General features: G+C 64.8%; 105 protein-coding genes, 5 tRNA genes and 1 pseudogene (2 of these 111 cut by a window edge). 52 read left to right on the forward strand and 59 right to left on the reverse strand.

The window, feature by feature from the left end; all coding sequences use genetic code 11:
• Both F3I16_RS21075 and F3I16_RS08350 read left to right on the forward strand, forming a co-directional pair.
• Window positions 1-53 (forward strand) — tRNA-Arg (locus F3I16_RS21075) (it extends 124 nt beyond the left edge of the window).
• A 72-nt stretch (window positions 54-125) separates the two neighbouring features.
• Window positions 126-202, forward strand: a tRNA-Arg gene (locus F3I16_RS08350).
• A gap of 40 nt (window positions 203-242) precedes the next feature.
• Here the strand turns inward: F3I16_RS08350 and F3I16_RS08355 are convergent.
• On the reverse strand, window positions 243-743 hold the full coding sequence (locus F3I16_RS08355) for a DUF4124 domain-containing protein (RefSeq protein WP_160493248.1): 501 nt from the start codon (window positions 741-743) through the stop codon (window positions 243-245).
• Between the two features lie 318 nt (window positions 744-1,061).
• On the opposite strand from F3I16_RS08355, the gene mgtE reads away from it, so the two are divergent.
• Window positions 1,062-2,504: a magnesium transporter gene (mgtE, locus tag F3I16_RS08360; RefSeq protein WP_160493249.1), complete on the forward strand. Its 1,443-nt coding sequence runs from the start codon at window positions 1,062-1,064 to the stop codon at window positions 2,502-2,504.
• A 91-nt stretch (window positions 2,505-2,595) separates the two neighbouring features.
• On the opposite strand, the gene F3I16_RS08365 is transcribed toward mgtE, so the two are convergent.
• Complete coding sequence (locus F3I16_RS08365) at window positions 2,596-2,922, reverse strand: Arc family DNA-binding protein (RefSeq protein ID WP_160493250.1); 327 nt, start codon at window positions 2,920-2,922, stop codon at window positions 2,596-2,598.
• 362 nt (window positions 2,923-3,284) lie between these two features.
• Here F3I16_RS08365 and F3I16_RS08370 point away from each other — a divergent pair.
• Window positions 3,285-3,361 (forward strand) — tRNA-Arg (locus F3I16_RS08370).
• A gap of 196 nt (window positions 3,362-3,557) precedes the next feature.
• Here F3I16_RS08370 and F3I16_RS08375 read toward each other — a convergent pair.
• Entirely contained in the window at window positions 3,558-3,959 is a 402-nt protein-coding gene (locus F3I16_RS08375; RefSeq protein ID WP_160493251.1) for a hypothetical protein, read from the reverse strand.
• Between the two features lie 101 nt (window positions 3,960-4,060).
• On the opposite strand from F3I16_RS08375, the gene F3I16_RS08380 reads away from it, so the two are divergent.
• Window positions 4,061-4,600, forward strand: coding sequence for a methylated-DNA--[protein]-cysteine S-methyltransferase (locus F3I16_RS08380; RefSeq protein WP_160493252.1), 540 nt, complete (start codon window positions 4,061-4,063; stop codon window positions 4,598-4,600).
• Window positions 4,601-4,704: 104 nt separating this feature from the next.
• On the opposite strand, the gene F3I16_RS08385 is transcribed toward F3I16_RS08380, so the two are convergent.
• Window positions 4,705-4,781 (reverse strand) — tRNA-Pro (locus tag F3I16_RS08385).
• Window positions 4,782-4,893: 112 nt separating this feature from the next.
• Window positions 4,894-5,526, reverse strand: coding sequence for a molybdenum cofactor guanylyltransferase MobA (gene mobA / locus F3I16_RS08390; RefSeq protein WP_160493253.1), 633 nt, complete (start codon window positions 5,524-5,526; stop codon window positions 4,894-4,896).
• A 65-nt stretch (window positions 5,527-5,591) separates the two neighbouring features.
• On the opposite strand from mobA, the gene moaB reads away from it, so the two are divergent.
• The gene (gene moaB / locus F3I16_RS08395) at window positions 5,592-6,131 is read left to right on the forward strand and encodes a molybdenum cofactor biosynthesis protein B (RefSeq protein WP_160493254.1); all 540 of its coding nucleotides are present in this window, start codon (window positions 5,592-5,594) and stop codon (window positions 6,129-6,131) included.
• Complete coding sequence (gene glp / locus F3I16_RS08400) at window positions 6,128-7,324, forward strand: gephyrin-like molybdotransferase Glp (RefSeq protein ID WP_160493255.1); 1,197 nt, start codon at window positions 6,128-6,130, stop codon at window positions 7,322-7,324. Before moaB ends, glp begins: the two co-directional genes overlap by 4 nt.
• A 118-nt stretch (window positions 7,325-7,442) precedes the next feature.
• On the opposite strand, the gene F3I16_RS08405 is transcribed toward glp, so the two are convergent.
• Window positions 7,443-8,471 carry an AraC family transcriptional regulator gene (locus F3I16_RS08405; RefSeq protein WP_160493256.1) on the reverse strand — a complete coding sequence of 343 codons (1,029 nt, stop codon included), beginning with the start codon at window positions 8,469-8,471 and terminating at the stop codon, window positions 7,443-7,445.
• A 126-nt stretch (window positions 8,472-8,597) separates the two neighbouring features.
• On the opposite strand from F3I16_RS08405, the gene F3I16_RS08410 reads away from it, so the two are divergent.
• The 6 genes from F3I16_RS08410 (at window position 8,598) to F3I16_RS08435 (ending at window position 16,266) form a co-directional block, all read left to right on the forward strand.
• Entirely contained in the window at window positions 8,598-10,196 is a 1,599-nt protein-coding gene (locus F3I16_RS08410) for an FAD-binding oxidoreductase (RefSeq protein WP_160493257.1), read from the forward strand.
• Between the two features lie 2 nt (window positions 10,197-10,198).
• Window positions 10,199-11,773, forward strand: a complete 1,575-nt coding sequence (locus tag F3I16_RS08415; protein WP_160493258.1) for a glycerol-3-phosphate dehydrogenase/oxidase — start codon at window positions 10,199-10,201, stop codon at window positions 11,771-11,773.
• 18 nt (window positions 11,774-11,791) lie between these two features.
• Window positions 11,792-13,351 carry an FGGY-family carbohydrate kinase gene (locus F3I16_RS08420; protein WP_160493259.1) on the forward strand — a complete coding sequence of 520 codons (1,560 nt, stop codon included), beginning with the start codon at window positions 11,792-11,794 and terminating at the stop codon, window positions 13,349-13,351.
• A 77-nt stretch (window positions 13,352-13,428) separates the two neighbouring features.
• Window positions 13,429-14,331 carry a lipid kinase YegS gene (gene yegS, locus F3I16_RS08425; RefSeq protein WP_160493260.1) on the forward strand — a complete coding sequence of 301 codons (903 nt, stop codon included), beginning with the start codon at window positions 13,429-13,431 and terminating at the stop codon, window positions 14,329-14,331.
• A 127-nt stretch (window positions 14,332-14,458) separates the two neighbouring features.
• Entirely contained in the window at window positions 14,459-15,385 is a 927-nt protein-coding gene (locus tag F3I16_RS08430; RefSeq protein ID WP_160493261.1) for a chemotaxis protein CheV, read from the forward strand.
• A gap of 68 nt (window positions 15,386-15,453) precedes the next feature.
• A complete protein-coding gene (locus F3I16_RS08435; RefSeq protein WP_160493262.1) occupies window positions 15,454-16,266 on the forward strand; it encodes an MOSC domain-containing protein in 813 nt (270 codons plus the stop codon).
• 97 nt (window positions 16,267-16,363) lie between these two features.
• Here F3I16_RS08435 and F3I16_RS08440 read toward each other — a convergent pair whose 3' ends face one another.
• Window positions 16,364-18,292: a transglycosylase SLT domain-containing protein gene (locus F3I16_RS08440; protein WP_160493263.1), complete on the reverse strand. Its 1,929-nt coding sequence runs from the start codon at window positions 18,290-18,292 to the stop codon at window positions 16,364-16,366.
• 183 nt (window positions 18,293-18,475) lie between these two features.
• On the opposite strand from F3I16_RS08440, the gene F3I16_RS08445 reads away from it, so the two are divergent.
• Window positions 18,476-20,392: an ATP-binding cassette domain-containing protein gene (locus F3I16_RS08445; protein WP_160493264.1), complete on the forward strand. Its 1,917-nt coding sequence runs from the start codon at window positions 18,476-18,478 to the stop codon at window positions 20,390-20,392.
• 287 nt (window positions 20,393-20,679) lie between these two features.
• Window positions 20,680-21,366, forward strand: a complete 687-nt coding sequence (locus F3I16_RS08450) for a hypothetical protein (protein WP_160493265.1) — start codon at window positions 20,680-20,682, stop codon at window positions 21,364-21,366.
• Between the two features lie 20 nt (window positions 21,367-21,386).
• On the opposite strand, the gene F3I16_RS08455 is transcribed toward F3I16_RS08450, so the two are convergent.
• Window positions 21,387-21,827, reverse strand: coding sequence for a universal stress protein (locus tag F3I16_RS08455; protein ID WP_160493266.1), 441 nt, complete (start codon window positions 21,825-21,827; stop codon window positions 21,387-21,389).
• Window positions 21,828-21,914: 87 nt separating this feature from the next.
• Between F3I16_RS08455 and F3I16_RS08460 the strand changes: the two genes are divergently transcribed.
• The 7 genes from F3I16_RS08460 to F3I16_RS08490 all read left to right on the forward strand — a co-directional run bounded on the left by F3I16_RS08460 (window position 21,915) and on the right by F3I16_RS08490 (window position 30,344).
• Window positions 21,915-22,352 carry a hypothetical protein gene (locus tag F3I16_RS08460; protein ID WP_160493267.1) on the forward strand — a complete coding sequence of 146 codons (438 nt, stop codon included), beginning with the start codon at window positions 21,915-21,917 and terminating at the stop codon, window positions 22,350-22,352.
• Window positions 22,353-22,733: 381 nt separating this feature from the next.
• Entirely contained in the window at window positions 22,734-24,881 is a 2,148-nt protein-coding gene (gene fadB, locus F3I16_RS08465) for a fatty acid oxidation complex subunit alpha FadB (protein ID WP_160493268.1), read from the forward strand.
• A gap of 27 nt (window positions 24,882-24,908) precedes the next feature.
• A complete protein-coding gene (gene fadA, locus F3I16_RS08470; RefSeq protein ID WP_160493269.1) occupies window positions 24,909-26,084 on the forward strand; it encodes an acetyl-CoA C-acyltransferase FadA in 1,176 nt (391 codons plus the stop codon).
• A 275-nt stretch (window positions 26,085-26,359) separates the two neighbouring features.
• Complete coding sequence (locus F3I16_RS08475) at window positions 26,360-26,596, forward strand: DUF1653 domain-containing protein (protein ID WP_160493270.1); 237 nt, start codon at window positions 26,360-26,362, stop codon at window positions 26,594-26,596.
• 102 nt (window positions 26,597-26,698) lie between these two features.
• Window positions 26,699-29,308 carry a type I DNA topoisomerase gene (gene topA, locus F3I16_RS08480; protein ID WP_160493271.1) on the forward strand — a complete coding sequence of 870 codons (2,610 nt, stop codon included), beginning with the start codon at window positions 26,699-26,701 and terminating at the stop codon, window positions 29,306-29,308.
• A 69-nt stretch (window positions 29,309-29,377) separates the two neighbouring features.
• Window positions 29,378-29,896, forward strand: coding sequence for a DUF6586 family protein (locus tag F3I16_RS08485; protein WP_160493272.1), 519 nt, complete (start codon window positions 29,378-29,380; stop codon window positions 29,894-29,896).
• A gap of 214 nt (window positions 29,897-30,110) precedes the next feature.
• Window positions 30,111-30,344 (forward strand): hypothetical protein, encoded by a 234-nt coding sequence (locus tag F3I16_RS08490; RefSeq protein ID WP_160081409.1) that lies wholly within the window; start codon window positions 30,111-30,113, stop codon window positions 30,342-30,344.
• A gap of 79 nt (window positions 30,345-30,423) precedes the next feature.
• On the opposite strand, the gene sulA is transcribed toward F3I16_RS08490, so the two are convergent.
• Window positions 30,424-30,897 (reverse strand): SOS-induced cell division inhibitor SulA, encoded by a 474-nt coding sequence (gene sulA / locus F3I16_RS08495; protein WP_160493273.1) that lies wholly within the window; start codon window positions 30,895-30,897, stop codon window positions 30,424-30,426.
• Window positions 30,898-30,930: 33 nt separating this feature from the next.
• A complete protein-coding gene (gene lexA, locus F3I16_RS08500) occupies window positions 30,931-31,542 on the reverse strand; it encodes a transcriptional repressor LexA (protein WP_160493274.1) in 612 nt (203 codons plus the stop codon).
• Window positions 31,543-31,783: 241 nt separating this feature from the next.
• Here lexA and F3I16_RS08505 point away from each other — a divergent pair, with 241 nt between their 5' ends.
• Genes F3I16_RS08505 through F3I16_RS08520 form a run of 4 tightly spaced genes read left to right on the forward strand, consistent with a single transcriptional unit; the run spans window position 31,784 to window position 34,840 of the window.
• Window positions 31,784-32,488: a TetR/AcrR family transcriptional regulator gene (locus F3I16_RS08505; protein WP_160493275.1), complete on the forward strand. Its 705-nt coding sequence runs from the start codon at window positions 31,784-31,786 to the stop codon at window positions 32,486-32,488.
• A 44-nt stretch (window positions 32,489-32,532) separates the two neighbouring features.
• Window positions 32,533-33,057: a L,D-transpeptidase gene (locus F3I16_RS08510; protein WP_160493276.1), complete on the forward strand. Its 525-nt coding sequence runs from the start codon at window positions 32,533-32,535 to the stop codon at window positions 33,055-33,057.
• A 21-nt stretch (window positions 33,058-33,078) separates the two neighbouring features.
• On the forward strand, window positions 33,079-34,077 hold the full coding sequence (gene nagZ, locus F3I16_RS08515; RefSeq protein ID WP_178116660.1) for a beta-N-acetylhexosaminidase: 999 nt from the start codon (window positions 33,079-33,081) through the stop codon (window positions 34,075-34,077).
• Window positions 34,078-34,102: 25 nt separating this feature from the next.
• Window positions 34,103-34,840: an S-methyl-5'-thioinosine phosphorylase gene (locus F3I16_RS08520; RefSeq protein ID WP_160493277.1), complete on the forward strand. Its 738-nt coding sequence runs from the start codon at window positions 34,103-34,105 to the stop codon at window positions 34,838-34,840.
• A gap of 114 nt (window positions 34,841-34,954) precedes the next feature.
• Here the strand turns inward: F3I16_RS08520 and F3I16_RS08525 are convergent, their stop codons facing one another.
• The 7 genes from F3I16_RS08525 to F3I16_RS08555 all read right to left on the reverse strand — a co-directional run bounded on the left by F3I16_RS08525 (window position 34,955) and on the right by F3I16_RS08555 (window position 41,031).
• A complete protein-coding gene (locus tag F3I16_RS08525) occupies window positions 34,955-35,857 on the reverse strand; it encodes a LysR family transcriptional regulator (protein WP_160493278.1) in 903 nt (300 codons plus the stop codon).
• A 344-nt stretch (window positions 35,858-36,201) separates the two neighbouring features.
• Window positions 36,202-36,663: a hypothetical protein gene (locus tag F3I16_RS08530; protein ID WP_160493279.1), complete on the reverse strand. Its 462-nt coding sequence runs from the start codon at window positions 36,661-36,663 to the stop codon at window positions 36,202-36,204.
• Window positions 36,660-37,034, reverse strand: coding sequence for an MAPEG family protein (locus F3I16_RS08535; protein WP_160493280.1), 375 nt, complete (start codon window positions 37,032-37,034; stop codon window positions 36,660-36,662). Before F3I16_RS08535 ends, F3I16_RS08530 begins: the two co-directional genes overlap by 4 nt.
• A 340-nt stretch (window positions 37,035-37,374) precedes the next feature.
• Window positions 37,375-38,166 carry an ABC transporter ATP-binding protein gene (locus tag F3I16_RS08540; RefSeq protein WP_160493281.1) on the reverse strand — a complete coding sequence of 264 codons (792 nt, stop codon included), beginning with the start codon at window positions 38,164-38,166 and terminating at the stop codon, window positions 37,375-37,377.
• A 10-nt stretch (window positions 38,167-38,176) separates the two neighbouring features.
• On the reverse strand, window positions 38,177-39,034 hold the full coding sequence (ntrB, locus tag F3I16_RS08545; protein WP_160493282.1) for a nitrate ABC transporter permease: 858 nt from the start codon (window positions 39,032-39,034) through the stop codon (window positions 38,177-38,179).
• Between the two features lie 17 nt (window positions 39,035-39,051).
• Window positions 39,052-40,335: a CmpA/NrtA family ABC transporter substrate-binding protein gene (locus tag F3I16_RS08550; protein ID WP_160493283.1), complete on the reverse strand. Its 1,284-nt coding sequence runs from the start codon at window positions 40,333-40,335 to the stop codon at window positions 39,052-39,054.
• Window positions 40,336-40,704: 369 nt separating this feature from the next.
• Window positions 40,705-41,031, reverse strand: coding sequence for a transcriptional regulator (locus F3I16_RS08555; RefSeq protein WP_160493284.1), 327 nt, complete (start codon window positions 41,029-41,031; stop codon window positions 40,705-40,707).
• A 172-nt stretch (window positions 41,032-41,203) separates the two neighbouring features.
• Between F3I16_RS08555 and F3I16_RS08560 the strand changes: the two genes are divergently transcribed.
• A complete protein-coding gene (locus F3I16_RS08560; protein WP_160493285.1) occupies window positions 41,204-41,590 on the forward strand; it encodes a hypothetical protein in 387 nt (128 codons plus the stop codon).
• A 261-nt stretch (window positions 41,591-41,851) separates the two neighbouring features.
• On the opposite strand, the gene alaC is transcribed toward F3I16_RS08560, so the two are convergent.
• The 9 genes from alaC to pyrC all read right to left on the reverse strand — a co-directional run bounded on the left by alaC (window position 41,852) and on the right by pyrC (window position 48,595).
• Window positions 41,852-43,087 (reverse strand): alanine transaminase, encoded by a 1,236-nt coding sequence (gene alaC / locus F3I16_RS08565; RefSeq protein WP_160493286.1) that lies wholly within the window; start codon window positions 43,085-43,087, stop codon window positions 41,852-41,854.
• 337 nt (window positions 43,088-43,424) lie between these two features.
• The gene (locus F3I16_RS08570; protein ID WP_160493287.1) at window positions 43,425-43,748 is read right to left on the reverse strand and encodes a hypothetical protein; all 324 of its coding nucleotides are present in this window, start codon (window positions 43,746-43,748) and stop codon (window positions 43,425-43,427) included.
• A 101-nt stretch (window positions 43,749-43,849) separates the two neighbouring features.
• Window positions 43,850-44,062, reverse strand: coding sequence for a hypothetical protein (locus F3I16_RS08575; protein ID WP_160493288.1), 213 nt, complete (start codon window positions 44,060-44,062; stop codon window positions 43,850-43,852).
• 45 nt (window positions 44,063-44,107) lie between these two features.
• Window positions 44,108-44,686 (reverse strand): ANTAR domain-containing response regulator, encoded by a 579-nt coding sequence (locus F3I16_RS08580; RefSeq protein WP_160493289.1) that lies wholly within the window; start codon window positions 44,684-44,686, stop codon window positions 44,108-44,110.
• Between the two features lie 21 nt (window positions 44,687-44,707).
• Entirely contained in the window at window positions 44,708-45,922 is a 1,215-nt protein-coding gene (locus F3I16_RS08585; RefSeq protein WP_160493290.1) for a CmpA/NrtA family ABC transporter substrate-binding protein, read from the reverse strand.
• Between the two features lie 215 nt (window positions 45,923-46,137).
• Complete coding sequence (locus F3I16_RS08590; RefSeq protein WP_160493291.1) at window positions 46,138-46,347, reverse strand: YgdI/YgdR family lipoprotein; 210 nt, start codon at window positions 46,345-46,347, stop codon at window positions 46,138-46,140.
• Window positions 46,348-46,487: 140 nt separating this feature from the next.
• Window positions 46,488-46,706, reverse strand: coding sequence for a bacterioferritin-associated ferredoxin (locus tag F3I16_RS08595; protein WP_160493292.1), 219 nt, complete (start codon window positions 46,704-46,706; stop codon window positions 46,488-46,490).
• A 171-nt stretch (window positions 46,707-46,877) separates the two neighbouring features.
• Window positions 46,878-47,552 carry a ribonuclease T gene (gene rnt, locus F3I16_RS08600; RefSeq protein ID WP_160493293.1) on the reverse strand — a complete coding sequence of 225 codons (675 nt, stop codon included), beginning with the start codon at window positions 47,550-47,552 and terminating at the stop codon, window positions 46,878-46,880.
• Complete coding sequence (gene pyrC / locus F3I16_RS08605) at window positions 47,549-48,595, reverse strand: dihydroorotase (RefSeq protein WP_160493294.1); 1,047 nt, start codon at window positions 48,593-48,595, stop codon at window positions 47,549-47,551. Before pyrC ends, rnt begins: the two co-directional genes overlap by 4 nt.
• 129 nt (window positions 48,596-48,724) lie before the next feature.
• Between pyrC and F3I16_RS08610 the strand changes: the two genes are divergently transcribed.
• The 4 genes from F3I16_RS08610 to F3I16_RS08625 all read left to right on the forward strand — a co-directional run bounded on the left by F3I16_RS08610 (window position 48,725) and on the right by F3I16_RS08625 (window position 53,317).
• A complete protein-coding gene (locus F3I16_RS08610; protein WP_372239605.1) occupies window positions 48,725-49,663 on the forward strand; it encodes an OmpA family protein in 939 nt (312 codons plus the stop codon).
• A 119-nt stretch (window positions 49,664-49,782) separates the two neighbouring features.
• The gene (locus F3I16_RS08615; protein WP_160493296.1) at window positions 49,783-51,000 is read left to right on the forward strand and encodes an argininosuccinate synthase; all 1,218 of its coding nucleotides are present in this window, start codon (window positions 49,783-49,785) and stop codon (window positions 50,998-51,000) included.
• A gap of 89 nt (window positions 51,001-51,089) precedes the next feature.
• Complete coding sequence (gene gloA / locus F3I16_RS08620; RefSeq protein ID WP_160493297.1) at window positions 51,090-51,482, forward strand: lactoylglutathione lyase; 393 nt, start codon at window positions 51,090-51,092, stop codon at window positions 51,480-51,482.
• 128 nt (window positions 51,483-51,610) lie between these two features.
• On the forward strand, window positions 51,611-53,317 hold the full coding sequence (locus tag F3I16_RS08625) for a carboxypeptidase-like regulatory domain-containing protein (protein ID WP_160493298.1): 1,707 nt from the start codon (window positions 51,611-51,613) through the stop codon (window positions 53,315-53,317).
• 53 nt (window positions 53,318-53,370) lie between these two features.
• Here F3I16_RS08625 and F3I16_RS08630 read toward each other — a convergent pair whose 3' ends face one another.
• The 8 genes from F3I16_RS08630 to rsxA all read right to left on the reverse strand — a co-directional run bounded on the left by F3I16_RS08630 (window position 53,371) and on the right by rsxA (window position 60,321).
• On the reverse strand, window positions 53,371-53,556 hold the full coding sequence (locus F3I16_RS08630; RefSeq protein WP_160493299.1) for a PA3496 family putative envelope integrity protein: 186 nt from the start codon (window positions 53,554-53,556) through the stop codon (window positions 53,371-53,373).
• Window positions 53,557-53,663: 107 nt separating this feature from the next.
• Entirely contained in the window at window positions 53,664-54,302 is a 639-nt protein-coding gene (gene nth, locus F3I16_RS08635; protein ID WP_160493300.1) for an endonuclease III, read from the reverse strand.
• Window positions 54,299-55,009, reverse strand: a complete 711-nt coding sequence (locus tag F3I16_RS08640) for an electron transport complex subunit E (RefSeq protein ID WP_160493301.1) — start codon at window positions 55,007-55,009, stop codon at window positions 54,299-54,301. Before F3I16_RS08640 ends, nth begins: the two co-directional genes overlap by 4 nt.
• Window positions 55,002-55,655 (reverse strand): electron transport complex subunit RsxG, encoded by a 654-nt coding sequence (gene rsxG, locus F3I16_RS08645; RefSeq protein WP_160493302.1) that lies wholly within the window; start codon window positions 55,653-55,655, stop codon window positions 55,002-55,004. The genes F3I16_RS08640 and rsxG overlap by 8 nt, the downstream gene beginning before the upstream one ends.
• Window position 55,656: 1 nt before the next feature.
• Window positions 55,657-56,688, reverse strand: coding sequence for an RnfABCDGE type electron transport complex subunit D (locus tag F3I16_RS08650; RefSeq protein WP_160493303.1), 1,032 nt, complete (start codon window positions 56,686-56,688; stop codon window positions 55,657-55,659).
• A gap of 14 nt (window positions 56,689-56,702) precedes the next feature.
• Window positions 56,703-59,168 (reverse strand): electron transport complex subunit RsxC, encoded by a 2,466-nt coding sequence (gene rsxC / locus F3I16_RS08655; protein WP_160493304.1) that lies wholly within the window; start codon window positions 59,166-59,168, stop codon window positions 56,703-56,705.
• Entirely contained in the window at window positions 59,165-59,740 is a 576-nt protein-coding gene (gene rsxB / locus F3I16_RS08660; protein ID WP_160493305.1) for an electron transport complex subunit RsxB, read from the reverse strand. Before rsxB ends, rsxC begins: the two co-directional genes overlap by 4 nt.
• On the reverse strand, window positions 59,737-60,321 hold the full coding sequence (gene rsxA / locus F3I16_RS08665; protein ID WP_160493306.1) for an electron transport complex subunit RsxA: 585 nt from the start codon (window positions 60,319-60,321) through the stop codon (window positions 59,737-59,739). The genes rsxB and rsxA overlap by 4 nt, the downstream gene beginning before the upstream one ends.
• Window positions 60,322-60,598: 277 nt before the next feature.
• On the opposite strand from rsxA, the gene F3I16_RS08670 reads away from it, so the two are divergent.
• From F3I16_RS08670 to F3I16_RS08695, 6 genes are read left to right on the forward strand one after another with little or no spacing between them, the layout of a single operon-like run.
• Window positions 60,599-60,991, forward strand: a complete 393-nt coding sequence (locus tag F3I16_RS08670) for a type IV pilin protein (protein ID WP_160493307.1) — start codon at window positions 60,599-60,601, stop codon at window positions 60,989-60,991.
• A 5-nt stretch (window positions 60,992-60,996) separates the two neighbouring features.
• On the forward strand, window positions 60,997-61,554 hold the full coding sequence (gene pilV / locus F3I16_RS08675; protein ID WP_178116652.1) for a type IV pilus modification protein PilV: 558 nt from the start codon (window positions 60,997-60,999) through the stop codon (window positions 61,552-61,554).
• Window positions 61,551-62,651 (forward strand): PilW family protein, encoded by a 1,101-nt coding sequence (locus tag F3I16_RS08680; RefSeq protein WP_256670122.1) that lies wholly within the window; start codon window positions 61,551-61,553, stop codon window positions 62,649-62,651. The genes pilV and F3I16_RS08680 overlap by 4 nt, the downstream gene beginning before the upstream one ends.
• Window positions 62,648-63,124 (forward strand): PilX N-terminal domain-containing pilus assembly protein, encoded by a 477-nt coding sequence (locus F3I16_RS08685; protein WP_160493308.1) that lies wholly within the window; start codon window positions 62,648-62,650, stop codon window positions 63,122-63,124. The genes F3I16_RS08680 and F3I16_RS08685 overlap by 4 nt, the downstream gene beginning before the upstream one ends.
• Window positions 63,125-63,135: 11 nt before the next feature.
• A complete protein-coding gene (locus F3I16_RS08690; protein WP_160493309.1) occupies window positions 63,136-66,189 on the forward strand; it encodes a pilus assembly protein in 3,054 nt (1,017 codons plus the stop codon).
• An 11-nt stretch (window positions 66,190-66,200) separates the two neighbouring features.
• Window positions 66,201-66,698, forward strand: a complete 498-nt coding sequence (locus F3I16_RS08695; protein WP_218573173.1) for a GspH/FimT family pseudopilin — start codon at window positions 66,201-66,203, stop codon at window positions 66,696-66,698.
• 58 nt (window positions 66,699-66,756) lie between these two features.
• Here F3I16_RS08695 and metG read toward each other — a convergent pair whose 3' ends face one another.
• Window positions 66,757-68,799 carry a methionine--tRNA ligase gene (gene metG / locus F3I16_RS08700; protein ID WP_160493311.1) on the reverse strand — a complete coding sequence of 681 codons (2,043 nt, stop codon included), beginning with the start codon at window positions 68,797-68,799 and terminating at the stop codon, window positions 66,757-66,759.
• 218 nt (window positions 68,800-69,017) lie between these two features.
• Here metG and apbC point away from each other — a divergent pair, with 218 nt between their 5' ends.
• From apbC to F3I16_RS08715, 3 genes are all read left to right on the forward strand, one after another.
• Entirely contained in the window at window positions 69,018-70,112 is a 1,095-nt protein-coding gene (gene apbC, locus F3I16_RS08705; RefSeq protein WP_160493312.1) for an iron-sulfur cluster carrier protein ApbC, read from the forward strand.
• 90 nt (window positions 70,113-70,202) lie between these two features.
• On the forward strand, window positions 70,203-70,769 hold the full coding sequence (gene dcd / locus F3I16_RS08710; protein WP_160079766.1) for a dCTP deaminase: 567 nt from the start codon (window positions 70,203-70,205) through the stop codon (window positions 70,767-70,769).
• An 82-nt stretch (window positions 70,770-70,851) separates the two neighbouring features.
• On the forward strand, window positions 70,852-71,397 hold the full coding sequence (locus F3I16_RS08715; protein WP_256670123.1) for a hypothetical protein: 546 nt from the start codon (window positions 70,852-70,854) through the stop codon (window positions 71,395-71,397).
• 11 nt (window positions 71,398-71,408) lie between these two features.
• On the opposite strand, the gene F3I16_RS08720 is transcribed toward F3I16_RS08715, so the two are convergent.
• The 6 genes from F3I16_RS08720 to nadE form a co-directional block, all read right to left on the reverse strand.
• The gene (locus tag F3I16_RS08720; protein ID WP_160493313.1) at window positions 71,409-71,852 is read right to left on the reverse strand and encodes a potassium channel family protein; all 444 of its coding nucleotides are present in this window, start codon (window positions 71,850-71,852) and stop codon (window positions 71,409-71,411) included.
• Entirely contained in the window at window positions 71,843-72,880 is a 1,038-nt protein-coding gene (locus F3I16_RS08725) for a DUF2955 domain-containing protein (protein WP_160493314.1), read from the reverse strand. Before F3I16_RS08725 ends, F3I16_RS08720 begins: the two co-directional genes overlap by 10 nt.
• Window positions 72,880-73,995, reverse strand: coding sequence for an HlyD family secretion protein (locus F3I16_RS08730; protein WP_160493315.1), 1,116 nt, complete (start codon window positions 73,993-73,995; stop codon window positions 72,880-72,882). The genes F3I16_RS08725 and F3I16_RS08730 overlap by 1 nt, the downstream gene beginning before the upstream one ends.
• On the reverse strand, window positions 73,992-75,560 hold the full coding sequence (locus F3I16_RS08735; protein ID WP_160493316.1) for an efflux transporter outer membrane subunit: 1,569 nt from the start codon (window positions 75,558-75,560) through the stop codon (window positions 73,992-73,994). Before F3I16_RS08735 ends, F3I16_RS08730 begins: the two co-directional genes overlap by 4 nt.
• Complete coding sequence (locus F3I16_RS08740) at window positions 75,550-76,653, reverse strand: AI-2E family transporter (RefSeq protein WP_160493317.1); 1,104 nt, start codon at window positions 76,651-76,653, stop codon at window positions 75,550-75,552. Before F3I16_RS08740 ends, F3I16_RS08735 begins: the two co-directional genes overlap by 11 nt.
• A gap of 272 nt (window positions 76,654-76,925) precedes the next feature.
• Complete coding sequence (gene nadE / locus F3I16_RS08745; RefSeq protein ID WP_160493318.1) at window positions 76,926-77,753, reverse strand: ammonia-dependent NAD(+) synthetase; 828 nt, start codon at window positions 77,751-77,753, stop codon at window positions 76,926-76,928.
• A 383-nt stretch (window positions 77,754-78,136) separates the two neighbouring features.
• On the opposite strand from nadE, the gene F3I16_RS08750 reads away from it, so the two are divergent.
• The 6 genes from F3I16_RS08750 (at window position 78,137) to F3I16_RS08775 (ending at window position 89,494) form a co-directional block, all read left to right on the forward strand.
• Window positions 78,137-80,479 carry an EAL domain-containing protein gene (locus F3I16_RS08750; RefSeq protein WP_160493319.1) on the forward strand — a complete coding sequence of 781 codons (2,343 nt, stop codon included), beginning with the start codon at window positions 78,137-78,139 and terminating at the stop codon, window positions 80,477-80,479.
• A 234-nt stretch (window positions 80,480-80,713) separates the two neighbouring features.
• Complete coding sequence (gene putA / locus F3I16_RS08755) at window positions 80,714-83,869, forward strand: bifunctional proline dehydrogenase/L-glutamate gamma-semialdehyde dehydrogenase PutA (protein WP_160493320.1); 3,156 nt, start codon at window positions 80,714-80,716, stop codon at window positions 83,867-83,869.
• A 242-nt stretch (window positions 83,870-84,111) separates the two neighbouring features.
• A complete protein-coding gene (gene putP, locus F3I16_RS08760) occupies window positions 84,112-85,602 on the forward strand; it encodes a sodium/proline symporter PutP (RefSeq protein ID WP_160493321.1) in 1,491 nt (496 codons plus the stop codon).
• A gap of 728 nt (window positions 85,603-86,330) precedes the next feature.
• Window positions 86,331-87,740, forward strand: coding sequence for a circularly permuted type 2 ATP-grasp protein (locus F3I16_RS08765; RefSeq protein ID WP_160493322.1), 1,410 nt, complete (start codon window positions 86,331-86,333; stop codon window positions 87,738-87,740).
• Between the two features lie 12 nt (window positions 87,741-87,752).
• Window positions 87,753-88,703 (forward strand): alpha-E domain-containing protein, encoded by a 951-nt coding sequence (locus F3I16_RS08770; protein ID WP_160493323.1) that lies wholly within the window; start codon window positions 87,753-87,755, stop codon window positions 88,701-88,703.
• On the forward strand, window positions 88,700-89,494 hold the full coding sequence (locus F3I16_RS08775) for a transglutaminase family protein (protein WP_160493324.1): 795 nt from the start codon (window positions 88,700-88,702) through the stop codon (window positions 89,492-89,494). The genes F3I16_RS08770 and F3I16_RS08775 overlap by 4 nt, the downstream gene beginning before the upstream one ends.
• 572 nt (window positions 89,495-90,066) lie before the next feature.
• Here F3I16_RS08775 and F3I16_RS08780 read toward each other — a convergent pair.
• The 6 genes from F3I16_RS08780 to F3I16_RS08805 form a co-directional block, all read right to left on the reverse strand.
• A complete protein-coding gene (locus F3I16_RS08780) occupies window positions 90,067-90,384 on the reverse strand; it encodes an antibiotic biosynthesis monooxygenase (RefSeq protein WP_160493325.1) in 318 nt (105 codons plus the stop codon).
• 82 nt (window positions 90,385-90,466) lie between these two features.
• Window positions 90,467-90,895 carry a hypothetical protein gene (locus F3I16_RS08785; RefSeq protein WP_160493326.1) on the reverse strand — a complete coding sequence of 143 codons (429 nt, stop codon included), beginning with the start codon at window positions 90,893-90,895 and terminating at the stop codon, window positions 90,467-90,469.
• Between the two features lie 81 nt (window positions 90,896-90,976).
• Window positions 90,977-92,155 (reverse strand): helix-hairpin-helix domain-containing protein, encoded by a 1,179-nt coding sequence (locus F3I16_RS08790; protein ID WP_178116653.1) that lies wholly within the window; start codon window positions 92,153-92,155, stop codon window positions 90,977-90,979.
• A 100-nt stretch (window positions 92,156-92,255) separates the two neighbouring features.
• Window positions 92,256-92,711: a hypothetical protein gene (locus F3I16_RS08795; protein ID WP_160493327.1), complete on the reverse strand. Its 456-nt coding sequence runs from the start codon at window positions 92,709-92,711 to the stop codon at window positions 92,256-92,258.
• Between the two features lie 334 nt (window positions 92,712-93,045).
• Window positions 93,046-93,864, reverse strand: a complete 819-nt coding sequence (locus F3I16_RS08800) for a cytochrome c (RefSeq protein WP_160493328.1) — start codon at window positions 93,862-93,864, stop codon at window positions 93,046-93,048.
• Entirely contained in the window at window positions 93,849-94,241 is a 393-nt protein-coding gene (locus tag F3I16_RS08805; protein ID WP_160493329.1) for a rhodanese-like domain-containing protein, read from the reverse strand. Before F3I16_RS08805 ends, F3I16_RS08800 begins: the two co-directional genes overlap by 16 nt.
• A gap of 615 nt (window positions 94,242-94,856) precedes the next feature.
• Between F3I16_RS08805 and F3I16_RS08810 the strand changes: the two genes are divergently transcribed.
• From F3I16_RS08810 to F3I16_RS08820, 3 genes are all read left to right on the forward strand, one after another.
• Window positions 94,857-96,062, forward strand: a complete 1,206-nt coding sequence (locus tag F3I16_RS08810) for an acetyl-CoA C-acetyltransferase (protein ID WP_160493330.1) — start codon at window positions 94,857-94,859, stop codon at window positions 96,060-96,062.
• A gap of 16 nt (window positions 96,063-96,078) precedes the next feature.
• Window positions 96,079-98,223, forward strand: coding sequence for a 3-hydroxyacyl-CoA dehydrogenase NAD-binding domain-containing protein (locus F3I16_RS08815; protein WP_160493331.1), 2,145 nt, complete (start codon window positions 96,079-96,081; stop codon window positions 98,221-98,223).
• Window positions 98,224-98,639: 416 nt separating this feature from the next.
• Complete coding sequence (locus tag F3I16_RS08820; protein WP_160493332.1) at window positions 98,640-99,134, forward strand: hypothetical protein; 495 nt, start codon at window positions 98,640-98,642, stop codon at window positions 99,132-99,134.
• Here F3I16_RS08820 and ptrC read toward each other — a convergent pair.
• Complete coding sequence (gene ptrC, locus F3I16_RS08825; protein ID WP_160493333.1) at window positions 99,112-99,339, reverse strand: type III secretion system co-regulatory protein PtrC; 228 nt, start codon at window positions 99,337-99,339, stop codon at window positions 99,112-99,114. The two genes, F3I16_RS08820 and ptrC, sit on opposite strands and share 23 nt — an antisense overlap.
• 355 nt (window positions 99,340-99,694) lie before the next feature.
• On the opposite strand from ptrC, the gene F3I16_RS08835 reads away from it, so the two are divergent.
• Entirely contained in the window at window positions 99,695-100,426 is a 732-nt protein-coding gene (locus tag F3I16_RS08835) for an amidotransferase (protein WP_160493334.1), read from the forward strand.
• Between the two features lie 433 nt (window positions 100,427-100,859).
• Here F3I16_RS08835 and F3I16_RS08840 read toward each other — a convergent pair whose 3' ends face one another.
• From F3I16_RS08840 to F3I16_RS08865, 7 genes and pseudogenes are all read right to left on the reverse strand, one after another.
• Complete coding sequence (locus tag F3I16_RS08840) at window positions 100,860-101,831, reverse strand: magnesium and cobalt transport protein CorA (protein WP_160493335.1); 972 nt, start codon at window positions 101,829-101,831, stop codon at window positions 100,860-100,862.
• A gap of 162 nt (window positions 101,832-101,993) precedes the next feature.
• Window positions 101,994-102,716: a 1-acylglycerol-3-phosphate O-acyltransferase gene (locus tag F3I16_RS08845; protein WP_160493336.1), complete on the reverse strand. Its 723-nt coding sequence runs from the start codon at window positions 102,714-102,716 to the stop codon at window positions 101,994-101,996.
• Between the two features lie 182 nt (window positions 102,717-102,898).
• Window positions 102,899-103,726: a methyl-accepting chemotaxis protein gene (locus F3I16_RS21345; protein ID WP_372239611.1), complete on the reverse strand. Its 828-nt coding sequence runs from the start codon at window positions 103,724-103,726 to the stop codon at window positions 102,899-102,901.
• Between the two features lie 30 nt (window positions 103,727-103,756).
• A pseudogene (locus F3I16_RS21350) lies at window positions 103,757-104,884 on the reverse strand (cache domain-containing protein); the annotation flags it as partial.
• A 320-nt stretch (window positions 104,885-105,204) separates the two neighbouring features.
• Window positions 105,205-106,545, reverse strand: a complete 1,341-nt coding sequence (locus tag F3I16_RS08855; RefSeq protein ID WP_160493338.1) for an SLC13 family permease — start codon at window positions 106,543-106,545, stop codon at window positions 105,205-105,207.
• A gap of 14 nt (window positions 106,546-106,559) precedes the next feature.
• Window positions 106,560-107,606 carry an amino acid ABC transporter substrate-binding protein gene (locus F3I16_RS08860; protein WP_160493339.1) on the reverse strand — a complete coding sequence of 349 codons (1,047 nt, stop codon included), beginning with the start codon at window positions 107,604-107,606 and terminating at the stop codon, window positions 106,560-106,562.
• A 204-nt stretch (window positions 107,607-107,810) separates the two neighbouring features.
• Window positions 107,811-108,500 (reverse strand): crotonase/enoyl-CoA hydratase family protein, encoded by a 690-nt coding sequence (locus F3I16_RS08865; protein ID WP_160493340.1) that lies wholly within the window; start codon window positions 108,498-108,500, stop codon window positions 107,811-107,813.
• A gap of 339 nt (window positions 108,501-108,839) precedes the next feature.
• Here F3I16_RS08865 and F3I16_RS08870 point away from each other — a divergent pair, with 339 nt between their 5' ends.
• Window positions 108,840-109,058, forward strand: a complete 219-nt coding sequence (locus tag F3I16_RS08870) for a hypothetical protein (protein ID WP_160493341.1) — start codon at window positions 108,840-108,842, stop codon at window positions 109,056-109,058.
• A gap of 92 nt (window positions 109,059-109,150) precedes the next feature.
• Window positions 109,151-109,240: transfer RNA gene (locus tag F3I16_RS08875), tRNA-Ser, on the forward strand.
• 93 nt (window positions 109,241-109,333) lie between these two features.
• Here F3I16_RS08875 and F3I16_RS08880 read toward each other — a convergent pair.
• The 4 genes from F3I16_RS08880 to F3I16_RS08895 form a co-directional block, all read right to left on the reverse strand.
• Window positions 109,334-109,597 (reverse strand): Txe/YoeB family addiction module toxin, encoded by a 264-nt coding sequence (locus F3I16_RS08880; RefSeq protein WP_160493342.1) that lies wholly within the window; start codon window positions 109,595-109,597, stop codon window positions 109,334-109,336.
• Window positions 109,594-109,836: a type II toxin-antitoxin system Phd/YefM family antitoxin gene (locus tag F3I16_RS08885; RefSeq protein WP_160493343.1), complete on the reverse strand. Its 243-nt coding sequence runs from the start codon at window positions 109,834-109,836 to the stop codon at window positions 109,594-109,596. The genes F3I16_RS08880 and F3I16_RS08885 overlap by 4 nt, the downstream gene beginning before the upstream one ends.
• An 82-nt stretch (window positions 109,837-109,918) precedes the next feature.
• Window positions 109,919-110,365: a YqaA family protein gene (locus F3I16_RS08890; protein WP_160493344.1), complete on the reverse strand. Its 447-nt coding sequence runs from the start codon at window positions 110,363-110,365 to the stop codon at window positions 109,919-109,921.
• 9 nt (window positions 110,366-110,374) lie between these two features.
• Window positions 110,375-111,369, reverse strand: partial view of a nickel/cobalt efflux transporter gene (locus F3I16_RS08895; protein ID WP_160493345.1) — the 3' portion only. The gene runs 139 nt beyond the window's last position; the window shows 995 of its 1,134 coding nt (coding positions 140-1,134); its start codon lies beyond the right edge, outside the window; it ends in the stop codon at window positions 110,375-110,377.

Raw genomic sequence — 111,369 nt, forward strand, 5'->3', positions numbered from 1 at the left:
GTACTCGGCTACGAACCGAGCGGTCGGAGGTTCGAATCCTCCTGAGTGCACCATATAAGGGATTCTCGCGGTGATGCGGAGTTCCGGGATTCAACCAGCGGTGATCTGGTCTAAAAGCGCCACTTGCACTCATAGCTCAGCTGGATAGAGTACTCGGCTACGAACCGAGCGGTCGGAGGTTCGAATCCTCCTGAGTGCACCATAAAGCCAAAAGGCCCGCAGCGATGTGGGCCTTTTGCATTTCAGCGTTTACCTTTCACGCAGCCGGCTTCGTCGAAGGTGACCTGGCGTCGATTGCCCTTCTGGTCGGCGTAGTGGTAGCGGGTCTGGCCATTCTGGCTGGTGATCTTGTCAGGCTCGCCCAGGCTGCTTTCGACGTCGCGACGCGTCATGCCGGCGCGCACCTGCTGACGAATCATCGCGCTGCGCCGCTGACTGCCGGTGATGCGGTTGCCGCAGCCATCCTGTTTCTCGCCCACTACGACCACTGGTGTCTCGCGACTGTCGCCCTTGCGTGTGCTGCTCTTGCTGCGCCTGTCCTTGGCCAGCGGAACCGGCTTGCCCCGGCCTGGGGTGGGGTTGTCTGCGTTTTGCAGGGCCTGTTCGGCATCTGTCGGGCAGCCTTGCAGGGTGTAGGTGATGTGGCCGTTGTGGTCTTCGCAGCGAAACACGGTCGAGGCAAGAGTATTCGCGGTGGGCAATAGCAGGGTTGCGCAAACTCCTGCGCAGATTGATCGCAGCATGGGGCGTCCTCCTTGACGTTCCCGGGCAAGCCTAGCCGATCTTTGTGCCGTCGCCAGTGGTGTCTCGCGGTGCCGGTCTGGCGTCAGAGTCGTGCTTTCAAAGTTTGCTCAAGTGTGTGGTGCAAGCGCTTGTTCTAGACACGATTTTGTCGCGTATGGGCTGGTCTGGAGTGCTATCATTGCCCTGTCAGCTCCGCCGGGGCTTGTGGAATACCACCATGGACTTACCCAGTAGTTACTCAAAATTCCGATTGCCCAATCGCGTATTGACTGATTGATCCCCGTGGCGCGCTCTGCTGCTGGGGTGGAGCGCGCCATATGACTGAAGTAGAAGCCAAAAAGCCGCAAGAGAGCATGCAGGACCGCCTGGCCCAGGTGGTTGAGCTGCTGCATCGTCATCGGCTGGTCGAAAGCCTGGCGCATCGCCAGGAGGGCCAGCACCGGGACCTGGTGGAAAACCTGGTCCATCGACAGAATCTCGCCGAACTGCAACGCAAGCTCGATGAGCTGCACTCGGCCGACGTCGCCCATATTCTGGAAGCCCTGCCGCTCGATGAGCGCCTGGCCGTCTGGCAGCTGGTCAAGGCTGAGCGTGACGGCGACATTCTCCTCGAAGTTTCCGATGCCGTTCGCGAATCGCTGATCGCCGACATGGATGATCACGAGATTCTCGCCGCAGCCAAGGAGATGGACGCCGACGAGCTGGCGGATCTGGCCCCTGAGCTGCCGCGCGATGTGGTCCTCGAGCTGATGGAGTCCCTCGATGCGCAGCAGCGCGAGCGCGTGCGCTCGGCGCTGTCCTACGAGGAGGATCAGGTCGGGGCGCTGATGGACTTCGAAATGGTCACCATTCGCGAGGATGTCAGTCTCGAGGTAGTACTGCGCTACCTGCGCCGCCTGAAGGAGCTGCCGGGGCATACCGACAAACTATTCGTGGTCGATTACGACGGCATCCTCAAGGGCGTGCTGCCGATCAAACGCCTGCTGGTCAACGATCCGGACAAGCAGGTTGGCGAGGTGATGGCCAGCGATCCGGTCAGCTTCGGCCCGGATGAGGATGCCTACGATGCGGCCCAGGCCTTCGAGCGCTACGACCTGGTTTCCGCGCCGGTGGTCGATGCTGCCGGCAAGCTGATCGGGCGCCTGACCATCGACGAAATGGTCGACCTGATCCGCGAGGAGAGCGAGACCGAAGTGCTCAACATGGCCGGTCTGCGCGAAGAGGAGGATATTTTCGCCTCGGTGTGGAAATCGCTCGGTAACCGCTGGTCCTGGCTGGCGATCAACCTGATTACCGCCTTTGTCGCTTCCCGCGTGATCGGGCTGTTTGAGGGTTCCATCGAGAAGCTGGTGGCCCTGGCGGCGCTGATGCCCATAGTGGCCGGGATTGGCGGCAACTCGGGGAACCAGACCATTACCATGATCGTGCGCGCGATGGCGCTGGATCAGATCAGTACCGGCAATACCTCGCGCCTGATGCGCAAGGAGCTGGGCGTGGCGCTGGTCAACGGCCTAGTCTGGGGCGGAGTGATCGGCGTGGTTGCCTTCCTGCTCTACGACAGCTGGTCGCTGGGCCTGGTCATGACCGGGGCGATGACCCTCAACCTGTTGCTGGCGGCCTTGATGGGCGTGCTGATCCCCATGACCCTGGCGCGTATGGGGCGCGATCCGGCGATGGGGGCCAGCGTGATGATCACGGCGATGACCGACAGCGGTGGCTTCTTCATCTTTCTCGGTCTGGCCACCATCTTTTTGCTATAGGTCCGAGGGGTAGGGAAGCCGCCTGCGGGCGGCTTTTTCGTGGTCATAAAAAAGCCGGCAATCAAGCCGGCTTCTTTGTTTTTGCGGGGTGTCATGCCTGCTCGGTGGCGAGCTCGGTATCGTGGGCGATAAGGGCGACCAGGGCGTTCTGCTGGCGATGCGAGAGCTGGCGGAAGCGCTGCAGCAGTTCGCGTTCGTGCAGGGAAAGCTCGGGGCTGTCCAGGCGCAGCTCTTGATCGTCACCCAGCGCGCCTTCCTGCAGCAGGGTCTGCTCCAGGCGGGCGATGATTTCCGAGTTCATGCTGCGATGATGGTTGCGCGCCACGTCGGCGATGCGCTCGCGCATGCCGTCGGGAAGACGAACCACAAACTTGTCAGCCGTACGGCTGGAATAGATAGCTTGTTTCATAGGGCGCATACATTAAACCGGTTAGTTCAGGAAAGCGATGCTGGCACTTGGCTATGGAATTGTTACTGCTTTGACAGCATTTGACACTAGCCGTTCAGTCGATTGAGCATCGTCGATTCGGTGGTGGGTCGAGTATTTGACGCCAATTACGCGGCGAATTTTGCGCATAATACCGGCGCATTGCCAGCACCAGTTGTCCGAAATGCGTGCCAATCAGCAAAAGCGCTGGGGCTGTGGCGTGGGACGGGGGTAAAGAATGCTGTGCTGCGTGAGTAGCGTCGTGTTAGTGCCGGGTTGGGCATGACAAATGCGGGCATGCCCGTTAACATGCGGCCCGGTCAAATTCCGCCGTTGCATGCCGCGCGTTGCAGGTCCCAGTAGCTCAATTGGATAGAGCATCCCCCTCCTAAGGGGAAGGTTGGCAGTTCGAACCTGCCCTGGGACACCATTCCAATCAAAGTCGTCAGAAGATTCCCAGTTTTTCGTCGGGTCACCCAGGGTGCGGGGTGGGTGCGGCAAGGGTGTGGGCGACAATCAGAAAACTCCGCTCAGACCCGCCGCTGCGGGGTCTTCCCCATGCTGCCATTTCACTCCGAGGTGGCATGCGTATGTGAGTGGGGCGCTCCCCGGCATTTCTGTCTGTTTCAGGCGTCGCGCAGGAGGTCGTGGGCGTTGAGCAGGCTGTAGGCGATTTCCGGGCGTTTCTCCAGGCCGCGGCGAATCGCGGCGGGAATCGATTGGCGGGTTTTGCGGCACAGGCCTGGCAGTTCGTCGATGTGGATGACGATGCCGCGCATGCTGCGGACTTCGTTGAAGCCGGGGGCGACCTGTAGGCGAATGCCCAGCTGCTCGTGGATGCGGCGCTGCATATGCTCGAGGTCGTTCAGGTCCGCAATATTTTCCAGGCGTTCGAGCAGGCGCTTTTCCTCCGGGCGAGTCAGGCGCAGGATGCGCAGGTCGGCACTGGGGCTGTCCAGCAGCTGTTCGCGCCCGCAGATGCAGGCTCCGGGTGGGCAGGGTTGGCGGGTTGGTGGTGAGGGCGTCATGGCCTCCGATCATAGCGAGCAGCATTCACTGTTGCCTATCGGGCTTCGTCGGCTGACGTGCGACCGGGGTTTTTGGGTGCGCCAGGCAACAGGTGGATGGAATGCAGCGACAAGTTGAGCGAAGTGGGGTGCTGGGCGATCTGCTCGACTCCCCGCTGGGGCGCATGATTGCCCTGGTGGATGAGCGGGGCGCGTTGTTGCGTCTGGACTTTCTGCCCGATGAGCAGCAGTCGCCGATGCTCTGGCAGGGCTTCATCTGGCAACGCGACGCAGTGGCCGTGGCGCCGATCGCGCTCCAGCTCGGTGAGTATTTCGCCGGGCGCCGCCGGGTCTTCGATCTGCCTCTGGCGCCCCGTGGCACGCCCTACCAGCAGGAAGTCTGGAGCCGGCTGCGCCAAGTGCCCTATGGCGTCACCCTGACCTATGCCGAGCTGGGTGCACGCCTGCTGCCGCACAAGACTTCGGCGCGGGCCATCGGTCGGGCCAATGCGCTCAATCCGATCTCGATCATCGTGCCGTGCCACCGCATCATCGGTGCCGATGGCAGTCTGACCGGCTATGCCGGCGGGCTGGCGCGCAAGCAGGCCTTGCTCGAACTGGAAGGTGTGCCGACAGCGGGGCGCCAGCAGTCGCTGCTCTGAGTGGGATGCGATGGGGCTTTCTGTGTGGCAGAAACGAAAAAACCGGCCGCTGTGGGCCGGTTTTCGGAGCAGTTTGCCTGGCGGCTTCACTGCTTTCGGGAATTTGGTCGGAGCGACAGGATTCGAACCTGCGACCTTCTCGTCCCGAACGAGACGCGCTACCAAGCTGCGCTACGCTCCGTTCAATGGCGCGCATTGTACCGAAAAAGTTTTGTTGCACAAGGGGTTAGCCTGAATTTTTGTTTGCAGACGGAGCGCTGCGCCTCGGTGCGGACGCGGTATGGGGCTGCTGGCTAGCTGGCGGGGCGCAGGGGGCAGGTGCTACGGCCGAGCGCCGCCGCGCTCGCCGCCAACAGCTCAGGGGTGTTCAGGTTGGCCAGGCGCGGGTCGTCTGCGGCGCAGTCGAGGGCCTGGGCGCCGAGCTGCAGCAACAGGCGCCGCGGGCTGCGCTCGCCGGCCTGCCAAGCCTGTTCGATGGCGCCGGCGAGGCTGAGCGGCAGCAGGCAGAACAGCGGTTCCCACTGCTCACCACGGCAGATCAGTAGCGGCTTGTCCGGTTGCTCGGCGGCGCGGGTGCGCATGGCCTGCAGCAGGGCCGCATCGATCAGTGGGGCATCGCAGGGCAGTATCAGCAGCCAGGGCTGGCGGGCAGCTCTGAGACCGGAGCGGATGCCGGCCAGCGGGCCGGGGAATTCGCCATCGTCATCCTGCACCAACTGATCGGCGAAGGCCGCGTAGCGCTCGGCGTTGCGGTTGCAGGAGATGATCAGGTCGTCGCTCAGCGGGCGCACCACGGCGTGCAGATGGGCGATCAACGGTTGTCCGCGCCATTGCAGCAGGCCCTTGTCCTGGCCGCCCATGCGCTGTCCGCGACCGCCGGCCAGGAGCAGGATGGAACAGGCGGGAAGGGGGCTTGAATCGGTCATGGCGGTGCTCCGGCTGGGGCCTGTGATATAACACCGGCCTGTTTTCGCCACAACCGGATTGCGCCATGAGCCACAAGGCCGAGGCGGCATTCGTGCCGCTGAATATCGTCGTTTTGACCGTCAGTGATACCCGCAGCCTGGACACCGATACCTCGGGCCAGCTGTTCGTCGATCGCCTGACTGCCGCCGGACACACGCTGGCCGCACGGGTGCTGCTGAAGGACGACCTGTACAAGATCCGCGCCCAGGTCGCTGGCTGGATCGCCGAGGACCAGGTGCAGGTGGTGCTGATCACCGGCGGCACCGGCTTCACCTGCCGCGACAGCACCCCGGAAGCCGTGAGCTGCCTGCTGGACAAGCAGGTGGACGGCTTCGGCGAGCTGTTTCGGCAGATTTCCGTGGCCGACATCGGCACCTCCACCATCCAGTCGCGCGCCTTGGCCGGCCTGGCCAACGGCACCCTGGTGTGCTGCCTGCCGGGCTCGACCAATGCCTGCCGCACTGCGTGGGACGGCATCCTCGCCGAGCAGTTGGACAACCGTCACCGGCCCTGCAACTTCGTGCCGCACCTCAAGGCGGTCGGGGCCTGCGAGAGTCGCGGATGAGCCTGTTGCCGGTCGAGGAGGCCCTGGCGCTACTGCTGGCCCAGGCCGCGGCCTCGCCGATTGGCGAGTGCGAACATGTGCCCCTGGCTGATGCCGATGGCCGCGTGCTGGCCGAGGCGCTGATCGCCGACCTGGACCTGCCGCCCTGGCCGAACAGCGCCATGGACGGCTACACCCTGCGCCTGGCCGACTGCACGGGTGAGCCGCTGCCGGTCAGCCAGCGCATCCTCGCCGGCCAGGCGCCCGCGCCGCTGCAGCCGGGCACCTGCGCGCGGATCTTCACCGGTGCACCGCTGCCGGCCGGGGCCGACTGCGTGGAGATGCAGGAAAACGCCGAAGTCCTGGCCGATGGCCGGGTGCGTTTCCGCGAGCCAATGCGGGCGGGGCAGAACGTCCGTCCGCAGGGCCAGGAAACCCGTGCAGGCGAGCAGGTGCTGGCCGCCGGCACTCGCCTGGGCCCGGTCGAACTGGGCCTGGCCGCGTCGCTGGGTCGTGCCGAGTTGGCGGTACGGCGCCGGCCGCGGGTGGCAGTGCTATCCACCGGCGACGAGTTGATCGAGCCCGGCTTGCCGCTGGGGCCGGGGCAGATCTACAACAGCAACCGCAGCCTGCTGTGCGCCTGGTTGCGTCGCCTGGGCTGCGCGGTGGTGGATGCTGGCATCCTCGCCGACGACCTGCAGCGCACCCGCGATGCCCTGGCGGCGCTGGCCGATGTCGACCTGATCCTGTCCACCGGCGGAGTGTCGGTGGGCGAGGCGGACTTCCTCGGCCAGGTGTTGCAGGAAGACGGCGAGCTGACCCTGTGGAAGCTGGCGATCAAGCCGGGCAAGCCGCTGACCTGCGGCCACTACCGCGGCGTGCCGGTGATCGGCCTGCCCGGTAATCCGGCCTCGACCCTGGTCACCTTCGGCCTGCTGGCGCGCCCCTATCTGCTACGCCGCCTGGGCGTGGTCGCGGTCGAGCCGCTGGCCATCGGCGTGCCGGCCGGTTTCACCTGGAGCAAGGCCGGCAAGCGCCGCGAGTACCTGCGCGCGCGCCTCGAAGGCGGCCGCGCGGTGCTCTATCCGAACCAGAGTTCCGGTGTGCTGCGCAGCGCCGCCTGGGCCGATGGCCTGGTGGAAGTGCTGGAAGACAGGACCTATGCCGAAGGCGAGCTGCTGCGCTTTATCCCGCTGAGCGAGCTGCTGGGGTAGGGCTGTCCACGTTCCCGTAGGGTGCACCGTGCGCACCGAGACGCTATGCGGGCCTGCAGTGCACCCTACGCAAGAGCGGCTCGCCCAGGTTCCAGGCGCTGCGCGGGTTTCACCCGCCCTACAGCAGATTGCCCTTGTGCCGCTCGCGGTACTCGCCCGGGGTCATGCCGGTGCGTGCCTTGAAGCTGCGGTGCAGCGAGCGTGCTTCGGTGAAGCCCAGGTAGCTGGCGATATCTTCGATCGCCAGGTCGCTGCGCAACAGGTAGTGCTCGGCCAGTTCCTGGCGCAGCTGGTCGAGGATTTCCTGGTAGCTGGTGCCGGCGTTCTGCAGGTGACGCTGCAGGGTGCGCACGGTCATGTGGAACTTCTCGGCGACCTTCTCCTTGCGCGGCAGGCCGTCCTTGAGCAGCAGGCGCAGGGCGTTCTTCACCCGTTGCGGCAGCGGCTCGTTGTCGTCGAGGCCGGCCATCAGGGTCAGGGCGTGTTCTTCTAGGGTGCGCAGCAGGTTGGCATCGGCCTGGCGCAACGGAATGACCAGGTAATCCATGGGCACCAACAGGGCGTTGCAGGGCTGCTCGAACAGCACCGGGCAGCCGAACACGTCTTCGTAATCGGACTGGGTGGTGTCGGCGGGGCGGGCATGTTGCATCCACACCTCACGCGGCGACTTGTCCATGTCGGCGATCCAGCGCGCATAGAGCATCCACGAAGCGAGGACGCCCTCGACCATGTGCCGGCGGACGTCGGGGCGTTCGTGGCGGCAGTTCCAGACCAGCTTGATGTGGTCGCCTGCGGCCAGCAGCTGGCTGGTGCCCATGTCGCCGACCAGTTTCTCGTAGGGCACGATGCGGCTCATGGCTTCGCCCAGGGTGGCGCAGTTCATGGTGATGTAGCCGAGCACGCTCCAGTAGCCGGGCTGCACGAACTGCGCCGAACGCAGGCCGAACAGCGGGTCGCCGGAGACTTCCAGCAGATGGCTGAGCAAGCGCTCGTGCAGCTCGCTGGGGATGCGCTTGCCGTTGTCGGCGAGGTCTTCGGCGCTGATGCCGACCGCCGTGCGCACGGCTTCCACGTCCAGGCCGAGGCGTTCGGCATGGCGCAGGTATTTGATCAGGGCGGGAACCGAGGTATAGCCAAGGGTCAGCATGGTTCTTGTTGTTCTGCTTGTCTTGATTGGCGATAACCGCTGTCCCGATCCGACAGTGACCGGGTGACGCGGCCGGCTAGTATAGGCAGCCATCGATGGTCAGCGGAACACACAGGGGAGCGGCAGATGCGACGTTGGAACGGATGGGGTGACGAGGCCACGCAGGTGGTGCTGCCGGCCAATGGCGGCGCCTTCCTCGAGGCGCGGGTCGGTAAGGGCCAGGCGCTGGCCGATGCCAGCCTGGCGCAGGTGCTGGCCCGGGTGCCGGCGTCGCGCCTGCTCGCTCGCCATCCGCTGGTCAGCCTGGACGCCGAGGTGCGCGTGCGCCATGCCCGCGGGCAGAGCCTGCCGGACTGGCTGGCCATGCGCTCCGGCGACTTCGGCGTGTTCCCCGACGGCGTGGCCCTGCCGGAAACCCCGGCGCAGATCCGCGAGCTGCTGGCCTGGGCCCGCGAGCACGACGTGATCGTGATCCCCTACGGTGGCGGCACCTCGGTGGCCGGGCATATCAACCCGGTCGAGTCCGAAAAACCGGTGCTGACCCTGTCGCTGGAGCGCATGACCCAGCTGCTCGACCTCGACGAGAGCAGCCTGATCGCCACCTTCGCCCCCGGCGCCAACGGCCCGCAGGTGGAAGCGCAACTGCGCGCCCGCGGCTACACCCTCGGCCACTTCCCGCAGTCCTGGGAGTTGTCGACCCTCGGCGGCTGGGTCGCCAGTCGTTCCAGCGGCCAGCAGTCGCTGCGCTACGGGCGCATCGAGCAGCTGTTCGCCGGCGGCAAGGTGGAGACCTTCGCCGGCACTCTGGAAATCCCGACCTTCCCGGCCTCGGCCGCCGGCCCCGACCTGCGCGAGCTGATCCTCGGTTCGGAAGGGCGCTTCGGGGTGATCTCCGAGGTCAAGGTGCGGGTGACCCGACTGGCCGAGCAGGAGCAGTTCTTCGCCGTGTTCCTGCCCAGCTGGCAGCAGGCCCTGGCCGGCATCCGTGCGCTGGTGCAGGCCCGCGTGCCGCTGTCGATGCTGCGCCTGTCCAACGCCATCGAGACCGAAACCCAACTGGCCCTGGCCGGCCACCCCGGGCAGATCGCCTGGCTGGAAAAATACCTGGCCCTGCGCGGCGCCCGCGCCGGCAAATGCATGCTGACCTTCGGCGTCACCGGCAACCGGGCGCAGAACGCCCTGTCGGTGAAACAGGCCAAGCGCATCCTGCGCGCCGAGGGTGGCGTGTTCACCGGTACCCTGCTGGGCAAGAAGTGGGCGGAAAACCGCTTCCGTTTCCCCTACCTGCGCCACGGTCTGTGGGAGGCCGGTTACGCGGTGGATACCCTGGAAACCGCCACCGACTGGAGCAACGTCGACAACCTGCTGAACAAGGTCGAGGACAGTCTGCGTCATGGCCTGAGCGAGGAGGGCGAGCGGGTGCACGTGTTCACCCACCTGTCGCATGTCTACGGCCAGGGTTCGAGCATCTACACCACCTACGTGTTCCGCCCCGGCAGCAGCTACGGCGAGACTCTGGCGCGCTGGAGCAAACTCAAGCAGGCGGCCAGCCGGACGATTGCCGACACCCGCGGCACCATCAGCCATCAGCACGGCGTCGGCCGCGACCATGCGCCGTACCTGCAGGCGGAGAAGGGCGCGCTGGGTATCGCCGCGCTGAAGAGCATGGCGCAGCATTTCGACCCGGATGGGCGCCTGGCACCCGGCGTGCTGCTGGAAGACTGAAGATGGCCTGGAACGCCGCCTGGCGTGAGACTGCGCTGCCCGAGCTGGCGGCACGCGACTGGGACCTGATCGTGGTTGGCGGCGGCATCAGCGGCGCCGGCATCCTGCGCGAGGCGGCGCGGCGCGGCTGGAAATGCCTGCTGCTGGAACAGCGCGATTTCGCCTGGGGCACCTCCAGTCGCTCGTCGAAGATGGTGCATGGCGGCCTGCGCTATATCGCCAAGGGCCAGCTCGGCCTGACCCGCGACTCGGTGCGCGAGCGCCAGCGTTTGCTCGGCGAGGCGCCGGGGCTGGTGGATGCTCTGCCGTTCCTGTTTCCCCATTACCAGGGGCAGTTTCCCGGGCCCAAGGTCTTCGGTGGGCTGCTCGGCGTCTATGACGCCCTGGCCGGCCAGCGCCTGCACCGCTATCAGCCGCTGCGCGAGCTGCGCTTTCTCGCTCCCGGTTTGCAGGACGAACAACTGCTGGGTGCCACCCAGTTCTTTGACGCGGTGACCGACGATGCGCGCCTGGTCATGCGGGTCTTGGGCGAGGCGCGCGCCGAGGGTGGCGAAGCGCTCAACGGCCTGCGGGTGCTCGAACTGACGCGCGAGAACGGTCGGGTAGTAGGACTGCAGGCCGAGGACAGCGAGTCCGGCCAGCGCTACGCCTTGCGCGCCCGGGTGGTGGCTCAGGCCACCGGCGCCTGGGCCGATGAGCTGCGCCGCCACGATGGCCGCGAACATATCCGCCCACTGCGCGGCAGCCACCTGCTGCTGCCGGCCTGGCGTCTGCCTGTGGCCCAGGCGATCAGCTTTATGCATAGGCAGGACAAGCGCCCGGTATTCGTCTTCCCCTGGGAAGGCGCCACGGTGATCGGCACCACCGACCTGGATCACGCCGAAGCGCTGGATCGCGATGCGCGTATCACCAGCGACGAGGTCGACTACCTGCTGGCCGCCTGCGCCCAGGTCTTCCCCGCGGTCGGCGTGACGCGCGGCGATGTGCTGTCGAGCTGGGCCGGGGTGCGGCCGGTGGTCAGTGCGGACGCGGCGCCCACCAGCAAACCCTCGGACGAGAAGCGCGAGCACGCCCTGTGGGTCGAGCCCGGCTGCGTGACCCTGGCCGGCGGCAAGCTGACCACTTTCCGTCTGCTGGCCTTGGAGGTGCTGCGCGCCTGTGCGCCCTTTGCCGGCAAGACGGTGGAGGATGTCGGACAGCCGGTGTTTCATCAGTCGGCGCCGCTGCGGTTGCCGGGCCTGAGTGCCACGCAGCAGCGCCGCCTGGCCGGTCGTCATGGACTGGCGCTGCCATGTCTGGCGGCCTTGCTGGAGGAACTGGGTGGCGAGCGCATCGGCGCCAGCGATACCCTGTGGGCCGAGCTGGCCCAGGCCTGCGACGACGAGCTGGTGCTGCACCTGGACGACCTGTTGCTGCGCCGCACGCGCATCGGCCTGCTGCTGGCCGAAGGTGCCGCCGCCGAGCTGCCGCGCATCCGTGCCCTGTGCCAGCCGCGCCTGGGCTGGAGCGATGCACGCTGGGACACCGAACAACAACGCTATCTGGAGCTGTGGCGCCGTTGCTACAGCCTGCCGTGACCTGCCGTGGAAACCGACGTGACCGAACAACGCTATCTGCTGGCCATCGACAACGGCACCCAGAGCGTGCGCGCGCTGCTCTTCGACCTGGCCGGCAACCTGCTCGGCAAGGGCAAGGTCGAGCTCGAACCCTATTACTCGGAGCACCCCGGCTGGGCCGAGCAGGACCCCGAGTACTACTGGACCAGCCTCGGCGAGGCCTGCCGGCGCCTGTGGGCCAGCGTCGATATCGACAAGCGCCTGATCGCCGGGGTATCGCTGACCACCCAGCGCGGCACCCTGATCAACGTGGACGAGGCCGGCAAGCCGTTGCGCCCGGCCATTCTCTGGCTGGATCAGCGCCGCGCCGAGGTGGCCGGGCACATCAAGGGGCCCTGGGGCTGGCTGTTCAAGCTGATCCGCGAAGAGGCGACGGTGGATTACTTCCGCGCCCAGGCCGAGGCCAACTGGATCGCCCAGCAGCAGCCGCAGATCTGGGCCAGTACGCACAAATTCCTGCTGCTGTCGGGCTTTCTTACCCATCGTTTGAGCGGCCGTTTCGCCGACTCGGTGGGCAGTTGCGTGGCCTACCTGCCGTTCGACTACAAGCGCCTGTGCTGGGCCAGGCCCAGCGACTGGAAGTGGCAGGCCATCCCGATCCAGCCGTCGATGCTGCCCGAACTGGTCAAGCCGGGTGAGCGCCTGGGTTCGATCACGGCCGACGCCAGCCGGCACACCGGCATTCCCGAGGGCCTGCCGCTGATCGCCGCCGCCTCGGACAAGGCCTGCGAGGTGATCGGCGCCGGCGGCGTGGAGCCGAGCACGGCCTGCCTGTCCTACGGCACCACGGCGACCATCAACACCACTCGCTCGACCTACCTGGAAACCATCCCGCTGATCCCGCCGTACCCGGCGGCGATTCCCGACCACTACAACACCGAGGTCATGATATTTCGCGGCTTCTGGATGGTCAGCTGGTTCAAGGAGCAGTTCGGCCACGCCGAGCGCCAGCGCGGCCTGGAGCTGGGGGTGGAGGCGGAAACCCTGTTCGACGAACTGGTCAACAGCGTGCCGCCCGGCTCCATGGGCCTGACGCTGCAGCCGTTCTGGTCGCCGGGCATCCGCGAGCCGGGGCTGGAGGCCAAGGGCTCGATCATCGGCTTCGGCGACGTGCACACCCGCGCGCACCTGTATCGCGCCATTCTCGAAGGCCTGGCCTACGCCCTGCGTCAGGGCAAGGAGAAGATCGAGAGGCGCTCGGGCACCCGCATCAGCCGCCTGCGCATCTCCGGTGGTGGTTCGCAGAGCGATGCGGCCATGCAACTGACCGCCGACATCTTCAACCTGCCGGCCGAGCGCCCGCACCTGTACGAGACTTCCGGCCTCGGCGCGGCCATCGACTGCGCCGTCGGCCTCGGTCTGCATCCGGACTTCCCCACGGCCATCGCCGCCATGACCCGCGTGGGCAAGGTGTTCCAGCCCAATCCGCAGGCGGTGCAGGTCTACGAGCGCTTGTACCGCGAGGTCTACCTGCGCATGTACAAGCAGCTACGCCCGCTGTATCGCAGCATCCGCGAGATCACCGGCTACCCGGCCTGATTACGCCACTCCAGGGACTTCCGCACCTAACGGGCTGTCTGCATATACTCGGGTGCATTCTGCACAAGGAGTAGGGCATGGCCGAACGCAAGGCGCTGCTGATCCTGCATGGCAAGCAGGCACTCAACGAAGAGGTGCGCGCCGCCGTGCTGGCGCGGCGCGAGGCCGGCTGGGAGCTGGCCGTGCGCCTGACCTGGGAGGCCGGCGACGCCGCGCGCCTGGTCGACGAGGCGCTGGCCGCCGGTTATTCGACCCTGATTGCCGGTGGCGGCGACGGCACCCTGCGCGATGTCGCCGAGGCCATGGCCCTCGGCGCTGCGCAGGCCTCTCTGGCGCTGCTGCCGCTGGGCACGGCCAACGACTTCGCCCGCGCCGCCGGCGTGCCGCTGTTGCCGGGCGAGGCCCTGGCCCTGCTGGATGAGCCGCCGCAGTCGATCGACCTGGGCGAGGTGGACGGCCAGCTGTTCCTCAACATGGCCACCGGCGGCTTCGGTTCGAAGATCACCGCCAATACCTCGGAAGAGCTTAAGAAACTGCTCGGCGGCGCCGCCTATTTCCTCACCGGGCTGACGCGCTTCTCCGAGGTGCACTCGGCCTTCGGCCGTTTCCGCGGGCCGGGCTTCGCCTGGGAAGGCGAGTTCCTCGCCCTCGGCATCGGCAACGGGCGCCAGGCCGGTGGCGGGCATGTGCTGTGCCCGCAGGCGCGGGTGGACGATGGGCTGCTGGATATCTGCATCGTGCCGGCTTCGCCGGATTTGGGCGGCACCCTGGGCACGCTGCTGTCCGGCGGGATTCTCGGCCTGGAGTCGGTGTCGCTCAGCGCGCGACTGCCCTGGGTCGAAGTGGAGGCCGCCGAAGGGCTGGACATCAACCTGGACGGCGAGCCGCTGGAGAGCAAGCACCTGCGCTTTAGCGCGCGGCCGGCGGCCCTGCGCATGCACCTGCCAGCGGGCTCGCCATTGCTGCGCGCGGCGGATTGAGCGGCGGCGGGCGCCAGGCTGGTTCCGTCGTAGCGGCTCAGGCATGATGGCGTCTGGCCACGATTTCATTTCGCCCGTAACCGGCCGATACACTGGCTAGACTCGATTCAGTTAACAGGAGCGCGCAATGGCCGGCATTCTCGATACCGTGGATCAACGCACCCAGCTGGTGGGCGAGAACCGCCTGGAAATCCTCATGTTCCGTCTGGCCGGCAGGCAACTGTTCGCCATCAACGTGTTCAAGGTCCAGGAAGTCCTGCAGCTGCCCAAGTTGACCCTGATGCCGCACCGCCACCCGCACGTCTGCGGGGTGGTCAACCTGCGCGGGCAGACCCTGCCGGTGATCGACCTGTCCCAGGCGATCGGCATGCGTCCGCTGACCCCGGGGGAGAACAGCACCATCATCGTCACCGAGTACAACCGCTCGGTGCAGGCCTTCCTGGTCGGCGGGGTGGATCGCATCCTCAACCTCAACTGGGAAACCATCCAGCCGCCGCCCGGTGGCGCCGGGCGCCAGCATTACCTGACCGCCATCACCAAGGTCGACGAGCAGATCGTCGAGATCATCGATGTGGAGAAGGTGCTCTCGGAAATCGCGCCGATGAGCACCAAGGTCTCCGACGAGAAGCTGGCCGACCCGCTGCTGGCCAAGGCCAGCGGTCGCGAAGTGCTGCTGGTGGACGACTCCAGCGTGGCCCTCAACCAGCTGCGCGAGACCCTGGCCCAGCTGGGGATCCGCACCCACAGCGCCAGCGACGGCCTCAAGGGCTTGCAGCAGCTGAAGAAGTGGGCCGACAGCGGCGAGGTGATGACCGACAAGCTGCTGATGATCTTCACCGATGCGGAAATGCCGGAGATGGACGGCTACCGGCTGACCACCGAGATCCGCAACGATCCGCGCCTGAAAGACCTGTACGTGGTGCTGCACACCTCGCTGTCCGGCAGTTTCAACGAGGCCATGGTGAAGAAGGTCGGCTGCGACAACTTCCTTTCCAAGTTCCAGCCGGACAAGCTGGTCGACGTGATTCGCCAGCGCCTGCTGCTCGACGAGTAGTGCGCCGCACACGGCGGGCTTGAGCTGTCGCCCCGTGCGCCGTATAACCGGCATCTTTGCCCTCAAGGATGCCGGCCATGCACCTCGCTGCTCTCTATCGCTACCCCCTCAAGTCGGGCCAGGCCGAAAGCCTGGCCAGCGCGCGCCTGGGCGCTCTGGGCCTGGCCGGCGACCGCCGCTGGATGCTGGTGGAGGAGGCCAGTGGGCGCTTCCTCACCCAGCGCCTGTTGCCGCAGATGAGCCAGCTGTCCGCCCTGTGGAGCGCCGCGGGCGGGCTGACCCTGAGTGCGCCGGGGCGCAGCAGCCTGGAGGTGGCGCTGCCGGAGGCTGACGGCAACCTGCGCGAGGTCAGCGTCTGGCGCGACAGCCTGAGCGTGCCGGATGCCGGCGATGCCGCCGCCGAGTGGCTGAGCGCCTTTATCGGGCGCGCCTGCCGCCTGGTGCAGGTGCCGGAGAGTCGCGCGCGCCAGGTCGACACCCAGTATGCCCGGCCCGGCGACAAGGTGGCCTTCGCCGATGGCTTCCCGCTGCTGCTGATCGGCCAGGGCTCGCTGGATGACTTGAGTGCGCGGGTCGGCCGGCCGCTGGAGATGCTGCGCTTTCGGCCCAATCTGGTGGTGCAGGGCAGCGCAGCCTTTGCCGAGGACGGCTGGAAGCGCATCCGCATCGGTGCGCTGGAGTTCGAGGTGGCCAAGGGCTGCAGTCGCTGCGTGCTGACCACCGTCGACCCGCAGACCGGCGAGCGCAGCGCCGACCGCGAACCGCTGGCCACCCTGAAGACCTACCGCGAGCGCGATGGCGAGGTGTACTTCGGGCAGAACCTGTTGCCGCGCGGAGTCGGCGAGCTGCAGGTCGGCATGCCGGTGGAGGTGCTGGAATAGCCTCCGGCCCCGCGTAGGAGCGGCTTCAGCCGCGAAGCCCTGCGCTCGGTCGCGCATGGCTCAAACGAAACGGGCGCCCTGGGCGCCCGTTTGCATTTCACTGATCGTCGAAGAAACGTTCATGCCAGTCCACCAGCGGCGTGGGGGCGTTGAGCTTCTGCCCGTAGATCACCGAGTAGGACAGCACGTTCTGCACGTACTGGCGGGTTTCGTCGAACGGGATGTTCTCCACCCATACGTCGAAGGCCAGGTGGTCGGCACCCTTCAGCCACTGGCGCACGCGGCCCGGGCCGGCGTTGTAAGCGGCCGAGGCGAGCACGCGATTGCCGTTGAACTGGCCATGCACCTGGCTCAGGTAGGCGGCGCCGAGCTGGATGTTCTTCTCCGGCACCAGGGCCTGCTGCGGGTTGGCCAGGGGAATGCCGAACTTGCGCGCAGTTTCCTTGGCGGTGGCCGGCATCAGCTGCATCAGGCCCATGGCGCCGACCGGCGAGCGGGCGTCGGCCATGAAGGCGCTTTCCTGGCGGGTGATGGCGAACACCCAGCTGGAGTGCAGACCGCGCAGCTTGGCCTGCTGGGTCAGGCTGGCCCGGTGCGCCATGGGGAAGCGGATATCCAGGTCGTCCCAGTACTGGGCCTGGCTGATGGTGCGGATGGCCGGGAAGTACCACTGCTTGTCGTAGGCCAGCTTGGCCTGGGCGACCATCTCCTCGCGGCTGAACAGGCGGCTGACGTGGTACCACTCGCGGCGCCCGTCGACGATCTGGCCGCGGTCGTGGAATTCCAGGGCGCGGCGGATGCCGGCGGTGTTGCGCACCTTCTGCATGACGCGCGGGTCGATGGCCATCGGCTTGTTGTTCAGGCTGTAGGGCGCCTCGATCCGGTCGGCGGCGAGGAAACCGTAGAAATCCCGTTCCTTGGCCAGCGGCTGATACAGGGCCGCGGCCTGCTTGCTCTGCGGCTGGGCCAGTTGCAGGCTGCGCGCCTGCCAGTAGCGCCAGCGGCTGGTGGCGGCCAGCTCGGCAGGCAGGCGGCTGGTCAGCTGGTAGGCGTCGTCCCAGCGCCCGTGGCGCAGCAGCAGGCGGGCGCGCCACTCGGATACGGTGTTGTCGCGCAGCTGCGGGTCGTACTGGGCCATCACGTCGAGGCCGCGCATGTCGAAGCGGCGGGCCAGGGTCAGGCCGATCTCGCGTGCGATGGCGACCTTTTCCTCGTCGGAGAACTTCATCGTGCGGGCGTAGACGTCGAGCAGGCTCAGGGCCTTGTCCGGGTCCTGGCGTGCCAGGCGGCGCAGGCCGAGACCGACCACATCGGCCATGGCGCGATCGGCCGGGACGAAGCGGGCGGTCTGGTTCAGCAGGAGGGGCTTCTGCGCCACTTCCAGAAGCAGCTTGCCTTGCTTGTCGTAGCTCGGCAGGCCTTTCACCAGGTAGCTGGCCAGGCCGTAGTTGCGCGCTTCGGCGGCCAGCTTGGCGCGTTTCCAGCGGCGTTCCTCGGTCAGCTGGCCATCGTCACGCCAGATGTTGAACAGCACGTCGCAGGCTTCCGGCTGGGACTTGCCGACCAGCCAGAGCTTCTCCGCAGTGACATTGCCTTCGGCCTTCATGCCGTGCTTGAGCTGGTACTGGCCGTACAGGCAGTCCAGCTCGGTGAAGTTCAGCTTGGGATCGTAGTGGTTGATGAAGGTCTGCCAGTCGCCGCGCTCGGCCAGCCAGCGCAACCAGCGCAGCTTCATCCAGCCGGCCTGCGGCAGGTCGCCGTGCTCGGCGAGGAATTTCTCGATTTCCTCGTTGCTTGCCCATTTCAGCCGGGCGGTCAGCTCGTCGTAGGCCAGGTAGGGCTCCAGCGGGTAGTCGCGCAGGGCCTCGGCATAGCGCAGGTAGGGTTCCTTGTTGCCCTTGGCCAGGGCGCGCTTGGCTTCGTCGTACATCTGGCGTTGCTGGGGCAGGCTGGCGGCCTGGGCGCAGGTGAGGCTGAGGGTGCCGAGAAGCAGGCAGGAACACAGGCTGAGCAGGGAACGGTACATGACACTTCCGAACAAAAGACAGAACAAGTGCGCGTGAGTGGGCACCGATACGCCTAGCTTAGCCTTTTGCGCGCCGCAGGCGAAAGCGCCGGGGCAGGGCGTGAAGCATGATGCATAAATGCCAGCAAGGTTTGCCGGTAACTCGGTTAGAATGCGTCCCCGGTTTTTTGGAAGTTGCCCGTCATGACCCTGCTCAAGTTCACCGATGTTTCCCTGGCCTACGGCGCCATGCCGCTGCTGGATAAGGTGTCCTGGCAGATCGCCCGCGGCGAGCGGGCGTGCATCATCGGGCGCAACGGCACGGGCAAGTCGAGCATGCTGCGCCTAGTCAAGGGCGACCAGATGCCCGATGACGGCGAGATCTGGCGCGCGCCCGGGCTGAAGATCGGCGAACTGCCGCAGGAATTGCCGCGGGCCGACGAGCGGACGGTGTTCGACGTGGTGGCCGAGGGCCTGGCCGGCGTCGGCGAGCTGCTCGCCCAGTACCATCATCTCAGCCAGAACATCCATACCGACGAAGACCTGACCAAGCTCATGCATGTGCAGCAGGAGCTGGAGGCCAAGGACGGCTGGCGCCTGCAGCAACTGGTCGACAGCACCCTGAGCCGCCTGCAGCTTCCGGCCGACAAGACCCTGGCCGAGCTCTCCGGTGGCTGGCGCCGCCGCGTGCTGCTGGCCCAGGCGCTGGTGTCCGAGCCGGACCTGTTGCTGCTCGACGAACCGACCAACCACCTGGACATCGGCGCCATCGCCTGGCTGGAAGAGGCGCTGCTCGGCTTCAACGGCGCCGTGCTGTTCATCACCCACGACCGTTCCTTCCTGCAGAACCTGGCCACGCGCATCCTCGAACTGGATCGCGGCGGCCTGATCGACTGGAACGGCGACTACGCCAGCTTCCTGGTGCACAAGGAGCAGCAGCTGGCCGCGGAAGAAACCGCCAATGCCCTGTTCGACAAGCGCCTGGCCCAGGAAGAAGTGTGGATTCGCCAGGGCATCAAGGCCCGGCGTACCCGCAACGAGGGCCGCGTGCGCGCGCTCAAGGCCATGCGCCAGGAACGCAGCGAGCGGCGCGAGCGCCAGGGCAAGGCCAATATCCAGCTGGAAACCGCGGACAAGTCCGGCAAGCAGGTGATGGTGGTCGAGCATGTCAGCTTCGCCCATCCCGGCGGGCCTAAGCTGGTCGACGACTTCTCCTTCGTCCTGCAGCGTTCCGACCGCATCGGTCTGCTCGGCGCCAACGGCACCGGCAAGACCACCCTGCTCAAGCTGTTGCTCGGCGATCTGCAGCCGACCAGCGGCAAGATCGAGGTCGGGACCAAGCTGGAAGTGGCGTATTTCGACCAATTGCGTCACCAGCTGGAACCGGAAAAGACGGTGATCGACAACGTCGCCGAGGGTCGCGACTTCATCACCATCGACGGCCAGAGCCGCCATGTACTGAGCTACCTGGACGACTTCCTGTTCAGCCCGCAGCGGGCTCGCACGCCGGTCAAGGCACTGTCCGGGGGCGAGCGGGCACGTCTGTTGCTGGCCAAGCTGTTCAGCAAGCCGGCCAACCTGCTGGTGCTGGACGAACCGACCAACGACCTCGACGTGGAAACCCTCGAGCTGCTCGAAGAAGTACTGCTGAATTTCCCCGGTACCGTGCTGATGGTCAGTCACGACCGGGCCTTCCTCGACAACGTGGTGACCAGCACCCTGGTGTTCGAGGGTGAAGGCCGGGTGCGTGAGTATGTCGGCGGTTACCAGGACTGGCTGCGCCAGGGCGGCTCGCCGCGCCTGCTGGGCGTGGGCGAGAGCAAGTCGGGCAAGGCCGAACTGAGCGCGGTGGCACCCGCTGCGCCAGTGGCAGAAGCCGTGGCGCAAGCGCCGGCGGCGGCAAAGAAGAAGCTCAGCTACAAGCTGCAGCGTGAGCTGGAGGCCATTCCCGGGCAGATCGACGCCCTCGAAACCCAGCTGGCAGCGTTGCAGACGCAGATCGCCGATCCGGCGTTCTACCAGCAGCCGGCGGCTACCACCGCGGCCGTGCTGGATCGTCTGCAGAGCCTGCAAGAAGAACTGGACCAACTCTTGGAGCGTTGGGCCGAATTGGAAGCCTAGGGGGCTGTTGATGTGTTGTCGCAGCCGCGACGGAGCCGGTTTTTGCGCGGAGCTAGGCACGATGAGTGAAGTTTGGTTATTCCAAATGAGCGACGAGTAACGACGTGCCGCGCAAAAAACCGGCCCGTCCCTTTGGGTTGCGCCTCAAATCACGCCATGCGGTGTTGCGGGACTTGGCAAGGGAGTGACCATTGCCTGCGTCCCGCGCCTTGCCTGGCGTAATTTGAGGCGGCAACGCGGTTTGCGACAACACATCAACAGCCCCCAGTAGCCTGTCGGAGACACGCATGGCGATTGAGTACCGTATTACTCTGGATGACAACCATCAGTTCAGCTACAGGATTGAGCTGGACCGGCAATATGATCACCAGGGGGCCGAGGCGACGCCGAAATGGACGCGCCTGGAACACAATCAGTGCAGCAACTGCCCGCTGAATAAAAACGAGTTCAGCCACTGCCCGGCGGCCGTCGATCTGCATCGGGTGATCGAGGATTTCCATGGCCTGCCTGCCGTGAAGAAGGCGCAGGTCTGGGTGCGCACGCCGGAGCGCGAATACAGCAAGCAGGTCAGCCTGGAGGAGGGCTTGCGCTCGCTGCTCGGGGTGATCATGGCGACGTGCGCCTGTCCGGTGCTGGCGCGTCTCAAGCCGATGGCGCACAACCACCTGCCGTTCGCCAGCAGCCAGGAGTTCATCCTGCGCACCATTTCCCTGTACCTGGCACGGCAATATTTCAACTTTCGCGAAGGGCGCCGCCCGGACTGGGAGCTGAAGGGCCTGGTCAAGCAGTTCCAGCAGCTGCAACTGGTCAATCAGGCCTTCTGGCAGCGCATCCACGACACCTGTGAGGGTGACTCCAACCTCAAGGCCTTCCTGACCTTCTTCTCCATGTCGTCGAGCATGACGGTGTCGCTGGAAACCCAGCTGCAGAAGATCCGTCCGCTGGTCATGAGCGCCGGCGAGGCCATCGAATAGGGCGCCTTGGCGCCCCTTTCTCAGCTCGGCTTCTTCAGGCGTACGGCCAGCACGTCGCACGGTGCCCCGTGCAGCACGTCGTTGGCCGTGGAGCCCAGCAGCAGGGCCAGGCCGTGGCGCCCGTGGCTGCCGACCACGATCAGGTCGCAGCCCAGCTCGGTGGCCAGTTGGTGGATTTCCTGGCGGGGTTGGCCGTACACCAGGTGGCGTTGCCCGCTCCCCAGTTGTTCATAGCGCTCGGCAAAACTCACCAGGCGTTCCTTGGCCTGGTCGAATTGCTGCTGCTGCAGCAGCGACAGGTCCATCGGCACGTCGCCGCCAAAGGCCATGGCCATGGGTTCGATGATATGCACCAGGGCGGCCTTGGCGCCGTTGCTGGCAGCCAGGTCCAGGGCGCGTTGCACGACGGGATGGCATTCGTCGGTCAGGTCGACGGCGATCAGGATGTGCTGGTAGGACATGGGGCTTGCTCCTTAAATGGGCGGCTACTTATTAACAGTATGGCCTGCCTGCTTCATAGCACAGGCTTTTCCCGCAGAGTGACAGTTATGACCTGGTGGATCGTGGTTTTGCTGGTGGGCGTGGCGCTCAGCCCGCTGGTCTGGCTGCGCCCCTCGCGCCGACAGAGTGGGCAGATGGCCCTGCGCCTGGCGGCCCGCCGCCTGGGGCTGGGCATGCAGCTGGTGCAGCAGGAGTGGCCGCATTGGCTGGAGTGCAGTCCGCCGGGTAGTTGTGCCCAGTATCACCGTGCGCGCCGTCGTGGCCGGCAGGATAGCTGGTGCTACTGGCAGGCGCAGCCCGGGCAGTGGCTCAACCAGTGGCGCGAGCCGTGCGCGGACGAGCAGTTGCTGGCGCAGTTGCGGCAGCTGCCGACCGATGTCTACAAGGTCGAGGCCGGACCTCAGATGCTCGCCTTGTACTGGGGCGAGCGCGGTGGCGAAGCCGAGCTGCAGCGGGTCGCCGGGCTGCTGGCAGAGCTGGCCTGAGGCGAGCGCGCCGAGTTTTTTTGGCATTATTCAGTCAATGAATAAGCCTTATCGCAGGGCTGGAATGCAATGAATGCAAGGCGCGGGCGGTATTTTGTGGTTTTTTCTGGGCTTCTGGTCATTGCGTGACGCTGTGCTCATTCGGTGCGCCTGTGTCGGGCAATTGACAATTGCCGGGTTTTCACAGAATGTGTGCACACCCAAATCAAACGGGCGTATGAATTGAGTGTTTGCCGTGAAGGCAGCGCCAATACAGCCCGATTATCGCGTCGGCGGGTGTGCCAGGCCGATTGGGGCTATGCTCGACGGCTTCGCCGTGGGCTAGCCTGCTCGTTGGCTCCGATGTGTACTGTTCAGCTTCCATACCGTGGAGATCAGTTGATGATTTACGAAGGTAAAGCCATCACGGTTAAGGCTCTTGAGGGCGGCATCGTCGAATTGAATTTCGACCTCAAGGGTGAGTCCGTTAACAAGTTCAACCGTCTCACTCTGACCGAGCTGCGTCAGTCCGTGGACGCCATCAAGGCCGACGGTTCGATCAAGGGCGTAATCGTTACCAGTGGCAAAGACGTATTCATCGTCGGCGCCGACATCACCGAGTTCGTCGATAACTTCAAGTTGCCCGACGAAGAGCTGGTAGCCGGCAACCTCGAAGCCAACAAGATCTTCAGCGACTTTGAAGACCTCAACGTGCCGACCGTCGTGGCCATCAACGGCATCGCCCTGGGTGGCGGTTTCGAGATGTGCCTGGCCGCCGACTACCGCGTTGCCGCCGAGACCGCCAAGGTCGGCCTGCCGGAAGTCAAACTGGGCATCTACCCGGGCTTCGGTGGCACCGTGCGCCTGCCGCGCGTGATCGGTACCGACAACGCCATCGAGTGGATCGCTTCCAGCAAGGAAGCCAAAGCTGCCGATGCCCTGAAAGTAGGCGCGGTCGACGCAGTCGTCGCTCCGGCCAAACTGCAGGAAGCTGCCCTGGACCTGGTCAAGCGCGCCATCTCCGGCGAGCTGGACTACAAGGCCAAGCGTCAGCCCAAGCTGGAAAAGATCAAGCTCAACGCCATCGAGCAGATGATGTCCTTCGAAACCGCCAAAGGTTTCGTCGCAGGCCAGGCCGGCCCGAACTACCCGGCTCCGGTCGAAGCCATCAAGACCATCCAGAAAGCCGCCAACTTCGGTCGCGACAAGGCGCTGGAGGTGGAAGCCGCCGGCTTCGTCAAGCTGGCCAAGACTTCGGTTGCGGAAAGCCTGATCGGCCTGTTCCTGAATGACCAGGAACTGAAGAAGAAAGCCAAGCAGCACGACGAGATCGCGCGTGACGTGAAACTGGCTGCCGTACTGGGCGCGGGCATCATGGGTGGCGGTATCGCCTACCAGTCGGCCTCCAAGGGCACCCCGATCCTGATGAAGGATATCCGCGAAGAGGGTATCCAGATGGGTCTGGCCGAGGCTTCCAAGCTGCTCGGCAATCGCGTTGCCAAGGGCCGCATGACTCCGGCGAAGATGGCCGAAGCCCTCAACGGCATTCGTCCGACCATGTCCTACGGTGATTTCGGCAACGTCGACATCGTCGTCGAAGCCGTGGTCGAGAACCCGAAGGTCAAGCAGATCGTCCTGGCCGAAGTGGAAGGCGTGGTTCGCGAAGACGCGATCCTGGCTTCCAACACCTCGACCATTTCCATCAACTTGCTGGCCAAGGCCCTCAAGCGTCCGGAAAACTTCGTCGGCATGCACTTCTTCAACCCGGTGCACATGATGCCGCTGGTTGAAGTCATCCGTGGCGAGAAGTCCAGCGATGTGGCCGTGGCTACCACCGTTGCCTACGCCAAGAAGATGGGCAAGAGCCCGATCGTGGTCAACGATTGCCCGGGCTTCCTGGTCAACCGCGTGCTGTTCCCGTACTTCGGCGGCTTCTCCAAGCTGCTGGGCTTCGGTGTCGACTTCGTGCGCATCGACAAGGTCATGGAGAAGTTCGGCTGGCCCATGGGCCCGGCGTACCTGTCCGACGTGGTCGGTATCGATACCGGCCACCACGGCCGTGACGTGATGGCCGAAGGCTTCCCGGATCGCATGGCCGTGGAAGGCAAGACTGCCGTCGACGTGATGTACGACGCCAATCGCCTGGGCCAGAAGAATGGCAAGGGTTTCTACTCCTACGAAATGGACAAGCGCGGCAAGCCGAAGAAGGTCTCCGACCCGGTTGCCTACGAGCTGCTGAAGGAAATCGTCGTCGAGCAGCGCGAGCTGACTGACGAAGACATCATTAACTACATGATGATCCCGCTGTGCCTGGAAACCGTTCGTTGCCTGGAAGACGGCATCGTTGAAACCGCTGCCGAGGCCGATATGGGCCTGATCTACGGCATCGGCTTCCCGCCCTTCCGTGGTGGTGCGCTGCGTTACATCGACGCCATCGGTGTAGCCGAATTCGTGGCCCTGGCTGACCAATATGCCGACCTGGGCGCGCTGTACCACCCGACCGCCAAACTTCGCGAAATGGCCAAAAACGGCCAGAAGTTTTTCGGTTAATCGAACGATCAGAGCGAGAGTAGAGATATGAGCCTGAATCCGAGAGACGCAGTCATTGTCGACTTCGGTCGTACCCCGATGGGTCGTTCCAAGGGCGGCATGCACCGCAATACCCGTGCCGAGACCATGTCGGCACACCTGATCAGCGGCGTGCTGGCACGCAACACCAAGCTGGACCCGGCTGAAGTCGAAGACGTGATCTGGGGTTGCGTCAACCAGACCCTGGAGCAGGGCTGGAACATCGCGCGCATGGCGTCGTTGATGACCCCGATTCCGCACACCAGCGCTGCGCAAACCGTCAGCCGCCTGTGTGGTTCCTCCATGAGCGCCCTGCACACTGCCGTGCAGGCGATCCAGACTGGCAACGGCGACGTGTTCGTGGTTGGCGGCGTGGAACACATGGGCCACGTCAGCATGATGCACGGCGTCGATCCGAACCCGCACCTCTCCCTGTACGCCGCCAAGGCGTCGGGCATGATGGGTCTGACCGCTGAGATGCTCGGCAAGATGCACGGCATCAGCCGCGAGGCGCAGGACGCCTTCGGTGAGCGTTCGCACCGCCTGGCCCACAAGGCCACCGTCGAAGGTAAGTTCAAGGATGAAATCATCCCGATGCAAGGCTACGACGAGAACGGCTTCCTGAAGGTTTTCGACTTCGACGAGACCATTCGTCCGGAAACCACTCTGGAAAGCCTGGCTGCGCTGAAGCCGGCGTTCAACCCGAAGGGCGGCACCGTGACTGCGGGTACTTCCTCGCAGATCACCGACGGCGCTTCCTGCATGATCGTCATGTCCGCCCAGCGCGCCGAGGACCTCGGCATCCAGCCGCTGGCCGTGGTTCGTGCGATGGCCGTACACGGTGTCGATCCGGCGATCATGGGTTACGGTCCGGTGCCGTCCACTCAGAAAGCCCTCAAGCGTGCCGGCCTGACCATGGACGACATCGACTTCGTTGAACTCAACGAAGCCTTCGCCGCCCAGGCTCTGCCCGTGCTGAAAGACCTGAAACTCCTCGACAAGATGGAGCAGAAGGTTAACCTGCACGGCGGCGCCATTGCTCTGGGCCACCCGTTCGGCTGCTCCGGTGCGCGTATCTCCGGCACCCTGCTGAACGTGATGAAGCAGAATGGCGGCACCCTCGGTGTGTCGACCATGTGCATTGGCCTCGGCCAGGGCATCACCACCGTCTTCGAACGCGTCTAAGCGTTTCGAGATGGAAGAACCGGGGCCCTGTGCCCCGGTTTTTGTTTTTGGGTAATTCTTAGAATCTGTCCAAAGTCTCGCGAGCTAGAGTCAGGCAAGGCGCAACGACCAACGGGAGTAACAGCCGTAGGCTGGCCCGAAGGGTGAGCGCCAGCGAATCAATAGGGCGAAGAAGCGCAGTTTACGAGCGGTAAATGAGTATCCTGAGCCCGACTTCAACGCAGCATGGCCGACGCGCAGCAGACTTTGAACAGGTTCTTATAGGGAGTCGAATCATGCAGCTGCAACCCGGCTTGTACCGTCACTACAAGGGCCCGCAATACCGTGTGTTCGGTGTCGCCCGGCATTCCGAGACGGAAGAGGATGTGGTGGTTTACCAGGCCCTGTATGGTGAGTTCGGCCTGTGGGTCAGGCCGCTGGAGATGTTCTGTGGCACGGTCGAGGTGGACGGCGAGACAGTCCCGCGCTTTGCTTTGATCGAGGCCGAGCCGGCACGTTTCGGTAAGGAGTGAGCAAGCAGCGCGCTTGACCTCACCTCGACGGCCACTATATATAGCGGTGCCTTTAGCGGCGCCGCCCGCTTTTACTCTCAGAATTCAGGAATTTTCCAATCCATGGGCAAATCGCTGGTCATCGTGGAATCCCCGGCCAAGGCCAAGACCATCAACAAGTACCTGGGCAACCAGTACGTGGTGAAGTCGAGCATCGGCCATATCCGTGACCTGCCTACCAGCGGTTCGGCCAGTAACGCCAAGGAACCGGCCAAGCGTGGCAAGGCCGCCGCTGGCGAGGCGCCGGCACTGTCGCCCAAGGAGAAGGCCAAGCGCCAGCTGGTTTCGCGCATGGGCGTCGATCCGGAGCATGGCTGGAAGGCCAAGTACGAGATCCTGCCCGGCAAGGAAAAGGTGATCGAGGAGCTGCGCCGCCTGGCCAAGGATGCCGACACCATCTATCTCGCAACCGACTTGGATCGCGAGGGGGAAGCCATTGCCTGGCACCTGCGCGAGGCCATCGGTGGCGATGACAGCCGCTACAAGCGCGTGGTGTTCAACGAAATCACCAAGAAGGCCATCCAGGAAGCCTTTTCCCAGCCCGGCGAGCTGGACATCAACCGGGTCAATGCCCAGCAGGCGCGGCGTTTCCTCGATCGCGTGGTCGGTTACATGGTCTCGCCGCTGCTGTGGCAGAAGATCGCCCGTGGTCTGTCCGCCGGCCGAGTGCAGTCGGTGGCGGTGAAGCTGGTGGTCGAGCGCGAAAAAGAGATCCGCGCCTTCGTTCCGGAAGAGTACTGGGAAGTGCACGCCGACCTCGGCACCGCCAAGGCCGCCACCGTGCGTTTCGAAGTGGTGCGCGAGAAGGGCGAGGCCTTCAAACCGGTCAATGAGGCGCAGGCCATGGCCGCGCTGGAAAAGCTGAAGGCGTCCGCCTACAGCATCGCCAAGCGTGAGGACCGGCCGACCAGCAGCAAGCCGTCGGCGCCCTACATCACTTCGACCCTGCAGCAGGCGGCGAGCAATCGCCTCGGCTTCGGCGTGAAGAAAACCATGATGATGGCCCAGCGTCTGTACGAGGCCGGCTACATCACCTATATGCGTACCGACTCGACCAACCTCTCGGCCGATGCCGTGGAGATGGTGCGTGGCTTCATCGAGAGCGAGTACGGCAAGAAGTACCTGCCGGCCAAGCCGAATGTGTATTCGAGCAAGGAGGGCGCCCAGGAGGCGCACGAGGCGATCCGCCCGTCCGACGTAAACCTGCGCCCGACCCAGATCTCCGGCATGGAGCGCGACGCCGAGCGCCTCTACGAGCTGATCTGGCGCCAGTTCGTCGCCTGCCAGATGCCGCCAGCCGAATACCTGTCGACCAGCGTCACCGTGGCCGCCGGCACCTTCGAGCTGCGCGCCAAGGGCCGTATCCTCAAGTTCGACGGTTACACCAAGGCGCAGCCGCAGCAGAGCAAGCCGGGCGAAGACGACGTGCTGCCGGACATGAACGAGGGCGAGGCGCTCAAGCTGATCAAGCTCGACCCCAGCCAGCACTTCACCAAGCCGCCGGCGCGCTTCTCCGAAGCCAGCCTGGTCAAGGAGCTGGAGAAGCGCGGCATCGGTCGTCCGTCGACCTACGCGGCGATCATCTCGACCATCCAGGAGCGGGGCTACGTGGCGGTGCAGAACCGTCGCTTCTACGCCGAGAAGATGGGCGACATCGTCACCGAGCGCCTCAACGAGAGCTTCGCCAACCTGATGGACTACGGCTTCACCGCCGGCATGGAAGAACATCTGGATGATGTGGCCCAGGGCGAGCGCGACTGGAAGCACGTCCTCGACGATTTCTACGGCGACTTCAAGAAGAAGCTGGAAGTGGCGGAAGTGGCCGACAGCGGCATGCGCGCCAACCAGCCGACCCCGACCGACATCGCCTGCCGCGACTGTGGTCGGCCGATGATGATCCGTACCGCCTCCACCGGCGTGTTCCTCGGCTGCTCCGGCTACGCCCTGCCGCCGAAAGAGCGCTGCAAGGCCACCATCAACCTGATTCCGGGCGACGAGATCGCCGCGGATGACGAAGGCGAGTCCGAATCGCGGGTGCTGCTGAACAAGCACCGCTGCCCGATCTGCGCCACGGCGATGGATGCCTACCTGCTGGATGAAACCCGCAAGCTGCATATCTGCGGCAACAACCCGGATTGCTCGGGCTACGAGATCGAGCAGGGCCAGTACCGGATCAAGGGTTACGAGGGCCCGAGCCTGGAATGCGACAAGTGCGGCAGCGAGATGCAGCTGAAGACCGGTCGTTTCGGCAAGTTCTTCGGTTGCACCAACAGCAGCTGCAAGAACACCCGCAAGCTGCTGCGCAGTGGCGAGGCGGCGCCGCCGAAGATGGACGCGGTGCCGATGCCCGAGCTCAAGTGCGAGAAGGTCAACGACACCTACGTGCTGCGTGACGGCGCCTCGGGCCTGTTCCTGGCCGCCAGCCAGTTCCCGAAAAACCGCGAGACCCGTGCGCCACTGGTGATGGAGCTGATCCCGCATAAAGACGAGATCGATCCGAAATACCACTTCCTGCTGGATGCGCCGAAGAAGGATCCGGAAGGCCGCCCGGCAGTTATCCGCTATAGCCGCAAGACCAAGGAGCAATATGTGCAGAGCGAGGTGGACGGCAAACCCACCGGCTGGCGCGCCTTCTTCGACGGCGGCAAGTGGAAAGTGGAAAGCAAGGGCTGATCGATCCGTTGCGGCGCGCCTGGCGCGCCGCTAGGCGATCTGCCGCGCACGAGTCTGGAGAGCCTTGCCATGGCGCAAGAACTGTATACCCGCACCAACCAGAAGATCTATTTCGCCGGTCTGGCCCTGGAAAATCTGCGCAAGGCCGAAGAAGGCCGGGCCATGAACGGTCTCGGCCAGGTTCAGGCCGAGCGCGAGGCGGCGCTGTTTCACCTGTACGGCGCGCTGCTGGGCTTGTGCCATGAGATTGCCGGCTACTACCGTTTGCCGCAGGCCAATGTGCCGCGCGCCGAATTGCTGCTGAATCAGGCCGTGCTGCAGGCGGCTCCCAGCCCGGAACTGGCCGAGCTGGTCGAGCTGGCGCAACAGCCGGAAACCTGGCTGGCGCAGTTGCTGCAGGCCTACGCCAAGCTGTTCCAGCCGCCACAGGCGCCGAAGACGGCCAAGGTCGATCCGACGTTGCCGCTGATCCAGGCGGTCAGTGTCGAAGAGGAGGTGCCGCCGCTGGGGCGCGAAGAGCTGGAGGCCTGGCGGCAGCAGCTCAAGCAGCTGGCCCTGCATTTTCGCGAGTCGCTCAGCGAGTGCTGAGAACCTGTTCAAAGTCTGCTGCGCGTTGGCCATGCTGCGTTGAAATCGGGCTCAGAATGCTCATTTACAGCTCGTAAACTGCGCTTCTTCGCCCAATTTCGCCTTGCCTGGCTCTAGCTCGCGAGACTTTGAACAGGTTCTGAGTACAGGATGGGTGGGCTAGGGCGGTTTTCCCTGGGCTGTTACACTGCGGGCCTGATTGGAGAACTTGTTTATGCCCACATCCTTCCTGGAAATCGTCGAGCTTCCTGACGGCCGTATTGCCCTGCGCCGTGCCGAGGATGAGGAAACCCTGGTCACCCTGGATTTCTCCGCCGACGCCAAGGCGTTCCTGCAGGGGCAGCATGTCGAGGTGGCCAAGGCCATGCTCAATATCGGCGTGCAGATGGCCGGCCGGCTGGCCGAAGGCGATCTCGAACACGACGATCAGCCGCGCGTTCTGCACTGATCCTGTGTCTGGGCGAGTCAGGCTCGCCCGGCGCCACCCGTCTCTCCACTTTGGCTAGGTCACTGCGACGCTAGCCGGATCAATCCAGACGAATATTCAGGCTCTGCGCGCTGCCTAGGCGGGCGGCGCTGCTCAGGCTTTGGCGCTGCGTCGGCTGCAGATCGATCCAGCTGACCACGGTATGGCTGCGCCCCAGGCGCAGCGCTTCGCAGGCGAGTTCGAGGGCATTCTGCCCGGCGCGCGGTTGCAGAAGCAGTAGGCGATCCAGGTTGAGGCCCGCACTGCGCAGCCAGGCGGTGGTCAGGCTGGCGGGCGGTGCGACCAGGGTCAGCCAGCGGGCATCCTGGTTCTGGCTCAGCTCACGCAGTACCGGCCCCAGCAGGTGGCGGCAGTGGCCGAGGGAGCCGGACAGGGCGAGCTCGCTGATCGGCTCGGGTTCTTCCAGCCAGGCCGGCAGCTCGGCCGAATCGAGTAGGAGAGGGGCCATGCTCTGCCCCAGGAAAGCTTCAAACAGCGGAAGTTGCGAACGATTCAGCGACTGCGGGAACTGCATGAAGCTCTCCTTACTACTTAGTGGCGAATCACGTTAGCGGCGGATCACGCCGACACTCAAACCTTCGATGATCAGATCCTGTTCTTCCAGATTCACTTCGATCGGGGCGAACTCGGGGTTTTCGGCTATCAGCAGCACCTTGTTGCCGCTACGCTGGAAGCGCTTGACGGTGACTTCGTCGTCGATGCGGGCGACTACTATCTGGCCGTTGCGGGCCTCGCGGGTGGTGTGTACGGCAAGCAGGTCGCCGTCGAAGATGCCGATATCCTTCATGCTCATGCCGCGCACCCGCAGCAGATAGTCAGCGCGCGGATGGAAGAAACCCGGGTTGATCTGGCAGGACTCTTCGACATGCTGCTGGGCCAGGATCGGCGCACCGGCGGCGACCCGGCCGATTATCGGCAGGCCTTCTTCTTCCTGGGCTTCCGGCTCGTAACCGGGAATGCGGATGCCGCGCGAGGCACCGGGAGTCATCTCGATGGCGCCCTTGCGGGCCAGGGCCTTGAGGTGTTCCTCGGCGGCGTTGGGCGACTTGAAGCCCAGCTCCTGGGCGATCTCGGCGCGAGTCGGCGGATAACCATTGGCTTCCAGGCAACGCTTGATGAAGGCGAGGATTTCGGCTTGGCGGGGCGTGAGCTTGAGCATGATGGTCGTCTGTCTGTTTATACAGTTGCTGTGATTATATACAGTGATATTGCCCTGGCAACTGTTCTTTTCACGGCACCGGCCCGGGCTTTTGTACCGCCTGCCTGCTTGGCGCAAAGCCTGGGCAATCTGCACTATGGTTAAATGCGTGACCGGTCGGCCATGATTGGGCTCATGAGACTTGACACGGCACCGACCTGAAACGTATGTTTCAAACAAGTGTTTGTCAGGTGGAGATGTCATGGCTCAGTCAGAAACTGTCGAGCGCATTCTTGATGCGGCAGAGCAGTTGTTCGCGGAAAAAGGCTTCGCCGAGACTTCTCTGCGTCTGATCACCAGCAAGGCTGGGGTCAATCTGGCGGCGGTCAACTATCACTTCGGCTCCAAGAAGGCGCTGATCCAGGCCGTGTTCTCGCGCTTCCTCGGGCCGTTCTGCGCCAGCCTGGAAAAGGAACTGGATCGTCGCCAGGCCAAGCCCGAGAGCAAGGCCGGCCTCGAGGATCTGCTGGAAATGCTGGTGGAGCAGGCCCTGGCGGTCAAACCGCGCAGCGGCAACGACCTGTCGATCTTCATGCGCCTGCTGGGGCTGGCCTTCAGCCAGAGCCAGGGCCACCTGCGTCGCTACCTGGAAGACATGTACGGCAAGGTGTTCCGCCGTTACCTGGTTCTGCTGCACGAAGCCGCGCCGCGCATCCCGCCGCTGGAGCTGTTCTGGCGGGTGCACTTCATGCTCGGTGCGGCTTCGTTCAGCATGTCCGGGATCAAGGCGCTGCGCGCCATCGCCGAGAACGATTTCGGCGTGGATACCTCGATCGAGCAGGTCATGCGTCTGATGGTGCCGTTCCTCGCCGCCGGCATGCGCGCGGAAACCGGCGTCAGCAGCGAGGCACTGGCCAGCGCCCAGCTGAAGCCTCGGGCCAAGGTCGCCGCCGCGGCAAAAGCCTGATTGCGGCTGTGCCCGGGCGGGCCGATCGGCTAAGCTAGCCGCCTATGCGTTCGCTCGATTTCCTGCACATTTCCCTCGCCGATCAGTGCCTGTACGGTTTTGCCGACGGGCAGCTGCTGCTGCGCCTGCCCGTCTCCACGGCTCTGAATGGGTCGGGGGAGCGCAGCGGTTCGAATTGCACGCCACGCGGCCGCCATCAGGTGCGGGCGAGGATCGGCGAGGGCTTGCCACTGGGTGCTGTTTTGCGCGGGCGGCGCTGGACCGGCGAGATCTGGAGCCCCGAGCTGGATCGGCAGTTTCCCGGGCGCGACTGGATCCTCACGCGCATCCTCTGGTTGAGTGGCTGCGAGCCGGGCATCAACCGCCTGGGCGCGGTGGATACCTTCCGGCGTTACATCTATCTGCACGGTACTCCCGAGCGGGAACCCATGGGCGTGCCGCTGTCCCATGGCTGCGTGCGCCTGCGCAACGCCGATTTGCTGACCCTCTTTCCCCGTGTGCCGCTGCATTGTGCGGTACTGATCGATGAGGCGCCGTGCCCCGCGTGGGCGGCTGCCGATCTCGGCTAAGGACTATTCGTGAAGACTCCCCTGTATGGTTCGCTGATGCTGGACGTGCAAGGCACCTGGCTGACCGCCGAGGACCGCCAGATCCTGCGCCAGCCGCAAGTGGCCGGGCTGATCCTGTTTGCCCGCAATATCGAAGACCCGCGCCAGGTGCGCGAGCTCTGTGCGGCGATCCGTGCCGTACGGCCGGATCTGCTGCTGGCGGTGGACCAGGAAGGCGGCCGGGTGCAGCGCCTGCGCCAGGGCTTCGTGCGCCTGCCGGCCATGCGCGCGCTGGCCGACAACGACAACGCCGAGTACCTGGCCGAGCAGTGCGGCTGGCTGATGGCGACCGAGGTGCTGGCGGTCGGCCTCGACCTCAGCTTCGCCCCGGTGCTGGACCTCGATCATCAGCGCAGCGCGGTGGTCGGTAGCCGCAGCTTCGAGGGTAATCCCGAGCTGGCGAGCAAACTGGCGGGTGCCTTCATTCGCGGCATGGCGGCAGCCGGCATGGCTGCCACCGGCAAGCACTTCCCCGGCCATGGCTGGGCCGAAGCCGACTCCCACGTGGCGATCCCGGTGGATGAGCGCAGCCTGGAGCAGATCCGCGGCAGCGACCTGATTCCGTTCCAGCGCCTCAGCCAGCAGCTGGCGGCGGTGATGCCGGCCCATGTGATCTACCCGCAGGTCGACAGCCAGCCGGCCGGTTTCTCCCGGCGCTGGCTGCAGGACATCCTGCGCGGCGAGCTGGGCTTTACGGGCGTGATCTTCAGCGACGACCTGTCCATGGCCGGCGCCCATGTGGTCGGCGATGCCGCCAGCCGCATCGAGGCGGCGTTGAATGCCGGTTGCGACATGGGCCTGGTGTGCAACGACCGCGGCGCCGCCGAGCTGGCCCTCAGCGCCCTGCAGCGCCTCCAGGTGCAGCCGCCCAAGGGCCTGGCGCGCATGCGCGGGCAGGCCTTCGCCACCACCGAATACCGCCAGCAGCCGCGTTGGCTGACTGCCGTGGCCGCCTTGCGCGCCGCGCAGCTGATCGATTGAGCTTGCTGTTGAAAAGGATAAGCGCATGACTGTCTACGCCATCATCGGCGGCACCGGCCTGACCCAGCTGGAAGGCCTGACCCTGACCGAGGAACTAGCCCTGGATACGCCCTACGGCGCGCCATCGGCAGCCATCCAGCGTGGCCTGTACGCCGGGCGCGAGGTGCTGTTCCTCGCCCGTCATGGCCATCCGCATCGCATTCCACCGCACCAGGTCAACTACCGCGCCAACCTGTGGGCGCTCCGCCAGGCCGGCGCGCAGGCGATCATCGCGGTCAACGCGGTGGGTGGCATCCATGCCGCCATGGGCAGTGGCCACCTGTGCGTGGCGCACCAGATCATCGATTACACCTGGGGCCGCGAGCACACCTACTTCGCCGGGGATATCGAGCACGTCACCCATATCGATTTCAGCTACCCCTATGACGAACCCCTGCGCGGCAAGCTGATCGATGCCTTGCAGGCGCTGGGCCATGCGCACAGCAGCCATGGCGTGTACGGCGCCACCCAGGGCCCGCGCCTGGAAAGCGTGGCAGAGATCGCGCGCATGGAACGCGATGGCTGCGATATCGTCGGCATGACCGGCATGCCCGAAGCGGCTCTGGCCCGCGAGCTGGAGCTGCCCTATGCCTGCCTGGCGCTGGTGGTCAATCCGGCGGCCGGCAAGTCCAGTGGCATCATCACCATGGCCGAGATCGAGCAGGCCCTGGCCGATGGCATCGGCAAGGTCAAGGCGGTACTGGCGCGCGTGTTGGCGGGCTGAGCGCACCTGCTGTAGGCCGGCGGCTGCTGCGTGGCTGGAGGCGGGTGGTGTTCAGTCTCGCCCGGGCCCCACGAGAATCCGCACAGTCGGTGCCGCAAGGCCAAGTGGCCTGGGTCAGCGGCTGGTTGGCGCAGTGAGCTCGGCGGGCTGAAGCTGTTCCTGCAACAGCTGCAGCGCGGCTCGCACGAACGGCCGGCGCTCGTCGCTGGCCACGGCGGCCTGCCAGTGGAAGACCATGCCCTCGACCCCTATCGGCCTCACCAGCAGGCCCAGTTCGTCGCCCAGCAGTTGGCGTCGTGGCAGCAGGCTGATGCCGGCGCCGGCGCGCACCAGGGCGATGATCGCCGGGATGTCCTGAATATGCTGCAGCGAACCCAACTCGATGCGTTGCGGATGCAGGTAGCGGCGGTAGAGGAAGGACTGCTCCAGTTCAAAGTGATAGAGCAGGTCGATCCCGGCCAGGTCGCCGGCTTCCAGCCAGGGCTTGGCGCCCAGGGGGTGGCCCGGCGGCAGGATGGCGACCATCTCGTCACGGTTCAGCGCCAACCAGTCGACGCCGCTGGTCGGGCTGGTTTCGCCGAGGATGGCGATATCGCAGTCATGGGCCAGCAGGCTGTCGAGCAGGTTGGGCACCTGTTTGACCTGCACCTCGATCAGCGGGAAGCGCTGGCGGAGCTGCAACAGGAAGCTCGGCAGCCAGTCGCTCAGGTGCATGCGGTCGATGGCCAGGCGCAGGCGTCCGGAGTCGCCGCGGGCATAGCGCGCCAGATGCTCTTCCAGAACCGCCACGTCGCCGAGGATGCGCTGGGCATGGCTGTCGAAAGCCAGGCCGGCCTCGGTCGGCAGCATGGCCTTCTGTGTGCGCTGGAACAGGGCTAGACCCAGGCGCTCTTCCAGTTCGGCCAGCTGCTTGCTCAAGGCCGGTTGTGAGATGAACAGCGCCTCGGCGGCGCGGGTCAGGTTGCCGGTCTGGCTGATGCTGCGCACCAGGCGCAGGTGCTTCATTTCCAGGCGCACGAATGCCGCTCCATTTCCAAGGGTCTGTTGCCGTTTCGTTCACGGTCGCGACGGAGCCCGTTTTTGTGCGGGACTAGGCGCGAGAGGCGAGGTTTGGTCGTCCAAATGAGCCGTCGAGTAACGACGGCCCGCGCAAAAACGGGCCCGTCCCTACGGGTTGCGCGCAAAATCGCGCCATGCGTCGTTGCGGGACTTGCCAAGGGAATGACCATTGCCTGCGTCCCACGCCTAGCCTGTCGCGATTTTGCGCAGCAACGCGGTTCGCGAACGAAACGGCAACAGACCCTGGTGACTGCCGGCGCCATCTTCTCCGTTGCGCCGGCAGTGGGCAAGCCGGGGGCGGATCAGTCGAGCTGGCGCGCCGGGATCAGGTCGGAGCGCTGGTCATCGATCCGGCGAATGGCCACCTGACAGCCGCCACTGACCCGCGGATCGGCGCGCGATTGCAGGACCACCAGCTGCCCGCCGATTTTCTTCAGCAGGGCGCGGTCGTACTCCATCAGGCGGTGGCAGGCGGCCACGTCGCCGCTGCCTTCCAGCGAGCAGGGGAAGCGGATCTCGCAGTAGGCGGTGTCGTCCTCCAGGCGCTCGATCTGCCAGAACTGCGGCAGGCCGAACAGGCGGCGCCATTCCTCGGCGATGGCCAGGGTGCCGTGCCGCGCTTGGCCACGGTTCTTGCGCCAGATCAGCTGCGCCAGCAGGCGCGCCAGCCAGCGCGTGCGCCAGTGCCAGGCGGTACGCGCCAGCGGGCCGGTGAAACCGTTGACCCGCCGGTAGAGGGCGATCTTGCTTTCGTCACTGCTCATTGCGGCAGCAGCAGGAGCACGCTGACGGCCAGCAGCACCAGCATGGTCAGGCCGTGGCTGACCTGGCGCAGCAGTAAAAGACGGGCTAACAGGCCGGTGCAGTAGAGCAGACGCAGCATGATGAAGGCGAAGCCGAGGGCGGCGGTCAGCGCCGGGCTGATCTGCCCACTGGTTTCCCCCAGATAGAGCAGGACGATGAACAGCACCGACTGCTCCAGGCTGTTGCCGTGGGCGCGCACGGCCTTGAGCAGATCGGTCTGGCCGCCATCGCCGAGGGCGATTTGATGGCGCATGCGCAGGCGCGAGACATTGAGTGACAGGCCGATCAGCAGCAGAGACAGGATCGCGGCGATATAGATGCTGTAGGGCATGGGGTGTTCCTCGTTGTTGTTATGGTTACTGGCGAGGTTAGGGGCAGGCGCCGGCGAAGTAAAAGCGCCAGTACTCATGGTGGCGATTCCCTGGGGTTATGGCAGGCTGAGAAAGGCTATGTACCCGTTGTGTGTTGCTGCGCAGCGTTGCTGTATGGGGTAAGCGGCTGATCGTGGGCGCGAATTCATTCGCGATCAGGGCCAGCGCCGAGTGGCCTGTTTATCGCGGATAAATCCGCTCCCACTAGAACTCGATGACGGGTGCAACACGGAGCGGTTCCGTAGACAAAAGAAAGCCCGACACGAGGTCGGGCTTTCGAGGGGCCGGCAGGCCGGGAAACTAGGCGGCGGGACGCTGCTGGCGCTGGTAGAGGAACTCCAGCACCGCCGTGCGGTACTCGTGGTACTGGCTGTCGTTGGCCAGGGCCAAGCGGTTGCGCGGACGCTCCAGCTGCACTTGGACGATATCGCCGATGGTCGCCGCCGGGCCGTTGGTCATCATCACGATGCGATCGGACAGCAGCACCGCCTCGTCGACATCGTGGGTGACCATCACCACGGTGCTGTGGGTCTCGCCGACGATGCGCAGCAGCTCGTCCTGCAGGTGGGCGCGGGTCAGGGCGTCCAGCGCACCGAAGGGTTCGTCCATCAGCAGTACCTTGGGTTCCATGGCCAGGGCGCGGGCGATGCCGACGCGCTGTTTCATGCCGCCGGAGATCTCGTTGGGGTGCTTGTGCGCGGCATGGTCGAGGCCGACCATGTGCAGCGCGGCGGCGGTGCGCTCCTTGAGCTGGGCCTTGTTCTCCTTGCCGGCGAAGACCTTTTCCACCGCCAGATGGACGTTGCCAAAGCAGGTCATCCAGGGCAACAGGCTGTGGTTCTGGAACACCACGGCGCGCTCCGGGCCGGGGCCGTCGATCTCGCGGCCATTGCAGATCAGGCCGCCTTCGCTGGCCTCCAGCAGGCCGGCGATCAGGTTGAGCACGGTGGATTTGCCGCAGCCGGAGTGGCCGATCAGCGAGACGAACTCACCTTTGGCGATGCTCAGGTTGACGTCACTGAGCGCCTGGAAGCGGCCTTTCTTGGTATCGAAGTGTTTGCTGACGCGGGTCAGCTCGACGAACTTGTCCATGGCGAACTCCTTAGCTGGCGTAGTCGAAGCGCTTGGCCAGCAGGAGCAGGGCTTGCTCCAGGGCCAGGCCGACCAGGCCGACGATGATGATGGCGATGAGGATGTGTTCGACGTTGAGGTTGTTCCATTCGTCCCACACCCAGAAGCCCAGGCCGGTGCCGCCGGTGAGCATTTCCGCGGCGACGATCACCAGCCAGGCCACGCCGATGGCCAGGCGGATGCCGGTCATCAGGTGCGGCAGCACGGCGGGGAAGAGGATGCGGGTGAGCACCTTGAACTCCGACAGCTTGAGCACGCGCGCCACGTTGAGGTAGTCCTGCGGCACGCTGGCGACGCCGGCGGCGGTGTTGAGAATGATCGGCCAGATCGAGCTGATGAAGATCACCCAGATCGAGGCCGGACCGGCAGCTTCGAACACCAGCAGGCCAATCGGCAACCAGGCCAGTGGCGAAACCGGGCGCAGCAGGCTGATGATGGGCGAGAGCATGTTGGCGAGGAAGGCGAAGCGGCCGATGGCGAAGCCGAGCGGAATACCGATCAGCGCCGCCAGGCCGAAGCCCAGACCGACACGGCCAAGGGAATGCAGGATATTCCAGCCGATGCCCATGTCGTTCGGGCCGTTGTCGTAGAACGGATCGGCGAACAGCTCCAGTGCCGAATACCAGGTCGACAAGGGGCCCGGCAGGCCTTCGCTGCGGGTGGCGATCAGGGCCCAGACGCCGATGAACAGGGCAATGCCGAGCAGCGGCGGAATAACTGCCTTGATCAGGTTGGTGAGGGCCTCCGCGCCAGGCAGGGCCCGGCGCGGAGTGCTGCTGGGGGCAACCGGGGTGGCCATTGTCAGTGGTGTTTTCACTGGAGCGTTCATCTAGGTGCCTCCGAAAATCAGGCTTTAATCGCGAAGGAATTGGCGTAGGCGGCCGGGTTGGAACCGTCCCACACCTTGCCGTCGATCAGGGTGCTTGCGCGCATCACGCTGCTCGGCACGGCCAGGCCCAGGGCGCCGGCGGCTTCGCTGTAGAGCTTGGTCTGGTTGATCTGCGCGGCCACGGCGGCGTAGTCCGGGTCGTCCTTGAGCAGGCCCCAGCGCTTGAACTGGGTGAGGAACCACATGCCGTCGGAGTGGTAGGGGAAGTTCACGCTGCCGTCCTTGCAGAAGACCATCGGGTTCTTGTCCTGCCAGCTGTTGCCCAGGCCGTCCTCGTAGTTGCCGATAAAACGCTGCTCGATGACCTCGGCCGGCGCGTTGACGTAGGCCTTGCCGGAGATGAGCTTGGCTGTGGCCTTCTTGTTCGCCTCGCTGGCATCGATAAAGCGGCTGGCTTCAAGCAGGGCCATGACCAGCGCGCGGGCGGTGTTGGGGTTCTGCTCGACGAACTCGCGGGAGCAGCCGAGGACTTTTTCCGGGTGGTCGGCCCAGATCTGCTGGGTGGTGGCGGCGGTGAAGCCGATCTTGTCGAACACCGCACGGGCGCCCCAGGGCTCGCCGACGCAGAAGCCGTCCATGTTGCCGACGCGCATGTTGGCGACCATCTGCGGTGGCGGCACGGTGATGGTCTTCACGTCGGTGAAGGGGTTGATGCCGTAGTTGGCCAGCCAGTAGTACAGCCACATGGCGTGGGTGCCGGTGGGGAAGGTCTGGGCGAAGGTCAGCGGGTTGCCGCCCTTCTTGATGTGTGCGGCCAGTTGCTCGCCGGTGGTGACGCCGGCTTCCTTGAGCTGCTTGGACAGGGTGATGGCCTGGCCGTTCTGGTTCAGGCCCATGAGCACGGCCATGTCCTTCTGTGGCCCGGCGACACCCAGCTGCGAGCCATACATCATGCCGTACAGCACATGGGAGGCATCCAGTTCGCCGGTGTTCAGCTTGTCGCGTACACCGGCCCAGGAAGCTTCCTTGCTCGGGTTGATGGTCAGGCCGTATTTGGCGGCGAAGCCCTGAGTGGCGGCGACCACCACCGAGGCGCAGTCGGTCAGCGGGATAAAGCCGATATTCAGAACGGCCTTTTCCGGGGCATCGGAGCCGGCGGCGTAGGCCGCGCTGCGCAGGAAGCCGGGGGCGGACAGGCCGAGGGCGGCGATGCCGCCGACGGTGCCGGCGATGGCGATGGACTGCTTGAGGAAGTTACGGCGGTTGTTGTTAACCGGGTCTTTGGAATCACGATCACTCATGGAGTTTTCCTTTTTCATGGGCAAAAAAAACGGCGTACGCCAGAGAAACCCGATGGGTGAGGGTGCTCTGGCGGACGCCGTTGTCCGTGATCCGCGGCCCACCGCCGTTGGTGTGCTGCGCAGGAATCTATTGGGGGTGTTGCAAGGGGCTTGCCAGTTTTATCTTGCGCAGGCACAGCAAACCCGCCGAGCGCTTCGGCTAGCTCGGTATGTTTCGATATAGTTCAATTGAATCAATCGCTTAGCAGCGTATTGCGGTTGTTCTAAACGCTCTGGGTGATGCGCCGGCAGATGGCCCGGCAGGGTGATTGACGAGTCACTGCGGTGCTGCGCAGCGTTGTCGTGTGCGCTTTTGGTTCGGCGTGCGCGCTAGCCGCGCAGGGTCGCCAGCGGCTGGGCGGCGAGCGCCTCGACGTAGTCGCGCAGCCAGCGCAGTACCTCCACCGCCTCCCAGCGCGCCGGGTCGAACAGGGCATAGGCCTGGCCCTGGTAGCCGACCACGTCCAGCTGGCGGTGATAGCCGGCGCGCTGCAGCAGCGCTTCGATCTCGGCGAAGCAGGTATTGAAGTGCACCCGCTTGAACGGGGTCTTGCTGCCGGTGACCAGGCCTTCCAGGTGCAGCTCCTCGACCATGGCGCGGATACTTTCCAGCGGCATCTGGTTCACTTTTTTCTTCAGCTGCAGTACGTCCTGCATGGTGGGGATCCTCTGCGGTGCACCGGGGTAGGTGCGCGTTGTGCGGGTGGAAATAGCCTAAACGAAAAATACTGTACAAATAAACAGTATTCGTTAATAGTGAGCTCACGCACTGCGATCAGTTACCTCCGCCTGCCTCGCAGGGGATTCACCGAGAAGAGGAGCCGCCTATATGCACCACAAGCCGATGACACTTCTGCTATTGGCCCTGCTGGCCGGCTGCGCGCAGCCGCAACTGGAGCAGCCCAAGGCCAATGGTGCCTATCTGGTGATCGAGGACGGCGCGGCCTGGGCGGTGCTGGTTTCCGATGGCAAGCGGGTCGAGGAAGCCGGGCGGGTACTGGATGTGGTCAGGCTGCCCGGCCAGCATTCCAGCATCGCCGCCAGCTATGTGATCGAGACGGCCAACTGCGGCAAGTTGCAGTGGCTCACCGAGCGCGACGAGTTCGGCGAGATCACCCGCCTGGCACCGAGCGGCAATGCACAGCTGGCACGCCCGGACTGCATGATCGGCAACGGCCTCAGCCGTGCCTGGACGGCGCTGGATTACTCCAGCTGAAACGACAAGGCCCCGACAGATTGCTCTGCTGGGGCCTTGGTGTTTGGTAAAGCTGTATCGCCATAACCGGTTGAGCTTGTGTGGGAGCGGATTCATCCGCGATAAGCAGGCCACTCCGAGCGCCCTGATCGCGAATAAATTCGCACCTACCGAACATCTGCCTATGGTCCGTGCCCTGCGCCGTCAGGAGGTACGGAGTTGCCTGCGAGCAGACGGCGACACCTCACCTTTCGCGGCTAAAGCCGCTCCCACACTAGGGCTTCAGCCATCAGTCTTGCGTGACTTGCTGGCCGGTGCCTGCACCAGGCCATCGGCACGGAACATCGCCTTGATCCCGCGGATGGCCTGGCGGGTGCGGTCCTGGTTTTCGATCAGGGCGAAGCGCACATGGTCGTCGCCGTAGTCGCCGAAGCCGATACCCGGCGAGACGCAGACCTTGGCTTCCAGCAGCAGCTTCTTGGCGAACTCCAGCGAGCCGAGGTGGGCATAGGGCTCGGGGATCTTGGCCCAGATGTACATCGAGGCCTTGGGCTTCTCCACCATCCAGCCGGCTTCATGCAAGCCCTTGACCAGCATGTTGCGCCGTTGCCGGTACTGCTCGGCGATATCGCGCACGCACTGCTGGTCGCCTTCCAGGGCCGCGATGGCGGCTACCTGCAGCGGGGTGAAGGTGCCGTAGTCGTGGTAGCTCTTGATCCGTGCCAGGGCACTGACCAGCTCCGGGTTGCCGACCATGAAGCCGATGCGCCAGCCGGCCATGTTGTAGCTCTTGGACAGGGTGAAGAACTCCACGGCGATGTCCTTGGCACCTTCCACCTGCATGATCGACGGGGCCTTCCAGCCGTCGTAGACGATGTCGGCGTAGGCCAGGTCGTGGATCACCAGCACGTCGTACTGCTTGGCCAGGGCCACCACGCGCTCGAAGAAGTCCAGCTCCACGCACTGCGCGGTGGGGTTGGAGGGGAAGCCGAGGATCATCATCTTCGGCTTGGGGATCGACTCGCGAATCGCCCGTTCCAGTTCGGCGAAGAAGTCCACGCCGGGCACCAGCGGTACCGAACGCACCTGGGCGCCGGCGATCACCGCGCCGTAGATATGGATCGGGTAGCTGGGGTTGGGCACCAGCACGGTGTCGCCATGGTCCAGGGTGGCCAGCATCAGGTGTGCCAGGCCTTCCTTGGAACCGATGGTGACGATGGCTTCGCTTTCCGGGTCGATCTCGACGTCGTAGCGGTCCTTGTACCAACGCGAGATGGCGCGGCGCAGGCGCGGAATGCCGCGCGAGGTGGAGTAGCCGTGGGTGTCGTCGCGCTGGGCGACCTGCACCAGTTTCTCGACGATGTGCGGCGGCGTGGCGCCATCGGGGTTGCCCATGCTGAAGTCGATGATGTCCTCGCCACGGCGGCGGGCGGCCATCTTCAGTTCGGCGGTGATGTTGAAAACGTAGGGGGGGAGACGATCGATGCGCGCAAAACGACGCTTAGCTTGTTCAGCCATGCTTTCCTCGAAGACGTAAGCGCCCGGAACCGTCCGAGCGACGTTGGCCAGTGCGCTGGCCAGGCAGCGAAGATAAGCGTTGGCGGTGGGGTTTGTCGAGCGGGGCGCATAACGCCCCGTGCCGGCCTCAGTTACCCAGCATGTCGTGCATGGCGATGGCTACCGGCTAGACTCCACGCCTCACCCGCCGGCCGCGCATCGGGCAAGGAAGACGGCCGGGCAGGGTGGGCTATGTGCGCGTTCTGAGCCCGTAGGTCGATGCATTGCCTTGTCGTTGCCCAGCGGTGCCGGTGGCACCGTGGGCCCGCTGAAAAGTTTGGCTGCTGATGAGGCCCGACTAGATCAACCGCCTGGAGAAGGCACAGCTTTCATCCGCTGCCGTGACGTAGGTTGCTTGCTCCTTAGCGATGATAAAGCCGTGGTTGTAAGTGATCAGGCTACGGCCATCGCTCTGGTCGGCGACATAGATGTTCCGAGCGACCCTCAAGCTGTCAACCTCGTTGAGGTCGAAAACCTCCAGAGTTACTTTGCCTCCCTTCTCGCAACGGATGGAAAAGTCATGCTTGTCGGAGCCCTGAACCAACGATGGTTGGTCCTGGGCTTGTATTGCTAGGCTTGCTAGGACGATGGGCATTACTGCAGCTGCTTTGAGTCCTTTCATGTGTGGCTCTGTTTTGTGATGGGGCACGCATTCTAAAGGTGGTGGCATATTGATTCCATAGCCTGCGGCGGCACGTCGCTCCGGCTGAGCCTGGATCGCTCCTATGATCCGCGCACGCCCACCGGCTGCGCCTCGGGCATGGAAGTCGGCTGGGCAGGGTGGAACCCATCGCACAAGAAAGAGCGTTCGGTATGGTGCAGCGGATCAAGGAAGCGGAACTCGAAACCATCTACCTCAAGCTGGTCGACGAGGTTCTTGTCGCTGGCCCTGATGAGGCGTTCAGCGGTATTCGATCGGCATTGATGGGCATTCATGTGCAGCGAGCCCCCTATCTAGACCGCTTGATTCCAGCGTTTACCCTAATTCCCCAGCATGTCGTGCATGGCGATGATCTGCTCGGCCACCTGGATCAGCTTCTGCTGGCGGCTCATGGCCTGGCGACGCATCAGGGTGTAGGCCTCTTCCTCGTTGCAGCTCTTCATCTTCATCAGCAGGCCCTTGGCCAGCTCGATGCGCTTGCGCTCGGCCAGCTGCTCGTCGCGAGCCAGCAGCTGGGCACGCATGGCCTGGTCGCTTTCGAAGCGGGCCATGGCCACGTCGAGGATCGGCTGCAGGCGCTGGGCGTGGATGCCCTCGACTATGTAGGCGCTGACTCCGGACTGGATGGCCTGGCGCATCACGCTGGGGTCGTGCTCATCGGTGAACATGACGATCGGCCGCGGCTGGTCGCGGGTCACCAGCACCACCTGTTCCATCACGTCGCGGCCCGGCGACTCGGTATCGATCAGGATCACGTCGGGGCGCACGGCCTCGACGCGCTCGGGCAGGTCGATGGTCAGCCCCGACTCGTCGATGACCTCGAAGCCCGCCTCGATCAGCGCGCTCTTCAGGCGGCCGACTTTCTTCGGGGTGTCGTTGATCAGCAGAATTCGTAGCATGGTGGCGTTCGTCTCGCAGTGTTACAGGGCGATGGCGGCGGCGGTGCCGCTGCGCGCGTGAATGGCAAAGCTGCGGGCATAGCCGGCCGGGTCGCTGCCGTCCCACTGGCTGCCGTCGAGCAGGGTGGAACTGCGCATGGGCGTGTCCGGCATGCTGATGCCCAAGGCTTCGGCGGCCTGCTGGTACAGGTCGAGCTGGTGGATCTGCCGGGCTACGCCGAGGTAGTCCGGGTCGTCCTTGAGCAGGCCCCAGCGGCGGAACTGGGTCATGAACCACATGCCGTCGGAGAGCCAGGGCATGGTCACCTGGCCATCGGCGAAGAAGCGCAGCGGGTGGGCGTCCAGCCAGGCGTGGCCGAGGCCGTCTTCGTACTGACCGAGGAAGCGCGGCTCGATGGTCGACAGCGGGGCATCGACATACTCGCTGCCGCTGATCAGCTGGGCCGTGCTGCGCTTGTTCTCTTCATTCTCGTCGATGAAGCGGCTGGCCTCCAGCACGGCCATGGTCAGGGCGCGCGCGGTGTTGGGGTACTGCTCGACGAACTCGAGGGTGACGCCGAGGACCTTCTCCGGGTGGTCGGCCCAGATCATCTGGCTGGTAGCCAGGGTGAAGCCCTGGTGTTCCTCGACCGCCAGCGCGCCCCAGGGGCCACCGGCGCAGAAACCGTCGATGCGCGCGGCCTTGAGGTGGGCGACCATCTGCGAGGGTGGCACCACTACGCTGTTGACGTCTTCCAGCGGGTGGATGCCCTGGGCGGCCAGCCAGTAGTTCAGCCACATGGCGTGGGTGCCGGTGGGGAAGGTCTGGGCGAAGGTCAGTTTTGCACCGCTTTGGCGCACCCGGTTGGCCAGTGCTTCGGCGCTGGTCACCCCGGCCTGCTTGAGCGGCTCGGACAGGTTGATGGCCTGGCCGTTCTGGCTCAGGCCCATGAGGATAGCCATGTCGGTGGCCGGACCGCTGAGGCCCAGGTGGATGCCGTAGACCTGGCCGTAGAGGGCCTGGGCGGCGTCCAGCTCGCCGGCCAGCAGTTTGTCGCGCAGGGTGGCCCATGAGGCCTGGCGCTGCAGGTTGAGGGTCAGGCCGTAGGGCTGGGCAAAGCCCTGGGTGGCCGCGACGATCAGCGAGGCAGAGTCGGTCAGGGCCATGAAGCCGAGATCCAGGACGCTCTTTTCCGGTGCGTCGGAGCCTGCAACCCAGGCCAGATTGTCGCTGCGAGTGGTGCTGCTGTTGGTCATGTGCTTTGTTCCGCCGTTGAACAAAAAAGGCGCCGCCCCAGCTATCGCGCTAGGGATAGCCGGGAACGACGCCATTGTCTATGAACTGACCCCGCCGTTGGAGAGAGTTCTGCTGCTTCGGCTCTAGCAAGCGATATGCCAGTACTCGCCTGGCGGAAAAACAAAACCCCGCCGGAGCGGGGTTTTGCAATAAGTCAGCGGCAGCGAGCAGGCTGTTAGCGTTCCATCATCTGCTTGACATTGGCCTGCGGGATCTGCTGCTTGCGGCCTTCACTGTCCTCGAACTCGATCATGCCGGTGTCGCGGTCCAGTTCCGGCTTGCCATCGCTGGTGAGCAGCTGCCCGTCGGTGGTGGTGATGATGTATTCGCTGGAACAGCCAGCAAGGCCCAGGGTGCAGAACAGGGCCAGAATCCAGTGTTTCATGGTGCAACTCCAATGGTCAAAAGTGACGGCGCAACACCGCGCCCTCATGGGGCAAAGCTACTGGCTGGGGGGCTGGGCCTGCAAGTGGGGCAACGAAAAAGGGATGCCTGAGCATCCCTTTTGTTGATCTGGATCGGCTTTCAGGCCGCGACGAAGCTGGCCGGGTAGGCCAGGCCGTGCTGGCTGCTGTGCAGCTCGCCGAGGGTGTCGCGTACCAGTTGCTTGGCCATGCACGCGCATTTGCCGCACTGGGTGGCAACGCCGAGGCTTTCGCGCACGTCACGATAGCTGCAGCAGCCTTCGTAGATGGCGTCGCGGATTTGGCCGTCAGTAACACCTTGGCAGAGGCAAACGTACATGGGCGGGCTCGGCTGGGAGTGGGTTGCTAATGGCCAGGGATACTAATGTTAATGAGAATGCTTGTCAAAGCTTGCTGTGAGAATTTCCTGTCTTGTGCGGTGGTGGGCGATGCACCGGGGCCATGCATAAAAAACCCGGCCTGGGCCGGGTTCTTGTCGGTAGGGCGCGACTCAGTGGTCGAACTCGTCCCAGCCGCCCATTTCCTTCCAGCGGTTGACGATGCCGCAGAACAGTTCGGCCGTCTTCTCGGTGTCGTAGCGCGCGGAGTGCGCTTCCTTGCCGTCGAAGGCGATGCCGGCGGTCTGGCAGGCCTTGGCCAGTACGGTCTGGCCGTAGGCGAGGCCGGCCAGGGTGGCGGTGTCGAAGCTGGAGAAGGGGTGGAACGGGTTGCGCTTGATGTCGCAGCGGGCCACGGCGGCATTCAGGAAGCCGAGGTCGAAGCTGCTGTTGTGGCCGACCAGGATGGCGCGCTTGCAGCCATTGGCCTTGATCGACTTGCGCAGGCCCTTGAAGATTTCCCCGAGCGCGTGCGCTTCGCTGACCGCCATGCGCAGCGGGTGATCCAGCTTGATCCCGGTGAACTCCAGGGCCGCCTGCTCGATATTGGCGCCGGCGAACGGCTCGATGCGGAAGAAGTGGGTGTGGTCCGGGTAGACGAAGCCGCTCTCGTCCATGGCGATGGTGGTCGCGGCGATCTCCAGCAGGGCGTCGGTGGCGCAGTTGAAGCCGCCGGTCTCGACATCCACCACCACCGGCAGGTAGCCGCGAAAGCGCGCGGCCATCGGGTGGCGCGGGCCTGAGGGCAGGCTGCCGTCGAGTTCGTCGTCGAAATGTTCTTCGCTCACGCGGGGTTCTCCAGCAGGCGCCAGCGCAGGTTCTCACCGGCGCGCAGGGGGATTACGGTCTGCTCGCCCAGCGGCAGGCTGGCCGGAGCGGTCCACTCTTCACGCACCAGGGTGATGCGGTCGGTGTTGCGCGGCAGGTTGTAGAAGTCGGGGCCGAAGTGGCTGGCGAAGGCTTCCAGCTTGTCCAGCGCGTTGCGCTGCTCGAAGGCCTCGGCATACAGCTCGATGGCGGCATAGGCGGTGTAGCAGCCGGCACAACCGCAGGCGGCTTCCTTGGCGTGCTTGGCGTGCGGCGCCGAGTCGGTGCCGAGGAAGAACTTGGTGCTGCCGCTGGTGGCGGCATCCAGCAGGGCTTCCTGGTGGGTGTTGCGCTTGAGGATCGGCAGGCAATAGAAGTGCGGGCGAATGCCGCCGACCAGCATGTGGTTGCGGTTGTACAGCAGGTGGTGGACGGTGATGGTCGCACCGACGTTGCTCGAAGCGGCGTTGACGAACTGTACGGCGTCGCTGGTGGTGATGTGCTCGAACACCACCTTCAGGCAGGGGAAACGCTCGACCACGCGGCTCAGCTGTTCGTCGATGAAGCGCTTCTCGCGGTCGAACACGTCGACTTCGGCGCGGGTCACTTCGCCGTGTACCAGCAGCGGCAGGCCGACTTCGGCCATGGCTTCCAGCGCCGGGAAGATCTTGTCGATGCTGGTCACGCCGGAGTCGGAGTTGGTGGTGGCGCCGGCCGGGTAGAGCTTGGCGGCATGCACGAAACCGCTGGCCTTGGCCGTGCGCACGTCCTCGGCCGAGGTGTTGTCGGTGAGATACAGCACCATCAGTGGCTGGAACTGGCTGCCGGCCGGGCGGGCGGCGAGGATGCGCTGGCGGTAGCCGTCGGCCTCGGCGGCATTGCGCACCGGCGGCACCAGGTTGGGCATGATGATGGCGCGGGCGAAGGTACGCGCGACGTCGGCCACGGTATGCGGCAGCACGGCGCCGTCGCGCAGGTGGATGTGCCAGTCGTCTGGGCGCAGCAGGGTAATGCGGTCTGACATGGAGAGTTCCAGGCGGGTAAAACGTGCTCGCATGCTACCGGAATTGGCCTTTGCCGGCACGGGCTATCAAGTTTTGCCGACAGCGACCGATACCCCGAGGGAATGCCGTTACTCCCCGTGGAGCCTGTCGTGCGCCAACCTTACTTCGCCCTGTCCAGCTTGTTTGTCGGCCTGTGCCTGAGTGCGCAGGTCGCGGCTATCAGCTTCCAGACCCGCATGGAAAAGGTCGAATGGAAGGTCGAGGGCGACCAGTTCGAGTGCCGCCTGACGCAGCCGGTGGCGGATTTCGGTAGTGGCGAGTTCGTCCGCCGCGCCGGCGAGCAGGCGACGTTCCGCCTCAAGGCCCGCGAGCGCTGGCTGGGTGCGGGCTCGGCGACCCTGCTGGCGGCGGCGGCGCCCTGGCAGCCGGGGCGCGGCGATATCAACCTCGGTCCGGTCACCGTGGTGGCCGGCGAAGTGCCCTTCAACAGTTCCCAGGAGCAGGCCGGGCGCCTGCTCACCGGCCTGCTCGAGGGGCGCAGCCCGCTGGTTCGGCACCGCACCAGCACGGGGGGCGACAGCCTCGATGTGCGCCTGCTGCCGATCAAGTTCACCCAGGCCTACAACGACTACCTGAAGTGCACGGCCGGGCTGTTGCCGGTCAATTTCGACCAGATCCGCAAGGCGCAGATCGGCTTTCCCAGCGGCGTGGTGCTGGATGACGTGGGCCGCGCCAAGCTGGACATCATCCTGGCCTTCCTCAAGGCCGATCCGAGCGTCAATCGCATCGAACTCGATGGCCACTCCGACAACAGCGGCAACCGCCTGAGCAACCGCGACATGTCGCGGCGCCGGGCGATCGCCGTGGAGGAGTACCTCAAGGCCAACGGCGTGCCGGCCGAACAGATCGTCGTGCGCTTCCACGGCGAGCGTTACCCGCTGGTGCCGAACAAGGGTGCAGACAACCGGGCGCAGAACCGCCGGGTCACCATGACCCTGTCCCGCGAGCCGGTGGCCGAGCCGGTAGAAGAAGCGGCTCCAGCCCCGGCGGCGCCCACGTCGTCAGCCGATCCCGCGGCCACCTCCTGAAGTCGCACGGATAAATAAATCCGTCGCTTTGTCGCCAGCGCCTGTCGCGCCCCTGTAAATCGCCCGGCGCGGCCGGTAGAATCACGGGTTTTCCGTACAACCCCGTGGAGTTGATTGGCATGGCGGACGTAAAGAAGGTAGTTCTGGCTTATTCCGGTGGCCTGGACACCTCGGTAATCCTCAAGTGGCTGCAGGACACCTATGAATGCGAAGTGGTGACCTTCACCGCTGACCTCGGCCAGGGCGAAGAAGTCGAGCCGGCCCGCGCCAAGGCTCAGGCCATGGGTGTCAAGGAAATCTACATCGACGACCTGCGCGAAGAATTCGTCCGCGACTTCGTCTACCCGATGTTCCGCGCCAACACCGTCTACGAAGGCGAGTACCTGCTGGGCACCTCCATTGCCCGTCCGCTGATCGCCAAGCGCCTGATCGAGATCGCCAACGAGACCGGCGCCGACGCCATCTCCCATGGCGCCACCGGCAAGGGCAACGACCAGGTGCGTTTCGAGCTGGGCGCCTACGCGCTGAAGCCGGGCGTCAAGGTGATCGCCCCTTGGCGCGAGTGGGACCTGCTGTCTCGCGAGAAGCTGATGGACTATGCCGAGAAGCACGCCATCCCGATCGAGCGCCACGGCAAGAAGAAGTCGCCGTACTCCATGGATGCCAACCTGCTGCACATCTCCTATGAAGGCGGCGTGCTGGAAGACACCTGGACCGAGCACGAAGAAGACATGTGGAAGTGGACCGTCTCCCCGGAGAAGGCCCCGGACGTTCCCACCTATATCGAGCTGACCTACCGTAAGGGCGACATCGTCGCCATCGACGGCAAGGAAATGACCCCGGCCCAGGTGCTGGCCGAGCTCAACCGCATCGGCGGCGCGAACGGCATCGGCCGCCTCGACATCGTCGAGAACCGCTACGTCGGCATGAAGTCGCGCGGCTGCTACGAGACCCCTGGCGGCACCATCATGCTTCGTGCCCACCGCGCCATCGAGTCGATCACCCTGGACCGCGAAGTGGCCCACCTGAAAGACGAGCTGATGCCCAAGTACGCCAGCCTGATCTACACCGGCTACTGGTGGAGCCCGGAGCGCCTGATGCTGCAGCAGATGATCGACGCCTCGCAGACCAACGTGAACGGTGTGGTACGCCTGAAGCTGTACAAGGGCAACGTCATCGTCACCGGCCGCAAGTCCGACGACTCGTTGTTCGACGCCAACATCGCCACCTTCGAAGAAGACGGCGGTGCGTACAACCAGGCCGACGCGGCCGGCTTCATCAAGCTCAACGCCCTGCGCATGCGCATCGCCGCCGGCAAGGGCCGCAAGCTGTTCTGATAAGCTGCTAGCAAGCCACAGGACCCCGGCCACGAGCCGGGGTTTTGCATTCAAGGGCCCGGAAACGGGCCGCGAAGAGGAGAAACTCAATGAGACTGCTGCATACCATGCTGCGCGTCGGCGACCTGGACAAGTCCATCGCCTTCTACACCGAAGTGCTGGGCATGACCCTGTTGCGCCGCAAGGACTACCCGGACGGCCAGTTCACCCTGGCCTTCGTCGGCTATGGCGAGGAGGCGCACAACAGCGTGATCGAGCTGACCTACAACTGGGGCGTGGACAGCTACGAGCTGGGCACCGGCTACGGTCATATCGCCCTGGAAGTGGCCGATGTGTACAAGGCCTGCGAGGACATCCGTGCCCGTGGCGGCAAGATCACCCGCGAGCCGGGGCCGATGAAGCACGGCAGCAGCATCCTGGCGTTCGTCGAGGACCCGGATGGCTACAAGATCGAGCTGCTGTCGCCTGCGCGGGCGGATTGAGCAGAGCCTTTCTTGCGTAGGCTGAGAGCCTGCGCGCATTTTTTGACTATTTATTACGTGTTCGTCACTTACTTGACGCTCGTGGCTGGCTATAGTCGCCATCCCACAACTCGTTCAAGGAAGACAAGATGTTCACGCAGTGGTGTCGTCTCTTGCTGGTCGTGCTTGGCACGGCCGGCCTTTTCAGTACTCCTGCCCAGGCGACCTTGCCGTTGCAGGGTAAATCCACCATCTCCGGCCAGGTCTTCGATGTCGATGGTCGCCCCCTGGAGGGCGTCACCGTCCAGGTGCGCGAGGGCATCATCCTCAAGCGCGGGCAGAAGGCGGTTACCAGCCCTGGCGGGGTCTTCAGCCTCACCGGCATTGTCCCGGCCCAGCGCATTCTGCTGAGCTTCGAGAAGGAGGGGTACACCCCGACGCAGGGCTCGGTCAGCCTGGTTAACCGGGTGCCGACCGGCAAGAAGATCCCGCGTTATGAATATGCGTTGCTCAGGCAGGCCACTCTGAGCAAGACCCTGCTCAAGAGCGGGACCGTGCAAAGCCTGGATGCCTCTCAGGGCGGGACCCTCGCTGAGGCCGGCTTCAAGGTCAGTTTCGCTCCTGACAGCCTGACGGTTGTCGACGGCCCGGCGGTGCAGGTGGTGATTACCCCGGTCGATGTTTCCACCGCCGCCATCAACGGTGCTCCCGGCGAGTTTGCGGCGCGTACCGCGGATGGCCGCCTGGAAACGCTGGAGTCCTTCAGCATGGCGGATTTCAGCCTCTTCCAGGGTTCGCGCAAGGTCAATCTGAAGCCCGGTGCTACGGCCGATATCGAACTGCTGCTGCCGGCCAACACCGCGCTGCAGGAGGATGACAGCACGCCGATGTGGTATTTCGATACCGCCAAGGGTTTGTGGCTGGAGGAGGGCGTCGGCCGGGTTGCGCCATCGACCAGCCTGCCGGATCGGCTGGCGGTGTTTGCCACTGTGGCGCATTTTTCCTGGTGGAACAGCGATCAGGTGATCACTGTTGCAGAGGTAACTGGGCGGGTAGTGGATCGCAACGGCAAGCTGATGAGTGGCGTATCGGTGGCGGGGCAGGGCGTCGACTATGCCGGGAGCAGCTCTCCGCTGCTCACCGATGCCAATGGCGTCTATTGCCAGAAAGTCAAAGCCGAGGCTCTTTCCGAACTGCGTGCCACTGGCTACATCGGGAGTATCGGCCTGCTCTCTGCGCCACAGCAGGTGCGTGCAGGCGTGGCGGGAAGCCGTTGTGCTGATGGTACGGCCGCAGCGGTTGCCGACTTGGTGATGCCTATTGGTTTGGCTTGTGTCAGCGGTTCGGTTGTCGATGCGCAGGGCGCGGCGGTAGCGGGCGCAACGGTGTATACCCGCTCGGGCGCGAATGCGCTAACCGATGCACAAGGCCAGTTCCAGCTGAACGTGGCCGAGCAATCCGAGGACGTGATCTATACCACGGGTTACCCGTCGGTTCCTCTGGTCACTCCGGCAATGGGGGCGCCTTGTGCCTCGGTCGTCATGCGACCTGGCAGCTCCGGCGGCACTGCCTGCCTTGCCGGTTTTGTCTACCAGTGCGATATGTCGACGCGCCCGGCGGGCGTGCAGATGTATGCCAAGGATCCTGTCAGTGGTGCACCGATCGGTGCTTCTGCCCGTGGCGATGAGTACGGCAGCTATTGTCTCGATGGCCTGCCGGCGGGAACGCAGGTTCGGGTTGGCCCGGTCAATTCTTCCATCGATGAAGGAGTCGAGGTGAACACGGGCTCAGGTGGCGGTTCCTGTGCCAGCAATACCTGTAATGCGGTACCACCGCTGGATATCTGGTGTTACTGAAACCCTGGTTATGAAAAAGCCCCGCACTTGCGGGGCTTTTTCATGTGCAACCCTCAGAGGTCGAAGTCGTAGTCGCCGAGCTGTTTCTGCAGGCGCCGCTCTTCCAGGTAGTTGTCGATGACCCGGCGTTTGGCCAGGTTGGTCTTGGCGACTTCGACCACCGGACGCTCGGTGGTTTCCTCGGCCTCTTCGGCGACAAAGTCATCGTCGAGTACGAGTTCTTCTTTGTCTGTGCTCATCAGGTTCACTCCAACTTACGGGGCGATGTTGGCGACCTTATAGCGGCAAAGCGGGAGAGGGTAAAAAAGATTTTTTCAATCGACGCATTGGCTTTGTCAATAAGCGCTCAATCGTCGGATGTTTTTGCCTTGTATTCGCACAGATCCTCGATGCGGCAGCTGCCACAACGCGGCTTGCGCGCCTGGCAGACGTAGCGGCCATGCAGGATCAGCCAATGGTGGGAGTCGAGGAGAAATTCCTTGGGCACAAACTTGAGCAGTTTCTTTTCCACTTCCAGCACGGTCTTGCCCGGGGCGATGCCGGTGCGGTTGCTGACGCGGAAGATGTGCGTGTCCACGGCCATGGCTAACTGGCGGAAGACGGTGTTGAGCACCACGTTGGCGGTCTTGCGGCCGACGCCGGGCAGGGCTTCGAGGTCTTCGCGGTTGTCCGGCACCTGGCTGTTGTGCTTTTCCATCAGGATGCGGCAGGTCTCGATGACGTTCTTCGCCTTGCTCGGGTACAGGCCGATGGTCTTGATGTACTCGCACAGGCCGTCATAGCCCAGGGCATGGATCGCTTCCGGGGTGTTGGCCACCGGGTAGAGCTTGGCCGTGGCCTTGTTCACCCCGACGTCGGTGGCCTGGGCCGAGAGAATCACCGCAATCAGCAGCTCGAAGGGTGTGTTGTAGGCCAGTTCGGTCTTCGGCTCGGGGTTGTCCTCGTGCAGCCGGCGGAAGATCTCGTAGCGCTTGGCTGCGTTCACTCGATCACCCCGGTGACCCGTACGCGGCGGCTGGCGGCGGGCGCAGCTTCCGGCTGAGCAGCCTTGGCACGCTCGGCGACCACGGCGTCGATGCGGTTCTTCAGGGCGATCAGCAGGCCGAGGACGAGGAACGCACCCGGCGGCAGGATGGCCAGCAGGAAACCCTGGTAGTCGGCGAACAGCACCAGCTGCCAGTCGGCGGCCAGCGGGCCGAACAACAGGTGCATGTTGGCCAGCAATGCGCCGGTGCCGAGAAGCTCACGCACCGCGCCGATGGCCAGCAGCACCAGGCCGAAGCCGGTGCCCATCATCAGGCCGTCGAAGGCGGCATGGCCGACGCTGTTCTTCGCCGCGAAGGCTTCGGCGCGGCCGAGGATGATGCAGTTTGTGGTGATCAGCGGAATGAAGATGCCGAGGATCTGGTACAGCTCGTAGGTGAAGGCCTGCATCAGCAGCTCGATGCAGGTGGTCAGCGCAGCGATGATCATGACGAAGGCTGGCAGGCGCACGGCATCGGTGACCTGGCGGCGGATCAGGGCCACCGCAGCGTTCGAGCAGGCCAGCACCAGGGCGGTGGCGATGGCCATGCCGAGGGCGTTGACCACCGAGTTACTGACCCCCAGCAGCGGGCACAGGCCGAGCAGCTGGACCAGGCCCGGGTTGTTTTTCCACAGGCCGTTGCTGGCGATTTCGCGGTAGCTAGCCATTGTTGTCGCCCTCGTTGCTGGAAACCGGCGCGAGCAGCTCGGCCTGGTGTGCGTCGAAATACTGCAGCGCCTTGTGCACCGCCTTGACCACCGCGCGCGGGGTGATGGTGGCGCCGGCGAACTGGTCGAACTGGCCGCCGTCCTTCTTCACCGCCCAGCCGGCGGCATCCGGCGATTGCAGCGACTGGCCGACGAAGCTGTTGATCCACGGGCTCTTGGCCAGCTCGATCTTGTCGCCCAGGCCGGGGGTTTCCTTGTGCCCGACCACCCGCACGCCAGCCAGACGGCCATCGGCGAGGATGCCCACCAGCAGGAAGATGCTGCCGCTGTAGCCGTCAGGTGCGGTGGCCTGGAGGATCACCGCTGCCGGCTCGCCCTTGAGGGTGGCCAGGTAGGCCGGGGTCGGCGTCTTGTTGCCGAGCAGTGGGTCGAATACCTGGCGCGGGTGGTCCAGCAGATGGTTGTCATAACTGCCGGTGGGCAGGATCTGCGCCAGCGCCTGGGCCTTGGCTTCGCGCTCGGCGGCGGCGATGCGCGTGGCGGTGCCTTGCTGGGTGATCGCCACCACGCCGACGGTGACCACGGCGAACAGGCCGAGCACCAGGCTGTTCTTCAGCATCGAACGGGAAATTTCCGGCAGGGCCATGTCATTCTCCCAGTTTGAAGCCGCGCTCCGGCTTGCGGTGGCCGTAGGTGCGCGGGCGGGTGTAGTAGTCGATGGTCGGGGCGCAGAGGTTCATCAGTAGCACGGCGAAGGCCACGCCATCCGGGTAGCCGCCCCAGGTGCGGATGATGTAGACCAGCACGCCGACCCCGGCGCCGAAGAGGATCCGTCCCAGGTTGCTGGTGGCGCCGGACACCGGGTCGGTGACGATGAAGAAGGCGCCGAGCATGGTCGCGCCGGTCAGCAGGTGGAACAGCGGCGAGCCGTTGGAGTCCGAGCCGGAGCCGTTCCAGCACAGCAGGCTGATGACGAACAGCGCGCCGAGCATGCCCAGCGGCGCGTGCCAGCTGATCACCTTCTTGTAGATGAGGAACAGACCACCGAGCAGGAAGGCCAGGTTGACCCATTCCACCGCCTTGCCGCCGAACTCGCCAAAGGCCGGGTTCTGCGCCCACAGCTCGTCCATGGTCAGGCTCTTGTTGACCTTCAGGCTGTCCAGGGCGGTGGCCTGGCTCCAGCCGTCGGGCAGGGCGGCGAGGCCGAAGATTTGCTGGATACCGTCCCAGGCGCCCACCGTGTGCGGTTTGGGCCAGCTGGTCATCTCGATGGGGAAGGAAATCAGCACCACCACGTAGCCGATCATCGCCGGGTTGAACGGGTTCTGCCCAAGGCCGCCATACAGTTGCTTGCCGAACACGATGGCGAAGCCGACCGCGACCAGGGTCAGCCACCAGGGCGCGTAAGGCGGCAGGGCCAGGGCCAGCAGCACGGCGGTGACCAGGGCGCTGCCATCCTTGAGGAAGAAGGCGATTGGGCGCTGGCGCGCGGCCAGAATGGCTGCTTCCACGGCCAGGGCGACGACGCTGGCCCAGACCAGGTTGACCAGGGTGCCAATGCCGAACAGCCAGATCAGGGCCAGGGCGCCAGGCGCGCAGGCGGCGGCCACCAGCAGCATGACGTGCTGGGTGCGGTTGCTGCCCTTGGCGTGGGGCGAGGTGATGCGGGGCAGGGCCATGTGGTCTCCGGGGGTCAGCCTTGATGGGCGGCCAGGGCTTGTTCGGCGGCGGCCAGACGAGCGCGGGCGGTGTCCAGCGCCTCGCCGGTGGCCTGCTCATCGCGTTCCAGCTTGCGCAGGTCGGCGCGGGCGAAGGCGAGTTCGGTCTTCAGGGCGCGCAAGGCTTCATCCACCGGGCCCTTATCGGTGCGCACCAGCTCGGGAGCCGGCTTGTTCGAGGCCGCCTCGGCGGCATGCAGGGCCTGTTCGGCGGCGGCCAGAGCGGCACGCAGGGTCGCCAGCTCTTCTTCCCCGGCTGCAGCCTTTTCGGCCTTTTTCAGCTCGGCGCGTTTCATCGCCAGTTCGATCTTGGCCTTCTTCAGCGCTTCGTCGCCGGCCGGTTTGGCCGCTGGGGCCGGTGCTGCGCTCTGCAGGCTTTCCACGGCCTGCTCGGCGGCGGCCAGTTGCTGGCGGGCCTGCTCCAGCTCGCTCTGCTGCTCGGCGGTGGGGCTTTCCAGCTTCTCCAGCTTGCGCAGCTGGGCCTTGAGCATGGCGGCTTCGATCTTGGATTTCTTCAGGGCTTCGTCGCCGGCCGGTTTGGCCGCTGGAGCAGGCGCTGCGCTCTGCAGGCTTTCCACGGCTTGCTCGGCGGCGGCCAGCTGCTGGCGGGCCTGTTCCCGCTCGGTCTGCTGCTCGGTCGTGGGGCTTTCCAGTTTCTCCAGCTTGCGCAGCTGGGCCTTGAGCATGGCGGCTTCGATCTTGGCTTTCTTCAGCGCTTCGTCAGTCGGCGGCACGGCTGTAACTGTCGGGGCGCTGGCCTGGGCGGCTTCCAGGGCTTTCTGCGCGGCTTCGGCAGCGGCGCGCAGGCTGCTGACCTGGGCCTGCAACTCCGGGGTGTCGTGGCTGGCCAGCTGCTTCTCGGCCTTCTTCAGGGCGACCTGAGCCATGCTGGTTTCGATCTTCAGGCGCTTGAGCTGGTCGTCGGCGGCAGGTGCAGCGGCAACCGGCGCGCTGCTTGCGGCTTCGGCCTGGGCTGCCTTGGCCTTGGCGGCACGCTCGGCGCGGGCCAGGCGTTCGGCTTCCTTGTGTTCTTCCTCGCGGCGCAGGCGTTCCTGGCGCAGCTCGAAGCGTTGCTTGGAGTGCTCGGCTTTCTGCTGCTTCTGTTCCAGGTCGCGGATCTCGGCCTTGGCGGCGCGGTAGTACTGCACCAGCGGGATGCTCGACGGGCAGACATAGGCGCAGGCGCCGCACTCGATGCAGTCGAACAGGTTGTGCGCCTTGAGCTGTTCGTGCTGCTGGCCGAGGGCGAAGAAGTGCAGCTGTTGCGGCAGCAGGCTGGCCGGGCAGGCTTCGGCGCACTCGCCACAGCGGATGCAGGGCATGGCCGGCGGCGGGGCAGGCAGCTCGGCAGCAGTCGATGCCAGCAGGCAGTTACTGGTCTTGATCAGCGGCACGCCGAGGTCGGGTAGGCTGAAACCCATCATCGGGCCGCCCATCACCAGGCGATTGAGCTTGGCTTTGTCCAGTCCGGCGAAGTCGAGCAGCTCACCCACGGGCGTGCCGATCAAGGCCTCGACGTTGCCGGGGCGGCTCAGGGCTTCGCCAGTCAGGGTGGTGATGCGCGAGATCAGCGGCTTGCCCAGCACGATGGCGTCATGGATGGCCACGCAGGTGCCGACGTTCTGGCAGAGCATGCCGATATCGGCCGGCAGGCCGCCACTGGGTACTTCCACGCCGGTGAGGATCTGGATCAGCTGCTTCTCGCCACCGGACGGGTACTTGGTGGGGAACACCTTGAGGGTGTAGCTGCGCTCGGCCAGGGCGGCGCGCACGGCGGCGATGGCCTCGGGCTTGTTGTCCTCGATGCCGATCAGCACCTGGTCGGGCTGGATCAGCTGCACCAGGATGTCGATGCCGGAGATCAGCTCGGTGGCGCGTTCGCGCATCAGCACATCGTCGGCGGTGATGTACGGCTCGCACTCGGTGCCGTTGATGATCAGCGTGTGGATCTTCTGCGTCGGCCGCGCGGTGAGCTTGACCGCCGTGGGGAAACCGGCGCCGCCCAGGCCAGTGATGCCGGCCTGGCGGATTTTCTCCAGCAGCTCCGCGGCCTCCATGTGCCGGTAGTCCGGGCAGGGTTGCAGGTCGGTCCACTGCTCCAGTCCGTCGCTGTCGATGACGATGGCCGCTGCCGGCATGCCCGACACATGCGGGTAGGGCTGCGGGCCGATAAAATTGACGGTGCCGGAGGTTGGCGCATGCAGGGGCGCGCTGACGAAACCATTGGCCTCGGCGATCTTCTGGCCCTTGAGCACATGGTCGCCCACCGTCACGCAAGGCTCGGCGGCGGCGCCGATATGCTGGCCCAGCGGCAGGATCAGACGCTTGGGCAGCGGCGCCGGCTGGATCGGCGTGCGGTTGGAGAGGGTCTTCTGCTCCGGCGGGTGGATGCCGCCGGGGATGTCCCAGATCTGCTGGGCGTGGTCGATCAATGCGGTCATGCGGCGTGCTCCCGGTCACTGGCAATCAATTGGCCGGGGGCCAGCGGCAGCTGCCATTTCCAGGTCTGCACGGTGCTGCCGAGCGGGATCATGTCAATGCAGTCGACCGGGCAGGGCTCGACGCACAGGTCGCAGCCGGTGCATTCGCTGACGATCACCGTGTGCATCTGCTTGGCCGCACCGACGATGGCATCCACCGGGCAGGCCTGGATGCACTTGGTGCAGCCGATGCACTCGGCCTCGCGGATATAGGCGACCATTTGCGGCTTCTCGCCTTCGACGGCATCCAGCGGCTCGGGCTCGACATCCAGCAGATCGGCCAGGGCCTGGATCGTCGCCTCGCCGCCGGGCGGGCACTTGTTGATCTTGTCGCCGCCGGCAATCGCCTCGGCGTACGGCTTGCAGCCCGGATAGCCGCACTGGCCGCACTGGGTCTGCGGCAGCAGGGCGTTGATCTGCTCGGCGATCGGATTGCCTTCGACCCGGAAACGCACCGCCGCGTAACCCAGGATGGCGCCGGCCAGCAGGCACAGGGCAAGGAGGGCGAGGACGGCAATCAGCACTAGGCTCATAGCTTGATCAGCCCGGCAAAGCCCATGAACGCCAGCGACATCAACCCGGCGGTGATCATGCCGATGGCCGCGCCCTGGAAGGACTGCGGCACATCGGCGATGGCGATGCGCTCACGCATGGCGGCGAACAGCACCAGCACCAGGGAGAAACCGAGGCCAGCGGCAAAACCGTTGGCGGTGGCGGTAATAAAGGTGAACTCGGCCTTGTTGGCGTTGAGCAGGGCCACGCCGAGGACGATGCAGTTGGTGGTGATCAGCGGCAGGAAGATGCCCAGCACGCGGTAGAGCAGGGGGCTGGTCTTGTTCACCACCATCTCGGTGAACTGCACCACCACGGCGATCACCAGGATGAAGCTGATGGTGCGCAAGAACTCCAGGCCCAGCGGTTCCAGCACATATTCCTGCACCAGGTAGCTGCACATGGCGGCCAGGGTGAGGACGAAGGTGGTGGCCAGCGACAGGCCGATGGCGGTCTCGATCTTCTTCGATACGCCCATGAACGGGCACAGCCCGAGGAACTGCACCAGCACGAAGTTGTTGACCAGGATGGCACTGACCATGATCAAGGCGAGTTCGGTCATCGGGTTACCGTTGCGGGCAGAAAGGCCGGAGGAAAAGGGCGCTTATTATCGGGAAGAGCCTCCGCGCCTGCAATGCGCGGCGAGAACTACCGCTCAGGAGTGAAAAATGTCCGTTCCTCCAATTAGGACACCATTTGTCCACGTGCTAATGTGCAGCCCCGGTTGATATAACTAAGCTCGAACTCAACGGAATGACGAGCTGTACAAAAAAAGCACCGCCAAGGAAGGTCTCCAGCTAATGCGCTTGCGCATTTGAAGTTCGCAGGAGTGACTTACATTGGAATCACAGCAGTCGCGCGGCTTTACCCTGATTGAGCTCATGGTGACGGTCGCCATTGTCGCTATCCTCGCTGCCATCGCCTTGCCGAGCTATCAGCAATACGTCATCCGCGGCAATCGCACCGCCGCTCAGGCGCAGATGATGGAAATTGCCAATCGGCAAAGGCAGATGCTTCTCGCCAATCGCACCTATGCCAGCAAGACGGAGCTGCAAAGCAGCGGCTATGCGCTGCCGGACGATATCGGTAGCCGTTACGACTACGACATTACTGTCGGCACAGGCGCAGTGCCGTCCTTCACCATCACCTTCACTGCCAAGGGCTCCCAGGCCAGCGATGGTGACCTCACCCTGAACAACCAGGGTGACAAGACTCCTTCGGCCAAGTGGTGACGGTTATGCGCGGCTGTGGACTGAACGAGCGCGGGATCGGCCTTATCGAAGTGCTGATCACCATGGTAATCCTCGCGGTTGGCCTGCTGGGTGTGATGGCGCTGCAGGCCAAGTTGCAGGAGTCCGAGATGGAGTCCTACCAGCGCTCACAGGCGCTGATTCTGCTGGAAGACATGGCCAGTCGTCTGGCTGCCAACCGCAATGTCGCCAGCAGTTACGTCACGGGCTCATCCAGCCCGCTGGGTGCAGGCGCGGACTGCCCTACAGGCACCTCTACCCAGCAGGAAGTAGATGAGTCCGAATGGTGTGAAGCCTTGCAGGGGGTTGGCGAACTGAATGGCTCCAGTCGGGTGGGGGCCATGATCGGTGGTCGTGGCTGTGTCGAGTCCCTTGGCAGCAATCAATACCTGATCACCGTTGCCTGGCAGGGGGTTGCCCCATTAGTGGCTCCGCCGGCTGGTATCGCCTGCGCCAAGAATGCATACGACCAGGCCGGCAGTGCCTGTGCCAATGATCTGTGTCGGCGTGTCGTCACCACCATCGTCCGAGTCGCACCGCTATGAAGATGCCCCTGCAAGCAAGTCGAGGATTCGGTCTGATCGAGTTGATGGTGGCCATGACCATCAGCCTGGTGCTGGTTGCGGCAACCCTGACGCTCTATCTGGACATGAGCCGCAACAACAACGAGTTGGCCAAGACCAATATGCAGATGGAGAGCGGCCGCCTGGCCATCGCTCTGTTGCGCGACGACCTGATCCATGCCGGTTTCTGGGACGGCTTCATTCCGATGTTCGACGACATGACTGCCAAGGTCGCACCGACAGATTACCCCGACGACATACCGTCGCCCTGCGCGGCCTTCTCTAGTTGGAGTGCCGCAGGTATCACCAATCGTATTGGCTTGCCGGTTGATCTCTATGCGGATGTGCCCAGTGATTGTTCGAGTGTGTTGCCCGATAAGGTAGAGGACAGTGACATCCTGGTTGTACGCCACGTGCAGACTTGTGCCGCCGGGGATGCCGGTTGCGAGGCGGAAGCATCCGGCAAGTTGTATTGGCAGACCTCCGGATGCGAGGGCGAGTCAGCCTACTTGCTGGCCACCAGCGGGCTTAACCTGAACAAGATCGACTGTTCCACCCCCGCGCCGCTGCGCAAGTTCGTCAACAACATCTATTACCTGCGCGACCATGCCGTAACAGCCGGCGATGGCATTCCCACGCTGATGGTGTCGACATTGGACCTGTCGGGTGGTTCGGTGAGTCAATTGGCTGCCTCGCCGATGATCGAGGGGGTTGAAGCCATGCGCTTCGAGTTCGCCGTGGACGCCTTGAGCGACAGCGGGGAGGCCATTGAACCGACCGCTGCGGTTCTCTGGGCCAATGACAAAAGCCGGACTTCGCCGCGTAACCGTGGCGATGGCGCTCCCGATGCGACCTGCACTTCATCCACACCCTGTGGCCTGGATGATTTGGCCAATACCGTAGCCGTCAAGGTGCACCTGCTGGTGCGCAGCCTCGAACCGACCCAAGGCTACAGCTCCACCAAGACCTATAGTCTTGCGGGGGAAACTTTTGGGCCGTACTCGGATGCCTTTCAGCGCCATGTGTACTCCACCACGGTGCGCCTGATCAATGTTTCCGGCCGGAGGGAAACTCCATGAAAGCTCGACAACAAGGTGTTGCCCTGATCATCGCTCTGATCATGTTGCTGTTGATGACGGTGATGGCGGTTTCCGCATTCAACCTGAGTTCGACGAGTGTCGAGGCGGTGGGTAACCAGCAGTGGCGCAGTGAGGCACTGGCAGCGGCTGACATGGCCATCGAGCAGGTCATTGGTGCTGCCGACCTGGCCAAGAGTGACCCGGTGGCCGATGAAATCAATGTCGATATCAACCGCGATGATATCGCGGACTACGTGGTGGCCGTTGATGAGCCACTGTGCGTGCGGGCGAAGCTGTCCAGCAGTGCACCGCCCAGCAGCTTGCAGCTGGTGGGCATGTCCAATTCGACCTGGAACACCGTTTGGGAAATCGTGGCGACCGTGCAGGATGCAGATACTGGCGCCTCCGTCAAAGTTCGATCTGGGGTGCGAGTGCTGCTCTCCGATGATCGCAAGAACAAGATTTGTTCATGAGGGTTCGTGCCATGAGAAGCGTCCTGATGAGAGGCTTGCTAGCGGCTGCGCTGGCATCCGCCAGTGTTGTCCATGCCGAGGACATTGACCTGTTCGTGGGCAACCCTCCCAGCGCCAATGAGGCGCCGAACATCCTGATCGTGCTGGATAACGGTGCTAACTGGACGGCGACCTCCAGCGTGACCGGCGAAGCGGTCTACAAGAGCGAGATGGCGGCTCTGGCTTCGGTGATCGGGTCGATACCGGTGGATCGCTTTCGCGTTGGCGTGATGATGTATTCGGAGACCGGCAACAAGGGCGGCTTGAGCAACTCGGGTGATTCCGGCGCGTACGTGCGCGCGGCCATTCGCCCGCTCAATGCGGCGAACAAAACAGCGTACGCCGATCTGGTTTCCAGCCTGAGCGAGGAAGACAAGGGCAATGGCACCAAGTTGGCCTTGGCGATGGAGGAGGCTTACCTGTATTTCGCGGCCAAGGCCCCTTACGCCGGCAACAACAAGGCCAAGACCGACTATACCGGCAACGTGGACGGTACCGCGGAGTCCGCTGCGGTGTATGCCCTGACGGGCAATGCCCTAGGCAGCAAGGCTGGTAGCCCGTACAACAGCCCGATCGCTTCGGGTTGCGCTAAGAACTTCATCATCTACATCAGTAATGGCCCTGCCCAGGACAATAACAGCGACCGTACCCAGGCCGAGAGCGCTTTGGCGGCGCAAGGAGGCGCTACCACGGCCATCCCCATTTCGCCCAGCGGCATGCAGGACAACCCCGCCGATGAGTGGGCCCGCTTCATGAAGAAGAGCGCGGAACAGATCACCACTTATACGGTGGAGATCGATCGCGGCAGCCAGAATCAGGACAAGGCCATGACTGCGCTGATGCAGAGCGTGGCGCGGGTCAGCAGCGGCAAGTACTTCTCGGTTTCCAGCGATGGATCGGATATTGCCGAGGCCCTGAACTCGATATTTTCGGAAATCCAGTCGGTCAACAGCGTGTTCGCCTCGGTGAGTCTGCCGGTCAGCGTCAACACCCAGGGCACTTACCTGAACCAGGTATTCGTCGGGATGTTCCGCCCCGATCAGGATGCCTTGCCAAGCTGGTACGGCAACCTGAAGCAGTACAAGCTGGGCCTGGTGAATGGCGATCTCAAGTTGCTCGATGCCGCTAGCAAGAGCGCCATTAACTCTTCAACCGGCTTCATCGCCGAATGTGCCCGTAGCTTCTGGACGCCGACCGAGGCGGATAACTACTGGGCCTTCCGTGCGCAGAACGCCGATGCCTGTCTGGCGGCGGCCGGCCTGGAAAGTTCCAACTCCCCGGACGGCAATATCGTCGAGAAGGGTGCGCAGGCCTATGTGCTGCGCAGTGATGCGGCGCGCAACGTCTACACCTGCTCGAGTTGCACTAGTCTGGCGAATTTCAATACGGCCAACTCGAACATCGTTCTGCCGGGGGCGGCTGACGATGCCGAACGCGACGCAATGATCAACTGGCTGCGTGGCCAGGATCTCAAGGATGAAGACGGAGACGCAAACCTGACCGAGATGCGTCCTTCGGTGCATGGCGATGTGGTTCATTCCAGGCCGGTCGCCATCAATTACGGTACTGCCAGCTCACCGGACGTAGTGGTGTTCTATGGCGGCAACGATGGTGCCCTGCGGGCGGTGAACGGCAATCGCTCTGGAACCTTTAGCGGATCTGTTGCAGGTGCCGAACTCTGGTCGTTTATCCCTCCGGAGTTCTATGGCAACGTCAAGCGCCTGTACGACAACACGATCGGCATCAGCTACCCGAATCGCCCTGTCGTCGAGCCGCCTGTCGAGACCATGCCCAAACCCTATGGGATGGACGGCCCGGTAACGGCCTACAAGGATGCGGATGATGCCTGGATCTATGCCACCATGCGGCGCGGCGGTCGGGCTATCTATGCCTTCGATGTCACGGATGCCGACTCGCCTTCCCTGCTCTGGAAACAGGGTTGCCCGAGCAACTTCCCGGCCTCCGGCTCCGTCGATGATACCGGTTGCTCCTCCGGCTTTAGCGGCATCGGCCAGACCTGGTCCACCCCCAAGGTATTCACTGCTGCCGGCCACACTGGTCCGCTGTTGATCATGGGTGGTGGCTATGACACTTGCGAGGATGCTGACCCGAACAGCTGTGACAGCAACAGCAAGGGCAACAAGGTCTATGTGCTCGATGCCGAGTCCGGTGTACTGAGGAAGACCTTTACCACCGAGCGTAGCGTGGTGGCAGAGGTGACTCTGGTGCCGAATGCTGCCGGCCAGGGTATCTATGGCTATACCGCGGATCTGGGTGGCAACGTCTACCGTATCAACATGGGCAGCGATGCCCCGGGCGACTGGACCATGACCAAGGTCGCCTCGTTGGGGTGTGGCTCGTCAACTTGCACGGCCAATCGCAAGTTCATGTTTGCCCCGGACATCGTGGCTGACGGCACAGGTTATGCGCTGCTGCTTGGCTCGGGTGATCGCGAGAAGCCGTTGAATAGCTATACCAGTGCATCTTCCGTCACCAACTACTTCTTCATGCTCAAGGATCGTCCCAACGACAGCGCCTGGCTCAGCACCGATAACGGTAGTTGCGGTGATTCCCTGTGCCTGAGCTCATTGCAGCCGATTACCTCGTCGGCGACGCCGTCTTCCGCCGACCTGGCTGGCAAGAAGGGCTGGTACCTGGGGCTTAGCTCGACCGAGCAGGTGGTGACGTCGGCAATCACCGTGTTTGGTATCACTACCTTCAGTACCCACCAGCCTTCCGTGCCCGTGTCGGGGACTTGCGCCAGCCTGGGTGAAACCCGCGTCTACAACATCAATTACGCGGATGCTTCGCCGCGCGAAGGCGAGCCGCGTTTCGCAGATCTGGCGGGCGATGGTCTGCCACCTTCTCCGGTAGCCGGCATGGTGACGCTGGACGATGGTACCACCGTGCCTTTCGTCATCGGCGCAAACCCGGATTCACCGCTTGAGGGCAGCCCGCCGGTAGAACAATTGTCGGTTATGCAGCCTACCTCGCGGGTGTTCTGGAACGTCGAGCAGGCGCAATGAGGAGGCGGGTCATGCAGGCAGGGCGCGCGGCAATGCGGGGTTTCACGCTAGTCGAGTTGATGGTGGCGCTGGTCGTGGCGGCAATTCTGCTAGCCGTCGCCGTGCCCGCCTTCGATAACTTCGTGGTCAGCAGCCGCTTGCGCACCGTTGCCAATAGCCTGTCGGCCAGTGTGCAGCTGGCCAAGAGCGAGGCCATGAAGCGTAATGCTGCGGTTACCCTGTGCAAGTCCGCGAACGGCACCAGTTGTGTGACCTCGGGTGGCTGGGAGCAGGGCTGGATCGTCTTGAGTGGCAGTACGGTCCTGCGTCGTCAGCAGGCGCTGCCCTCCGGCTATCAGGTATCGTCCAGTACCAATGCGCTTTCGTTCCGACCCAGTGGCATGGGGTCGACTCAGGCAACCCTGACGGCCTGCCGGGCGAGCCCGCTTGGCAGGGAAGAGCGCGTCGTCACCGTGTCGGCGACCGGGCGCGCCATGGTCGAGAAAACCACCGTCGGCAGCTGTTCCTGAGTTAGGTCTGCTTGCTTGCGTTGCCACTGGTGTCTGCCAGTGACAACGCAATCCGCCTTTACTTGACTCGTTGCCCCGGCTTGGCGCCGCTGTCCGGGCTGAGCAGGTAGATTTCCTGGCCTCCGGGGCCGGCGGCCAGGACCATGCCTTCGCTGATGCCGAACTTCATCTTGCGTGCGGCCAGGTTGGCCACGTACAGGGTCAGGCGGCCTTCCAGCTGGCTCGGGTCAGGGTAGGCGCTCTTGATGCCGCTGAACACGTTGCGCTTCTCGTCGCCGATATCCAGGGTCAGGCGCAGCAGCTTGTCGGCGCCTTCGACGAACTCGCACTTCTCGATCAGGGCGATGCGCAGGTCGACGGCGGCGAAGGCGTCGAAGGCGATCTCGGCGGCCAGCGGGTCCTTCACCAGCTCGCCGTTGCCAGCCGGGGCCGCCGGCGCGTCGGTAGAGGCGAGGTCTTCCTTGGATGCGGCGGTCATGGCCTCGATCTTCGCCGGCTCGATGCGGGTCAGCAGCGGGTTGAACGGGTTCAGCTGGTGGTTGGCCAGCGGCGTGGTCAGGTCGCTCCAGCTCAGCGGCGCGACGTTGAGGAAGGCCTCGGCATCGCTAGCCAGCTTCGGTAGCACGGGTTTCAGCAGGACCACCAGCTGGCGGAACAGGTTGACGCCCAGGGCGCAGATTTCCTGGACTTCGGCCTGCTTGCCTTCGACCTTGTTCAGCGCCCACGGCGCCTTGTCGGCGATCCAGGCGTTGGCGCGGTCGGCCAGGGCCATGATCTCGCGCATTGCGCGGGAGAAGTCGCGCGCTTCATAGGCATCGGCAATGCTTGGCGCGGCAGCCTGGAAGGCGGCCCACAGTTCCGGCTCGGGGTTGGCCTCGACCAGCACCCCGGCGTTGCCCTTGTGGATGAAACCGGCGCAGCGGCTGGCGATGTTGACCACCTTGCCGACCAGGTCCGAGTTGACCTTCTGCACGAAGTCCTCGAGGTTCAGGTCGAGGTCGTCGACGCCGCGGCCCAGCTTGCTGGCGTAGTAGTAGCGCAGGTATTCCGGATTGAGGTGGTCGAGATAAGTGCGCGCCTTGATGAAGGTGCCGCGCGACTTGGACATCTTCTGCCCGTTCACCGTCAGGTAGCCGTGCACGTTGACCCCGGTCGGCTTGCGGTAGCCGGCGCCTTCGAGCATGGCCGGCCAGAACAGGGCGTGGAAGTTGACGATGTCCTTGCCGATGAAGTGATACAGCTCGGCGGTCGAGTCCTTGTTCCAGAACGCGTCGAAGTCCAGCTCCGGGCGTTTGCTGCACAGGTTCTTGAAACTGGCCATGTAGCCGATCGGCGCGTCCAGCCAGACGTAGAAGTACTTGCCCGGCTCGTCGGGGATCTCGAAGCCGAAGTAGGGGGCGTCACGGCTGATGTCCCATTCCTGCAGGCCGCCATCCAGCCATTCGGCGATCTTGTTGGCCACGGCGTCCTGCAGCGTGCCGCTACGGGTCCAGGTCTTCAGCATGGCCTCGAAGTCGGGCAGCTTGAAGAAGAAGTGCTTGGAGTCGCGCAGCACCGGCACGGCGCCGGAAATGGCCGAACGCGGGTTCTTCAGCTCGGTCGGCTCGTAGGTGGCGCCGCATTTCTCGCAGTTGTCGCCGTACTGGTCCTCGGCCGCGCATTTCGGGCAGGTGCCCTTGATGAAGCGGTCGGCGAGGAACATGCCCTTCTCGGGGTCGAAGTACTGGGTCACCGAACGGGTGGCGATATGCCCGGCGTCACGCAGCTTGAGGTAGATGCTGGTGGCCAGCTCGCGGTTTTCCTCGGCGTGGGTCGAGTGGAAGTTGTCGAAGTCGACCAGGAAGTCGGCGAAGTCGGCGCTGTGCTCGGCCTGGACGTTGGCGATCAGCTGTTCCGGGGTGATGCCTTCTTTCTCGGCACGCAGCATGATCGCCGAGCCGTGGGCGTCGTCGGCGCAGACGTAGATGCACTGGTTGCCGCGCAGCTTCTGGAAGCGCACCCACATGTCGGTCTGGATGTATTCGAGCATGTGGCCGAGGTGAATCGAGCCGTTGGCGTAGGGCAGGGCGCTGGTGACGAGAATCTTGCGGGCTTCGGACATGATGATCGGCTGCACTGGTGTTACGAGGGAAGCCGGCAACTATATAGGCGCGGCGGTTTTTTTTCACCCGTTGCGGGGCGGATGGCTGGCCCGGGGCGTGCCCCTCAGCGATGCGCCGAGTGGCACCCTGGTGGATGAAAAGGGCATCAGCCACCCTATGCAACAAGCGCCTGCGGTAAGATGCCCACCTGTTTTGCTCAGCCTTTCGGAGTTGCCCCATGAGCGCCGTTACCCGCCAAGTGGTCGAAGCGACCCTGCGCCAGTTCACCGATCCCAACCTCAATCAAGATCCGGTCAGCGCCGGCTGCCTGCGTGAAGTCGCTATCGACGGCGGCAAGGTCCGCGTACGCCTGGAGCTGGGTTACGCCGCCGGGCTGTTCAAGAACGGCTGGGCGCAGATGCTGCAGATGGCCCTGGAAGGGGTCGAAGGCATCGACAGCGCCAAGGTCGAGGTCGACTGCGTGATCGAGGCGCACAAGGCCCAGGCCCAGGTGCCCGCGCTGGCCAACGTGAAGAACATCATCGCCGTGGCCTCCGGCAAGGGCGGGGTGGGCAAGTCGACCACCGCGGCCAACCTGGCCCTGGCCCTGGCCCGCGAAGGCGCGCGGGTCGGCATTCTCGATGCGGACATCTACGGCCCGAGCCAGGGCATCATGTTCGGCATCGCCGAAGGCACCCGGCCGAAAGTGCGCGACGAGAAGTTCTTCGTACCGCTGGAAGCGCATGGCGTGCAGGTCATGTCGATGGCCTTCCTCACCGACGACAGCACCCCGGTGGTCTGGCGCGGGCCGATGGTTTCCGGCGCGCTGCTGCAGCTGATCACCCAGACCGCCTGGGACAACCTCGATTACCTGGTGGTGGACATGCCGCCGGGCACCGGCGACATCCAGCTGACCCTGGCGCAGAAGGTGCCGGTGGCTGGCGCGGTGATCGTCACCACCCCGCAGGACCTGGCCCTGCTGGATGCGCGCAAGGGTGTGGAGATGTTCCGCAAGGTCAATATCCCGGTGCTCGGCGTGGTGGAGAACATGGCCGTGCACATCTGCTCCAACTGTGGCCATGCCGAGCACCTGTTCGGCGAAGGCGGCGGCGAGAAGCTGGCCAGCCAGTACGGCGTCGATCTGCTGGCCTCGCTGCCGCTGTCGATGGCCATCCGCCTGCAGTCGGACGGCGGCAAGCCGACGACCATTGCCGATCCGGAAAGCCAGATCGCCATGATCTACCAGGAGATGGCCCGCAGCGTCGGTGCGCGCATCGCCCAGAGCGGGCTGGGTGCCAGTGCCATGCCCAATATCGAGATTTCCGACGATTGAGGCGCCGACCGCTGCCCTTTGCTGCGCGTCTTGCCTCTAGGTAAGATGCGCGCTCAGTTTTTCACCACACCTTGAGTCAGGACGCCCGCCATGAGCATCAAATCGGACAAGTGGATTCGCCGCATGGCCCAGGAACACGGGATGATCGAGCCCTTCGTCGAGCGCCAGGTGCGCACCGAAGGCGCCGAGCGCCTGATTTCCTACGGGGTCTCCAGCTACGGCTACGACGTACGCTGTGCCGACGAGTTCAAGGTGTTCACCAACATCCACTCGGCCACCGTCGACCCGAAGAATTTCGATGAGAAGAGCTTCGTCGATGTCAAAGGCCCGGTGTGCATCATCCCGCCGAACTCCTTCGCCCTGGCCCGCACTGTCGAGTACTTCCGCATCCCGCGCGACGTGCTGACCATCTGCCTGGGCAAGAGCACCTACGCACGCTGTGGCATCATCGTCAACGTCACCCCGCTGGAGCCCGAGTGGGAAGGCCACGTGACCCTGGAGTTCTCCAACACCACCACCCTGCCGGCGAAGATCTACGCCAACGAGGGCGTGGCGCAGATGCTATTCCTGCAGTCCGACGAGGCCTGCGAAGTGTCCTACGCCGACCGCGGCGGCAAGTACCAGGGCCAGACCGGTGTGACCCTGCCGAAGACCTGATCGGCCTTGTGGCGCAGAAAAGCCGGGTTTTTAGCCCGGCTTTTTTGTGTCTGCTAAAGCAATACAGTCAAAGGAGATGGCGATGAACATGCTGAAACTGCTGGCGATCCTGCTGCTGTTGGCTGGCGCCGGGTCGGCCCGCGGCGAATTGCAGGTGCATGTCGGCAAGGCCGTGTTCGGTCTGGCGCCCAGCGCATCCAAGGCCGCTTTCATCGAGCGGTTGGGGCCGCCCACGGCCGAGCTGCCGCTGCGCCAGGGGCGGCGCGGCCTGCTCTATGGCAACTCGCTGCTGCTGGCGTTCGAGGGCGAGAGGCTGCGCGAAGTGCGCTGCTGGAAGCAGGAGCAGTTCACCGAGGATCTGTTCCTCGGCTGGATGCAGACTGTCGAGCCCCGCGCCGACATGCAGGGTTTCGTGGTCGATGAGCGGCTGCGCCTGGGCATGCCGCGCGAGCAGGTGAGCGCCTGGCTCGCCGGGTTGGAGGGCGATGGCGACGAGCGTTCCGATGTGCGGATCAAGAACGGCCAGCAGCTCTGGCTGGGCTACGGCTCTGCGCCGGACTACCACTTGGGCGACGACCCCGGGCAGCAGGTGCTGGTGTCCATCAGCCTGGACTTCGCTGCCGACTGAGAAACCCGGCTTCAAGTCTGCGGGTCTCTGAGCTTCTGGGCGTAGTGCTTGATCACGTCGTGCAGGGCTGCGGTGAGCACTGCGGTGGACACGCCGAACATCAGGATGCCGTTGGCCGCCTCCAGCGCGCTCAGCAGTTGCCGGGGCTTGGACAGCACCAGATCGCCGTAACCCAGGGTGGAAAAGGTCACGCCGGAAAAGTACAGGGCCTGGGTAAAGCTTTCGAACTCGCCGAGCAGCACGAACAGCAGAGCCCAGATGGCCATCTGCAGGAAGTTGCCGAACAGCATCAGCAGCATCACCAGGCCCAGGATCAGGATGGTACTGCCCGGCGAAGGGTCGCGCAGGTTGCGGCGGAAGTTGACATAGTGGCGCAGGCTGAGGGCGACCACCACGGCCTGCAGCAGCAGGCACAGCAGGGTCACCGGCAGGCCGATCAACAGATTCATGAACATGGGATTACCTCGCTTGAGCCCTTGCTGCGCTGGTCGATCAGGTAGACCGCGGCGCAGGCGTACAGGGTGACCAGAATGAACAGGCCCATGCGGATGGCGAAGGCCGTGTAGACATCCTTGCCGGAGGCGCTGTCCTGTACCGACTGGCCGAGCAGGATGATCAGGGTGGAACAGGTGTTGAGCCAGAAGCTGGCGCCGAAGCGCGTGCTGGCCAGGCGGTACAGGCGCCGCGCCATGAGCAGGACGAACAGCAGCATCAGCAGGAAGAACAGCCACAGGTGCGGCAGGATGCTCAGCAGTGCCCAGAAGGCGATGGCCAGCGCGCCGCCGAGCAGGGTCGAGCCGAGCAGCTCGCGGCCGGCGTCACGGGCGCTGGTGCCGCACACCTGCTGGCCGAGGTTGGCCGATTTCATCACCAGCGGCATGTAGCTGGCGGGGTCGATCAGGGCCAGCAGCCAGGCCGGCATCACCACCAGCATGGCGCGCAGGGCAATCCAGCTGGAGCGCGCGTTGGCCATGGGCGCGGGCTTGACGGCTGGCGCCAGGCCCGCGGGTTCGGGAAACAGCCAGTGGCCGATGGTCACGCACAGGGTGGTCAGCAGCACCGCCTTGATCAGTGCCTCGACCACCTCCTGGCCGAGGGCCAGGGAGGCGGTGCCGGCCGCGGACACCATGGTCAGGCCGACCACCTGCAGGGTCGAGAGCAGGCCGCTGCCGCCGCGCAGGGCGAAGCGGAAGCTGAAGAACAGGCCGAGCGCCACCAGCAGCACGCCGCTGACCGGCGAGTGATTCAGCAGCGGGCTCAGCAGCAGGCCGCTGCCGCAAGTCAGGGCGACCACCAGGGCCAGGCTCAGGCCGCCCTTGAGGCCCAGCGGCTGGTTGCTCAGCGCCAGCAGCACCAACACCAGCATCGGCGTGAGAAAGGGCAGTGGCAGGGCCAGGCCGAACCCCAGGGCCGTGCCCAGGGCTGTGCCGCAGGCCAGGCGCAGGGCACGTTGCGGACGGGGATCGACCACGGGCGGGTTCATCAGTAGGCGAACGACAGCCAGCTCATCACGCGCAGAAAGGCGCGACCGAGCAGGTTCAGCGGGTTGCCCTCGCTGGGGAAGGCCATCACTTCGGCCTGGCCGCCGACGCGCAGGCCGCGGTAGTCGCCCAGCTCGCCGGCCTCGAACTCGACGACTACCGGGAAGCGCTGCGCTGCGCGCAGCCAGTCGCGATTGTTCTCCACCGTCGGCAGGGTGCCCGGTGCGCTGCTCTGGCCGACGCTGACGCCGTAGCCGATGCTGCGCACGCGGCCGCGGTAGACGTGCCCGGGGCGGGCGTCGAGGACGATGGCCACCGGCGTGCCGGGCTGCAGGTGGCCGAGATTGTTCTCGCTCATCTCGGCGCTGATCCACAGGTCGTTGAGGCCGATCAGGGTCATCTGCGGGTTGCCGGCCGCGGCGTACTGGCCCACTTCGCTGCGCAGGTCGGTGATCAGTCCGGTCGAGGCGGCCTTCACCCGGGTCTTGCTCAGATCCAGCTCGGCCTGCTCCACCGCCGCGGTGGCGCTGCGCAGGCGGGCGTTGTCCTCGCCGCTGCCGCCCTCGGTTTCGCGGGCGCGCTGCACCTCGGCGCGGGCCGCCGCCACCTGGCTGCTGGCCTGTTGCAGGTTGGCCCGGGATATTTCCAGGCGACGCAGGGAGATGGTCCCTGGATCTTCGCGATACAGCCGTTCGAGGCGTTCGCGGTCCTGCCGGGCCTCCAGCTCGCCGGCTTCGGCGGCGCGCTGCGAGGCCAGGGCGGCGTCGATCCCGGCGGTGCTGGCGCCGACCTGGCCGCGCATGTTCTCCAGCTCGGCGCGGGCCTTGGCCAGGGTGATCGCGTAGGGCTCGGGGTTGATCTCGAACAGCACCTGGCCGGCTTCGACCATCTGGTTGTTGCCGACCAGCACCTGCTTGATGCGCCCGGACACTTCCGGTGCCACTGCCACCACATAGGCCTGCACCCGCGCCTGCTGGGTGTAGGGGGTGAAGCGGTCGGCCAGCAGGTACCAGAGCAGGGTCAGGCCGATCAGCGCCAGGATGACGTGCACGCCACGGCGGCTGGGGTCCTGCTCCTTGGCTGTGGATGGGGCGACGGTCTTGGCGTTGTCGGTCATGGCGTCTCTGCCTGGGCGGCTGGTGCCGGGGTGTTCGCGGGATTGTCGGTCATGGCGTGTTTGCCTGGGCGGGCGGGCTGCTCGTCGAGCAGTCCCCCCCAGTCGGTACGTTGGCGCATCTGTTCGCGGGTGGCGTTATCGAGCAGCGGCTGGCTGTTGTACCAGCCGCCGCCGAGGGCGCGGTAGAGGTCGATCAGGCTGCTCAGCGCGGCGCTGCGTGCCACCAGGTAGCCGTCCTGCTGGGCGAACAGGGCGCGCTGGGCGTCCAGCACCCGCTGGAAATCGGAGTAGCCCTCGCGGTACTGGGCGTTGGCCAGGGTCAGCGAACGCTCGGCCGAGAACGCCGCCTCGCGCAGGATGCGTTCGCGCTCCAGGGCCTTGCTCAGGCCGGTGGCGGCGTCGTCGGCCTCGCGTGCAGCCTGGCGCACGCGGTCGCGATAGGCCTCGATCAGCTGCTGCAGGCGGGCGTCCTGCACGCGCACGTTGTTGCGCAGGCGGCCGTGGTCGAACAGGTTCCAGGTCAGGCTGGGGCCGGCGCCGAGGCTGACCGTATCGGGGCTGCCATCCAGGCTGCTGGCCGACCAGCCGATGGTGCCGAGCAGGCTGATGGAGGGGTACAGGTCGCTTTCGGCCACGCCGATCAGGGCGGACTGGGCGGCCACCTGCAGTTCGGCGGCGCGCACATCGGGGCGGCGCAGCAGCAGGTTGGCCGGCACGTCGTCGAGCAGGGCCTGGTCGACCAGCGGCACCAGGCCGGTCTCGGCGGCCAGTTCGGGCAGGCTGCCGGGGGCCTGGCCGATCAGTACCGCCAGGGCATTGCGCGTCTGCGCGACCTGGGTCTCCAGCTCCGGCACGGTGCTCAGGGTGCCCAGGTACTGGGTCTTGGCCTGTTGCAGGTCGAGTTCGTCGCTGTTGCCGCTGTTGAACAGGCGTTCGGTGATCTCCAGGCTGCGCTTCTGCAACTTGGCGTTGTTGCGGGCGATGCCCAGGCGCGCCTCGGCGGTACGCAGGGCGAAGTAGGTCTGCGCCACCTGGGCGCGCAGCAAAACCAGGGCATCCTCGTAGTTGGCCTGGGCGGCGAAGTAGCTGGCATCGGCCGACTCGATGGCGCGGCTGTAGCGGCCCCAGAAGTCCAGCTCCCAGCCGATGTCGAAGCCGGCGCCATACTGCCAGGCGCTGCTGTCCAGCTCGGGGGCGCCGGCGTACTGGTTGCGATCCAGGTAGAACGCGTCGGCGCTGGCCTGCTGCAGCTGCGGGTAGCGCCCGCTGCGGGCGATGCCGAGCTGGGCGCGCGCCTCGAGGATGCGCAGGGCGGCGATGCGCAGGTTGGGGTTGTGCACGTCGGCTGCGCCGATCAGGCGCTCGAGCAGCGGGTCGTCGAACTGCGTCCACCATTGCCGGTTGTCCGGCTGGGGCTGCTGTTGGCTGGCCGCGGCCAGGGCGCTGCTGTCCCAGTGGTCGATCCAGTCCTGGCGGGGCGACTGGAAATCCGGGCCCAGGCGCACGCAGCCGCCCAGGGTGGCGGCGGCCAGCAGGGCCCAGCCGCGCCCTGGCTTATTCGCCATCCTGCGGACCGGCCGCACTGCCCGTGAGCGGGGTATCGACCCACTGCCAGAACAGCTTGTAGCCCACCGCCAGCAGGACCGGGCCGATGAACAGGCCGATGATGCCGCCGGTGACCATGCCGCCCAGGGCGCCGATCAGCACCACCGGCATCGGCACATCCACGCCGCGGCCGAGCAGCAGCGGCTTGAGCACGTTGTCGGCGAGGCCGGCGACGAAGACATAGATGGCGAAGATGATGGTCGCCAGCGAGGCGCCTTCGCTGAAGAACACGAAGGCGATCACCGGCAGGGTGATCAGGGTGGCCGGCAGCTGCATGATCCCCAGCAGCAAGACGGCCAGGGCCAGCAGCCCGGCACCGGGAACGCCCATGAAGACGAAGCCGGCGCCGATCAGCAGCATCTGGATGAAGGCAATGCCGATCACCCCTTGGGCCACGGCGCGGATGGTGGCGGTGCACAGATCGACCAGTTGATCAGCGCGTTCGGCCTCGATCACCCGTGTCGCGATGCGTCGGGCGCTTTGATGGCCGGTTTCGCCGAAGGCCATGATGATCCCGGCGATCATCAGCGCGGCGATGAACACCAACATGCCGATGCCCAGTCCGGCGGCCTTGCCGAGCAGGCCCAGGGTGATCTCCTTGAGCTGCGGCGCCAGGCGCTGCAGGACTCCGGTCAGATCGGTCGCGACCTGCGCCCAGAAGCCATGCAGCTTTTGGCCGATCAGCGGCCATTGGGCGACCGCGTCCGGCGGCGGCGGAATATGCACGCCGCCTTCCTTGACGGTGGCGATCACCCCTTGCACCGACTCGGTCAGGGAGGTACCAAGCAGGTAGATGGGGATCAGCAGGACGGCAATGGCAAACAGCACCAGCAGGGTGGCGGCGCGGCTGTCGCTGTGGCCGGTGCGTGCCTTGAGCATGTTGTGCAGCGGGTAGAGGGTGACGGCCAGGATCAGGGCCCAGATCATCAGGCTGAGGAAGGGGCTGAACACCTCGTAACAGGCAACCACCAGGGCGGCGACCAGGCCGGCGCGGATCAGGGTGTCGAGCAGTGTGCGAGTCAGCTGTCTTCCGGGGGGGGCGGTGCGCGGCATATGGCTTTCCTTTGCTGAAGTGGCTGAAAACTCGTGCCTGTTGCGCAGTGCTACGGCCACTGTAGAACAGGGTCTTAGGTCAACCCGGATTGAACGGCCGGGCCGTTACTGCAAAAGAGTAGCGTGCCGAGGGGAAGAAAACCGGGGAAAATGCCCGCCTGGCGCAGTTTTTGTCTGGCTCTGTACCCGGTACGGGGCTGCTGCCACTCAAGCGCAAGTGCTCATGCAACAGTTAACGGGTACATCACCTGTGTTCGCTCTGGGCAAGCCGCTCAGGGCACCAGCGGCAGCTCGCGCTTGTGCCGGGTGTTGTCGTAGGTGCGCACGATGATGGCGTAGGCCTCATCGCGTACCGTCTGGCCATGCAGGAAGGCGTCGATTTCCGCATAGCTGACGCCGTGGGCTTCCTCGTCGGGCTTGCCTGGGCGCAGTTCTTCCAGGTCGGCGGTGGGCACCTTGAACACCAGGCTCTGCGGGGCGCCGAGGTACTGGGCGATGGCCCGTACCTGGCCCTTGACCAGGCCGGACAGCGGGGCGAGGTCGCAGGCGCCGTCGCCGAACTTGGTGAAGAAGCCCATGACCGCCTCGGCGGCGTGGTCGGTGCCGATCACCAGGCCGTTGTTGGCGTTGGCGATGGCGAACTGGGCGACCATGCGGATGCGCGCCTTGACGTTGCCGACCACGAAGTCGCGGCGGGCGTCGGACAGTTTTTGCAGGTGGGTGACCTGCTCGCCGAGGCCGCGCACGCTGTCGGCGATGTTCACCGTGTCTTCCTCGTCGGCGCGGATGAAGCGCAGCGAGGCCTGGGCGTCCTCCTCGTCGTGCTGGGTGTCGTGGGGCAGGCGCACGGCGATGAAGCGATAGGCCGAATCACCGGTCTCGGCCCGCAGCTCCTCCACCGTCAGTTGCGCCAAGCGCCCGGCGGTGGTCGAGTCGACGCCGCCGCTGATGCCCAGCACCAGCACCTTGAGGCCGGAATTGCGCAGGCACTGCTTGATGAAGGCCTTGCGCTTGTCGATCTGCGCGACCAGCGCCGCCTCGTCGGCGAAGGGCGGCACCACGGCGAGGGCGGCGGCGATTTCGGCTTGGCGGTTGCTCATTTCAAAGTCCTCACTGGGCGTCGCGGACGCGAAAAACAGGTTTCAGGTGGATGTTCTTGGGCTCGATCCCGGGAATGTCGCCGGTCAGCTTGCTGCCGCTGGCGAAGCTTACGTTGATCCACGCACAAAGTGCAGGGTAGAGCGCATGGACCAGCGGCAGGCCGGGGGCGCCATGCCGCGCGGCCAGCGGTGTTGCCCGTGATCTTCGGCGGTGCCTCGACTAATCTGCAGGGATGGCGATTCAAGGCAGTCAGGGACGGCAGGCATCCTCCTTGTCGCCCCGAATCCGCTTCGGGGCATGGGCGCGCACATGATCAAGCCGTTCCTCGTCGTCCCGGGCCTCGCGCCGAGCGCCTTGGGCCCCGCAGCCAGGCAGGCCGGGCGTGAACTTCGCAACTAGTTTCCCGGTGCGCATCGCCGGCCTGGTGCTCCTGCTGCTGGTGGCGCTGCTTGCTGCCCTGTATGGGGTGGTCGAGGTGGCCATCGGGGGCGCCGTGCAGAACCAATTGCAGCGGGAACTGGGCGTCGGCGCTCGGGTTGTCGAGCAGTTGCTCGATGCGCGCGGCCGCCGCCTGCACGATGCGGCGCAGGCGCTGGCGGCCGACTTCGGCGTGCAGACGGCGCTGGCCAGCGGCGACCGCACGAGCCTGCACCTGCAGCTGGCCGGGCGCGGCGCGGAGAGCAACGCCGAGGTGCTGCTGCTGGGGCTCGATGGCCACCTGCTGGCCGGCACCCTGCCGGGCATGGGCGAGGCGGCGGTGGCGCGCCTGGCCGGGCAGCTGCAGGGCCAGGCGAGTAGCGACCCGTGGCTGCTGCTGCCGATCGACGGCGAGCTGTTCCTGCTGGCGGCGGCACCGGCCAAGGCGCCGCAGCCGATCGCCTGGGTGGTGACGGGGTTTGCCGTCGACGCCGCCTTCGTCAGCCAGGTACGCGCGCTGACCGACCTGGAGCTGACCCTGGTGGCGGTCGAGCAGGGCACGCCCAATGGCTGGGTCAGCAGCCTGCCGAGCGCCCTGCACGGCGCCTTGCACCGTGCCATCATGGCGGCCGATTTCGCCAGCGGCAGCCGCTGGCTGGAGCAGGGTGGCCAGCGTTACCTCGGCACCTGGCGCAGCCTGGCCAGCGGGCCGGACTACCAGGTGCTGGCCCTGCTGCACAAGTCGCTGGCGCAGGCCGAGGCGGCCTTCGCCCCCTTGACCCGCAACTTCCTGCTGATCGCCCTGGCGGCCCTCGGCGTCGCGTTGCTCGGCGCGCTGCTGCTGGCGCGCAGTCTGGCGCGGCCGCTGCGCGAGCTGGTACGGGTGGCCGAGCGCATCGGCCAGGGCGACTACCAGACGCCGATCGCCAGCGTCCGCGGCGCCGCGCTGGGGCCTCTGGCGCAGGCCCTCCAGGGCATGCAGGCGGGCATCGCGGAACGGGAGCGGCAACTGGTGCACAACGCTCTGCACGACCCGCTGACCGGCCTGCCCAACCGGGCCCTGGCCCTGGAGCGGCTGGGCAGCGCGATCACCGCCGGGCGGCCGACGGCCTTGCTCTACCTGGGCATCGCCAACTTGCGCAGCCTGCTCGAAAACCTCGGCACGGCGGCCATCGACCTGGCTCTGCAGCAGCTGGCGCGGCGCCTGCAGGCGACCCTGCGGCCCGGCGACAGCCTGGCGCGGCTGGTCTCCGACGAGATGCTGCTGTTGCTGGAACACTGCGACAACGACAGCGCCGTCGCCGCGGCGGACCGCCTGCAGCAGCTGCTGCTCAAGCCGATGCACATCGGCAGGCAGCGAATCAGCCTGGATTGCGCCATCGGCATCGCCTCCTTCCCGGCCGACGGCCTGACCCCGGACGATCTGCTGCGCCGGGCCGCCATCGCCATGCAGGACGCCGCGCGGCAGCCGGAGCGCCTGCAGGTCTACCAGCAGGGCCGCGATGCCGCCCACCAGCGCCAGGTCGGCCTGGTGCGCGACCTGCAGCATGCCGCGGAAAGGGGCGAGCTGCTGCTGCACTACCAGCCCAAGCTGGACCTGCGCGAGGGCCGGGTGAGTGCGGCCGAGGCCCTGCTGCGCTGGAATCATCCGCAGTTCGGTCTGGTCGCGCCGAGCGAGTTCATCCCCCTGGCCGAGCGCACCGGCAGCATCCAGAGCCTCACCGCCTGGGTGATCGCGGAGGTGCTGCGCCAGCTGCAGGAATGGAACGGGCGGGCCTTGCACCTGCAGGTTGCGCTGAACATCTGCGCCGAGGATCTGCGCAGCCTGGAGCTGGCCGAGCGGGTCGCGGCGCTGCTGGCGCGGCATGCGGTGGCCGCCGGGCAGCTGCTGTTCGAGATCACCGAGAGCGCCATGATGGACAACCCCGAGCAGGCCCTGGAGGTGTTGCAGCGCCTGCGGGCTTGCGGCATCCGCCTGGCGGTGGACGACTTCGGCACCGGCTATTCCTCGCTGGCCCAACTCAAGCGCATGCCGGTGCAGGAGCTGAAGATCGATCAGTCGTTCATTCGCGAGCTGAGTGAGCACGGCGACGACGCGGTGATCGTCCGCTCGACCATCGACATGTGCCACAGTCTGGGCCTCAAGGTGGTGGCCGAGGGCATCGAGTCCCCGGCCGTCCTGGAGCTGCTGCGCCTGTGGCAGTGCGACAGCGTCCAGGGCGACCTGCTCAGCCCGCCGCTGGCGGCCGCGGCATTCGAGCAGTGGCTGCGCCAGCCGCCGGCGTTGCCCCGGCTGGACAGCTCCTGAGCCGCTGATGCGGCGGTCGGCGGCGCAGCAGCTGGATTCAAACAAGCGTTTTGAGAAAGTTCCCGGTGCCGGAGTTTTCCGCAAAAACTCCAGAGCTTTCTGCAAGAAGCTGTCACCCCCCTGTCACTAGAGTCCTGCATCCCGCCAGATTGGTCGCATAGAACGATTCGTTCCTGTGCGGTCGCGGCAATGGGCTAGACCGAAAATAACAGTCTCCAACAGAGGAGGGGCGTGATGTTCAAAGCCAGTCACGTCTTGCAGGGCGATGCGCTCAACAAGACCGCCGCCGAATTCTTCCCCGTCATCAGCGCCAACTACGCTGTCGACGAGGCCGCTTACCTGCAGGAACTGCTGCAGCTGGCCGATCCCGGCGAGCCGGGCATCGACCTGATCCGCGGCAACGCGCGCCGGCTGATCGACGACGTGCGCAGCCGCGACAACGCCGTCGACACCCTCGACGCACTCCTGCGCCAGTACAGCCTCGACACCCAGGAAGGGCTGATGCTCATGTGCCTGGCCGAGGCGCTGCTGCGCGTGCCGGATGCCGCCACCGCCGACGCGCTGATCCGCGACAAGCTGAACGCCGCCGAGTGGGAACGCCACCTCGGCCAGAGCGACAGCGTGCTGGTCAACTTCGCCGCCTGGGGCCTGGTCATGACCGGCAAGGTGGTCGACCCGCAAACCGCCGACGGCCGCCCGAAGAGCGTGCTCGGCAAGCTGATCCAGCGTTCCGGCGAGCCGGTGATCCGCGCCGCGATGAACCAGGCCATGAAGATGATGGGCAAGCAGTTCGTCCTCGGCCGCAGCATCAGCGAAGCGCTGAAGAACGGCCGGCCGTGCCGCGAACAGGGCTACACCTATTCCTTCGACATGCTCGGTGAAGCGGCGCTGACCGCCGACGACGCCGAGAAGTACATGGCCGACTACCGCAAGGCCATCGACACCGTCGGCGCCGAGCCGCAGGTCGGTCCGGGCCCGCGCCCGTCGATCTCGATCAAGCTGTCCGCCCTGCACCCGCGCTATGAAGTGGCGCAGCGCGAGCGCGTGCTCAGCGAGCTGTTCGCCAATGTGCGCGAACTGGCCATCCGTGCGCGCAAGCTGAATGTCGGCATTTCCGTGGACGCGGAGGAGGCCGACCGCCTCGAACTGTCCCTGGAACTGTACGAGAAGCTGATGCGCGACCCGGCCATCGCCGGCTGGGGCGAGTTCGGTCTGGTGGTCCAGGCCTACTCCAAGCGCTGCCTGCCGGTGCTGGTGTGGCTGACCCTGCTGGGCAAGGAACTCGGCGCCAAGATGCCGCTGCGCCTGGTCAAGGGCGCCTACTGGGACAGCGAGATCAAGCAGTGCCAGGTGCAGGGTGCCAGCGGCTACCCGGTGTTCACCCGCAAGGAAGGCACCGACACCTCCTACCTGGCCTGCGCCCGCTACCTGCTGAGCGAACACACCCGCGGGGTGATCTACCCGCAGTTCGCCAGCCACAACGCGCACACCGTGAGCTGCATCCTGGCCATGGCCGGCGACCGCGAGTTCGAGTTCCAGCGCCTGCACGGCATGGGCGATGCGCTGTACGACACGGTGCTGGAGAAGCACCGCAAGAACGTGCGCATCTACGCCCCGGTCGGCGCGCACAAGGACCTGCTGCCGTACCTGGTGCGGCGCCTGCTGGAAAACGGCGCCAACTCCTCGTTCGTCCACCAGCTGGTCGATCCCAGCGTGCCGGTCGAGTCGCTGATCGATCACCCGGTGACGCAACTGCGCAAGTTCAAAACCCCCGGTAACGACAGAATCCCCCACCCGCTGGCGCTGTTTGGCGCGGCGCGGAAAAACTCGCAGGGCATCAACATGAATATCCAGAGCCAGTGGGCCGGCCTCGAGGCCGATTTCAACGCCAACCTGAACAAGGCCTGGCAAGCCACGCCGGTGATCAACGGCGAGAAACTCGCCGGCACCGCCCAGGAAGTGCGTTGCCCCTACGACCTGAACAAGCTGGTCGGCACTGCCCAGTGGGCCAGTGCCGAGCAGGCTGCCAAGGCCCTCGACGTGCTCAGCGGCGCCTGGCCGCGCTGGAACGCTACCCCGGTGGACGAACGCGCCGCCGTGCTGGACCGTCTGGCCGACCTGCTGGAAGCCAACCGCGCCGAACTGATGGCGCTGTGCACCCTGGAAGCCGGCAAGTCGCTGCAGGACGGCATCGACGAAGTCCGCGAAGCGGTCGATTTCTGCCGCTACTACGCCCAGCAGGCCCGCCTGCGCCTGGGCCGCGAAGAGCTGCAGGGCCCGACCGGCGAGCGCAACGAGCTGTTCCACGAAGGCCGCGGCGTGTTCGCCTGCGTCAGCCCGTGGAACTTCCCGCTGGCCATCTACCTGGGCCAGATCAGCGCCGCGCTGGTCGCCGGCAACTGCGTGCTGGCCAAGCCGGCCGAGCAGACCAGCCTGATCGCCGCCCGCGCCACCGAGCTGATGTTCGAGGCCGGCCTGCCCAAGGACGTGTTCGCCCTGTTGCCGGGCGACGGCGCCACCCTGGGCGGCGTGTTCTGCCGCGATGCCCGCGTCGCCGGCGTGTGCTTCACCGGTTCCACCGACACCGCGCGCATCATCAACCGCCAGCTGGCCGACAAGCCGGGCCCGATCGCCGCGCTGATCGCCGAAACCGGCGGGCAGAACGCGATGATCGTCGACTCCACCGCGCTGCCCGAGCAGGTGGTCAAGGATGCCGTGCAATCCGCCTTCACCAGCGCCGGCCAGCGTTGCTCGGCCCTGCGCGTGCTGTACGTGCAGGCCGATATCGCCGAGCGCGTGCTCGACCTGCTCAAGGGCGCCATGGCCGAACTGACCGTCGGCCCGACCCACCTGCGCGTCAGCGACGTCGGCCCGGTGATCGACGGTGAAGCCAAGGCCGGTCTGGAAGCCCACATCAAGCAGCTCAAGGACGCCGGCAAGCTGATTGCCGAAGCCAAACTGCCGGCCGGCCTGAACGGCCACTTCATCGCCCCGGTGGCGTTCGAGATCGGCGGCATCCACGAGCTGAGCAAGGAACACTTCGGTCCGATCCTGCACGTGGTGCGCTTCCAGGCCAACGAACTGGATCAGGTGGTCGCGGCGATCAACGCCACCGGCTACGGCCTGACCCTCGGCGTGCACAGCCGCAACGAGGAAACCGCCAAGCGCATCGAGGCCCAGGCCCGCGTCGGCAACCTGTACGTCAACCGCAACCAGATCGGTGCGGTGGTCGGCGTGCAGCCGTTCGGCGGTTGCGGCCTGTCCGGCACCGGGCCGAAGGCCGGTGGCCCGAGCTACCTGCTGCGCTTCGCCAATGAGCGCACCACCTCGGTCAACACCACCGCGGTGGGCGGCAACGCCTCGCTGCTGTCGCTGGGCGACGCCGAGTAACCAGGCAGGACCAGGCGCCGGCCCCACAAGGGCCGGCGTCGTGCTGCGGAGCAACCCGCAGCCAACCGTCTCCGGGAGGGAGGCGGCGTGCAGGCAAGTGGATCAGGCCAACCATGTTTTTGGTCCGTCGCCCGTGGTGGCGGCGGCCATTGCAGCGCCCGCCACAAGCGGGCGGATTTGCCAACCCCGCTGCGGAGTAACCGCCGCGGCGTCATAAAAACAATCCAGAGGGTATTCCTCCCATGACAGCTAGCACTCCGATGCTGATCACCTTCGTGGTGTACATCGCCGCGATGGTCTTTATCGGCCTCTTCGCCTACTTGCGTACCAAGAACCTTTCCGACTACATCCTCGGTGGCCGCAGCCTCGGCAGCTTCGTCACCGCGCTGTCCGCCGGCGCCTCCGACATGAGCGGCTGGCTGCTGATGGGCCTGCCGGGCGCGGTGTACATGTCCGGCCTGTCCGAAGGCTGGATCGCCATCGGCCTGATCGTCGGCGCCTACCTCAACTGGCTGTTCGTCGCCGGCCGCCTGCGCGTGCAGACCGAGCACAACGGCAACGCCCTGACCCTGCCGGACTACTTCACCAACCGCTTCGAAGACAGCAGCCGCATCCTGCGCATCTTCTCCGCCCTGGTGATCCTGGTGTTCTTCACCATCTACTGCGCCTCGGGCGTGGTGGCCGGTGCGCGCCTGTTCGAAAGCACCTTCGGCATGAGCTACGAGACCGCCCTGTGGGCCGGCGCCGCAGCGACCATCGCCTACACCTTCATCGGTGGCTTCCTCGCGGTGAGCTGGACCGACACCGTGCAGGCCACCCTGATGATCTTCGCCCTGATCCTCGCTCCGGTGATGGTGATGGTGGCCACCGGCGGCATGGACAGCACCTTCGCTGCCATCGAGCTGCAGGACGCCACCAACTTCGACATGCTCAAGGGCGCCACCTTCGTCGGCGTGATCTCGCTGATGGCCTGGGGCCTGGGCTACTTCGGCCAGCCGCACATCCTGGCGCGCTTCATGGCCGCCGACTCGGTCAAGTCGATCCCGGCTGCCCGTCGCATCTCCATGACCTGGATGATCCTCTGCCTGGGCGGCGCCGTGGCCGTGGGCTTCTTCGGCATCGCCTACTTCTCCGCGCATCCGGACATGGCCGGCGCCGTGACCGAGAACCCGGAGCGGGTGTTCATCGAACTGGCCAAGATCCTGTTCAACCCCTGGATCGCCGGCGTGCTGCTGTCCGCCATCCTGGCCGCGGTGATGTCCACCCTGAGCTGCCAGCTGCTGGTCTGCTCCAGCGCCCTGACCGAAGACTTCTACAAGGCCTTCCTGCGCAAGAACGCCAGCCAGGTCGAACTGGTCTGGGTCGGCCGCGCCATGGTGCTGCTGGTGGCGCTGATCGCCATCGTCCTGGCTTCCAACCCGGATAACCGCGTACTGGGCCTGGTGTCCTATGCCTGGGCCGGCTTCGGTGCTGCCTTCGGTCCGGTGGTGATCCTCTCCCTGCTGTGGAAGGGCATGACCCGCAACGGCGCCCTGGCCGGCATGGTGGTCGGTGCGGTGACCGTGGTGGTGTGGAAGAACTGGATCGGCATGGGCCTGTACGAAATCATCCCGGGCTTCATCCTGGCCACCCTGGCCATCCTGGTGTTCAGCCGCATCGGCAACGGCCCGTCGAAAAGCATGCTCAAGCGCTTCGACGAAGCCGAGAAGGAATACCAGGACGCCCACATCTGATACCCCCAGGCGCGGCTGGCCGGTCGTCCAGCCGCTGCCTTAGTCCCGCCACAGGCCCAGTGCCTGCGGCGGGGCACCACGCACGACCCGATAGTGCTTTCCGGTCCACGTCTCCCGGCGTGGGCCGGTTTTTTTTGCCTGCGAAAAAGCCCCCAGCCCCATCCTCTGTGGGAGCGGCTTCAGCCGCGATGCTCTTGCATGCGCCACCATCTCCCATCGCGGCTAAAGCCGCTCCTACGCCGGTTTTACCTGCCGCCACGCGCCATCCGCCCCATCGATTCTTGTGGGAGCGGCTTACCCGCCGCTCCGCGCCGTCGCCATCGCTCTTCGTGGGAGCGGCTTCAGCCGCGAAGCTCTTGCATGGGCCACCACCTCTCATCGCGGCTAAAGCCGCTCCCACGCCGGGTTTACCTGCCGTTCCGCGCCGTCCAGCCCATCGCTCTTCGTGGGAGCGGCTTCAGCCGCGAAGCTCTTGCATGGGCCGCCACTTCCCATCGCGGCTAAAGCCGCTCCTACGCCGGGTTAGCTTCCCGCCCGCCGCAGCGCTCCAGCATGACCAGCCAACGCCTGCCACCGATTGGGGCGTGACCCGTTTTGGCGCCTGGATTAACGCCCCTAACTGGTGCGTGACCGCCTGGTCGAATGTACAAGCTATTGAAAATAAACAATAAAGTTCTATGGCACGGGCCTTGCGATGGTACAGACGACCAGGTGGCAAGGAGTACGGCATGGTCCGCACCTTTTTTAACGAGATGTACGAAGCGAGTGGCAGCGTCCGCCCGCATTACCGGGAATTTGCCCGCTGGCTGGCCGACACCCCGCAAGAGCTGCTGGCCCAGCGCAGGCGCGAAGCCGACCTGTTGTTCCACCGCGCCGGCATCACCTTCACCCTCTACGGCGACGAGCAGGGCACCGAGCGCCTGATCCCCTTCGACATCATCCCGCGCAGCATCCCCGCCAGCGAATGGCGCATCGTCGAAGCCGGCTGCATCCAGCGCGTGCAGGCGCTGAACATGTTCCTCGCCGACCTCTACCACGAGCAGCGCATCCTCAAGGCCGGCATCATCCCCGCCGAACAGGTGCTGGCCAACGAGGGCTATCAACTGGCCATGCAGGGCCTCGACCTGCACCGCGATATCTACGCGCACATCGCCGGGGTCGACCTGGTACGCGATGGCGACGGCACCTACTACGTGCTGGAAGACAACCTGCGCACCCCCAGCGGCGTCAGTTACATGCTCGAAGACCGCAAGATGATGATGCGCCTGTTCCCCGAGCTGTTCGCCATGCAGCGCGTGGCGCCCATCGACCACTACCCGAGCCTGCTGCTCGACACCCTGAAAAGCGCGAGCCCGCTGGACAACCCCAGCGTGGTGGTACTGACGCCGGGGCGCTTCAACAGCGCCTACTTCGAGCACGCCTTCCTCGCCCGCGAGATGGGCGTGGAACTGGTGGAGGGCGCCGACCTGTTCGTCCGTGACGACAAGGTATTCATGCGCACCACCGCCGGCCCGCAGGCGGTCGACGTGATCTACCGGCGGCTGGACGACGCCTTCCTCGACCCGCTGGCCTTCAACCCGGATTCCATGCTCGGCGTGCCGGGCCTGCTCTCGTCCTACCGCAGCGGCAACGTGGTGCTGGCCAACGCGGTGGGCACCGGGGTGGCGGACGACAAGTCGATCTACCCCTACGTCACCGACATGATCCGCTTCTACCTGGACGAGGAGCCGATCCTGAAAAACGTGCCGACCTGGCAGTGTCGCAAGCCCGAGGACCTGTCCCACGTGCTGGCCAACCTGCCTGAGCTGGTGGTCAAGGAAACCCAGGGCTCCGGCGGCTACGGCATGCTGGTCGGCCCGGCTGCGAGCAAGGCCGAGATCGAGGCCTTCCGCGCCCGCCTCAAGGCCAACCCGGCGGCCTACATCGCCCAGCCCACGCTGTGCCTGTCGACCTGCCCGACCTTCGTCGAGAGCGGCGTGGCGCCGCGCCATATCGACCTGCGCCCGTTCGTCCTGTCCGGCCGCGAAACCCGCCTGGTGCCCGGCGGACTGACCCGCGTGGCGCTGCGCGATGGCTCGCTGGTGGTCAACTCGTCGCAGGGCGGCGGGACCAAGGACACCTGGGTGGTCGAGGATTAAGGAAACCGCATCATGCTGAGCAGAACTGCCTCCGATCTGTACTGGATGTCGCGCTACCTGGAGCGCGCCGAGAACCTCGCGCGCATGCTCGACGTCAGCTATTCGCTGTCGCTGATGCCGCAGGACGGCCACGGCGACGGCCTCGACGAACTGGCCATGCCGCTGCTGATCACCGGCACCCTGGACCAATACCTGGAACGCCACGGGCAGATGCATGCCGAGCGCATGCTGCACTTCTTCGCCCTCGATGCGGACAACCCGGCGAGCATCTACTGCTGCCTGCAGGCCGCGCGCAGCAACGCTCACGCTGTGCGCGGGCGGATCACCGCGGACATGTGGGAGAACATCAACGCCACCTGGCTGGAGATGCGCGGCATCGCCGCCGAGGGCCTGGGCCGCTATGGCATCAGCCGCTTCTGCGAATGGGTCAAGGAGCGCTCGCACCTGTTCCGCGGCGCCACCTTCGGCACCATCATGCGCGGCGAAGCGTATCGCTTCATCCGCCTGGGCACCTTCATCGAACGCGCCGACAACACCCTGCGCCTGCTCGATGCGCGCTACGAGATGCTCGGCGAGGAGGCCGACACGGTCAGCGACACCTCGGCGCGCGGCTACTACCAGTGGAGCGCGCTGCTGCGTGCGCTGTCCTCGTTCGAGGCCTTCACCGAGATCTACCGCGGCTCGCCGCGCACCTACAAGATCGCCGAACTGCTGCTGCTGCGCCCCGAGGTGCCGCGCTCGCTGCGTGCCTGCATGGAGGAGCTCAACCTGATGCTCTCCGGCCTGCCCGGCGAGAACGGCCGGCCGGCCCAGCGCATGGCCGCCGAGCTCGATGCCCGTCTGCGCTACACCAGCATCGACGAGGTCCTGGGCGAGGGCCTGCATGTCTGGCTCACCGATTTCATCCTGCTCGTCCGGCAGTTGGGCAGCGCCATCCACACGTCCTATCTGGAGGTCGTATGAGACTCTCGATCCGCCACGACACTACTTACAACTACGACGACCAGGTGCGTGCCAGCATCCAGTACCTGCGCCTGACCCCGCAGGAAAGCGCGCGCCAGCACGTACTCAGCTGGCAGCTCGACCTGCCGCGCCAGGTGCGTGCCCAGCGCGACCCGTTCGGCAATATCCTGCATGTGCTGACCCTCGACGAACCCCACGAGGCACTGGTGATCGGCGCCCGCGGCCAGGTCGAGATCGACGAGCAGTGCGAGTCGGAAAGCGGCAGCGGCTCGGCCTTGCCCTACCTGCGCTTCACCCGCCTGACCCAGCCCGACGAGGCCCTGCGCGAGTTCGCCCGGCTCGGCAGCGCCGGGCGCCGCAACCGCGACGGGCTGATCGAGCTGATGCACGGCCTGCACGCGCAGATGCCCTACACCCCGGGCGCCACCCGAGTCGACAGCACCGCCGCCGAGGCCTTCGCCGGCCGCGCCGGGGTCTGCCAGGACCACACCCACGCCTTCCTCGCCTGCGCGCGCAGCCTGGGCGTACCGGCGCGCTACGTGTCCGGCTACCTGTTCACCGAAGACAGCGGCCACCTGGCCAGCCACGCCTGGGCCGAAGCCTGGCTGGACGACGCCTGGTACAGCTTCGACGTGACCAACCAACTGGCCCGCCCCGAGCGCCACCTCAAGCTGGCCGTGGGCCTGGACTACTTGGATGCTTGCCCGGTGCGCGGCATGCGCCGCGGCGGTGGCGGCGAACAGATGCACGCGCGGGTCAAGGTCGCGCCGTTGCTGCAGATGCAGCAGTAGCTGCGGCCGAGGCGAAGAGGGGGCGCAGCGCGTTCGCTCCCTGCGGCAGTTGGCCAGCAAGCTGGTGAAGGTTTGCTGGGCCGCGTGCTGTCATCAGCGACGCTGCAGCGGCCACTGGCAAAACATGCCGCCCGCCTGACGGCGAGCGGGTTGATCAAATCTGTGTTGTATGGGGTGGCGAGCGTGGATTGCCCTGTATTTCGCGGTGCGCGGGTAGGTTGGTGTTGAGCGCAGCGAAGCCCAACAGCCGGTGGGAATCATTGGGCTTCGTCGCGCTGCTCCTCAACCCACCTGCGACTTGTCGCCTGCAACAGGCTATCGGGACAAAGCCTCAATCAATGGTGATTGTGGTGGAAAGCAGCACTGTCGGAACAGGCGAGTCCTGCAGCGGAACAAGGCCGATAACAATCATGATCCTCGTGATCGTTTGAACGATTGGCCCCCCGCTGCGCGAACTACAGGATGGCCAAGGCATTGCCCGCGACAAGGCCAGATATACGAATGCAACCGCGCTGACGACAGAATCGGAAAAAGCTTTCCTCACTGCTTGTGGGGAGAGTCCATATACATCGTTAGATACCGTAGTCGCGCTCGACTTTTGAGATTCTTACTTTGAATTTTGAGTACCATTTTTCGTGGCCGAATTTCTGAGCTTGCTGATGTTCAATATTGGACTTCCAGTTTTTTATTGATTCTAAATCGGACCAGTATGAAACGGTGATGCCAAGTTCTTCTCTAGCAGATTCAACGCCTAAATAACCTGGCTGCTGGGTTGCTAGCTCAACCATTTTAGCTGCCATGTCGCCATAGCCATTATCGCCATCAGTGCGTAGAGATGTGAAAATCACAGCGTAATACGGTGGCTGTGGTGTTGCTGCTATGGTCGACATAGTTTTCCCCGTAGGTATCTAACGATTAAGCTAAGGGGCCGGCGTTAGCCGGTCCCGAGTGAGCGAGGCAAGCGATCACTTGTTATGCATATACCTGCACCAATGTCCCTGCAACGAAGCACAGTAGACCGATAGCTGACCCTATAGTGGGAATGCTAAACCAATATTTTTTAGACAGTACAAGGTATATTAATGAAATGATTGGCGCGGCGCTCATGAAAAATAGAGAGCTTTCCAGGAAGGATGTTTGGGAAATTGATAAATATAAATAAGTGACGGAGAAAAATAGTATTCCGATACCGTGGCTGATGTTAAAGCCAACCCATGCGCGCCACACATTTGTTTCTTTTGTTATGGCTAAGGTTGACTCCTTCATAAGCCCCATGACACCAGATTTATATGGAATTAGTTTTTTAGGCTTGTACGTGTCTGTGATTGTGTAGACCGTATGCAGGATGCCAAGTGCAAGAAATGGTATGCAGCCTGCGATGTATAAGTATTTTGTGAGCACGCGGAACTCCTTGTATGTTCATAACGTTCGCGTAATAGGTGCGAGCTTGCGAACGTCCTAATTGACGCGCTTGTTATCCGATCATTCTTCAATGATGAACTCTTGTTTTGCTTTTTGGATTGTCTTAGGCCCAACACCTCCTATTTTGGCAAGAGAACCACAATCTAGACCACCTTCTTTTACTCTATGTTTAAAAATTTCTTTAGCAATATTTCTATTCACACCTAAAAGGGCTTCGAGTTCGTCGATCGTCGCTGAATTAATATCGGGTTTTCCAGCTGAATCTTGCTTTTCTTCCATATATTCCAAAATGTCTGCAATCATTAAGTAAGTATGAAAGACGGCCTTAGTAGCTTCGAGTTGGCCAAGCTCTGCGTGAACACCTTTATGGGATAGCTTGTTGATCGTCTCCAGCCATGAACCTAAGAAATCAACATGAGTCTTTGCAAGCTCTTTGTTGCTTTTAGATTCAATTGAAGAATCCATGAATGCCCAGATTCTATTAACATACTGAGCTTGTCCCAGTGGTCTCCCATTACCTTTGACATTTGTGGCTGGGTAAAGTTGATCAGCTAAGGCCTCGATTAATCTGCGACAAGTAGTAAGGGCTTGAGACCATTCTTCTTCTTTGCTTGAAGATACGGATTTGAATGCAAGCATAAGTTGCTCTGCTATAACTGGATTCAAGTCGAGAAGCTTGTCGTCAACCGCATCTTTTAATAAATCAAAACAATTGTTGACAGTGCCGGAGAACTTAAGCTGTTTATAGAGATTGGAGGCAAGTTCGTGAGCTTTCTTTTTTACATAGTTTAAGTGTTTGTTTAAATGGTTCTTGTAATATGTGCCGTCATTTCCCTTTTTTAGCCTTACAAGATCGGCATAGCGCTCTTCAACAAATCCAATATTGGTATATCCGCCACCACTACTATCTAACTTTATATTTAACTCTTCATTCGTAAAGTGAATTTCGTGAGTTAATCCAAGTTTCTCCAGTGCCTTGATGTGCTTTTCAAGTCCTTTCTGATAGTCGCTGGTAGACGGATCTTGATGCTCAATCAAGAAATCTGATAGATCTTTTAATGGGCTTACATAGGCAGCATCACCAAGCTGGATGGAACACCACAGCCTTTTTTCTTCATCTCCAGCTAAGGACGCGGATCTTTGCAACTTTTGAACAGCAGAAAGAATGGATCCTTTAGGTGACTCCAGTTCTTTCAGAGCTCCCTCAATAATCTCCAATGCAACTTTCTTTTCCTGCATATATATCTCGATTAACTAATTTGTATAACGTTTGGTTAAGGGGCCGGCTTTAGCCGGTCCCGAGTGAGCGAAGCGAACGACTTGAACCAGTTGTTAGCCATTAGGAGCCTAGGAGCACACCGCAGGCCAGGACAGTGCTGCATAGCACTGTTTGATTAACTAAGAAGCCTATACCGAAACCTAGGAAGCCAGTAGTAAAGGCGAGAACTGGTTTATGGTGCTTTGAAAGTCGACTGATGATTCCGGTGATAAATAGGCCGATAAATGCGCCCGGCAATGAAAATATATGGCCTAGACCAAGTAGGTCGTTTGTTGCTGATGGTGCCCAGTTGGCTCGTATGTAGATTCCGAAGGTTAGCCCAGCAGCAATAACTGCGCCCGAGATAAATAGGGGTTTTGTCTTAATAAGGGCGCTTGGGATAAAAACCAATAAGAAAACTGATGCGTAGTACCAGTGTCCGATGAAAAGGACATCACCTCTTGTTAAAGTAATTGCTGCTAGAAGAGCAATTGCTGCTGTTGTGATGATTGCGTCCGTGCGTAGTGTCAGATTCATATGGGTGGCTAACTATAATTAGATGATATTGCTGTTGCATAACATCCCGAAGGATGTTCGATAATGTTCCTGCAATCCGATCAAGTTCTTGATTGTTCTCGCTTGGCGCAGAGATAACGCGACGGGGCGGTCAAGCAAGCGCGACATCGGGCTGCGCGGGGCAAACGAAGGGATTGGGCGGGGCTGGCGCTGGGGCTCAGACGGGGCGGGCGGTGTTGTCATGCTGGCCTCCTGGCTGTGGCCGATTCCTTTCGTTGTGTTCGGCACGCTAACGTCTGCTGCGCTGCTGGTAAAGCCTGGGCAGTGTCCCGTGCTCCGGATATACGGATGGGCTCTACAACTCGGCTTTGCGTCCGGCCATATGCCGCAGGTAGCCGATCAGTTGGTCCAGTTGGTTGTCGCTGATAACGCTCTGACTAAAGCCCGGCATGCGCCCCTGGGGCCAGCGTCTGAGGCTTTGCGGGTTGCGGATGTACTGCGCCAGGAAGCCTGCGCCGAAGTATTCCGTGGGGTTGTGCGGAATGTTCAGGTCCGGGCCGAACTGCGAGTCACCGGCGCCGTTGAGGCGGTGGCAGGCCAGGCAGTTCTTCTGGAACTGGGCAAAGCCGGCTTGCACGTCGGCACTGGCATCTGCCGCCGGCAGCAGGGCGGGGAAGCGCTGGGCGAGGGGCTCCAGCAGGCGGATGCGGGCGACCTGGAAGGGCCATTGTTCCGGGCCGATCTGCGCCGCTTCGGGGTGTTGCCAGACCAGGTAGAACGGCCCGGCGCTGGGCTTGCCCTGGGCCAGCGCCGGCCAGGGTTGGGCCGGGTCCTCCACGGCCAGCCAGGCGCGCGCGCCTTGCCTGGCCAGCAGCGGGGCGGCCGCCAGTTCGGCGGCGAAACCGTCCAGGGCCACGGCTTGCAGGTGATCGCCCGCGGCGACCCCTTCGAGCAGGGCGGCCAGCGGCACGGCGCGGTAGTGCATGGCGCGCTGGTAGGCCACATCGGCAGGAATGCGGATGTCCTCGGCCTGGGGATGGGCAAGCAGGGCGGCGCTGGTCCAGGTGCGGGTGCCGGCAGGCAGCTCCAGTTGCAGTTCGGCGGCCATCACGCGGGTGCCGTGCAGGGAGCCCAGCAGGGCCAGGCACAGGAGCGGTTTCAGCAGTCGCTGCATGTGGGCTCCTGGGCATCCTGCCCGCTGGCCAGCTTGAACTGGTCGTAGCCGCCGGCATTGATCACGTGGCGGTAGCCCAGGGCCTGCAGTTCGTCCTGGGCCAGGGAGGAGCGCCGGCCGCTGCGGCAATAGAGGACGATGGGGGTGTTCTTGTCCGGTACCGCGGCGCCGATGCGCGCGCCGATCTGGTCATGGGGGATCAGTTGGGCGCCGGGCAGGGCGCCAGTGGCGAATTCGTCGGCACTGCGTACGTCGATCAGTACCGCGCCGGGCTGGGCGAGGGTCTTGAGGGCCTGGGCCTGGTCGATTTCGCCGGCCACGGCGGCCAGCGGCATGAGCAGGCAGCCGAGGGCTAGGTTAAGCAGGAAAGGGCGCATGGGCATCACTCCGACAGGGCTGGATACGCCACGCTAGCACAGCCTCGGGGCCATCGGAGAGGGTGTTCCGTGGCCCGAGCAGCTACGGCATCGGGCCACGGCAGCGGAAGAATGATCAGCTGACCAGGCGAGTCACGTTGGGCAGGATCAGGATAACGGTGGTGGCCAGGACGATCAGGGTCGCCTGCCGGTACTTGGCTTGTTTGAACATGTTGCCACTGCCTTTATTTTTGTTGGTGCTTTGGCTGCCGTCCGCACTGAACGATCTGTCGGGCTCCTGCCGCGCACCGTGGCGCAGATAAAAACCGCCCCGGCAAAACCCGGCGGCGGCCCCTTGCACGCCTAACTCTAGGGGCTTCGTCACACTTGGCTTAGACCACTTGGTTTCTAGGGCTTGCGGGGCAAAGTCCGGTGGTTATTGCCGGTGTCCGGCAACCCGGGGCCAGGCCTTGAGCCAGAGCCCTCGCGCGGGAAGCGCCGGGTACTTGCGGCAAACTGACCGCCCGTCTGAGCCGAACGGTCAATGGGCCTGAGCGCATCGGTCATTGAGTCCGGCGGGCGGGGGGCTAAGGTTATGCCACCCGGCATCCGCCGCTGCCTGTTACCGAGGACGTCATGACCGAAGCACTGATTTTCGACGCCGTGCGCACCCCGCGCGGCAAGGGCAAGAAGGACGGCGCGCTGTACAGCGTCAAACCGGTCAACCTGGTGGCCGGCCTGCTGCGTGCGCTGCAGCAGCGCAATGGCCTGGATACCCGCCAGGTCGACGACATCGTGCTCGGCTGCGTGACCCCGGTGGGCGACCAGGGCGCCGACATCGCCAAGACCGCGGCGATGGTCGCCGACTGGGACGTCAGCGTGGCCGGCGTGCAGCTCAACCGCTTCTGCGCCTCGGGCCTGGAGGCGGTCAACCTGGGCGCGATGAAGGTGCGCTCCGGTTTCGAGGATTTGGTGGTGGTCGGCGGCGTGGAGTCCATGTCGCGGGTGCCCATGGGTTCCGACGGCGGCGCCTGGGTGATGGACCCGGAAACCAACATGCACACCCACTTCACCCCGCAGGGCATCGGCGCCGACCTGATCGCCACGCTGGAAGGCTTCAGCCGCAGCGACGTCGACAGCTTCGCCCTGCGCTCCCAGCAGAAGGCCGCGCGCGCCAGCGCCGATGGCTCGTTCAACAAATCCCTGGTGCCGGTGACCGACCAGAACGGCATCGTCCTGCTCGACCACGACGAGTTCATCCGTGGCGACAGTACGCTCGAGGGCCTGGGCAAGCTCAAGCCGAGCTTCGAGATGATGGGCCAGATGGGCTTCGACTCCACCGCGCTGCAGGTTTACAGCCATGTGGAGCAGATCACCCATGTGCACACGCCCGGCAACAGCTCGGGCATCGTCGACGGCGCCGCGCTGATGCTGATCGGCTCCGAGGCCAAGGGCCGCGAGCTGGGCCTCAAGCCGCGCGCGCGCATCGTCGCCACCGCGGTGACCAGCACCGACCCGACCATCATGCTCACCGGCCCGGCGCCGGCCACGCGCAAGGCCCTGGCCAAGGCCGGGCTCTCCGTGGAAGACATCGACCTGTTCGAGGTCAACGAGGCGTTTGCCTCCGTCGTCATGAAGTTCATGAAGGACATGGGCGTGAGCGAGGACAAGGTCAACGTCAACGGCGGCTCCATCGCCATGGGCCACCCGCTGGGCGCCACCGGCTGCGCCATCCTCGGCACCCTGCTCGACGAGCTGGAGAAGCGCGAGCTGCGCTACGGCCTGGCCACGCTCTGCGTGGGCGGCGGCATGGGCATTGCGACGATCATTGAAAGAATCTGAGGCGGAGATAAGAAAAATGACTGACGCCATCCGTTACGAAAAGGGCCAGGACAATATCGTCGTCCTGACCATCGATATGCCCGGCCAGAGCGCCAATACCATGAACGCGCAGTACCGCGAGGCCATGGGCGCCACCGTGGCGCGCCTGGAGGCCGAGAAGGACTCCATCGCCGGGGTAATCGTCACCTCGGCGAAGAAGACCTTCTTCGCCGGCGGCGACCTGGGCGAGCTGATCAAGGTCACCAAGGCCGACGCCCCGGCCTTCTACCAGATGGTTCTGGGCATCAAGGGCCAGCTGCGCCGTTTGGAGACCCTGGGCAAGCCGGTGGTGGCTGCGATCAACGGCGCCGCGCTGGGCGGCGGCTGGGAAATCTGCCTAGCCTGTCACCACCGCATCGCCCTGGACAACTCCAGCGTGCAGCTGGGTCTGCCGGAAGTGACCCTCGGCCTGCTGCCGGGCGGTGGCGGCGTGGTGCGCATGGTGCGCCTGCTCGGCCTGGAGAAAGCGCTGCCGTACCTGGCCGAAGGCAAGAAGGTGCGCCCGGACGCCGCGCTCAAGGCCGGTCTGATCCACGACACTGCTGCGACTACCGAAGAAATGCTGAGCAAGGCCCGCGCCTGGATTCTCGCCAACCCGGCGGCCAAGCAGCCGTGGGATGTGAAGGGCTACAAGATCCCCGGTGGCACGCCGTCCAGCCCGAATGTGGCGCAGATGCTGGCTATCGCGCCGAGCGTGCTGCGTGACAAGACCAAGGGCTGCTTCCCGGCGCCGGAGAAGATCCTGTGCGCCGCCGTCGAGGGCGCCCAGGTCGACTTCGACACCGCGCAGCTGATCGAGGCGCGCTACTTCACCGAGCTGACCACCGGCCAGGTGGCGAAGAACATGATCGGCACCTTCTGGTTCCAGCTCAACGAGATCAATGCCGGCAGCTCGCGCCCGCAGGGCATCCCGCAGTACGTAACCAAGAAGGTCGGCGTGCTCGGCGCCGGCATGATGGGCGCCGGCATCGCCTATGTGTCGGCCGCCGCCGGCATCGAGGTGGTGCTGAAAGACGTGTCCATCGAGGCGGCGGAGAAGGGCAAGGCCTACTCGGCCAAGCTGCTCGACAAGAAGGTCAGCCGTGGCCAGATGAGCGCGGAGAAACGCGACGCCTTCCTGGCCCGCATCAAACCGACCGTCAGTGATGCCGATTTCGACGGCTGCGACCTGATCATCGAGGCGGTGTTCGAGGATCGAGGCCTCAAGGCCAAGGTCACCGCCGCCGCCGAAAGCGCCGCGCTGTCTGACGCGGTGATCGCTTCCAATACCTCGACCCTGCCGATCACCGGCCTGGCGACTGCAGTTCGGCGTCCGGACAAATTTATCGGCCTGCACTTCTTCAGCCCGGTCGACAAGATGCCGCTGGTGGAAATCATCCGTGGCGCCAAGACCAGCGACGAGACCCTCGCGCGTGGCTTCGACTACGTGCTGCAGATCAAGAAGACCCCGATCGTGGTCGAGGACAGCCGCGGCTTCTTCACCTCGCGGGTGTTCGGCACCTTCACCAACGAGGGCATCGCCATGCTCGGCGAGGGCGTGAGCGCGGCGATGATCGAGACCGAGGCGCGCAAGGCCGGCATGCCAGTCGGCCCGCTGGCGATCAGCGACGAAGTGTCGATGAGCCTGATGGAGCATATTCGCCAGCAGACCGTCGCCGACCTGGCCGCCGAGGGCAAGCAGATCCCGCAGCACCCGGCGTTCGACGTCATCGAGCTGATGCTCAAGGAGTACAAGCGTCCGGGCAAGGCTGCCGGTGGCGGTTTCTACGACTACCCGGAAGGCGGCAAGAAGCGCCTGTGGCCGCAGCTCAAGGCGCGCTTCGAGAAGGCCGATGCACAGATCTCCCAGGAGGACGTGCGTGACCGCATCCTGTTCATCCAGGCCATCGAGACCGTGCGCTGCGTGGAGGAGGGCGTGTTGAAGTCGGTGGCCGACGCCAATATCGGCTCGATCTTCGGCATCGGCTTCGCCGCCTGGACCGGCGGTGCGCTGCAGTTCATCAACCAGTACGGCATCAAGGACTTCGTCGCCCGCGCCCAGTACCTGGCCGAGCAGTACGGCGAGCGCTTCGAGCCGCCGGCCCTGCTGCTGGAGAAGGCGGCCAAGGGCGAGGGCTTCTGAGTCTGCATGGCGAGTGAACCATAGCCCATGAAACCGGCCCCTGGTGGGCCGGTTTTTTTTGCGCGTTACCTTGCTGGGCGGGGCTGGCTGCTTGTGTGGGCGCGGCTTCAGCCGCGAAAGAGGTGTCCCTACTGTGGCCCGATCACGAATAAGTCCGCCCACAGCGTTCGTCTGGGGCCGGTCTTGCGGTGGCTTTTCTGGCTGTTTGTGGGCGCGGATTCGTTCGTGATCAGGGGCCGCTCCGAGTGGCCTGTTTATCGCGGCTGAAGCCGTTCCCGCGCCGAGGGTGGCGGCGTTTGCGCCGAGAGCTTGGCGCCATTGGCCGGGGGCTGCGCCGCGCCGGGCTTTCCCTGTAGGCTGTGGGTCAGGTGCATTGAGCCGGCTGCGGGCGGCGGGAGCGGGGTATGGAACAGGCCATGAAGCGTCGTGGCAGGCACACGGGCAGGCTGGCGGCCCTGCTGGCGGCCCTGGCTGCGGTGGCGGCCCAGGCCGAGGGCAAGATCAGCGAGCGCACCGATCCGCAGAGCGGTGCTCGGGTGGTGAGCTTCGTGCAGGAGGTGGTGGCGCAGCGCGTCACCTTGAACTTCTTCGGCATGAGCGACCCGCAGAGCCGCGAGGTGCAGCTGACCCTGGTGCTGATGCGTGGCGGCGACCAGCCGCGTTACCAGGGCTGTGACCAGATCGATGTGCGGGTGGGCGGCATGCGCATCGGCTATCAGGAGAAGATCGAGAGCCGCACCCTCAAGGTCGGCGTGGTCGAATCGGTCTATGTGCCGCTGCGCTCGCGGGACCTGCAGCCCCTGCAGCTGGCGCCGCGCCTGGACTACAGCATCTGTGGCGACATCGCCAGCGCGACGGCGGCAGAGCTGGACGGCGTGCGTGAAGTGCTCAAGCGCCTGGGGCTGCGCTGAGCCCCTGCCGGTCAGGCGTGCTGCCGGCACACCATGCGTGGATAGCCAGCTTCTCGTCCTGGCGGGTCGGCATGCGCAGGGTCAGCAGGCTGCCGTCTTCCAGATGTACGGCGGCTTCCGATTCGAAGCGCAGGCCGGATTCGTCCAGGCTGGCGTAGGTCACGCCATAGCTGCTCTTGCTGGCGAAGGCTTGGCTGATGGTCATCGTTACGTCCTCGCTAAGGGGGCTACTGGCGCTTGGTGGCCGCTTGGGCCTGGTGGCTGGCGGCGGCTGCCGGGCTGTGGAAGGCGGAGGCCGCGATCAGGCTGGCGATGGCTGCAAAACTGCTCATGGGGTGACTCCTGGCTGGCGAATGGGCTCGAACCCGAGGCCTGCATGATTGACCGGCCGCCCCGGCGACAGAAGTGAATGGCAAGCATGGTGACTATCACGCGCGCTGATGGCTGCCGACTATCGCCTGCAAAGCCTTTGCGGCCTTATGGATATTGCCTTCGCGGGTGCTTCGATGCAGGCTTAGAGCTTGTCTCCCACCCTCAGTCGAGTGAGGTAATCCGCCTACATGTCACTGCGCATCTGCATTCTGGAAACCGACGTCCTTCGCCCCGAACTGATCGAGCAATATCAGGGTTATGGCCGCATGTTCGAGCGCCTGTTCGAACGTCAGCCGATTCCAGCGCAGTTCAGCGTGTACAACGTCATGCAGGGGGATTACCCGGCCGCTGACGAGCAGTACGACGCCTACCTGATCACCGGCAGCAAGGCGGATTCCTTCGGCAGCGATGCCTGGATCCAGACGCTCAAGCTCTACCTGCAGGAGCGTTACCAGCGTGGCGACAAGCTGCTCGGCGTGTGCTTCGGCCACCAGCTGCTGGCCTTGCTGTTCGGCGGCCATACCCAGCGTGCCGAGCAGGGCTGGGGCGTGGGCATCCATCGTTACGAGGTCAAGCAGCAGCCGGCCTGGATGAGCCCGGCGCTGGAGCAGCTGACCCTGCTGATCAGCCACCAGGATCAGGTCACCGCCCTGCCGGAGAACGCCACGCTGCTGGCCTCCAGCCCGTTCTGCCCGATTGCCGCCTACTGCATCGACGATCAGGTGCTGTGCTTCCAGGGCCACCCGGAGTTCATCCACGACTACTCGCGGGCCCTGCTGGACATCCGCCAGCAGTGCATCGGCGAGCCGGCCTACCAGCAGGCCGTGGCCAGCCTGGAGCATGAACACCAGGGGCAGACGGTGGCGGAGTGGATGATGCGCTTCGTCGCCCACGGCAAGCGCGACCTGCAGGGCGCCTGAGGCTCAAGGTCGTTCCCGTAGGGCTATGTCCTTCTTATGAGTCGTATGGCGTGGCGAGCGTGGATTGCCCTGTATTGCGCGGCGCGCCTGGGTAGGTTGGCGTTGAGCGCAGCGAAGCCCAACAGCCGGGGCCGGCTCGTTGGGCTTCGTCGCGCTGCTCCTCAACCCAACCTACGACTCATCGCCTTGGCCACACGCGACTGGGACACGGCCTTTCCGTTGGCTATGTACCAGTTCCGTGTTGCACAGGCCATCGAGCTTGAGTGGGAGCGGATTTATCCGCGATAAACAGGCAGCTCGGCGTAGGCCCTGATCGCGAATGAATTCGCTCCCACGAACAGCCAGAGCAGCCACCGCGAACGCTTGCCCCAAACAACAGCAACGCGTAGCAGATACATAGCTTTTCCGTAGGGTGCCGGAGCCGGCTGCGGCCCTACAACCAGTGCATGCGCTTGAAGTTGGCGAACAGGCCGACGCAGCCGACGGCGATGATGCCGAGCACGCCGAAGTAGCCGTAGTGCCAGGTGAGTTCCGGCATGTTCTGGAAGTTCATCCCGTAGATCCCCGCCACCGCGGTGGGGAACGCCAGGATCGCCGCCCAGGCGGCGAACTTGCGCTGGGTCACGCTCTGCCTGGAGGCTTCCAGCAGCAGGCCGATCTCGATGGCGTGGTCGGCCATCTCGCGCAGCCCGGTGAGGTCTTCCAGCAGGCGGTTGACGTGGATCGCGATGTCGCGAAAGTACGGGCGCATGTGCTTGTCGATGAAGGGGAAGTCCAGCTGCTGCAGTTCCTTGCAGATCTCCGTCATGGGCGCGACCTGCCGGCGCAGGCGCAGCAGGTCGCGGCGCAGGCCGTGGATGCGCTCTACGTCGGCCTGTTGCAGCGGGCGGCCGAGCACGGTTTCCTCGATGTCCTCCAGCTCGCCGTGGATGCAGTCCATCAGCGGCCGGTAGTTCTCCATGACGAAGCTGAGCAGGGCGTAGAGTACGAAGTCCTCGCCGTGCTCCAGCAGCAGCGGGCGTGCCTCGCAGCGCTGGCGCACGGTGGAGTAGGGCGCCGAGTCGCCGTAGCGGGCGCTGATCACATAGCCCTTGCCGGCGAACAGCTGGGTTTCGACGAACTGCAGGCGGCCTTCGGTACGGATCGGCGAGTAGAGCACCATGAACAGCGCGTCGCCGAAGATCTCCAGCTTGGGCCGGGTGTGCTGGGCGATGGCATCTTCCATGGCCAGCTCGTGAATATTGAACTGTTCCTGCAGGCAGTGCAGTTCCTCGCTGCCGGGGTCGCGCAGGCCGATCCAGACGAAGTGCTCGGGCCGGGTGGCCCACTGGCTGCCTTCGTTCAGGCTGAAATCGGCGATTTTCCGGCCTTTGCTGTAGGCAACGGCGGCAACGACCTGGGCCATGGGAGTTCCTCTGCTGGGCGATGGCGCAGCTTAACCGATGACCGTGGCCTGTGCAGCGCCGGCGCGGGAGCGCTGGGCTTGGCGGCTCCTGCCGTAGAAGCGGCTTTGGCCGCGAAGCGCTTGGCGGTGCCCAGCGCTAGGTGGCCGGGCCCGCGCCGCGCCTCAGGCCTTGGCCAACTGCTGGTCGAGCTGCTCGATGCATTCCTGCATCAGCTGCTGGCAGCGCTCCATCAGCTGCGGCAGGTCGTCCAGGGTCAGGCCCAGGGTGGGGATGGCCGGCAGCGAGCGGATCATGATGCGTCCGCTGTTCCAGCGATTGATCTTGAGGCGCTTGGCATAGGTGCTGACGCACACCGGGATGATCGGCACACCGGCGGCGATGGCCATCTGGAAGGCGCCTTTCTTGAACGGCAGCAGGCCATCGCCCAGGTTGCGCGTGCCCTCCGGGAACACCCAGATCGAGGTGTCGCGGTGCTGCAGGGTCTCGGTGGTGGTGAGCATGGCCTGCTTGGCCTTGCGCGCGTTGCCGCGGTCGATCAGCACGTTGCCGGCCAGCCAGTAGAGCTGGCCGAAGAACGGCACCCACTTCAGGCTCTTCTTGCCGATGCTCACGGTGCGCGGCGGCACCACGCGGCCGAGCACGTAGAGGTCGTAGTTGGACTGGTGGTTGGCGATGATCACGCTGGACGGCTTCTTGTCGAACAGGCTGGCCACCTCGGTCTTCACCTGCAGGCGCAGGATGCGCAGGGCCGGCAGCGAATACAGGCGCGCGCACAGGCGGCTGTTGTCCGGGTTGAAGGGCCGGCACAGGCCGAGCAGCAGGCCGAGGACTCCGGCAACGATAAAGTGCAGGCCCATCAGCAGCATGCGGGGGAGAAAAAGCATCGGGTAGGCCTGTAGGCAGACAAAAAGGCGGGCAGTGTACGGGCGTGCACTGCTTTCGGCAATTGACCTTGATCAGCGGTTATTAGCGGAGATTGCGGGGTTATTGTGCGCTGAACTCGGCGCTGGCCGGGCGACGCTGCCCACCCCGTGGTGCCGGGGCGGGCAGGCCGATCACGCCGCGCTCAGACCTTGAAGCGGCCGAGCAGGCGGTCCTGCTGGCCGACCTGTTCGACCATCACCGCGCACTGGCGCACCTGCTGCTCGGCGCCGCCGGCCACTTCGTGGCTGATGTCGCGGATGTTGGTGGTGTTGCGGTTGATCTCTTCGGTGGTGGCGCTCTGCTCCTCGGCGGCGGTGGCGATCTGCAGGTTCATGTCGTTGATCCGGGTGATCGCCTCGCGGATGCGTCCGAGCATCTCGTTGGCCGCGCCGGCGTCCTCGGCGGTCTTGCTGGCGGTGTCGCGGCTCTGCTGCATGCGTGCCTCGGCCTGGCGCACGCCGGTCTGCAGCTGGTCGATCATCTGGCGGATTTCCTGGGTCGACTGCTGGGTGCGCGAGGCCAGCGAGCGCACTTCGTCGGCGACCACGGCGAAGCCGCGGCCGGACTCGCCGGCCCGCGCCGCCTCGATGGCGGCGTTGAGGGCGAGCAGGTTGGTCTGGTCGGCGATGCTGGTGATCACCGAGAGGATCGACTCGATGTTCTGGCTGAGCTTGGCCAGCTCGTTGATCGCCTGGCCGGTGTCGTCCATTTCGTCGGCCAGGCGCTTGATCGCCGCGGTGGACCTGGACACCACGCGCACGCCGTTCTCGGTCTCTTCGTTGGCGGCGATGGCGGCCTGGGCCGCGGCCTGGGCGTTGCGCGCCACTTCTTCGGCGGTGGAGGCCATTTCCTGCATGGCGGTGGCCAGCTGGTCGAGTTCCTGCAGCTGTTCCTGCAGGCGCCCGGCGGCCTGGTCGGCCTCGCTGGAGGTCAGCGCGGTGCTGTCGCGGACCTGGTGGGAACTGCCCATCACCTCGCTGATCAGCGTCTGCAGGCTCTGCAGGAAGCGGTTGAACTCGTGGGAAACCAGGGAAATCTCGTCGTTGCCGGTGGCCGGCAGGCGGCGGGTGAGGTCGCCTTCGCCGCTGTTGACCTCCTTGAGCGAGGCGCTGAGATGGTCGAGTGGCTTGAGCAGGCTGTTCATCAGCACGCCGAGCACGATCAGGCTGATGATCACCCCCAGCACGGTGCCGATCACCGCGCGCCAGCTCAGGGCGTCGGCTTCGGCCATGACGATGCTCTTGTCCAGCACTACGCCGATGTACCAGTCCATGCCCTTGAGGTTGGGCAGGGGGGTGAAGGACACCAGCAGATTCTTGTCGCCGCCGCGCAGCTCCTGCAGGTCCTTGTTCAGGGCCGGGCTCTTGCCGTCGAACAGGGCGCTGTAGGCCTTGCCGTTCAGCTCGCTGTCGGGGTGGGAAATGATGTTGCCGTTGCGGCTCAGCAGGAAGGCATAGCCGGCCCCGTTGAAGTCCAGGTTGTTGACCGCGTCGGCGATGGTCTTCAGGCGGATGTCGCCGCCGAAGGCGCCGAGGAACTGGCCGCCGTTGCGGATCTGGCCGACCGCGGAGATGAGGATCTCGCCGCTGGTGGAGTCGACATAGGGCTCGGTCAGCAGGGCCGTGCTGGCTGCCTTGCCGGTGGCGTACCAGGGGCGCTGGCGCCCGTCCCAGTCGGCGGCAGGCTGCCAGTCGTCACTGTTCTTGATCGGCTTGCCATCCGCTTCGAGGCTGCCGAAGACCAGGATGAACTCGTTCTTCAGCATCGGTGCGTCGACCAGGCGCTGGACTTCTTCGGGGCTGTAGTTGCTGTCGATGCTGTCGGCCATCAGGTCGATCAGCTTCAGCTTGGCGTTGAGCCAGTTCTCGATCTGCCGCGCCAGGGCGTTGCTCGACTCGGAGATGCTCGCTTCCACCTGGCTGCGCAGGGTGCTGCGGACTTGGTTGACTTGGGCGAGGGACAGTAGGCTGGTGGTGAGGAAGAGCACGCCGGCGGCTGCGAGGCCGACCTTGTGGGCGATTTTCATGGCATAGCTCCTGCGGCTATCAGGCAATTTGTTGTCGTTGTGGCCTCGCGTCCCTGAGTGGCGGTGCGCTACACGATAATGCAGGTCGTGGCGTTGCGCCATTATGACGACGCCAAAGAAAAAGCTTTTGTCCCATGCCTGTATTGCCGGGCTTGTGGCCGCGCTGAATGGCCCGGCTTTTTGCCGCGCGCATGGGTGGGTAGGTTGGTGTTGAGCGCAGCGAAGCCCAACAACCGGGGCAGGATCGTTGGGCTTCGTCGCGCTGCTCCTCAACCCAACCTACGACTCATCGCCTCTGCGGCATGCAATGAAGGCATAGCCAAGAAAAAGCGAGGCGCGCGGTCGGGCTTGGTTCTGCCGGCGGGCGCTTAGCCGAGGCGCTGCTGCTCCAGCACGCTGGCCTGGCCCATGGCTCAGCCTGGTTAACCCATCAGTCGGAACAGCAGGCCCACATAGAGCGCCGACATCAACAGCTGCACCAGGGTGATGGGCACACCGTAGCGGCTGAAGCGGGCGAAGCTGACCTTCTCGCCCTCGCTGGCGCAGATGCCCACCGCCACTATGTTGGCCGAGGCGCCGATCAGGGTGGCGTTGCCGCCCAGGGTGGCGCCGAACATCATGGCGATGAACACCGGCAGGGTATTGGCGGGCCAGTCGGTGAAACCGGCGGCCAGGGCGATTTCCGGCACCGCCTCGGCGGCCACCAGGTAGCCGGTGGTCATCACCAGAGAGGCGGCGACCACCGGGATGTTGGCCAGCAGGCTGGACAGCAGGCCGATGCCGCCCAGCAGGCAGAGCGCGACCAGGAACAGCTGGGCGCCGAACCAGGCGTGGAGCTTGAGCGACAACCCTTGCAGCAGACCGGTTTCGCTGAAGGCCTGGACCAGGCAGAAGATGGTGCCGAGGAAGATCAGGGTCTTCCAGTCGATGGCCTGCAACAGGGTGTCCACCGGTTCGATATGGATCGAGTAGACCACCAGCAGCGCCAGGCTGGCGGCGATGATGGCCACCGCCGGCGGCACTATGGGATGGGGCAGCAGCTCGCCAAACAGGAACAGCCCGACCATCAGGGCCAGGATGCCCAGGGCCAGCGCGACGAAGCCCGGCCGCGCAATCGGCGGCAGCGGGGCAGCCTCGGGCAGCTGTACCTGAGCCTGCCAGATCTGCGGCATCAGCCAGGGCAGCGGCGGAATGATCACCAGCACCGCCAGCAGGCCGGCGAGGCTGACCTTCTGCAGGTAGGTGGCGAAGCTCATGCCGATCGAGCTGCCGACCAGGAAGGTGGCCGGATCGCCGACCAGGGTGAGCATGCCGGCCGAGTTGCTGACGATGGCCGTGAGGATCAGTGGCGGCACTATGTCCACCTTGAGCGCCCGGGCCACTCGCACGATCACCGGGGCGAGCAGGATCACCGTGGTGGCGTTGGGCAGGAAGGCGCATACAGGTGCCACCAGCAGGATCAGCAGCAGCAGGAAGCGCTTGCCGCTACCGGCGGTGGCGCGCAGGAACAGCGCGCCCAGGCGCTCGAACAGGCCGGTCTTGCCCAGCACGTGGGCCACCACCATGCCGCCGAACAGCAGGGCCAGGGGGCCGGACGCGGTGCGCATGGCGGCGACCAGGGCGCTGTCGCCGAGAATGCCCAGCGCCAGCAGCACGCCCACGCCCAGCATGGCGGCGACCGCCATGTCGATCAGGTCGAAGGCGATGGCCAGCACGACACCCGCGAACACGGCCAGGGTGAGGTAGATCTGCAGGTCGCTCATGCGGCTCTCCAGGGTCAGTCGAACGGTGGCGCGTACATCAGCCCACCGGCGTTCCACAGGCGGTTCAGGCCGCGCTCGATGGCCAGCGGACTGTGCTCGCCGAGGTTGCGCGCGTACAGCTCGCCGTAGTGGCCGCCGGCGCGCACGGCGCGCAGTACCCAGTCCGGCTGCACGCCCAGGGCACGGGCCAGGCGCAGGTCTTCGCCACGCAGCAGCGCGCCCATTGGGCCTTCCAGATGCTGGATGCGGCCCTCGATGCTGGCCTGGTTCATGCCGTGTTCTTCGGCCAGGATCAGGGCGTAGAGTACCCAGCGCACCGCCGAGGCCCACTGTTCGTCACCCTGGGACACCACCGGCCCCAGCGGTTCCTTGGAGATGCGTTCGGCCAGGATGACGAGGTTCGCCGGGCCGCCTGGCGCTTGCAGGCGGGCGGCGGCCAGCTGGGAGGCGTCCGAGCTGTAGGCCCGGCAGCGCCCGGCAAAGAAGGCTGCCGCCGCCCCGGCGGCGGAGTCGATCACCAGGGGTTGCAGGGCCAACCCATGCTCGCGGGAGTGGTCGGCCAGGTTCTGCTCGTGGGTGGTGCCTTTCTCCACGCACACGCTGCCCTCGCGCAGCTCGTCGAGGCGGGTGATGCCCGAGGCCCTGGCCACCATGAAGGCCTGGCCGTCATAGAACAGCACGGCGGGGAACTGCAGCTTGAGCAACGCCTCGCGGGTCAGGGTCCAGCTGGTGTTGCGCGCCAGCAGGTCGATGCGCCGCGCCTGCAGGGCGGGGAAGCGGGTGGAGGCCTTGAGCGGCACGAACTCGACTTTCTGCGCGTCACCCAGAGTCGCGGCGGCCACTGCGCGGCAGAAATCGGCATCCAGGCCTTGCCAGCGGCCCTGGCCGTCCCGCGTGGAAAAGCCGGCAATGCCCTCGCTCACACCGCAGCGCAGCCGATCGCGCGCCTTGATGCCGGCGAGTATTTCTCCGGCCGGCAGCGGCGCACTCAGGGCGGCGCTCAGGGCAAGCGCGATCAGCTGCGCGGCGGTCCTCGGGCCAAACAGCCGTGAGCCATGCATTGCGGGTGCTCCCGATTTCACAGAGTCGTCTGTTGACTCTAGCCGAGAGGGGAACGGCCGACTGGCGCAAAACGGGGCGGCAGGCTCAGGTGACCATCACCGCGGAACAGCGCGGCTTTCATCTGACCTGCCCTTGCATTCGGAACCGGGGCGTCAGCCATAAAAAACCCGGCACTAGGCCGGGCTCTAGGGTTGTCGAGGCAATCAGCCGAGGTGCTGCTGATCCAGCACGATGGCCTGGTCCAGGGTTTCCAGGAAGGCCTTGCGCACTTTCAGCTTGGTGTTCTTGTGCGCGGTCATGTTGATCTTCTTCAACTGCTGGGCGACGGCGACGGCAGTGGCCATCAGCTCCTCGGCCGGCACCACCTTGTCGAGGAAGCCGGCATCCACCGCGTCCCGCGGGTTGAAGATCTCGCCATTGATCACCGAGCGGTGGAAGGCCGACTTGCGCAGGCGGTCACGGGCCAGCTCGATGCCGGCGTGGTGCATGGTCATGCCGATCTGCACTTCGTTCAGGCCGATGTTGAACGGGCCGTCGACGCCGATGCGGTAGTCGGCCGAGAGCAGGATGAAGGCGCCCTTGGCGATGGCGTGGCCGGGGCAGGCGACGATGATCGGGAAGGGGTGGCTGAGCATGCGCCGCGCCAGGGTCGAGCCGGCGGTGACCAGGGCCACGGCGTTCTGCGGGCCGGAAGTCATCACCTTGAGATCGTAGCCGCCGGAGAGAATGCCCGGCTGGCCGGTGACGATCACCACGGCGCGATCCTGTGCGGCCTGGTCCAGGGCAGCATTGAAAGCGGCAATCACGTCCGGGGAGATGGCGTTGACCTTGCCGTTGTTCAGGGTCAGGGTGGCAATGCCGTCTTCGAGTTGGTAGCTGATCAGGTCGCTCATGGCGGGGTTCCTAGTCCTGGAGTGGGCTGAAGTGGCGCTGACGTTACCCAGCGAGGCGGCGCGGGTAAAGCGCTTTGACTGACCGCGCAGTCATCGCCAGCCCTCGGTCGCGGGCTATCGGCGCCATCGGGCTGGGCAATGGGCTGCTCTACCAGTGGGTGACTTAGGTTAGCCGGCAACCTGAGAGCCTGTTCACGATCTTTTGGACTAGAGCCAGACAAGGCAAAAACAGGCGAGGAAGCGGAGTTTACGAGCTGTAAATGAGCATTCCGAGCCTGTTGTTAACGCGGTATGGCCGACGGACAGGAGATCGTGAACAGGCTCTGAGGAGTGCCCGTCATGCCGCCAATCGCTCATCTACTGCTACGCACCAGCCTGGTGTTGTGCCTGCCGGGGCTGATGCTGCTGGCCGCCGGCTGCGCCAGCCACAACCCGGCCGGGGTGGTGCAGTTGTTCGTCTGCAGCCTGCTGATCTCCCTGGGGTTGCTCCTGTTCGGCCGCGAGCGTTTCGCCCCGGCCGAGCCGCAAAGCCGCGAGCAAACCCGGCGCCCGGCATAAGCGCATGAATCCACTGAAAAAAACTTTTGCCTTAGGCCGCCTCTTCGGCTACATTAGCGCGCCTCGACAGACCAGACGGTTTGCCGAGATCCGGTGAAGTGTCCGAGCGGTTGAAGGAGCACGCCTGGAAAGTGTGTATACGGGAAACCGTATCGTGGGTTCGAATCCCACCTTCACCGCCAGATAGCTACACGAAAAACCCCGAGAACTGAAAAGTCCTCGGGGTTTTTTGCTTTCTGGGATTCGCGCGGGTCGATGAGGTGTTGAAAATCGATTCAGTCGTAGTGCGACCAAAGCCGCAGTACCTTCACCACCTGTTCTTCCTGCAGCACCTGATAGACCAGGCGATGCTGGATGTTGATGCGCCGGGAGTAGGTGCCGGACAGATCACCGACCAGCTTTTCGTAGGGTGGCGGATTCTGGAGCGGGTTTTCCCGCACTACTTCAAGCAGTGCCTTGGCTTTTTCCTTCAAGCCCGCCGCAGCGAGCTTCTGTGCGTCCTTCTGCGCTTGTTTCGTGTAGATGAGCTGCCAAGTCACCAGTCCAGTTCCTTCGCGCATTCGTCTACAGGCTCTGCCATGCCTTCCTTGATGGATTCGCGCATGCCCGGAACGGACAGGAGGTAGAGCGTTTCCTGGATGGCTTCCCAATCCTCAGCCGATACCAGGACGGAGTTAGTCCGCTTGCCCGAAATCAGAATGGGCTGATGCGACTCGGCAGACTGGTCCATGAGCCGATAGAGGTTGGTGCGTGCTTCGCTGGCGGTAAGTGTTTGCATGAGAGCCGGTCTCCTAGTGATCGGTCTAGCGTACGCTAAAGCGTACGGCATGTTAAGGCCGCCTTTGCTAGGGGACTGGCCTTTAGGCCAGGCCGGCCCAGCCCAGGGTCAGGGCGGTGAGTGCCAGGTAGCGGCCGGCTTTGGCCAGCAGCACGATGAGCAGAAAGCTCCAGAAGGGCTCACGCATGACGCCGGCTACCACCGTCAGCGGGTCGCCGATCAGTGGCACCCAGCTCAGCAGCAGTGACCAGCGGCCGTAGCGGTGGTAGGCCTGCTGGGCACGCTGCAGGCGGTCGGCGCTGACCGGGAACCAGCGCTTTTCGCGCCAGCGTTCGAGGTAGCGGCCCAGCAGCCAGTTCAGCGCCGAGCCCAGCACATTGCCGGCGGTCGCCACCAGCAGCAGGCTGGCGATCGGCTGCTGCCCGGCCAGCAGCAGGCCGGCCAGCACCGCTTCCGATTGCAGCGGCAGCAGGGTGGCGGCGCCGAAGGCGGCGAGGAACAGGCCCAGGTAGGCCGAGATGTCCCACATCAGCGCGGCTCAGGCATGCAGGCCGGCCCAGCCGAGCAGGCCGACATAGATGCCGACGGCGATGATCAGCAGGCCGGAGAAGTAGGGCGCGCGCCGCGCCAGGCTGCTCAGCCAGGGCCAGCGGTTGCTGGCGTGGCGGCTGCCGATGGCGGCGAGCACGCCGACCGTGACCAGGGTCAGGGCCAGGCCGATGCTGAAACACAGTACCAGGACCGCGCCGAGCGTCACGGCCTTGACCTGCAGGCACAGCAGCAGGACGGTGATGGCGGCCGGGCAGGGGATCAGCCCGCCGGTGAGGCCGAACAGGATGACCTGGCCGGTGCTCACCCTGCGGTTGCCGAAGCGCTGGCGAATGTCGTTGGCGTGGGCAAGCTCGTGGGCGTCCTGGTAGCCGTCGGCGCTCAGCTCCAGGCCCGGCAGCGGGTCATGGCTGTGGTCATGCCCGGTTTCGTCGAAGCTCAGCTCGTAGTCATGGCTGTGCCCGCCATGCCCCAGGCTCAGGCGCACGCTGAACTGGTGCGGTTCGGCAATCTCGTCCAGCGATTGCAGGTGGCCGCCGTGTTCGGCGAAGTGGAAGGCCTGGGTCTGGCCGTCCGGGCGGGTGGTCAGCAGGCAGACTTCGCGGGCAGGCCAGGCCGAGCCGCCGAGCGTTTGCAGGCGCCAGCGCGGCGGGGCGCCGTCCTCGGCAATCGACAGCTCGATGTGGCCGTGCCCGGTATCGATGCGCCGGCTTTCGCCGTGGTGGTGATGCCCATGCCCATGCCCATGCGCGGCAGCGTCCTCCAGGTGCCAGAGCCGTTCGCCGCGCCAGGTGCGCCAGAGCATCCAGCTGGCGATGGCGATGATGGCGGCGGCGGATACCAGCTGGAAGTAGGGTTCGGTGGTCTCGGCGTCCAGGTTGCGCCCCAGGTACAGGCCGAGCATCGCCACCAGCCAGACCACGGCGGTATGCGACAGCGTTGCCGCCAGCCCGAGCAGCACGGCCTGCTTCACCGTGCCGCGGA

The organism is Pseudomonas sp. L-22-4S-12 (genome assembly GCF_009799935.1).
GTDB lineage: Bacteria > Pseudomonadota > Gammaproteobacteria > Pseudomonadales > Pseudomonadaceae > Aquipseudomonas.

Bases quoted from the DNA above. Each gene is read 5' to 3' on its own strand.
- ptrC (WP_160493333.1), bottom strand. From the start codon at position 99,339: ATGACCATCAGCCAAGCCTTCGCCAGCAAGAGCAGCTATGGCGTGACC.
- yegS (WP_160493260.1), top strand. From the start codon at position 13,429: ATGGCCGAACGCAAGGCGCTGCTGATCCTGCATGGCAAGCAGGCACTC.
- F3I16_RS08575 (WP_160493288.1), bottom strand. From the start codon at position 44,062: ATGAATGCCCATCAATGCCGATCGAATACCGCTGAACGCCTCATCAGG.
- F3I16_RS08640 (WP_160493301.1), bottom strand. From the start codon at position 55,009: ATGGCTAGCTACCGCGAAATCGCCAGCAACGGCCTGTGGAAAAACAAC.
- F3I16_RS08405 (WP_160493256.1), bottom strand. From the start codon at position 8,471: ATGCTGACCCTTGGCTATACCTCGGTTCCCGCCCTGATCAAATACCTG.
- F3I16_RS08885 (WP_160493343.1), bottom strand. From the start codon at position 109,836: ATGCAAACACTTACCGCCAGCGAAGCACGCACCAACCTCTATCGGCTC.
- F3I16_RS08890 (WP_160493344.1), bottom strand. From the start codon at position 110,365: ATGTGGGACATCTCGGCCTACCTGGGCCTGTTCCTCGCCGCCTTCGGC.
- F3I16_RS08535 (WP_160493280.1), bottom strand. From the start codon at position 37,034: ATGCCCTACAGCATCTATATCGCCGCGATCCTGTCTCTGCTGCTGATC.
- F3I16_RS08555 (WP_160493284.1), bottom strand. From the start codon at position 41,031: ATGCAGGACGTACTGCAGCTGAAGAAAAAAGTGAACCAGATGCCGCTG.
- F3I16_RS08690 (WP_160493309.1), top strand. From the start codon at position 63,136: ATGAGAAGCGTCCTGATGAGAGGCTTGCTAGCGGCTGCGCTGGCATCC.
- pyrC (WP_160493294.1), bottom strand. From the start codon at position 48,595: ATGTCAGACCGCATTACCCTGCTGCGCCCAGACGACTGGCACATCCAC.
- F3I16_RS08820 (WP_160493332.1), top strand. From the start codon at position 98,640: ATGAAGCGTCGTGGCAGGCACACGGGCAGGCTGGCGGCCCTGCTGGCG.
- F3I16_RS08735 (WP_160493316.1), bottom strand. From the start codon at position 75,560: ATGGCGAATAAGCCAGGGCGCGGCTGGGCCCTGCTGGCCGCCGCCACC.
- F3I16_RS08680 (WP_256670122.1), top strand. From the start codon at position 61,551: ATGAAGATGCCCCTGCAAGCAAGTCGAGGATTCGGTCTGATCGAGTTG.
- F3I16_RS08570 (WP_160493287.1), bottom strand. From the start codon at position 43,748: ATGAAAGGACTCAAAGCAGCTGCAGTAATGCCCATCGTCCTAGCAAGC.
- F3I16_RS08685 (WP_160493308.1), top strand. From the start codon at position 62,648: ATGAAAGCTCGACAACAAGGTGTTGCCCTGATCATCGCTCTGATCATG.
- lexA (WP_160493274.1), bottom strand. From the start codon at position 31,542: ATGCTCAAGCTCACGCCCCGCCAAGCCGAAATCCTCGCCTTCATCAAG.
- rsxC (WP_160493304.1), bottom strand. From the start codon at position 59,168: ATGACCGCATTGATCGACCACGCCCAGCAGATCTGGGACATCCCCGGC.
- F3I16_RS08695 (WP_218573173.1), top strand. From the start codon at position 66,201: ATGCAGGCAGGGCGCGCGGCAATGCGGGGTTTCACGCTAGTCGAGTTG.
- apbC (WP_160493312.1), top strand. From the start codon at position 69,018: ATGAGCGCCGTTACCCGCCAAGTGGTCGAAGCGACCCTGCGCCAGTTC.
- rsxB (WP_160493305.1), bottom strand. From the start codon at position 59,740: ATGAGCCTAGTGCTGATTGCCGTCCTCGCCCTCCTTGCCCTGTGCCTG.
- F3I16_RS08585 (WP_160493290.1), bottom strand. From the start codon at position 45,922: ATGACCAACAGCAGCACCACTCGCAGCGACAATCTGGCCTGGGTTGCA.
- F3I16_RS08730 (WP_160493315.1), bottom strand. From the start codon at position 73,995: ATGACCGACAACGCCAAGACCGTCGCCCCATCCACAGCCAAGGAGCAG.
- F3I16_RS08505 (WP_160493275.1), top strand. From the start codon at position 31,784: ATGGCTCAGTCAGAAACTGTCGAGCGCATTCTTGATGCGGCAGAGCAG.
- F3I16_RS08855 (WP_160493338.1), bottom strand. From the start codon at position 106,545: ATGAGCGACCTGCAGATCTACCTCACCCTGGCCGTGTTCGCGGGTGTC.
- F3I16_RS08860 (WP_160493339.1), bottom strand. From the start codon at position 107,606: ATGCATGGCTCACGGCTGTTTGGCCCGAGGACCGCCGCGCAGCTGATC.
- F3I16_RS08590 (WP_160493291.1), bottom strand. From the start codon at position 46,347: ATGAAACACTGGATTCTGGCCCTGTTCTGCACCCTGGGCCTTGCTGGC.
- F3I16_RS08870 (WP_160493341.1), top strand. From the start codon at position 108,840: ATGCCGCCAATCGCTCATCTACTGCTACGCACCAGCCTGGTGTTGTGC.
- F3I16_RS08800 (WP_160493328.1), bottom strand. From the start codon at position 93,864: ATGCAGCGACTGCTGAAACCGCTCCTGTGCCTGGCCCTGCTGGGCTCC.
- F3I16_RS08520 (WP_160493277.1), top strand. From the start codon at position 34,103: ATGACTGTCTACGCCATCATCGGCGGCACCGGCCTGACCCAGCTGGAA.
- F3I16_RS08410 (WP_160493257.1), top strand. From the start codon at position 8,598: ATGCGACGTTGGAACGGATGGGGTGACGAGGCCACGCAGGTGGTGCTG.
- F3I16_RS08415 (WP_160493258.1), top strand. From the start codon at position 10,199: ATGGCCTGGAACGCCGCCTGGCGTGAGACTGCGCTGCCCGAGCTGGCG.
- alaC (WP_160493286.1), bottom strand. From the start codon at position 43,087: ATGGCTGAACAAGCTAAGCGTCGTTTTGCGCGCATCGATCGTCTCCCC.
- mgtE (WP_160493249.1), top strand. From the start codon at position 1,062: ATGACTGAAGTAGAAGCCAAAAAGCCGCAAGAGAGCATGCAGGACCGC.
- F3I16_RS08380 (WP_160493252.1), top strand. From the start codon at position 4,061: ATGCAGCGACAAGTTGAGCGAAGTGGGGTGCTGGGCGATCTGCTCGAC.
- F3I16_RS08865 (WP_160493340.1), bottom strand. From the start codon at position 108,500: ATGAGCGACCTGATCAGCTACCAACTCGAAGACGGCATTGCCACCCTG.
- putA (WP_160493320.1), top strand. From the start codon at position 80,714: ATGTTCAAAGCCAGTCACGTCTTGCAGGGCGATGCGCTCAACAAGACC.
- fadB (WP_160493268.1), top strand. From the start codon at position 22,734: ATGATTTACGAAGGTAAAGCCATCACGGTTAAGGCTCTTGAGGGCGGC.
- F3I16_RS08460 (WP_160493267.1), top strand. From the start codon at position 21,915: ATGACCTGGTGGATCGTGGTTTTGCTGGTGGGCGTGGCGCTCAGCCCG.
- F3I16_RS08720 (WP_160493313.1), bottom strand. From the start codon at position 71,852: ATGTTCATGAATCTGTTGATCGGCCTGCCGGTGACCCTGCTGTGCCTG.
- rsxG (WP_160493302.1), bottom strand. From the start codon at position 55,655: ATGGCCCTGCCGGAAATTTCCCGTTCGATGCTGAAGAACAGCCTGGTG.
- moaB (WP_160493254.1), top strand. From the start codon at position 5,592: ATGAGCCACAAGGCCGAGGCGGCATTCGTGCCGCTGAATATCGTCGTT.
- F3I16_RS08780 (WP_160493325.1), bottom strand. From the start codon at position 90,384: ATGTCGACCATAGCAGCAACACCACAGCCACCGTATTACGCTGTGATT.
- F3I16_RS08795 (WP_160493327.1), bottom strand. From the start codon at position 92,711: ATGAATCTGACACTACGCACGGACGCAATCATCACAACAGCAGCAATT.
- F3I16_RS08625 (WP_160493298.1), top strand. From the start codon at position 51,611: ATGTTCACGCAGTGGTGTCGTCTCTTGCTGGTCGTGCTTGGCACGGCC.
- F3I16_RS08450 (WP_160493265.1), top strand. From the start codon at position 20,680: ATGGCGATTGAGTACCGTATTACTCTGGATGACAACCATCAGTTCAGC.
- F3I16_RS08810 (WP_160493330.1), top strand. From the start codon at position 94,857: ATGACCGAAGCACTGATTTTCGACGCCGTGCGCACCCCGCGCGGCAAG.
- rsxA (WP_160493306.1), bottom strand. From the start codon at position 60,321: ATGACCGAACTCGCCTTGATCATGGTCAGTGCCATCCTGGTCAACAAC.
- F3I16_RS08445 (WP_160493264.1), top strand. From the start codon at position 18,476: ATGACCCTGCTCAAGTTCACCGATGTTTCCCTGGCCTACGGCGCCATG.
- F3I16_RS08790 (WP_178116653.1), bottom strand. From the start codon at position 92,155: ATGCAGGAAAAGAAAGTTGCATTGGAGATTATTGAGGGAGCTCTGAAA.
- F3I16_RS08485 (WP_160493272.1), top strand. From the start codon at position 29,378: ATGGCGCAAGAACTGTATACCCGCACCAACCAGAAGATCTATTTCGCC.
- F3I16_RS08440 (WP_160493263.1), bottom strand. From the start codon at position 18,292: ATGTACCGTTCCCTGCTCAGCCTGTGTTCCTGCCTGCTTCTCGGCACC.
- F3I16_RS08725 (WP_160493314.1), bottom strand. From the start codon at position 72,880: ATGAACCCGCCCGTGGTCGATCCCCGTCCGCAACGTGCCCTGCGCCTG.
- F3I16_RS08650 (WP_160493303.1), bottom strand. From the start codon at position 56,688: ATGGCCCTGCCCCGCATCACCTCGCCCCACGCCAAGGGCAGCAACCGC.
- F3I16_RS08740 (WP_160493317.1), bottom strand. From the start codon at position 76,653: ATGCCGCGCACCGCCCCCCCCGGAAGACAGCTGACTCGCACACTGCTC.
- F3I16_RS08845 (WP_160493336.1), bottom strand. From the start codon at position 102,716: ATGCTTTTTCTCCCCCGCATGCTGCTGATGGGCCTGCACTTTATCGTT.
- F3I16_RS08805 (WP_160493329.1), bottom strand. From the start codon at position 94,241: ATGCGCCCTTTCCTGCTTAACCTAGCCCTCGGCTGCCTGCTCATGCCG.
- fadA (WP_160493269.1), top strand. From the start codon at position 24,909: ATGAGCCTGAATCCGAGAGACGCAGTCATTGTCGACTTCGGTCGTACC.
- F3I16_RS08595 (WP_160493292.1), bottom strand. From the start codon at position 46,706: ATGTACGTTTGCCTCTGCCAAGGTGTTACTGACGGCCAAATCCGCGAC.
- sulA (WP_160493273.1), bottom strand. From the start codon at position 30,897: ATGCAGTTCCCGCAGTCGCTGAATCGTTCGCAACTTCCGCTGTTTGAA.
- F3I16_RS08560 (WP_160493285.1), top strand. From the start codon at position 41,204: ATGCACCACAAGCCGATGACACTTCTGCTATTGGCCCTGCTGGCCGGC.
- dcd (WP_160079766.1), top strand. From the start codon at position 70,203: ATGAGCATCAAATCGGACAAGTGGATTCGCCGCATGGCCCAGGAACAC.
- glp (WP_160493255.1), top strand. From the start codon at position 6,128: ATGAGCCTGTTGCCGGTCGAGGAGGCCCTGGCGCTACTGCTGGCCCAG.
- F3I16_RS08840 (WP_160493335.1), bottom strand. From the start codon at position 101,831: ATGGCCCAGGTCGTTGCCGCCGTTGCCTACAGCAAAGGCCGGAAAATC.
- topA (WP_160493271.1), top strand. From the start codon at position 26,699: ATGGGCAAATCGCTGGTCATCGTGGAATCCCCGGCCAAGGCCAAGACC.
- gloA (WP_160493297.1), top strand. From the start codon at position 51,090: ATGAGACTGCTGCATACCATGCTGCGCGTCGGCGACCTGGACAAGTCC.
- ntrB (WP_160493282.1), bottom strand. From the start codon at position 39,034: ATGAACGCTCCAGTGAAAACACCACTGACAATGGCCACCCCGGTTGCC.
- F3I16_RS08580 (WP_160493289.1), bottom strand. From the start codon at position 44,686: ATGCTACGAATTCTGCTGATCAACGACACCCCGAAGAAAGTCGGCCGC.
- F3I16_RS21345 (WP_372239611.1), bottom strand. From the start codon at position 103,726: ATGGGCAGTTCCCACCAGGTCCGCGACAGCACCGCGCTGACCTCCAGC.
- putP (WP_160493321.1), top strand. From the start codon at position 84,112: ATGACAGCTAGCACTCCGATGCTGATCACCTTCGTGGTGTACATCGCC.
- F3I16_RS08615 (WP_160493296.1), top strand. From the start codon at position 49,783: ATGGCGGACGTAAAGAAGGTAGTTCTGGCTTATTCCGGTGGCCTGGAC.
- F3I16_RS08630 (WP_160493299.1), bottom strand. From the start codon at position 53,556: ATGAGCACAGACAAAGAAGAACTCGTACTCGACGATGACTTTGTCGCC.
- F3I16_RS08775 (WP_160493324.1), top strand. From the start codon at position 88,700: ATGAGACTCTCGATCCGCCACGACACTACTTACAACTACGACGACCAG.
- F3I16_RS08475 (WP_160493270.1), top strand. From the start codon at position 26,360: ATGCAGCTGCAACCCGGCTTGTACCGTCACTACAAGGGCCCGCAATAC.
- F3I16_RS08455 (WP_160493266.1), bottom strand. From the start codon at position 21,827: ATGTCCTACCAGCACATCCTGATCGCCGTCGACCTGACCGACGAATGC.
- metG (WP_160493311.1), bottom strand. From the start codon at position 68,799: ATGTCCGAAGCCCGCAAGATTCTCGTCACCAGCGCCCTGCCCTACGCC.
- F3I16_RS08355 (WP_160493248.1), bottom strand. From the start codon at position 743: ATGCTGCGATCAATCTGCGCAGGAGTTTGCGCAACCCTGCTATTGCCC.
- F3I16_RS08540 (WP_160493281.1), bottom strand. From the start codon at position 38,166: ATGGACAAGTTCGTCGAGCTGACCCGCGTCAGCAAACACTTCGATACC.
- F3I16_RS08815 (WP_160493331.1), top strand. From the start codon at position 96,079: ATGACTGACGCCATCCGTTACGAAAAGGGCCAGGACAATATCGTCGTC.
- F3I16_RS08530 (WP_160493279.1), bottom strand. From the start codon at position 36,663: ATGAGCAGTGACGAAAGCAAGATCGCCCTCTACCGGCGGGTCAACGGT.
- F3I16_RS08835 (WP_160493334.1), top strand. From the start codon at position 99,695: ATGTCACTGCGCATCTGCATTCTGGAAACCGACGTCCTTCGCCCCGAA.
- F3I16_RS08430 (WP_160493261.1), top strand. From the start codon at position 14,459: ATGGCCGGCATTCTCGATACCGTGGATCAACGCACCCAGCTGGTGGGC.
- F3I16_RS08715 (WP_256670123.1), top strand. From the start codon at position 70,852: ATGAACATGCTGAAACTGCTGGCGATCCTGCTGCTGTTGGCTGGCGCC.
- F3I16_RS08765 (WP_160493322.1), top strand. From the start codon at position 86,331: ATGGTCCGCACCTTTTTTAACGAGATGTACGAAGCGAGTGGCAGCGTC.
- F3I16_RS08365 (WP_160493250.1), bottom strand. From the start codon at position 2,922: ATGCGCCCTATGAAACAAGCTATCTATTCCAGCCGTACGGCTGACAAG.
- F3I16_RS08375 (WP_160493251.1), bottom strand. From the start codon at position 3,959: ATGACGCCCTCACCACCAACCCGCCAACCCTGCCCACCCGGAGCCTGC.
- F3I16_RS08550 (WP_160493283.1), bottom strand. From the start codon at position 40,335: ATGAGTGATCGTGATTCCAAAGACCCGGTTAACAACAACCGCCGTAAC.
- F3I16_RS08490 (WP_160081409.1), top strand. From the start codon at position 30,111: ATGCCCACATCCTTCCTGGAAATCGTCGAGCTTCCTGACGGCCGTATT.
- nadE (WP_160493318.1), bottom strand. From the start codon at position 77,753: ATGAGCAACCGCCAAGCCGAAATCGCCGCCGCCCTCGCCGTGGTGCCG.
- pilV (WP_178116652.1), top strand. From the start codon at position 60,997: ATGCGCGGCTGTGGACTGAACGAGCGCGGGATCGGCCTTATCGAAGTG.
- F3I16_RS08435 (WP_160493262.1), top strand. From the start codon at position 15,454: ATGCCGGCCATGCACCTCGCTGCTCTCTATCGCTACCCCCTCAAGTCG.
- F3I16_RS08510 (WP_160493276.1), top strand. From the start codon at position 32,533: ATGCGTTCGCTCGATTTCCTGCACATTTCCCTCGCCGATCAGTGCCTG.
- mobA (WP_160493253.1), bottom strand. From the start codon at position 5,526: ATGACCGATTCAAGCCCCCTTCCCGCCTGTTCCATCCTGCTCCTGGCC.
- F3I16_RS08770 (WP_160493323.1), top strand. From the start codon at position 87,753: ATGCTGAGCAGAACTGCCTCCGATCTGTACTGGATGTCGCGCTACCTG.